Raw genomic sequence first — 111,864 nt, forward strand, 5'->3', positions numbered from 1 at the left:
ACCGGGCCGTTCGCCGCCATCCGCGCCCATCATCCGGGCGCGCGCATCACGCTGCTGACGACGAAGCCCTATGCCGAATGGTTGCGGCGGGCACCCTATTTCGATGACGTTTGGATCGACCCGCGCCCCGGCGCACTCGATATCCTCGGCTGGTTGGCGTTGCGGCGGCAGTTGCTGGCAGGCGGCTTCGGGCGGGTCTATGATCTGCAAACCTCTGGCCGATCCTCGCGCTATTTTCAGCTCATGCGGCCCAACCCGCCGGAATGGTCGGGCATCGCCCCCGGCTGCTCCCACCCGGATGCCGATCCGAACCGCAACCACCTTCATACGGTCGTTCGGCAGAAAGGCCAATTGCGCGCCGCCGGGATTCTCGATGTGCCGCCGCCCAATCTCGATTGGTGCGCGACCGACCTTGCCCGCTTCGATCTGCCCCCCCGCTTTGCCCTGCTGGTGCCCGGTGGCTCCGCCCATCGCCCGGAAAAACGCTGGCCTGCCCCAAGCTATGCCGCCCTGGCCCGTCGCCTGAGCGAGCGCGGGATCACGCCGCTGCTGATCGGCACCGGGGCAGAAGCGCGCGTGCTGGCGGAAATCGAAGCCAATGCCCCCGGTGCCCGCTCGCTGCTCGGCCAAACCGATGTTGCCAGCATCGCCGCCATCGCCCGCCGGGCGGAGGTTGCCGTGGGCAATGACACCGGGCCGATGCATCTGATTGTAACGGCGGGCTGCCGCAGCCTAACCCTTTTCTCCAATGCCTCCGACCCAGCCCTCACCGCCCCCGTGGGGCGCGATGTGACCGTGCTGCGGGAGGCGCGGTTGGAGGATCTGTCGGTGGATCGGGTCGCAGAGAGCCTATTTCGCTGATGCGAAGAGGGGCTTGAATTTCAAAAATTGATCACGATATCCGACCCGGTAGTACAAAAACCGAAGGAATCCGGATGTACATCAATACATATTACGAAACCATCAATGATTTGGCAAACGAAGCACTATTCATGGCAAACGCGCTTGAGCGGTGCGCTTGCCATTCAGATATTGTCATCCGCCCTCACAATTACGAGGCCGAGCGACACGCTTACGCACTCGCAAATATTAAAATTAAACAAAACGACACTGCGTACATGCGCTCTGACTTAACAAAAGCAATTCACGACAATATCTTGGAAGCAGTTGACGACGAATGCCCAGTATGTGCGGCTATTATGCGCGATTAATTCCCAAAAGAGCATAAAATGACTTTGTATTCTCAAGGGGCCGCAGCCCCTTGAGCAGGGATGCAGGGGCAAAGCCCCTGTTCTATACAGACTACCGAACCAGGAAGTTGTTGAACTGCCACGGGTCTTGATGATCGACCCAGGGTTCGAAGTTCAGCCCAGCCCGGTCGCGCAGCGGCGTCCAGTCGCTCTGCACGCTCGCCACCGGCCCTAAGTAGGGCTTGGCAATCTCCAGGATTTCCGCGTGCGGCAGATATTCCGGTTCGCAGAAGCCGCGATCCGGGTTCTTGACCGCCCAGACGCAGGCCGAGATCACCCCGGCGCAGACCTGCAACGCCGTGGCGTTCTGGCCCGGAATGATCTTACGCGCCTCGTGGATCGACAGTTGCGAGCCGTACCACCAGGCGGTTTTACCGTGGCCGAGCAGCAGCACGCCCAACTCGTCGATCCCATCGACGATATCATCCTGCATGATGCGGACTTTGGCGGGCGGCTGCCAATCTTTCATCATCACTTCGCGCAAAGATACGATAGCGTCGGCGCTGGGGTGATAGGCGTAATGCACGGTCGGGCGATGGACCGGGCGGTTGTCCTGATCATAGGCCGTGAAATAATGCGATAGGGTGATGCTTTCCGAGTGGGAAATCACAAAGCCGAAGATCGGCCCGCCCTTCGGCACCCAGGAACGTACCAGCGTCAACCCGCCCGGCTTGTGCATATAGATGGCATTGCCCGGCCCGTGGGTGAAATGCTGGCCCATCGGCGGCAGCATATTTTCATGCATGCCCCAGCCCATTTCGGCGGGATAGGTCGCCTCGCCCCAATACCCAAGCACCGACCAGGTATTGACGAACTCATCCGGCTCCTTCGGGATCGACGAGCGCTGAGTGTCGCGTTCGGAAACGTGAATAACCTTCGTGCCGGTCCGCATGAACAGGTCGGCCCAGTCTTCGCGGCTTTTCGGCGTCGAAAAATCGAGGTTCATCGCTTGGGCGATGTCGAGCGTCGCCGCCTTAACGAAGTGATTGACGATGCCGGGATTGGCACCGTGGGTAATCACCGCCGTCGGCCCCTTGCCGCCCCAGGGGGCCGCCATCGCGCGCATCCGCTCGTGGCTTTCGTAATGGGTGCGCTTGGCCGCCGGAATTCCCTCTTCGCCATATTGATCGGCCCAGGGTTCCAGCGAGGTATCGACGTAAAGAACGCCATTGTGATGGCACCAATCGATGATCGACAGGGCATCGACCCCGGCGGTCAGATTGATGCAGAGATCACCGGCTTTCAAGTAGCTGCCCAGTGAGGCGGTCAGATTTTCAGGGGTTAGGGAGAGGCGAACATAATTCATCCCTTTTGCAGCAAAAGGAGCGAATTTATCTGCATGATCATCGGCTTCGATGATCGTGATATTCGACAGCGGAAGATCGAAATGCCGTTCTAAAACCGGCACCACCGACTGACCGACGCTACCATAACCCAACATGACGATTCGGCCGCCAAACGGGACCAATGCTACCATTCTTACCTCGTACAGAAAGAATTGCTGAAGGACTGCGATAGTTTATCAACTGTTTTGATGCAACGCAACAACAATCGGATAAATACTTAGCTTCTCTTTTTTCACTATCATCAATTAGTAAAAAACACTCTATCCCCGCAGCCTTTAGGGCGCAGATAAGGGGTATCGTCAATTTTCATTTTGGAATTATTGGGCGGGACGCGGCCCCGCCCAAAGCCTAGGGCTGACCCGCGCCCATTTGCGCGCGATAGCTATTGCCGAACCCAACATAACGGTCGGCGGAGCCTGCGATATTTTCAATTTCAGCGGGTTTCAGCGGCCGCAGCATCTTGGCGGGATTGCCCGCCCATAGCTCACCGGTCGGGACCGTCTTACCTGGAGCAATGAGCGCGCCCGCCGCCACCATCGCATCGGTTTCGACGGTGGCCTGATCCAGCACCACCGCCCCCATGCCGATGAAGCAGCGATCTTTTAAGGTACAGGCATGGAGGACGGCGCCGTGACCAATGGTTACGGCGTCGCCAATATAGGTGCCAGCCTTGAACTGCGTGGCGTGGATGATCGTACCATCCTGCACATTGGTCCGTGCACCGATGCGGATTTCATGAACGTCGCCGCGAATGACCACCCCGAACCAGATGCTCGTCTCGGCACCGATTACGACATCGCCGATGATCACCGCGCCAGGGGCGATGAAGGCGCTGTCGTGAATGGTCGGCCAAACGCCGTTCCACGGCATCAGGATCGGCCCAGGCAGTGGGCCGCCGCGCGTCATGGGAAGACGGCCACGAGATCGAGCCCCGTGGTTTCTGGCAAGCCATACATGGCATTCATATTCTGGATGGCTTGGCCCGAGGCGCCTTTCACCAGATTGTCGATGACCGACAGAATGATGGCGCGGCCCGGCAGCCGGTCGGCGATCACATTGATATGGCAGCGGTTGGTACCCCGCACATGGCGCGTCTGCGGCACGTCCTTGCCCGGCAGAACCGTAATAAACGGCTCGTCCTTATAGCGGGCGATTAGCGTTGCCTTCAGATCGTCCGCGCTCACGCCTGGGCGGAGTTTGACGTAGATGCTGGAGGCCATGCCCCGGCTCATCGGCATCAGGTGCGGCGTGAAATTGACCAGCACCGACCGGCCCACCGCGCGCGACAGATCCTGTTCGATTTCCGGTGCATGGCGGTGGGAGGCGACGCCATAGGCATGCACGCCCTCGGTCACTTCGCAGTAAAGCGACCCTTCCTTCAACGACCGCCCCGCCCCGGAGGTGCCGGTCTTCGAGTCGATGATCACATCTTCAGCATCAATCTGCCCGGCTTCGGCCAGCGGCACCAGCGGCAGCAACGCCGAGGTGGGGAAACAGCCGGGATTTGCGACCAGCCGGGCCTTTTGCACCGCCGCCCGGTGAATTTCGGTCAGACCGTAAATCGCCTCCGTCTGCAAATCCGGCGCCTGATGGGCGTGGCCGTACCACTGGGCATAGGTATCGAGATTATCCAAGCGGAAATCCGCCGACAGATCGACGATCTTCAGGTGCTGCGGCAACCCGGCGATGACGCTTTGGGTGGTGCCGTGCGGCAGGGCACAGAAGACGAAGTCCACACCCGACCAATCAACATCGGCAATCGCCACCAGATCCGGCAGGCCGAAGGGCGCGAGTTGCGGGAAGACGCTGCCAACGGGCTTGCCCGCGCTGCGATCCGCCGTCAGCGCGACAAGGCGCACCTTCGGGTGGTTGTGCAGCAGGCGAATAAGCTCCGCCCCCGTGTAACCGCTCGCCCCAAGAATGGCGACCCTGATCTCCGACATCTCTCGAACTCCCACCCGGAAGCCACTGGGCTGCGGGCCTTCTGCAACGAAAAGGGGGCACCCGTTGCCGGATGCCCCCTGGTTTCTAGCACAAACTTTCGAAGAAGGTTTAGCGCTTCGAGAACTGGAAGCTGCGGCGGGCCTTGGCCTTACCGTACTTCTTACGCTCGACCACACGGCTATCGCGGGTGAGGAAACCGCCCGACTTCAGCACGCCGCGCAGGGCCGGCTCGAAGTAGGTCAACGCACGGCTAAGACCGTGACGCACCGCACCGGCCTGACCGGACAGACCGCCGCCGCGCACCGTGCACCACACGTCGAACTGGCCGACGCGATCCGCCACTTGGAACGGCTGGTTGATCAGCATGCGCAGCACCGGACGCGCGAAGTACACGGTCCCGTCGCGACCATTGACGGTCAGCTTACCGGTGCCCGGCTTCACCCACACGCGGGCGATGGCATTTTTACGCTTGCCGGTCGCATAGGAACGGCCCTGCGCATCGATCTTCGGTTCGGCGGGGGCAGCCGCTTCGCCCGAAGCAGCCGCAGCAACCTGGCCCGAAACCTTCTGAAGAACTTCAAAACCCTGGGCCATGATTACGCGCTCCGCTTATTCTTCGGATTGAAGCTGGCGACATCCAGCACTGCCGGCGTCTGCGCTTCGTGCGGATGGCTCGGACCCTTGTAGACGCGCAGATTGCTCATCTGCTGGCGACCCAGCGGCCCACGCGGAACCATACGTTCCACAGCCTTTTCGATCAGGCGTTCCGGGAAACGACCGTCGAGAATCTGACCCCAGCCGCGTTCCTTGATCCCGCCCGGATGACCGGTGTGCCAGTAGAACTTGTTCTGCTCGCGCTTGCGGCCCGTCACATGCACCTTTTCGGCGTTGATGACGATGATATGATCACCGCAATCCATATGCGGCGTGAACGTGGTCTTATGCTTCCCGCGCAGGCGGTTGGCGATGATAGTAGCGAGACGACCGAGCACGACGCCTTCGGCGTCGATGATGAACCACTTCTTCTCGATCTCGCTCGGCTTCGCGGAGTAGGTCTTCATAGACGATCCTGATAGCTACGGCGACGGAACTGCCCAACATGGGCACCCCGGTTAAGGTGAGGCGCTGAATTACGCCAAGCCGCCCCCGTCGTCAAGCCCCGAAGCGCCTCATTTTCTGCGGGTTTCAAAGAATCTTCCGAAGCGCGGTATTATTTTACCGCTTCTGAAACCCGCCCCACGCCTTACACTGACGGCCAACGATAAACGGGGAGGGACACCAAGGATGACCGACGATTTCGTCCTGCGCCAGGATTCCGACGGGGTCGCATGGCTGACGCTGAACCGGCCGCAGCAGCGCAATGCCCTGTCGCGCGCCATGATCGCCGCCTTACGCGCGGAGCTTGCCGGACTGGCCACGGATACGAGCGTAAAGGCGGTTGTGCTGGCCGGGGCCGGGCCGGGTTTCTGTTCGGGCCATGATCTCAAGGAGATCCAAGCTAATCCCGATCCGGCCTTCTATGCCGCACTGTTCGAAGATTGTGCCGCCCTAATGCTGGCGGTCCAAGCCCTGCCCCAGCCCGTCATCGCCCGCGTTCACGGCATTGCAACCGCCGCCGGGTGCCAGTTGGTCGCCACCTGCGATCTGGCCGTTGCCTCGACCGAGGCGAAGTTCGCCACGCCGGGCGTTCATATCGGCCTGTTCTGCTCCACCCCGATGGTTGCCCTGTCCCGCACGGTGCCGCGCAAGCGGGCGCTGGAAATGTTGATGCTGGGCGAGGCGATCGACGCCGAAACCGCCCTCGCCTACGGGCTGATCAACCGCGCCGTCGCCCCGGATCGGCTGGATGACGCTATTGCCGAAGTGACCGGCAAGCTGACCAGCAAATCGCCGCTGACGTTGAAGATCGGCAAGGAAGCCTTCTACCGCCAGGACGAGCTTTCGACCGCCGATGCCTATGCCTATACTGCCGCCGTCATGGCGCGAAACCTCGCCACCCGCGACGCGGCGGAGGGGATCGAGGCGTTTATCGCCAAACGCGCCCCCGTTTGGTGTGGAGCCTGATCCGATGCCCGTGACCGACGACGCCGGGTTGCGCGCCATCCTAACCTCGATGAAGACCATCGCGATGGTCGGCGCCTCGACCAATTGGAACCGCCCGAGCTATTTCGTAATGAAATATCTTCAGGGCAAAGGTTTCCGCGTTCTTCCGGTCAATCCGGGGGCGGCGGGCCAGGAGCTGCTGGGCGAGACGATCTATGCGACGCTGGCCGATATTCCCGTTCCCGTTGATATGGTGGATATGTTCCGCAAGGCCGACGCCGCGCCGGAAGTGGCCACCGACGCCATCGCCATCGGGGCGAAAGTTCTGTGGATGCAGCTTGGTATCGAGCACGCCGAGGCCGCCGCGACCGCCGAAGACGCCGGGCTTCAGGTGGTCATGAACCGCTGCCCGAAGATCGAATATGCCCGGCTGTTCGGCGAATTGGGCTGGGGCGGCGTTAATACCGGCATTCTCTCCAGCCGCCGTAAAACTCTCTAAAATCAAAACCTAGGACGAAAATCATGAGCCAACTTCCCGGCTTCGAAACCCGCGCCATCCATGCAGGCGGCGCCCCCGACCCCACCACCGGCGCACGGGTGACGCCGATCTATCAGACCACCGCCTATGTGTTCGACAGCACGGAGCACGCGGCCTCGCTCTTCAACCTGCAAACCTATGGCTATATCTACAGCCGCCTGACCAACCCGACCGTTGCGGCGTTGGAAGAGCGGATCGCCAGCCTTGAGGGCGGACGCGGCGCCACCGGCTGTGCCTCAGGCCACGCCGCGCAAATGATGGCGCTCTTCCCGCTGATGAGCCCCGGCGATCAAGTGGTTGTTTCCAATAAACTCTATGGCGGCTCGGTCACGCAATTCTCGCGCACCTTCAAAAAGTTTGGCTGGCAGGCGATCTTCGTCGATGCCGATGACCCCGCCAACTTCCGCCGCTCCTTTACCGACAAGACCAAGGCCTTCTTCGTCGAAAGCCTCGCCAACCCGGGCGGGATCGTCACCGATCTCGAAGCCGTGGCCCAGGTTGCCGACGATCTTGGCGTGCCGTTGATCGTCGATAACACGATGGCCACCCCCTATCTCTGCCGTCCCATCGAGTATGGCGCGACGCTGGTGTGCCATTCGACGACAAAGTTCCTATCGGGCCACGGCAATGCGATGGGCGGGGCGATTGTCGATAGCGGGCGGTTTAACTGGTCGGCGGTACCGGGGCGCTTCCCCAGCCTCGCCGATCCCGAACCCGCCTATCACGGGCTGCGCTTTCATGAAACCTTCGGCGATCTCGCCTTTACCGTCTATGGCCACGCGATTTCCTTGCGCGATCTTGGCGCCAGCATGGCGCCGATGAACGCCTTTCTGACGATGACTGGGATGGAAACCCTGGCCCTACGCATGGAACGCCACTGTGCTAACGCCCAAAAGGTCGCCGAGTTTCTAGCAGCCCATCCTGCCGTCGCCTGGGTCAATTACGCCGGATTGCCGGGGAACAAGTATCACGCCCTTGCCCAACGCTATTTGCCGAAGGGCGCTGGCTCCGTCTTCACCTTCGGGGTGACGGGCGGCTATGACGCCGGGGTAAAGGTCGTGGAAGGCGTGGAGTTGATCTCCCACCTCGCCAATATCGGCGATGTTCGGTCGCTGATTATCCACCCCGCCTCCACCACGCACCGCCAGCTTTCCGACGAACAACGCCTCGCCGCTGGGGCCGGACCGGATGTGTTGCGCCTGTCGGTTGGGCTCGAGACGGTGGACGATATCATCGCCGACTTGCGCCAAGCCCTCGCCAAAATCGCTTAAGCCAGTCTGGGGCGAGGCTTCTGCCCGCCCCAGACATCCAAACGGTTGGTAGGATCGTATCAAGCAGTGATTTCGGATACTCTTGGGAGGGTCGCGCCATGCGCCGGATGATCGTGCCAGGGTTGGGGGTTTTCGCCATGTTGGGTTTCTTGGGCTTCGCCAAGGCGGATATGCCAGGGTCCGCCTATGATTTCAGCTTCCAGAGCATCGACGGGCAGCCGCTGCCGCTGGCTACCTTCAAGGGCAAAGCGGTGCTGGTGGTGAATACCGCCTCGCAATGCGGGTTCACCCCGCAATATAAGGGGCTGGAAGCGCTTTATGATCGCTACGGCGCCCAAGGCCTAATCGTCCTGGGGGTACCGAGCAATGATTTCGGCGGGCAGGAGCCAGGGCAGAACAGCGATATTAAGAATTTCTGCGAAACAACCTTCGACGTCAGCTTTCCGCTCACCGAGAAAACCCACGTTACCGGAAGCGACGCCCACCCCTTCTATAAATGGGCAGCGGAGAAAATGGGCATGGTCGCAAAACCGCGCTGGAACTTCCACAAATATCTGATCGGGCCGGATGGGGCGCTGGTCGATTGGTTTTCGACAGTGACCGAACCAACCTCGCCGCGCGTCACCAAAGCTATCGAAACCCTATTGCCCGCTAAGGGTTGAAACAAAAAGGCCGGTTCTCATCAGAAACCGGCCTTTTCTTGACGCCCTAAAAGGTTAGTTGATCGCGCTGAGGCGGCCCTGCTGCATCTTCTGCCGGTAATCGGCCATCGCCCGTTGGAAAATATCCAGCTCGGTAAAGCGCTGTGCCAGCGCCGTCTGGTCGATGGTCGCCGTCTGGCGCGTCGTGCCTGTCAATAGTTCGAAGGCCGAGGCGCTGGGCGTCTGCGCCATCAGCGGTTGGAAATCGGCCCGCAGGCGCGCCACCATACCCGGCTCACCCGCCAGCGCGGTCGCAATCGCCAAATTAACGACCAGCCCTTCGCGTTCGGGCGTCATCGTCCGGTCCGACGGAGATCCTGCCAGCCGCGTCAGCGTTGCCGCCGCTTCCGACCAGTTTTGCGACCGGCTGAACAATTGCGCGCGCAGCAGTTCCCCTTCGCGCGACACATCGCCCTCAATCGCCGAGAGACCGCGATCTGCTTGACCCGCATCCATAAACGCGCGCGCCTTCAGGCGGCGGCGTTCCTGCTGCAAATCGGCCGGCAGATTGGGGGCATCGCTGCGATCAATCGCCGCGACGGCGTCCTGCGGGCGACGGTCGAGCAGCAGAACGACGGCAAGTCGCGCACCAACCTTGGCCTTTTCAACACCGCTTAAGCGCTGATCGATCTGATAGGTCAACAAATCGGCGGCGCGATCCAACAGGTCGATTTGCACCAGACGGTCGGCAAGCCGCTGGATCATCGCATCCCCGCGCGGCCCCGGCGGGGTCAGGTCGCGATAATCGTCGTAGAGCGCCAAGGCGGCCAACGGTGGCACTTTCCCGGCGGTTTCGCCATCGTATAGACCGACGAAAATATCGGTCATCTTATCCCTCAGCTTATCGGCCTCGGCCCACTGCGGGAAATGCGTGACCGCTTCGCGCAAGGTGCGCAGCGCTTCGCTCATCTGCGCGCCCTGTGCATAAAGATCGGCTAACCGCTTCAGCATGATATATTCTTGACTGCCGCCGGGCCAAGCGTAGCGCGTCTTTTCCAGCCGGTCGATGGCTTCCAGCCGGTCGATTCGACCGTCTTTCAGCGCTTCTTCAACCCAGACGGGTTCGACATGGGCGCGAATGCGACGGTCATCCGAGGTCAGCAACCGGTCTAGGATCGGCAGCGCCGTGCTGCGCCGATCAGTCTTCAGCATCACCTTAGCGCGGATGAAATCGGCTTCGCCCCGCGCGTCCATCGGGGCATCGGGACGGGCAAGAAGATCGGTATACGCCAGCGCCCGGCGGGCATCGCCTACCTTTTCCGCCGCTTCCGCCGCCAGCAGCGCCAGTTTGGCGCGCATCGGCATTGGGTAGGTCTCAGGAATACCACCCGCCCGGCGGAACAAATCATCCGCCGCCTGCCACGACTCGATCTGGGCCGAGGCCGCCGCGCGCCACAACAGGGCTTCCGGGTCACTATCGAGGCGTTTGTCCGACAAATCGGGCAGCGCCTGCGTCCCTTCTTCGCGCATTACGCGCACAGCGCCGCGTAGGGCCAGCAGCGCCGGGTCGGTCGCCAGCGCGGGCGTCATGCGGGCGATATGCTCCAGCACACCCAAAGCATCGGCATATTGCCCCTGCGCCACAAAGAACTGCGCCAGATCGAAGCGGGCCGACGGACGACGGAGATCATCGGTATCCGTCACCGCCGTCATCAGGCGCTGGCGGGTCTCGAGGAATGCGTCGTCCGCAATTTTCCACTTGGCGAAATCATAGGCCTTCACCGACCCGGGTCGCCCCGGAATCTGCGACAGGCTGAGCGAGGCACCGATAGAAACGGCGCTCGGCGTTACGCGAATGTCGACCGTATCCGCCTTGGGAACGATTAGCGCGCCCGCTAGGGTGCGCGGCAGCGAGACTTGGGCAAAATCGCGCGGCGTATCGATCCCGCGCGTCGTCTGCGGGAGCGCGATGAAGCGCCAAATCGCGCCGGTATCGGGATCGGTCGCTGAAATCGGGTAGGAAGCCTGGGCAACGCCAAGCGTCACCAAACCGCCTTCGGCGTCGGACGTGACCGTAACGGCCGAATCCGGGCGGCCCGAGCCTTTCGGGCGCAGCAGAACGACCAACGCCCCCTCTTCCCGGCTGAGCGCCGGGATCAGGCCCGCTGGAACCGTTAGGCGGATCAGCGAGCCGTGGGCAGCTTGCAACTGCGCCGGTTCAACCCGGCTGCGCAGGCGCGCGACTGCCGTCAGGTCGGCGGCCAGCGGTGCCCCGAAGGCAAGATAAAGCTGATCGTCGCGCAAATAGGCCGCTGCAGGCGCCGCAGTCGGTACGCGAATGGTGACGGACTTATCGACTGCCTGCACCGCCGTTAGCGTGATCGGCTGCACCGGCGTCATCGCGGGTGGCGCAATCAACGGCTCGACCGGCGCCTTCGGCGGCACATTCACGGGGGCCGGCGGCGGCGTTTGCGGGGCGGGCGCGGCGGCAACGGCTTGGGGTTGCGGCTGCGGTGTCTGCACCACCTGGACCGGTGCGGCCGCGGGCAGCGACGCGGTGACTTTCGACGCCCCTGCCGGGCCGTTTGGCGGGGCCTGCACGTCCAACAGAATGCGCGTGCCGATCTTCCGATCAACCAGCTTCGCGTTCGGCGGCAATGACAAAGCGAATTCCGTGGCGCTGCCATTGGTCGCCGCATCGACGGCACCAATCGATTTGGTCGCCCGGCGGCGGATATCCGCAAGATCGAACTGCCCGGCCTTATCGAAGGTAATGCGCGCCACCCCGTCCGCCGAGGTCACGCGATAATTCGTCCCCGCGGGCCAATCGAAAACGAAGCGCGTGAAGGTGCCATTATCGCCAACGTTAACCTTAATACGCGGCGCATCGCTCACCACTGGGGCCGCCTGCGGCGCAGCGGCCTGTGCAACCGGGGTCGGCGCGGGTTTTTCAGGGGCCGGGGTCAAAGCCGTCGGTGCCGCCACAGGCGCCGCTGCCGGTTGCGGCGCGGTCGCCGTTGCGACCGGCGCTGGCTGGCCCTTCTGTTCGACCATATCGATCACGGCCGCGCGTTCCGTGGTCGAGGTTTTCAACTGCACAGCCTTCAGCAGCGTAAAGGTTACGCTCCGCTGATCGGCCGAAACCTGCGGGTTACTGAGATAGCCATCGACCCCGCGCATGACCGCAGGCGATAAAGCACCATCGAACGGCGCTTCGAAGCGCACAATCAGTTGATTGCCGTCAACGCTGGCCGTGAACTTCGGCGCAACGCCGAAATCGAACACGAGGCGCGAATAGCCATCGTGCAAAGCCGACCGGGCGCTGGCGGCCCAAACCGGCGCAGGGGCCGCCGTTCCGAGAACAAGAACCGCCGCTGCGACGGAGGACAGGAGCAGCGCACGATGGGCGCGACGGGGAAAAAAGCTGACCATGCTCAAGCGCTTATCCGAAACTTGCCAGAATTGCATCGATTTCAGCCTGTCGTTTGGCTTCATCGGGCAAGGACGGACCATGCAAGAGATCCACCTGATCGGGCGCAATCGACGGACCGGCCGCCGGATTATACTTCGGCAGAGAAGGATCGCCCTGCATCCGCGCCAACTCGTCGCCGAAAGCGGCAATCATCGCCGAGACCCGTTCTTCAATTTGTTTCAGGGTGCGTACCACTTTCGTGATGCGCTGGCCCGTAACATCTTGGAAATTACAGGCTTCGTATACCCGGGTGACCACATCCGAAATAACGGCGGCCTGTTCCGGCGGCAGGGTATTGGCGAGGTTTTCAAGCTGCTCGGCCGCGTCCAGAATAACGCCCGTCGCCTCTTCCGTCGCACCAACCACAGCATCCAGCTCATCGGTTGCGGACGGAATATCGTGCGAACTGATCGCATCGGGGCGAACCTGGGCAATCTCGGACCGCGCGTTCTGAATAAACCGCGCAAGCCCTTCCAATTCGCGGTAGAGCTTCACATCCATCGAGGAGATCTCGCCGCCCATCGTGGCGAGAACCTGCTCGACGATCCGTGTCACTTCCTCCGGCGGGATGGGCTGCTGGCGCGACTGCTGACGCAGGGCATCCAAATGCTGACGCAGTTCCGGCGTCGCCGTTAGACCCTTCATCGGCATCCTCCTTATTCGTCAGCCCACACTCTGCCGCGCGGGGAAAGTCGCTAGGCTTAGAAATTGCCGAAAACGGCAACCAGCTTCTGCTTCAAGGTTTCGGCGTTGAATGGCTTCACGATATAATTGGTCACGCCCGCTTCTTTGGCGGCAATGACATTTTCAGTCTTGCTTTCCGCCGTCACCATCACGAACGGAATATGCTTCAGCTTGGCGTCGTTGCGTACTTCGCGCAGCAACTGAAGGCCGGTCATCGGCTCCATGTTCCAGTCGGAAATGACCAGACCGTAGCTCTTTTCCCGCAACCGCGCGAGGGCAGTCGACCCGTCGGTCGCTTCGTCCACGTTATCGAAGCCAAGCTGCTTCAGCAGGTTACGGATGATCCGAAGCATCGTCTTGTAATCATCGACGATGAGAATCGGCATATTCTTATCCATGGAAGCTCTACGTCCCCTGTTTGAGTCATCGGACTACGCAGGCGCAAGGTCTACGACTAGTCCGCTTCCGTCAACCCTGCGTGTGCGAAACACACTCGAATAACGCCCTTGACTTACGGGCGGCGCGGCGCGGCGCCAACCGGTGCCGGGGCTGCTGGCGGCTGATCGCGGCTCTTATCCACCAGCAACGCGGTCAGGGTCTTGGCCCGGTCCGGCATCATGCTGGCAAGGATTGGCGCAACCTTATTTTCCTTCATCCGGCCAATGACGCCGACGACGACATCAAGGTCCAGCTTTTCCAGAATCTGCGCGGCTTCCTTCGGCTTCATCGTTTCATAGATGCGCACAAGGCTGCGCAGGCGCTCTTCTTCATCTTTGCTGCGCTGATCGACCAAGCTGCGCAACTGCGTCTTCAGCCCTTCGAGCTCCGCGACCTTTTCGTCGAAACGCTTTTCAGCGGCCTTCAACATCGCTTCGCGCTGCTCGATCTCGCGCTCGCGCTTATCCAGCGCATCGCGGCGTTCCGACAGTTTTTGCAGAAGATCGATCTCGCCTTGGGTGAAGCGGGTCGGGTCCCGCGGCATTTCTGCCGTGGCGGGCGCCGCCGCAACCTCGGTCTGCGCAGCATCGGCGGGCTTTGCGGCCCCGTTCTTGGCGGGCGCTGGCTGGGCCTTAGCTTCGGTCGTCCCAAAGGGCACCAAGGTTTCGAGGTTTTTAAACCCTTCGTAGGCTTCCTGCACTTTGAAGAAGAGCAGGCCAACGATCGCCAAAACCGTCACCGGCAAAAGACGAAGGGGAAGGAACCGGCGCATTGGCAACTCTCCTGAACGATACCGCGCGAAGGCTTGATCTGGCGCAGGGGCGGCTTAACGCCGCGCCCGCAAGGCTTGCAACAATTCCCGTTCGGCGCGCGAACGCGGTGCGGCCTCGCCCCCACCCTCCCCGGCTTCTGGCGGAGTACCGCCCGCGAGGGCTTGGCGCAACGAGGCGCGATCCCGGGTCGGACGAGCAGCGCGTTCGGGACGGCCCGTCGGGGCTTCCGGGGCTTCAGCCATCATCGGGGAAGCTGCCGGGGTTTCCAGAGTTGCGCGGGCGGCGCGGCGATCCGTGCGCGCTTCGCCACCCAGGCCCATCGTCGGGGCGGCAGGGGCTTCGGCTGGCTTTTCGGCCCGTTCCGGCAGGCGGCTTACATTATCGCGCCCATCCGGCTTGGCACCGGGACGGCCCACTTCGGTCCGCGCGGTGCGCACGCCGCCTTCGAGGCGATCCGCCAGGCTGCCGCCGCGATCAACGAGGTAGGACAAATCGTCGCGCAGGTTCTGGCTGCGCTCCAGATACTGCTGCAAACGGGTAGCTTCATCGGTCGCCGACCGCAGCGCCTTGACGCCCGACTCGGCGCGCAGGCAGCTATCGTTGAAGGCAGCAATCAGCGCTTCCAGTTCGGCCCGGTGATTGCGGATCACCTCGAGCTTCTTATTCAGCACCCAGCAGAAAGCCACTGTCGCAACCAGCAAAACGGCGACGACGATGTCGAGATAAAAGCCGAGGGTCATCATCGCGGGGCTACTCCTTCAAGCTGCGGGATTCGATCTTCACCGCGATGTGATTGTTGCGCTGACCAACCTTGCCGCGGAACATCGCAACACCGCCCGACCGCAGCATGACCGGCGTTTCCGGCGTGCAGTTGAAGATGACCTGCGTTCCCGGCTCCCACGACAGAACTTCGCGCAGATAGGACGGGGTTTCTTCCAGCACAGCTTCGATGGACACATCCGTGTGCCAAAGCTCGCCCGCAAGATGGTTTTCCCAGATCGAATCACGGCCGAATTTTTCGCCCATGAACATCTGGAGCAGAATTTCGCGCACCGGCTCCAGCGTCGCATAGGGCAGCAGCAGTTCCAAACGGCCGCCGCGATCATCCATATCGATGCGCAGACGGGCCAGAACCGCCGCATTGGCCGGGCGAGCAATGGCGGCAAAACGCGGGTTGGTTTCAAGTCGGTCAAAGCGGAAGGTCACGGGCGACAGCGGATCGAAGGCCGCCGATAGATCGCCCAAAACCACATGCACCATGCGCTCGACCAGCGTGCGTTCGATGGTGGTATACGGACGGCCTTCGATGCGCATTGCCGCCGTACCGCGCCGACCGCCGAGAAGCACATCGACGATCGAGTAGATCAGCGCGCTATCGATGGTCAGCAGACCGAAGTTATCCCACTCCTCCGCCTTGAAGACCGACAGCATGGCCGGCAGCGGGATAGAGTTGAGGTAATCGCCAAACCGGATCGAGGTGATATTGTCGAGGCTGACTTCGACGTTGTCGGACGTGAAGTTACGCAGCGACGTGGACATCATGCGCACAAGACGGTCGAAGACGACTTCGAGCATCGGCAGACGTTCGTATGACACCAGCGCCGAATTAACGATCGCCGCGATCCCCGACCCGTCCGACGCCCCGGACGAGCCATCGTCGAAACCGAGCAGACTGTCGATTTCGTCTTGGTTCAGAACCCGGGCGGGCGCACCGCCGCCTTCACCCCCGCCTGCCGAAGCGAAAGCGTCATCAGCCCCGCCGCCAGCGTCGCCATCCGCCAAGGCGGCCCATTCGGCTGCCAGCAGATCATCGTCCTGATCGTCCAACGGACCGCCCATCTTCCCGCTCCTCTTGCGAAGCCTTCGTGCCTGACAGCGCCCTTACAAATCGAAGGGTTACTGTACCACGATTTCCGTAAACAGAACTTCTTTAACTTGGATCGGCCGGATCACCGCATTGACGCGGGCCAGCAGTTCTTCGCGCAGGCGGAACATCGCCTGGGCGCCCTGAAGCTGATCGGGACGCAGCTCGCGCAGATACGTCTGGAAGGTATCCAGAACGCGCGGCAGTTTCTTTTCAACTTCCTGACGTTCCGCCGCGCTGCTCAGCTCAAGGCTGATCTTCAGCTTCAGGAACGCCGGGCGCGGCGTATCGCTGCGCAGGTTCACCAACAGATCCGGCAGCGGGTAATAGACGACGTCCAGCGGACGTTCATTCTTGGTCGAAGCCGACGCCGCAACCGGCGCGCCCCCGAACCCGCCGAGCACCTTGGTGAGGATGCCCGAGAAATACAGACCCGCAACCACGCCGGCGATGATCAGCAGCGGCAGCAGAATATACAGGATCAGTTTCTTGCCGCTGAGACGCCGCCGTCCCATCGAATGGCGCTCGACGCCAGCACCGTCATCTTCATACATCTCAGCCGACATGACCAATCTCCACCCCAATGGGCCGCTGATACAGGTGAAAGCTCTAACACACTTGTGGCTGACAAACCGTTGTCTTGCAAGCAATAAGAGCCGCCGGACCCGTATCACAGCCCCTTGGGTGGGGGGCGGCAAACTTTGCCCGGCAGAGACTGCATAGCATAGTCGACATATCTTCGCTAGTCACTTTCACACATCCTCGTAATACATTGAACAGAAACATGGTTTGACGGTGGCACGGGAAATGCGATAGAGTGCGCATTATCGCGTGGGGAACCGAAGGATCCACCTATGGAATCGCCGATCCAAATTGCCCTTTCCCGTCAAACGGCGTTGCGCCGGTCGCTCGATTCGACCGCGAACAATATCGCCAATGCGTCAACATCCGGTTACCGGCGGGAACAGACGCTGTTTCAGGAATATCTGGCGCGCACGGGCACCCCGGGGAACCGCCAAATGGTTTCCTACACGCAGGACATCGGTACGTTCCGCGACTTTTCTGAAGGCACCTTATCGAGCACGGGCAACCCCCTAGACGTGGCGCTGCGCGGCGATGCCTTCTTCACGGTCGGTCATCCGGCGCAGAATATGTATACGCGCAACGGCGTGTTTCATCTCGACGCGAATGGTCAAATTGTCACGGCGGACGGCTACCCGATCCTTGCAGAAAACGGCCAGCCGATCAGCGTTCCGCAGAACGAGCGCGGCCAGATCCTGATCGATAGTCAGGGTACGGTTTCGTTCACCACGCAGAATGGCATTCAGGATCTCGGGCGCTTGGCGCTGGTCCGCTTCAACGATCAGCAGGCGATGCGCCCGGCGGGATCGTCGATGTACGCGACCGATCAAGAGGCCCTCCCCGCCCCCGAAACCGTGGTGGCCCAAGGGTATATCGAAAGCTCCAACGTAAAGCCGGTGTTGGAAGTCACTCAGATGCTTGAGATTATGCGCGACTATCAGTCGCTGCAGAAGCTGATCGACGCGGAAGGCGACCGGCAGACCAGCGCGATCACCAAGATCGCGAAACAGACTTAAGCCCGGCCTACCCGGCAAAATTTGACTGGTGGCGGAAAGCCAGGAAAGAAGGATAGCGAACGATGCGGTCACTTAATATCGGCGCGACGGGGATGCTGGCCCAGCAGCTCAATGTCGAAGTCATTTCGAACAATATCGCCAACCTGAACACCACCGGGTTCAAGCGGTCGCGTGCGGAATTTCAGGATCTTCTGTATCAGAACGAACGCCGCGTCGGCTCCACCTCCTCCGATGCCGGGACGACGATCCCCTCGGGCATTCAGGTCGGTCTCGGGGTGCGCACGGCGGCGGTCTACCGCATGCACGAACAAGGCAATATCCAGCCGACCAATAATCCGTTGGACATCGCCGTGCAGGGCCAGGGCTATTTCGCCGTCGATCTGCCGACCAACGAAATCGCCTATACCCGTGCCGGCTCGTTCCAATTGAATGAAAACGGCCAGATCGTCACGCCGGATGGCTACCAACTGCGCGGCCCGGGTCAGATTCCGCAGAACGCCCAGTCGATCACCATCAATTCCTCGGGCGAAGTGCTGGTGAAGGTGCCGGGGCAGACCCAGGCCCAGAACGTCGGGCAGATCAACCTGACCACCTTCGTCAACGAAGCCGGGCTTCAGGCCACCGGTCAGAACCTGTTCATGCAGACCCAGGCGTCGGGCGAACCCGATGAAGGGGTTCCCGGCGTCGAACAGCGCGGCACGATCTTGCAGGGGTTCCTCGAAACATCCAACGTCAACATCGTCTCGGAAATCACCAATCTGATCACGGCGCAGCGCGCTTACGAAATGAACAGCCGGGTGATCGAAACCTCCGATCAGATGATGAGCACGCTGACCCAGATGCGCTAAGCCGCGCCTAGCGTAAAGGAATAGCCCACCATATGTCCCGTCTGTCGCGCCTTTTTCTGCCGCTCGCCGCGCTGATGCTGCTCTTGGCCCTTGTGCCAATGGCGGCCCAGGCGGCTGCGACGCTGAAGACGGCGCTGCAAAACAGCGGGGTGTTGATTCTCGACCGACCAGAGATTCGGCTGGGTGACCTCTTCGACGGGTTGCCCGCCGATATCGCCGCCCGTCCGGTGCGGGGTCTTGGGGCGCTGGAGCCGGGGGCGATCCTGGACGCGGATCGGCTGGAAAGTATCGCACGCGACAATGGCCTGTCCTGGCGTCCCGCCTCGCCCACCCTGGCGCTGCGGATTGACCGCCCGGTCGAACAGATCGGCGAGGAGTCGGTGTTGCAGACGGTGACGCAAGCCCTGGCCGCCCAGGGTTTTCCCACCGGTGAAATCCGGCTCGATGCCTCCCCCGGCCCGTTCACGGTTGGGCGCGGTCAGGCACGCCAGGGGCTGAAGGTTGCCGATCTGAGTTTCGACCCGAAACTGTCGCGCTTCACCGCGCAGATCGGCCCCGCCGCCGGGGGCGAGATGCGCCGGGTTGCGGGCCGGGTGATCGCCATGGCCGATGTGCCGGTAATGACCCGTGCCGTCGGCGCCGGGGAGGTCATTCAGGCGGGGGATATTACCATTCAACGCCTGCGGGCCGATCAAGCCGGGCGGTCCTATGTGATCGACCCCGACCGGATCGTCGGCAAGACCGCCAAGCGGATGCTGCTGGCGGGCCAACCGGTGCGCCCGGCAGATTTGAACGCAACCATGATGGTGCAGAAAAACGCGCCGATCACGGTTAATGTGGTTTCCGGCCCGATGGCCTTGGCCATGCAGGGCAAAGCGCTGGATGATGGCGCCTTGGGCGATACTGTGCGCGTGCTGAACATACGCAGCAATAAGGTGCTCAGCGGCGTGGTCTCCGCCCCCTCCACTGTTACGGTCCAGGCGACCAGCGTAACGGTCGGTGGCGGGGTTGGCGCAAAGACGAATTAAGCAGGTGAGCAGAAAGAGGCCGATGATGACACCCACGCCCCAGATTTCGACCCGCGCTCGCCGCCTGCCATTGCTGCCGACGGCGTTGATGGCCGGGGCGCTGCTGCTGACCGGCTGCAATACGCTGGAGCGCATCGAAGGCATCGGCAAGACCCAGGAGTTTACCCCGGTCACCAATCCGACCGAGCAAGCGAACTATAGGCCGATCAGCATGCCGATGCCGCAGCCGGTGGCAACTGCGCGGCAGCCGAATTCGCTGTGGCGCGTTGGAAGCCGCACCTTCTTCCGCGATATCCGCGCGCGCACGGTCGGCGATATCGTCACCGTGGTGGTCGATTTCCGCAATCGCTCCGCCTCCTTGGGCGGCGGTCTCAATCGCCAGCAGACCGATACGACCGGCGCCGGGCTAAACAGCGCCGGCAGCTTATTCGGTCTCGATGTGCAGCAGGCGCTGGGCGGCGCTGATCCCACCACCCTGTTTGGGGCGAACAGCAGCCTGAATTCGCGCCGCAACGCCACGACCAACGGCACCGATGCGGCCAACCAGCTCCGCCTTGCCGCCGTGGTGATGCAGACGCTGCCGAACGGCAATATGGTGATCCAGGGCCGTCAGGAGTTTTTGGTCAATTACGATATGCGCGAGCTTCTGGTATCCGGCGTGATCCGCCCGGAAGACATCAGCTCTGGCAATACCATCGAATATGACAAGATCGCCGAGGCCCGCATCGCCTATGGCGGTCGCGGTCAGGTCAAGGATATCGCCCAGCCGCGCTATGGTACGCAGTTGATGGATATTCTACTGCCGTTCTAACGACGGGCGCTGAGACAAAACCCCGCCGGTCCTGATGGATCGGCGGGGTTTTCTTTAGGATCAGTCCAGTAAAAAGGCGGCCCGCAGGCCGCCTCTGTAAGTCTTTGAGCGTTAGTGCAAATCCCGAGCGGGAGGTACCTAGCGACGGTGCCTTAATCTTCCCGGTGGGTCCGCTCCATGCGCTCGTGCCGCTCCTGGGCATCGACGCTTAGGGTCGCGATCGGCCGTGCCTCAAGGCGCTTGACGCCAATCGGTTCACCGGTTTCCTCGCAATAACCATAGGTATCATCATCGATGCGCCGCAGCGCCGCATCGATCTTGCTAATCAGCTTACGTTCGCGGTCACGGGTGCGAAGCTCAAGGGCTCGGTCCGTTTCCATCGACGCACGATCGGTTAAATCGGGCTGCTGAAGGCTTTCTTCCTGCATGTGCTGAACTGTTTCCGAAGATTCGTTCAGTAATTCTTCCCGCCAACGCAGCAGTTTTTGACGGAAATACTCACGCTGCAACTCGTTCATAAACGGTTCATCGTCAGTCGGACGATATTCCGGCGGCAAAACGATCCGGGTTACTTGTGACGTCATTCGAGTTCCCTCGATCCCCCTTCAGCAAGGCGCGCGGAGTATAGGGGGAGTCGATGCGTGGGGCAATGGGCACAATTGCCTGGTCGCAGGGGGACAATTTTGGGGGGTCAGAATGGCCGCCCCCGCCCCGCTACCCGTCCCCCCGTTGGGCGGCTTGCTCCATCTCCAGTTTCGCCAGTTCCACCTGGGCGCGCAGGTCGATTTCGTCCAGCACCTCCAGCAATTGGGGGTCCGAAACCGTTTCCCGCGCAACGGCCAATTGATCGACGAGACCGAGCAGCGCCTCCCCCGGGATCGCCCCGAGCAACAGCCCGTGACGAATTTCATCCAGATGATCAAGGATCGTATCGGCCCGCTGGCGGTTGCGGCGGCGGCGCTGCTGCTCCTCGCCAATCGGATCGACGGTCAGGAGCGGGTTGACGCTGGCAACCGGCCGCGTTCCCCGCGCCGGGGCGGCGGCGGCCGGTTCTTCGGGCGTTAGGAGGCGTGAGAAGGCTTCCGACTGGCCGGGACCAGCGGTTTTCTCGGTGCGGCGCCCGGCGGCAAGCGGGGCAGTATCTTTTGGGCCTTGAATACGCATGGGATGAGCTTACACGATCTGTCTTACGTCTCCTATCGGCGCATCCTGCCGACTGCCAGGAATTTTTTGCCGCGCCTCCCTTTCTCGTAACACACGCAAACTGAAAATTCTGTTTCCGAACAAATCATTATTCTGTATTGTTCATATTGGCACAGAGATCGCTTGTCGGCGTTGCACGATAGGCGGGCTTACGCGCCGGGTCGGATGTAAGGATAGGGACGCCAAACATGGGCATCAAACGGCACTTTGACCAGGCCTCAGCATGGCGGCGCGGTATGCGCGCGGCTTTGGCGACGGCATTTCTGGCTTGCGCCGCCGTCACGGCAACCTCCCCCGCTCTGGCCCAAACCGTCCGTATCAAGGATGTGGCGAACTTCGAAGGCGTTCGCGATAACCAATTGATCGGTTACGGGTTGGTGGTCGGCCTGAATGGCACCGGCGACAGTTTGAACCGCGCGATCTTCACCCGCGAATCGCTGCTGGGGATGCTGGAGCGTCTGGGGGTTAATGCCCGCACCGCGAATAATGAAATGCGCACGAAGAACCTCGCGGCGGTGATGGTGACGGCCAATCTGCCGCCCTTCGCCCGCCAAGGCGCGCGCATTGATGTGTCCGTCTCCGCGCTCGGCGATGCCACCTCCTTGCAGGGTGGCACGCTGCTGGTTACACCGCTGATGGGCGCGGATGGCGAAGTTTATACGGTTGCGCAGGGCGCGGTCGCCATTTCCGGGTTCGCGGCGCGCGGCGCGGCGGCTTCCGTCACGCGCGGGGTGCCCACCTCGGGCCGGATTGCTAACGGCGGCCTTGTCGAACGCGAAGTCGGGTTCGAACTGGCGGCGCTGAACTCCGTGCGTCTGTCGATGCGCAACCCGGATTTCACCACGGCCCGCCGTGTCGCGACTGCCGTCAATGCCTTCCTTGGCGCGCAAGCCGCGAAGCCGCTCGATCCCGCGACCATCGAAATCGCCGTGCCGCCGCGCTATCAGGGCGATACGGTCGCGATGCTCACCGATATTGAAAACCTGCCGATCCAGCCGGATTCGGTGGCTAAGATCGTTATCGACGAGCGGAACGGCGTGATCGTCATGGGCGAAAACGTGCGCATCAGCACCGTTGCCGTCGCCCAGGGTAACCTTACCATCCGCATTACCGAAACCCCGCAGGTCTCGCAGCCGAACCCCTTCGCCCCGGGCGCTACGGCGCTGGCGGGCATTCCGGGCCAGAACAGCCAGACCTTCGACGCCAATGGCAATCTTACGCAGCAAAGCAACCAGCAGGGCCAGTCCGGTCTGCTGGGCGGCGGCGCGCAGACCGTTGTCGTGCCGCGTACTCAGATCGAAGTTGACGATCAGGCCGGGCGCCGCCTAGCGGTTCTCCCCTCCGGCGTGACCTTGGGCGAGTTGGTATCGGGCCTCAACGCCTTGGGCGTCGGGCCACGCGACCTGATCACCATTCTGCAAACGATCAAAGCCGCCGGTGCGTTGCAGGCGGATATCGAAATCCTCTAAGCCCGGAAGCGCTGCCATGACCTCCAGCCCCATTCTTCCCGGTACGGACCTGTCGGCCAGCCGCGAAAAGGCGCTCAGCAATTCGCTGAACACCCGCATGCCGACGACGGCCAATGAGGCCGTGGCCGAACGCACGGGCCGCGAGTTCGAAGCGATGTTCCTGTCGCAAATGCTGCAACCGATCTTCGAGACGGTGAAAACCGATGGGATGTTCGGTGGCGGCGCGGGCGAGGATGCCTTTAAGAATCTGCTGGTCGATGAATACGGCAAGATCATCGCCAAATCGGGCGGTGTCGGCATTGCCGATCAGGTGAAGCGCCAGATTCTCGATTTCCAAGCCCACCAGGACGCGGGCAAGCAGGCTGCACAGAACACGGGCGGCTCGATCACCCTGTCGGTCGATGCGATGCGCGCCGCCTATCGTAAAGCGGGGGCGGACGAGGGCAAAGCGCCGACGGTTGCCGCACCGCAGACCGCCACCGCCGAACCGCCGGTGGAAGCCGCGCCGCAAGCGGCGGTAAAGGTTCAAAAGCTAAAGGGTTAACCGGCATGACGGCCACCGCCCCGGTTGCCGACCGCGCCCCCGCCCTGCTCTCTACCGCGTTTGGGCGGCTGATCGCCGCCCATCCGTTCGACGTTCTCCACGATCACCCGGAACGGTTTACCCGCTATATCATTCGGCGGCGCGAGGCAGCACGCGCTTATCAGACCGATGTTCCGGCCCTGGCCATTCTATCCTCCGGCCAGAAAGAAATCGGCCTGTCCGGGCGCAGCGTGGCGCGCGGCCCGGGGACGATGACGCTGATCCCGGCCAATACCGCCATCGATGTGGTGAACGAGCCGGACGCCAGAACCGGCGTTTATGCCGCCGCCCTGATCCTGTTTCCCTTACCCCTGCTGCAAAGGGTACGCCTTCTGCACCCCACGGCCTTCGCGCCGATTGGGCTTGAAACACTCGACCCGCGCCGCTGGGATGTTCCGTCAACGCCGCTGCTGCAAGAGGCTGTGGCCCGCGTGCTGGATGCCGTCGCCGCGCCGGAAAGCGTTCCCGCCGAAATTCTCGATCATCGGGTGATGGAAGTGGCGCTGCTGCTGGCCGATAAGCCGCTGCTGCCCGCCCGCGCCCTACTGCGCGACGGCCAAACCGGCGCTGCCGTTACCAGTCTTCTGTCGGGCGATCTTAGCCGCCCGTGGACCGCCGCCCACCTTGCCCGCCTGATCGGTATGAGCGAGGCAACCCTCCGCCGCCGTCTGGCTGCGGAGGGGATTGGCCTGCGCAAACTCTTGACCGGCCTGCGCCGGGATCAAGCCGCCCGCTTGCTAGCCGATGGCCTGTCGGCAGCGGATGCGGCGGCAGCCGTGGGCTTGGCCCGAAGCCCGCTTCTCACTTAACCGCCGGATGCAGGCTATAGGCCGCCTTCGCCTCGCCTTCCGCCAGAATATGCCCCTTCAGCGCGGGTTCCAAATCGGCCCAGGTAAAGCGATCTGGCAGCGGTAAGCTCGCGACATCCAAGGCATAGACGCGGATGCGGTACTCGTGACGGCGGAGGTCGTTCAGCGGTGGGCACGGGCCGGCGTAACCGCCCCAGTCGCCCGCCATGTCGGGATTACTGGCCATGAAGGCGGCATAACCGCTTTGCCCGCGCGTGCCGATGGCAGTGCGCCCGAGTGGCAGATTACCCTTCACAACGCCCTTACCCTCGGTGCCTTCGGCAATCTGGGTAACGGTGGGCGGAATATTGGCCAGCAACCAGTGGGGAAAAATTTGCCGGGGGGCATCGGCGGCAATCGTCACCCCGGCTTTGTTATAGAGGCTGAGATCGGCGGGCACATCCGGGTCGAGCATGACCAGCGCGTAGGATTTCGTGCCCGCCGGGCCTTGGCTCCACTGCACAGACGGGCTGAGGTTCGGCCCGAAACCGCTGGCAGTACAGAAGGCGTGATCGGCCGCAAACCAGCCGTTCGATTGAACACCGCCGACCGTGACGGTCAACGGCGACGCGGCAAGGGCCGAGGCCGATAGCAGGAGAGCGGCGGAAAAAGAGAGTATTTTCATGAAGATGGCTCCGTCTTTTAAGGACGGACCCACCCTGCCTTAACGGCGATCATTGCGCGCGCGCCAACCGATCAAAAACGCCCCGAAACCGATCAATTGCCGCTATAGCCACACCGGCTAAGCCAAGGGCGCATATGGGGCGGTGCGGGAGCCTGGGCCGCAACGGGGGTCTCGCCGAGCAGCAGATGGATCGCCCGGGCGAGAAGCTGCATGCGCTCACCATCACCGTTCCCATAGACCGGGTCGCCAACCAGGGGCAGGCCAAGGTGCGCCGCGTGAACGCGGATCTGATGAGTCCGCCCCGTCAGTGGCGTAAACTCCAGCCACGCAAGCCCCTCCGCCGTACCAAGGCAGCGCCAATCGGTCTGCGCGGGTTGGCCTTTGGGATCGACGATCATGCGCCAGCCGTCCGCCGCAGTGGATAGTTTCAACAGCGGCGCGTCGATCCGCCCCTCGGTCTGATCGGGCACGCCATGCACGACAGCCCAATAGGTTTTGCGCACGTGATGCGCCGAAAACAGCCGCGCCACCTGCCGCGCCGCCCGCGCTGTCCGCGCCAACACGAGGCAGCCCGCCGTATCGCGGTCGAGGCGATGGGCAAGGCGCGGCAACTCCCTGATCCCGAACGTCAGATCGGGAAGATAGGTTTCGACGCTCTCCCGCGTTTGCGGGCCGGGATGGCAGGCGAGACCGGCGGGCTTATCGAGGATAATCACCCGCCCGTCACGGAACAGCACCCGGTCAGCAAGCCCCGTCACGCGCCGGGGCCGCCGCGCGTCACGGATTTCACCACCCCTTGCGGGCGCTTGTTAACGGTCAAGAATAGCCGCCCGACATATTCGCCAACGATCCCCAGCATCAGAAGCTGTAAACCGCCGAGGGTGAGAACGATGGCGGCAATCGACGCCCAGCCTTCCGGCGGGTGACCGAACAGCCCTTCGATCAGCACGGCGAGCAGCCCAAGGACGCCCAGCCCACCCGTCACCGCCCCTGCCAGGGTGGCGAAGCGCAGTGGCAGAACGGAGAAATTCAGCGCCATCGCCAGCCAGAGGTTGATCAAGCGGCGCAGGGTATAATTGCTCTGCCCCTCCGCCCGCGCCAAATGCCGGACCTGCAGGGTGCCGATCTTCTGGGTGACTTGCAGGATCAGACCATCGACATAGACGAACGGCCCCTCGTAAGCTGTCACCGCCTCGGCCACAAAGGCCGAGAGGCAGCGGAAGGAGCAAAGATATAGGCCCTTCGGCTTATCCAGCAGCTTATCCGCCACCCAGCCATTGAAGCGACTGCCGAGGTTGCGCCAGCTATCGTGCTGCTTGGTTTCGTAGAAGGTATAAACGACCTCATGCCCCCCCAAGCGGCATGCATCATAGAGCCGCACCACTTCTTCGGGCGGGTTCTGCAGATCATCATCCATCGTGATGATGTAAGCCCCGCGCGCGTGGCGGAAGCCGGTCATGACGGCATTATGCTCGCCATAGTTCCGGCTATGCTCGACCACCGTTACCGGCACAGTCGCGATTTCGGCAAGGGCGCGGCACACAGCAAGGCTATTGTCCGGGCTGCCGTCATAGACCAGCACGATTTCAAGCCCGCCGTCGACCGACAGGCCCGACAGAGCCTCCACCAGCCGCCCGACCGTGGCCGCGCCATTATAGACCGGCACGACGATGCTTAATCCCGGCGCTGCCTCACTCATCCCGAACCGCCTCGCATAAAATCGACCCCCCGAAGGGCAAACTGCCCCCGGCGCGCAGCCATCGGCTTTCCGCCTCGGTCAGCCAAGCGAAGCCCGCGTCGATCATCGGCGGCATCGGCTCCACATCGCTACCCTGGCTCGGCCATAGTTTGCGCTTGGCGACCATTAGCGGAAACAGCAGCGTGTTCCAATAGGTGCAACGCTGCACCCGGAACCCAACGCCGCTCAGCACGGTCCGCAATCGGGTTTCCGTGTAGCGGCGGGAATTATGGACGGCGCGGTCGTGCTCTGACAAAAGCCAATCATAGGCGGGCAAGGACAACAGCAGCCGCCCGCCCGGCGCCAACACTCGGCGCAACTCGGCCAGCGCCCCGGCCTCGTCCACCCCCGCATGACACAGAACGTCCGACGAGGTGGCGACCTCAAAAGCACCATCGGCAAACGGCAGATGATTGATCGTGCCTTGCACGAGGGGCCGCCCGCACCGCTGCACCGCCCAAACGGCGGCAGACCCGTCGAACTCTAGCCCCGTCGCGGCAATGTCCGGGCGATGCTCCGCGAGATATTTCAGCCAGCCGCCCGTGCCCGCCCCGGCATCTAGCAGGCGCAGCGGGGCCACCCCTGGCGGCGGCAGCCAGCCTGCCATATTCCGCCGCAGCGCCTGGAACCACCAGAACCGGTCCTCAATGGCCGCCATCCGCCCATATTCTGCGGCTTCCACGGCTATTGCCCTGCGGCCAGACTGGCGCGATAGGCCCGGAAGGTTTCAAAATCACGGATATAATCCGCCGCGTCGAACGGATAGTCGCAAAAGACCATCAGCAGCGCCGGGGTCTGGCGATAATATTGCTCGCCCCAGATCGTCGGCGGCATCAGCACCGCGTCGCGCGGATCGGCCAACCGATGCCGGACTTCGCCACCGAGGTGATCCCGCCCAACGAACTCCACCTCCCCCTGCAAGCAGACCAGCACTTGCGAGCACCAGCGATGCGCATGGCCGCCGCCCATCGTATCGGCTTCGTCCGACGCGACGGTAAAGACCCGCGCCACGGGGATCGGCAGCGCGGCGCCGCTTTCGTAAATCGTCAGCACCCGCCCCGGGGCCGGGAACTGCGGAAAAGTGATGCGCTGGATCTGCGTTAGATCCGCCAAGGGCGCAGGCGTCGGCGTCAGGGGGGACGGTGCGGTCATCGGCGGCAAACCTTTCTGCTTCTTCACACGACAGCCGCCCCATCATGCCGTAAATTTATCCGGTCGCGCATGAAAACTCTGTAACCTGCCAGGGGAGACTTCACGTTATGGCCGCGCGTCGGCTGCCGTTGATTCTAGGCCTGCTGGGCCTACCCTGGCTGATTGCCGCGTGTTTTCCGCCGCTCAATCACGATAGCGCCGCCGTCCTAACCTGGGCGCAGCGCATGGTGGCGGGCGAACGGCTGTATATCGACCTCATCGACGTTAACCCGCCGATGATCTTTTGGCTGAACCTACCCCCCGCCGCCGTCGCGGGCTGGATCGGCCTGCCTGCACCGCTGCTGCTGGTGCTTTGGTACGCCGCGCTCAGCCTTGGCGGGGTGGCACTCGCCCTGCCGTTCCTGCCCCGAGTGCTGCCGGAGGGGGCGCGCTGGGGCCTGCTAACCGCCGCCGTTGGCGCGCTGCTGATCCTGCCCGCCCATAGCTTCACCCAGCGCGAACATCTGCTGCTTGCCCTTGCCCTGCCCTATCTGCTGCATGCCCTGGCGCGGGCGGAAGGATTGAGGGCGCCCAGCATGATGGCAACGGCAGCGCTCTTTGCCGTTGCCGTGTGCCTGAAGCCGCATTTTCTGGCCCTGCCCGCCGGGGTGGAAGCCTATCTGCTGGTCCGACGGGGGCTGCGCACCAGCCTGCGCGATCCGGTCATCGCGGTCATGGTCGGGATTGGCCTTGCCTATCTCGCCGCCGTCGTCTGGCTCACCCCAGCTTATTTTCAGACCATCCTACCGATGATGGCGGAGCTATATACTGGCGCAGGCACCGATTGGGGGCATCTTCTGCTCGGCGATCAGGTGCCGCCGCTGATCCTCGGCGGTCTGATCCTCGGCGGTATCGGCTGGAAGCACGGCCCGGCGCCGCGCCTGCTGTTGATCTTCACCCTGGCGGCAACGGTCGCAGGGGTGACCCAGTTAAAAGGCTGGGATTATCATTTCGTCGCCGCGCGCGGCGGGCTGCTGCTGCTGGTGGGCTGGACTTTCGGCCACTGGCTGAAGCGCCCTGCTGTCGCCGTCAGTGCTGCTTTTGTCCTGAGCCTCGGGTATGCCAGCCTGACCGCCCCACCCTTCGCCGCCCAGCGCCGCTTTGCGGCAACGCCCGAGGCAAAGCTCGGGCAGAGGATGGCCCAGGCGGTACCGCACGCCTCGGTGCTATGGTTCACAACCTCGCTGAAGCCGCAATTCTCGCTCGTTCAGGCCTTGGGTCAGCACTACATCGGCCATTACATGAGCCTTTGGCCATTGCCGGAGCTTTATCCGCCCGAAGCGCCGCACGTGCTGAACCCCATCGCCCGCAGCGAGGGGGTTGAGCGCCAAGTGATCGACGCCACCGCCGCCGATCTGGCCCGCAAGCCCGATCTGATCGTCGTCACGGATGGCGCGTCGGAACCTGGGTTCGGCGGGCAACCCTGGGATCACCTGACCTACTTCGGGCGCGATCCGCGCATTGCCGAGGCGCTGAAAGCCTATCGCCCCATCGGTAAAGTCGACGGTTGGACGCTTTACCAGCGCACCCCGTAAAAAAAGAGGCCGGTCCCAAGGGAACCGGCCATCCAGGAGGGAGGATAGAAACCCGGCGGTTCAGCGCAGCGCTAAACCGTCCTTGTCGAACAGGTGACACGTCGCCGGATCGGCGAAGAGGGACACCTGCGACCCGCGTTGCGGCGACTGTTGGCCGTCGAGCTGGACCGTAATGGTCTGCCCATCGGTAAGCGCCCCATAGAGAAGCGTGGAGCCGCCCAATTGCTCCACAATTTGGATAGTCATCGGCCCCAGCGGCACGCCGTCGGTTAGGGACAGATGTTCGGGCCGCACCCCCAAACTATCGGCCATGCCGCGCACCGGCGGCAGCGGGATCTGCGTTGAGGCGACGGTTACCGCCGTGCCCGTACCGGTTTCCTGCTGGCCGGTCACCTTGAGGAAGTTCATCTTTGGCGACCCGATGAACCCGGCGACAAACTTATTGACCGGCCGATTATAGAGATCGAGCGGCGAGCCGACCTGTTCGATCCGCCCGGCGCGCAGCACAACGATCTTATCGGCCATCGTCATGGCTTCGACCTGATCATGGGTCACATAGATTGACGTTACGCCAAGATCACGGTGCAGCTTGGCGATCTCCACGCGCATCTGCACGCGCAGTTCGGCATCAAGGTTCGACAGCGGCTCGTCGAACAAGAAAATCTTTGGTTCGCGAATGATAGCACGACCGATGGCGACGCGCTGGCGCTGACCACCCGACAAAGCCTTCGGCTTGCGCTGCAAATATTGATCGATTTGCAGAATAGCAGCGGTCTTTTGTACACGCACATCGATTTCGGCCTTAGAAACCCCCGCTGTCTCCAACCCGAAGGCGAGGTTTTTATAGACCGACATATGTGGATACAGCGCGTAGGACTGGAAAACCATCGCAATGCCGCGCTGAGCCGGGGCCGTATCATTCATTCGCTCGCTTCCGATGGTGAGATCACCATCAGAAATTTCCTCTAGCCCCGCGATCATGCGCAGCAAAGTAGATTTGCCGCAGCCGGACGGGCCGACGAAAACGACGAATTCCTTCGGTTCGATTTTCAAATCGATCCCGTGGATAACTTGCAGATCGGCATAGCGCTTGACGACCTTATTGAGTGATAGCGCTGTCATGGCGTTACGGAGCCTCGGCAAGAACGGTGGCGCGGGCGGCGGCGGGACGCCAGCTATGATAACGCGGGCTTTCCGGCCCAACGGGCAGATCGACGGGGCGATTGTCGGCATCAGACTGATAAATCGCCGTCACCAGTTCCAATGCCCGGCGGGCATCCATCAGTGTGATGGGAAGCTTGCCGGTCACAAGCCCCGGGGCGTAGTCGGCGAACAGGCCATCAAAGCGCGTCGGCACATGCTGCCAGCCCTTCAAGGCATCGTCGATCTGTGCCTGCACCTCGGCAGTGGCAGCGATGATCTGCCAGGGGTCATCGCCCGGACGGTACGGCTCCAGACCGCTTTCGAAGGTAACATTCTCAAAGCACAGCCGCAGGCGGGAGATTTGGCGCGTGGACCCCAGGGTCGCCGATAGCGAGGCAAAGGCGCCGCTTTTAAGCTTCAAGCTGGCCGAAACGCAATCTTCGACCTCGATCTCATTCACGCGGGTGGCGGCGCGGGCGAATATCTGCTCCACATCGCCCATCAGGTACATCAGCATATCGTGGTTATGGATAGCATGGGTGACGAGGACGCCCCCCAGCTCCGTTTCCCATTTGCCGCGCCACGGGACCGCGTAATAGTCCGCCGTGCGCCACCAGGAGGTTTCGACCGTCCCCAGATAGGGTTTCCCGGCGATACCAAGATCGATAATGCGTTTGGCGCGCTGCACGCCATTCCCGTAGCGATATTGGAAGATCGGCAGGATCGTCCGGCCGTAAGTCTTTTCCGCTTCGATCAGCGCATCGACCTCCGCCAAGGAACCGACCAGCGGCTTTTCGCAGACCACATGCTTTCCGGCCTTCAGGGCCGCCAGCGTCTGGTCGAAATGCAGTCCCGGCGGGGTGCAGACATCGATGATATCGACATCGGGCATCGCCAGCACATCGGCGAAACTATCGGTCTGGTGCGGCACATTGAATTCCGCCGCCACCGCCGACCGGCGCCCGGCGTCGAGATCACACACCGTGACCACCTTGAACTTGTCCGGGTGGCGGGAATAGCCCTCGAAAATATGCGTCCGCCCGATGCCGAGGCCGACGACGGCGACGTTCCAAATCTTGCTCATCGCGCGGCTCCTTCAGCAGCGGCCTGGGCGCGCAGGGCGAGTTCCATCGCCTTGAAGGTGCGCGCCTGCGGCATAGCGGTTTCGGTGCGGTTGCGGATATCGTTCAGAAGCTGACCGCCATAGGGCAGGTGTTGGTGAGTGCAGTCGATGCGCTTCACGCCCTTCTGATCGACCAAAAACAGATGATCGGTTTCCGGCTGACCGCCGATATCGACATATTTGCGCAGCTCGATATAGCCCTCGGTGCCGAGAATGGTCAGGCGCCCGTCGCCCCAGGTCGGCAGCCCGTCCGGGGTAAACCAATCGACGCGGATATAGCCAGTGCAGCCGGGGGCCTTCAGGATCGTCTCGCCAAAATCCTGCAAGCCGGGCGTGGCGGGATGGCCGAGGTTGGCGACGGTCGCGCCGACCACTTCGGCATCTTCCGCCCCCGTGAAGAACAGGAACTGTTCGAACTGATGCGCGGCGATATCGGTCAGAATGCCGCCGTAGCGCGCCCGGTCGAAGAACCAATCGGGGCGCTTATTATGGCCTAGCCGGTGTGGGCCGAAGCCCGCCGTATGGATAACCCGGCCAATGGCGCCGTCGGCGATCAGCTCGCCCGCCTTCACCGTGCAGCGGGTTTCGATATGTTCAGAATAATAGACGGCATAGATGCGCCCGGTTTCGGCCTGGACCTTCTTCACCTCGGCAAGCTGATCGAGCGAGACCATGCCCGGCTTATCGAACAACACATCCTTACCGTGGCGCATGGCGGCGATAGCATCCGCCGCCCGCTGATCGGGGATACCCGCCCCGGTTACCAGGGCGATGCTGGTATCCTCCAAAATCTCCCGGACGTCGGCAACGCGGCGGGCCTGCGGGAAGCGGGCGCCATAGGCGGCGGCGAGATCGTCCTTATCCGAATAGAAGCTGACGAACTCAGCCCCCGCTCGGATCAACATATCGGTCTGGCCATAAATGTGATTATGATCGAGACCGATGGCGGCAAAGCGGATTGGTTCCATTTTATCCTCATGCACCCGGGATGCGGCGTTACCGCTTCATACCGGTCGTAGCAACGCCTTCGATTAGAAGCCGTTGGAAAAGAACGAAGAAGACCAGGATCGGCACCAGCGCGACGGAGGACATGGCGAACAAGCCGCTCCAGTCAGACCGCCCGGTGGAGTCAACGAAGTTCCGCAGGCCAAGCTGCACCGTGTACGACCCCATGTCGTTCAGGTAAATCAGCGGCGCGAAGAAGTCATCCCAGGTCCAGATGAAGGTGAAGACGGAGGCCGTGGCCAGCGCAGGCAGCGAAAGCGGCAGGATGATTTTGTAATAGATGCGCCAGGGGCTGCACCCATCCATCATCGCAGCTTCGTCGAGTTCGCGCGGAATCCCCCGGAAAAACTGCACCAGAAGGAAGATAAAAAAAGCATCCGCCGCCAGAAACTTCGGCACGATCAGCGGCAGATTTGTATTCACCCAATCAAGATTGAGGAACAACACATACTGCGGGATCAACGTGACATGATAGGGCAACATCATGGTTCCCAGCATCAGCGCGAACCAAAAGTTCTTACCGCGAAACTGTAGGCGGGCGAAGGCAAAAGCTGCCAATGAGCAGGAGATGACATTGCCGATCACAGATAGGACGGAGATGACCATCGAGTTCCAGAAAAAGACCCCGAAGCTAACATCCAACCCCCGCCAGCCGCGCACATAGGCATCGAAATTCAAAGCGGTCGGCCAGATCGACGCGCTAGTGAAAATCTCCTCCTCCGGCTTAAAGGAACTGGCAAACATCCAGAGCAACGGGTAGAGCATCACCAGCGACGCGGCCAGCAACGCGCCATGTACGGCAAAGCTAGCGGGCAGACTGCGGTTGGGTTTAGTCGTCATAATGCACCCAATAGCGCGAGCTGAGGAAGGAAAAGGCGGTGAAAAACGCGATAATGACCAACAAAATCCAGGCAAGCGCAGAAGCATATCCCATGCGAAAATACGCAAAGGCTTCTTGATACAAGTACAGTGTATAGAATAGAGTACTGTCGATCGGACCACCAGTCCCTTCAGAGATAATATAGGCCGGGGTAAATGCCTTGAAGGCATCAATTGTCTTCACTACGGCATTGAAGAAGATCACCGGGGTCAGCATTGGCAAGGTTATACGAAAGAACTGGCGAACCTTGCTGGCCCCATCGATCTGGGCTGCCTCGTAAATATCCTGCGGAATCTGTCGCAAGCCCGCGAGGAAGATGATCATCGGTGACCCAAACTGCCAAACGCTCAAAACAACCAGCGTGTAAAGCGTATAGTCGGGGTCGGAAATCCAGCTTGGTCCCTGGACACCGAAGAGCAAAAAGACAACCTGATTGACTAACCCATTCCCGGCAAACAATTGGCGCCACAGAACCGCAATCGCAACGCTTGCCCCCAACAGGGAGGGGAGATAGAAAACCGCGCGATAAAGGGGTAATCCCGCAATCCCCTTGTTCAGCAACATGGCAACGGCTAAGGCGAGAGCTAGTTTTAACGGTACAGAGAGCGCCACATAGACGAAGGTCACATACAGCGACGCGACGAACTTGGGATCGTCGGTCGCGATCCGCACGTAGTTCGCCGCCCCTACCCAGCGCGGGTCGCGCAGCAAATCGAATTCGGTGAACGACAGATAGAGCGACCCTAGGGCCGGAACTAACGTCAGTCCCAAGAAACCGAGGAGCCACGGCAGTAGAAACAGGTAGCCAGGAAGGTTGCGGCGCAAGCTGCGAACCCACCTGGCCCCGCCCACTGCAACAGAGGGAGAGGCCAGTGTGGTCATGCTTTTACCCCCGCGCCAGAATACGAGATGCTTCGGAAACGAACAGCTTCGCCCCATCGGCAACTTTCAGACGGTCAAACCCGATTTGTTCGTTAACCCGACGTAACAGAACTTGGATTTCACCAGCGCCACCCGGCGGGGTCTGCGGGAGCGGGCCGACGCGACTATTCATAGCGGCAATATAATCCGCCATTGCACGCCCCAGATCGTCCAGCGACTCGGCGATCCCCTTCAAGACCGGCGCCGAAGCTGGCACACCGCGTTCAACGCCAAGGATTTTTCCGGCAGTAACATCGTTAACGAAGAAGTTGAGAACGCGCACCGCTTCATCAACTTCTTTCGTGCGGGCGGACAAGCTGAACAGCATCGATGGCTTAATATACTGACCAGGCTTCGCACCCGGGCCGCCAGTGGGGTAGCTCGTCATCGCAAGCTTGCTCTTATTCAGCGACTGAAAGGCGACAAGCTGATTAGAATGGGCAAAACCAATTGCTGCCTTCCCAAGGGTCAGCATATTGTTTTCGACGTTTTGCTTATCCAATGCCTGGAGTTCGGGCGTTACACAGCCGCCGGAGGCACGCATATCTGCCCAATAGGCGAACCATTCTTCAATATCTTTTTCGCCGAAACCAAGTTTATTGTCCGGCGTGTAAAGTTCTTGCCCGCGCGTCCGCAGCCATCCTTCGAAGATCGGCTCCAATCCACCGCCATCTTGAGAACCGAAATAGCCGGGACGTTTGGCAGCCTTGGTAAACTCAGCCATTAATTTGGCAAAAGCTTTCCAATCGGTATCAAGGTTAGGCGGCGGCAGACCAACGGCAGCAAAGGCATCTTTATCATAGATGGTAGAGGACGTATTGCCCCCTAAACTGATGCCGTAGATCTTACCATCAACCTTGCCACTATCCACTACCGATGGCGGAAAATCTTTTAGATCCAAACCTTTACCAACATGCGGATCCAGCGGTAACAGCGCTCCCCGGCGAGCATATTCAGCGATGTAGCGGTAATCCATCTGGATCACGTCTGGCGCGTTACGCCCCGCCGTTTGGGTGGCAAGGCGCGGCCAGTAGTCGCCCCAGGCCAGGGTCTCCCCGTCGATGGCCACGCCGGTGTAGGTATTCTGATAGAGTTTGTTGACCTGAAGAGTGCGGTCCGCCCGCTCCTTCGACCCCCACCAATACATGCGCAAGCGGCGTTCCTGCGCGAAAGCCGAGGCCGGTAGACCGAGCGCGGCCAGACCGGCGAGGCCTGCCCCCGCCTTCAATACCGACCGCCGGTTCATCTGAGGCTGCTTCATGACGTTTCCTCCATCCCTGAGGGTTGCTTTTGCAGACCTAGCGATGGGAAGATGGCAGACCGGCCTTCCGAATTCGGCATATCTGTCGGACAAATTTTCCGATAGTGAGCCGCGTATCGGGATTGTACCGGCGTTCCACTCCTCCCTCGGTGTGGCCTTGGTGGGTTTTTCCCGCCAAGTGGTTATCGGCGCCTGCCATTTATAACCAGTTGGTTACAAGCTAGATCGAGTTTAGGATCACTGTCAAGCGCCCTGCTGCGCGTTTTTGTCCCACGGAAGCGGAATTGGATGGTCTCCCATGACAAAAATTGAAAAAAACATCGAGATCGACGCGAATTTTCCGAATTACCGACTGAAAATCGCTGAGGATTCTCCAGCCCGGGATAAAGCAATTCGTGATCCAGAAAGAACATCGGCAGCAATTCTAGCCGCTGCAACGCGCGAGTTTGCCGAAAATGGCTATGGTGGCGCCCGAATTAATGAGATTGCCGCGCGGGCTGACGTCAATAAACGGATGCTATACCATTATTATGGCGGAAAAGACGCCCTTTACCTTGCTGTCCTAGAGTCGACCTATGTCGGCATCCGCAGCGCCGAAGTCAATCTGCACCTAACCGACCGCGATCCGGTCGATGCTATTCGCGAACTTGCCCGCTTCACCTGGCAGTATTTTCTCGATCACCCAGAGTTTCTGTCGATTATCAGTACAGAAAACCTGCTAAAGGCAAAGTTTCTAAAACAATGCCCAGGGATTACAGAAAAACACTCGCCGCTGATTGCAACCATTACCGAAGTTCTAGAGCGCGGTCATCGCGCCGGGCACTTCCGCGCCGGGGCCGATGCGGTGCAAATCTATCTGAGCATCGCCGCACTCGGGTATTATTATCTTTCAAATCACTACACGACTTCGATCATTTTTAATCGCGACATGGTGAAACCGGAAGAACTGCAGCGCTGGGGAACCCATATCGCCGATATGATTGTTTCGTCTTTGCGCCCCTGACCGCCTAAAAAATTTCGCGATCCCTCTTGACCGGTCTGACAAATCGTGACTGTCTAGTAACCATCTGGTTATAACGGCGGCCTGATCAAAGGACCGCGCTTTCCTAGGGGGAAACAACGATGGCGACGATCCGTCTCGGGATCATCATGCACGGCATCACCGGGCGCATGGGCTATAATCAACATTTGGTGCGCTCCATCGTGGCGATCCGCGATCAAGGCGGCGTGTTGCTGGCGAACGGCGATCGGGTGATGCCCGATCCGATCCTGGTCGGGCGCAATGCCGATAAGATCACCGAAATCGCCAAGCGCCACGGCATTACCCGCACCAGCACCGATCTAGCCGCCGCCCTCGCCAATCCCGACGATACCCTGTTCTTCGACGCGGGATCGACGCAGATGCGCGCCGGGCTGCTGACCCAGGCAATTGAAGCGGGCAAGCACATCTATTGCGAAAAGCCGATTTCGGAAGATGTCGACACGGCCCTCGCCCTTGCACGGCTCGCCAAGGCCAAGGGCGCCAAGAACGGCGTGGTACAGGATAAGCTGTATCTGCCGGGCCTGCGCAAAATCAAAATGCTGCGCGACAGCGGCTTCTTCGGCAAAATCCTCTCCGTGCGCGGCGAGTTTGGCTATTGGGTCTTCGAAGGCGATTGGCAAGCCGCCCAGCGTCCAAGCTGGAATTACCGCAAGAATGACGGCGGCGGCATTATCCTCGATATGCTCTGCCATTGGCGCTATGTGCTGGACAATCTGTTCGGCGAAGTAAAAGCCGTCTCCTGTCTAGGCGCGACCCATATCCCCAGCCGGGTGGATGAGCGCGGCCAAACCTATGCCGCCGATGCCGACGATGCTGCCTATGCCACCTTCGAGCTTGAGGGCGGCGTGATCGCGCAAATCAACTCATCCTGGACCGTGCGGGTTCGCCGCGACGATCTGGTGACCTTCCAAGTGGACGGCACCCACGGGTCGGCTGTCGCGGGCCTGACCAAATGCTGGACCCAGCATCGCGTCAACACCCCCCGCCCCGTCTGGAACCCCGATCAACCGCAGACCATGAACTTCTTCAATCAATGGGAAGAAGTGCCGGACAATCAGGTCTACGACAATGGCTTCAAAGCCCAGTGGGAAGACTTCATCCGCCATCTGGTGACGGACTCGCCCTGGAAGTTCGACCTGATGCAAGGCGTGAAGGGGGTTCAGCTTGCCGAGCTTGGTCTTAAGAGCTGGCAGGAACGCCGCTGGCTCGACGTTCCGGCGCTGGACGCGTAACCATGACGACGCTCACCCTGCCAACCCCGGGGGGGCGCCTCGCCCCCTACACTCTCCAGAACGCGCCGCTGCCGCGCCCGGCCAGCGCACCGACCTTCAACCGTATTGCTTATGCCGCCGCCCATGTGGTGGTCAATCCGCTGGCCGAAAACAGCCCCTGGCTCGATGCCTCGGTCGATTGGGACACGACCATCGCCTTCCGCGAGTATTTGTGGGATCTCGGTTTTGGCGTTGCGGAAGCGATGGATACCGCCCAGCGCGGCATGGGGCTTGATTGGGCGGGCGCGCAGGAGTTGATCCGCCGCTCGCTGACCGCCGCCAAGCCCCGCAATGGCTTGGTCGCCTGCGGGGCGGGGACCGATCATCTCGCGCCGGAAAACGCCAAAAGCCTCGACGATGTGATCCGCGCCTACGAGGAGCAGTTCGCCTTTATCGAAGGGCTTGGCGGGCGCATCATCCTGATGGCCAGCCGGGCGCTCGCCCGCATCGCGACGGGGCCGGATGATTACCGTAAGGTCTATGATCGGCTGCTGACCCAGGTGAAAGAGCCGGTGATCATCCATTGGCTCGGCGATATGTTCGATCCGGCCCTCAAGGGCTATTGGGGCTCAACCGACGATTACGCGGCGATGGACACCTGCCTATCGGTGCTGGAAGCCCATGCCGGGAAGATCGACGGCATCAAGATTTCCCTGCTGTCGAAAGAAAAAGAAATCGCCATGCGCCGCCGCCTGCCGAAGGGTGTGCGCATGTATACGGGCGATGATTTCAATTACGCCGAACTGATCGCCGGAGATGAACAGGGCTATTCCGATGCGCTGCTCGGCATCTTCGACGCTATCGCCCCCGCCGCCTCGGCGGGTCTCTCGGCGCTGGCGGGCGGGAACCTGAAAGAGTTCAACGCGATTCTAGAGCCGACAGTGCCGTTGAGCCGCCATATCTTCCAGGCTCCGACGCGCTTTTATAAGACCGGCGTGGTCTTCCTCGCCTATCTCAACGGCTTGCAGGATCACTTCCTGATGCTGGGCGGACAGCAGAGCGCGCGGTCGGTGCAGCATTTCGCCGAACTTTTCCGTTTGGCCGATACGGCGCGGGTTCTGCGCGATCATGAGCTTGCAGCGGAGCGGATGCGCCGGGTGCTTGCCGTCGCCGGGGTGGTTTGACCATGCCGGACAGTGCCTCCCGCCTCAGCCTGATCGAAGCCGATCTCTTCGAACGCCCGACCCACTTCCGCCTGCCGTTCCGCTTTGGCGCGGTGACGGTAACGGAAGCGCCGCAAGCCTTCGTCCGCACGCGCATCCGCCTTGCCGATGGCACGGAAGCCGTGGGCCAGGCCGCCGAATTGATGGTGCCGAAATGGTTCGACAAGAACCCGGCGCTGTCGAACGCGGATAATTTCAATCAGCTCCGCCAGTCGCTGCGCATCGCGCGGGATCATCTGCTGGCCGCCGGAAAACAGACCGCCTTCGGCTTGAGTGCCACGGTGGAACTGGCCCATCATGCCGCCTGCGCCAAGGCGGGCCTCGGCGGGCTGATCGCCTCCTTCGGCCTTGCCTTGCTGGACCGAGCAATCCTGGATGCGCTGTGCAAGGCGCATGGGATGACCGCCACCGCCGCCCTGCAAATAAACCTCCCCGGCCTTGATGCGCGCACGACGCCAGACCTGCTGGGCTTTGACCTAACCGGCTTCCTCGCCGCCCGCACGCCTGCCGCCAGTATCGGGATGCGCCACACGGTCGGCATGATTGATGCGATTACGGAGGCCGAGAAACCGGCCGACGGGCCGCAGGACGGGTTGCCGAACAGTCTCGAAGGCGCCATCGCCGCCTATGGCCACCGCTACTTCAAGATCAAGCTCTCCGGCAAAGCGGACGCGGACCTTGACCGGCTGGTGCGCATTGCAGCGCTGCTCGACACGCTGCCCGAGTACCATCTAACGCTCGACGGCAATGAACAATTCCCCGATGCGGAGGCCGTCATCGCGCTGTGGGACAAGATCGAGGCGGAGCCGCGCCTTGCACGCTTTCGGCAGGCGATCCTGTTTCTCGAACAGCCCATCGCCCGCGCCCAGGCCCTCGCCGCGCCGATCCACCCGCTCGCCCAGCGGGTTTCGGTGGAGATCGACGAGTCGGATGGGGAGATGGGGGCCTTCGCCACGGCCAAAACCCTGGGCTATACCGGCATTTCGTCCAAAAGCTGTAAAGGCTTCTACCGCGCTGTGCTGAACCGCGCGCGCGTTCAGCAATGGGGGCGTGGCTTCTTTATGTCCGCCGAGGATCTGACCACGCAAGGCGGGATTGCCGTACAGCAAGACTTGCTGCTCGCCGCCCTGATCGGGGCAGAGCATGTGGAGCGCAACGGCCATCATTATGTCGATGGCATGAGCGGCGCGAGCTCTACCGAACAAGCCGCCTATCTGGCCCACCACCCCGATCTGTATACCGCCACAGCGGACGGCCGCGCCCGCATAGCCATCCACAATGGGGCCGTGTCGCTGGCCTCGGTGCTCGCAGCGCCCGGTCTTGGGGTTGCTGTTGAGGCCGATTGGGCCGCCCTGTCGCCGTTGGCCGGTTGAAGGAGAGAGCCATGTCGCTCGAAGGATTATCAATCAACCTCGCCACCGTCCGCCAGCAATGGGGGCTGAAGGACGCCGTGGAGGCTTGCCTTAAACTCGGCATCAACGCCGTCGCCCCCTGGCGCGATCAGGTGGAAAAGCAGGGGTTGGCCGAATCGGCCCGCATCATCAAAGACAATGGCGTGCGCGTTACCGGCCTGTGCCGGGGCGGCATGTTCCCCGCCGCAACACCAGAGGGGTTGCACGCCGCCATCGACGATAATAAGCGTGCGGTTGATGAAGCAGCGGCGCTGGGGGCGGACTGCCTCGTCCTCGTCGTCGGCGGGCTGCCCGTAGGCTCAAAGGATATTGTCGGCGCCCGGCAGATGGTTGCAGACGGCATTGCCGCTACCCTGCCCCACGCCCGCGCCTGCGGCATTCCGCTGGCGATTGAACCCTTGCACCCAATGTATGCGGCCGACCGCGCCTGCGTGAACACCCTCGGCCAAGCGCTCGACCTCTGCGATGCGCTGGGGGACGGTATCGGCGTCGCCATCGACGTCTATCACGTTTGGTGGGATCCCGACCTTGCGACGCAGATCGCCCGCGCTGGGCGCAACCGCCAGATTTTGGCACATCATATCTGCGACTGGCTGGTGCCGACCAAAGACCTGCTGCTGGATCGCGGCATGATGGGCGACGGGGTTATCGACCTGCCGGGCATCCGCCGCCAGATCGAAGCCGCCGGGTTCCTCGGCCCGCAGGAGGTCGAGATTTTCTCCGCCGAAAACTGGTGGAAGCGTGACGGGATGGAGGTTCTGCAAACCTGTATCGACCGTTTCCGCACCGTGTGTTGAGGAGCACCTAAAAATGACCCAAGCGAGCGGAAAACGCCGCGTCGCCCTGATCGGCACCGGCAACCGCGGTACGAAAACCTGGGGTAAGGAACTGCTGGACGCTTTCGGCGATCAGATCGAGATCGTCGGCATCTGCGATCATAACCCCATCCGCCGCGCCTATGCGGCCGACTTTATCGGCAGCGGCGCGCCGCTGTTCGACGATCTCACCAGCATGCTGGCCGCCGTGAAGCCCGATACCGTGATTGTCTGCACGCGCGACTGCGACCACGACCGGCACGCCATCGAAGCGATGGAAGCCGGGGCTGATGTAATCGTGGAAAAGCCGATGGCGACCACAGCGGAAAAATGCGCCCGCATTTTGGAAGCGCAAAAGCGCACCGGGCGGCGGGTGGATGTCGGTTTCAACTATCGCCACGCCCCCACATCAACCCGGATTAAACAGGAACTGCTCTCCGGCAAGATTGGCGAGGTCGTGTCGGTCGATTTCCATTGGTATCTCGATACCAAGCACGGCGCCGACTACTTCCGCCGCTGGCACGCGAACCGCGAGAACTCCGGCTCGCTGTTTGTGCATAAGGCCACCCATCATTTCGACCTGCTAAACTGGTATCTCGCCTCGGCCCCGCAAGAGGTCTTCGCCCGCGCCAGCCTGCGCAATTACGGTAAGAACGGCGTGCAGCGCGGCACCAATTGCGCCACATGCCCCGGCAAGTCGGACTGCGCCTTCCCGCTGGACGTGGCCGCCGATCCGTGGCTAAACGGTCTCTATGGCACGGCCCATAGCGCCGACGGCTACCACCGCGACCAATGCGTCTTCCGGCCCGAGATCGATATTCCCGATACGATGACCGCCGATATTCTGTATGAAAACGGCGTGCAGGTGGCTTACTCGCTCAACACCTTCATGCCCATCGAAGGCTATCACCTGGCTTTCAACGGCACCAAAGGCCGCATTGAAATCCGCCAATATGAGGATCAGCCCTGGGACGAACCGGATGTCGATACCATCCTCGTCATCCAGAACAACCGCAGTGTTGAAAAACTAAAGCTACCCTTCACCCGTGGCGGCCATTTCGGCGGCGATGTCCGGCTGCAACGCATGATCGTGGAGCGCGACTTGCCGGACCCCTACGCCCAACGCGCCGACGCCCGTGCGGGTGCTCTCTCCGTCTTCTGCGGCGTCGCAGCGCTGAAAAGCGCCGATAGTGGCGTTTCGGTGAAACTCGCCGATCTGCCGGGGTGGGATTTGGTAAGGGGCTAAAGCGTCATCCCCCAAATAAGAAAAGGCCGGGACGATCCCGGCCTTTTCCAGTAACGACACGAACCGATTACGGCTGGCGGACGCGGCCTTCCAGCTTCGGCTGCACTGGCGAGTTCTGCGCGATGAAGGAGGACACGGCGTCTTCCAGGTTCGGGCCGAAATCATACGGGTCGACGGCATTGGTCTTGAAGACCGTGTACCCATCGCCACCCCGACGCATGAAGTCGTTCGTCGCCAGGGCATAAGTCGCGTTCGGATCGAGCGGGGCGAAGCTGCCGTTGCGCTTCACTTCCACCGAAACGATGCGGCTGCCCGCAGGCTTCTTCGGATCCCAGCTATAGCGCAGGTTGGACGACACTTGCGGGAAGCGGCCCTGGTTTTCTTCGACCTTGGAAACGCCGTTTTCCAGCGCGGCGACAACGTCCGACCCTTTCAGCTTCAGCGTCGCAATCGTGTTCTGGAACGGCAGCACGGTCAGCACATGGCCGAGCGTGACCGGGCCTTCGCCGATGGACGCGCGGACGCCGCCGCCGTTCTGAATGGCGAACTCGGTGCCCTTGGATGCCGTGGCCCAGACCAAGGCATCGGCCACGAGATTCCCCATCAAGCACTCGCTCTTGCGGCAAACCGAAGCATCAAGATTGATGGCCGCCGTGCCGACCGGCTTGGCCTTCATCGTCTGGATCGGGGCATCAAGCTTATCGATTTCGGCACGAACAGTCTTATCTTCCGGCACATTGGCGTCGAGCAGGATCGGTTCGCCCTCGTAGGCGGTAACATTGCCCTTGGCGTCGAAGGTCACATCGAGACGGCCGAGGTACTTGCTGTAGGCTTCCGCCGTCACGATCAGGGTCTTATTGACCTTGTTGGCAACAACGATGGGGTACGGGCCTTCGGCTTCCTTGATCTTATTCGACAGCAGCGTATGGGAATGGCCGCCAACAATGACGTCGATCCCCTCCACGTTCTTCGCGATTTCCTGGTCGCGGATCCAGCCGCTATGGGTTAGGGCGATGATTTTGTCGATCCCCAGCGCCTTCAGTTCGGCCACATAGCGCTTAATCGGCGCGTCTTCATGGGCGAAAGCAACGGTCGGCCCGGGGGAGGAGGTGATCGGCGTATCGTCGGTGGTCACGCCGATGATGCCGATCTTCTGGCCGCCACGCTCCACAATGGTATAGGGGCGAATCAGGCCCTGGAGGCGCGGTTCCTTGCTAACATCGGTATTGGCTGACAGCACGGGGAATTTCGTGCCCTTCAGGAAATCGGCCAGCACACCGGGGCCATCGTCGAACTCGTGGTTCCCGAGCGACATCGCGTCGATATCCAGCAGGTTCACTGCCATAAGGTCCGCCTTGCCCTTATAGACCGTATACATCAGCGAACCTTGGAACTGATCGCCCGCATGCAGGAACAGCGTCTGGCCACCGGCGGCCTTCACCTGCTTCGCTATTTCCTGGGCTTGATAGGCGATGCGGGCGACGCCGCCGAAACACTTCTTTTCTTCCTCTTCCTTCGCCGAACAGGTGGTCGAGAAACGGTTGATCGGCAGCAGCCGCGAGTGAACGTCGTTGACGTGCAGGATCGTCAGCTTCAGCGGGGCGGGCGCCTGCTGGGCAACGGCCCCAGCCGATAGAAGCGCGGCGACCGAAACGGTCAGCAAGGAGGTGCGGGTGAAAAGCATGGCGACGTCCGGTCCTTCCCTTAGGTTCGTCCAACCCCGTCACCTTATCGCGAGAAACGATGGCGCCTCAATGACGCGCTGGTGATTTTATGCGGATTCGTTTTTTTCAAAAAAATAACGCACGGGTGTAACCCCATCTCCACTACCGTCGAACTATGGGGCAGACGGTGCTAGCCCGCCCTCGCCAATACCCAATCTTGCGGCGCCGCCGCATTTTTATGGAGACGAAGATGAGCGTGATGACCTCGAAAAAGACCCTGGGCATGGCCTCCATCGCCGGTGCCGTTGCGATGGCCGCCGTCGCTTTCGCCGCCACCCCCGCCGCTGCCCAGGCTAAGGAAAAATGCTTCGGGATCGCCAAGGCCGGTCAGAACGATTGCGCCACCGCCAGCAGCTCCTGCGCCGGGACGTCGAAGGCCGACAACCAGCCGGACGCCTGGAAGTATGTTCCGGCCGGCACCTGCTCTGGCATGGGTGGTTCGCTGCAGCCGAAGAAGGCCTAACACCCAGCGGCGCGGCGGGGGTCGTTATGGATACCCTGGCTTTTAGGCCCCCGCCCGCCCCGGTTGCCGGTTTGACGGCGACCGCTCTCGGCATTGGGTTGCGCGCCGCGCATCATGCGGATGTATCGGCCCGTCTCGCGACGGAAACCCGGCTTCCCGTCGATTTTCTTGAAGTTCATGCCGAAAATTACCTGCACCCCGGCAGCCCGCCGCAAACCTTGCTGCTAGAGTTGGCCGAGCGGGTGCCGATTAGCGTTCACAGCATTGGTCTATCGCTTGGGTCTGCCGATGGTGTGGACTGCATCCACCTCGACCGTTTAGCGGCGCTCGTGGCTGAATGCGGGCCAGTCTTCGTGTCGGATCATCTGGCCTGGTCGCGGGTCGGTGGGCAGTATCTTAACGATCTTCTCCCCCTTCCCTACACATCCGAAGCCTTGGACGTGGTGTGTGCCAATATCGACCGGGTGCAGACCCGGCTGAAGCGCCCGCTTCTCCTCGAAAACCCCTCTACTTACCTGGCCGTTCCAGGCGATTGGCCGGAGGGCGCGTTCATGGCCGAAATCCTGTGCCGGACCGGTTGCGGGCTGTTGCTCGACGTGAACAATATTTATGTTTCCGCCTGCAACCAGGGCCGTACCCCCCTGGATTGGCTTACCGATTATCCCTTGGCGGCCACGGTCGAAATTCACGTCGCAGGCCACGATCTGCGCGAGACGTCCAGGGGTCCGGTGCGGATTGATACCCACGCTGCCCCAGTCTGCCCGGACGTTTGGGCACTGTATCATACGATCATCACCGAGATCGGCCCGCGCCCGACCCTGCTGGAATGGGACGAGGCGATCCCATCGCTCGATGACCTTATTGCCGAAGCCGAGAAAGCCCGCAGCCTTGGGGGGCTGCGGTGAGGCTGGCGGCGTTTCAGGCTGAGTTCGCCGCCTATCTCTGTGGTGCGAGCGAGGCGCCGCCGGTCGATCCCGACCGGGCGACGATCTACCGCAATAATGTTCGCCTGTCGCTGAGTGCCGCGCTCGCCGCGAATTTTCCAGTCACGCAAGCGATGGTGGGCGAGGCCTATTTCCACCAAGCCGCCCGGCGTTTCCTGCGCGATCACCTGCCCCAACGGCCCGATATGGCGGACTATGGCGGGGCGTTCCCGGGGTTCTTAGCGCAACTGCCCGAGGTCGAGGCCTATCCATTCCTGCCCGATGTCGCCCGGACCGAGCGGGCGATGATCGAAGCCTTCCTGGCCCCGCAGGCCCCCGTCCTAACGGCGGCGGCGTTTGCAAGCGTTCCCCCCGATGGGTTTGCCGACCTACGGTTTGCCGCGCATCCAAGCACCCGGCTGGTACGCTCGGCCTATGCCGTCGTTGATCTTTGGGCCGCGCATCAGACGGACCATCCCGATCTCGCCAACCTCGACCCACACCAGCCGCAGGCTATGCTGATCGTCCGCCGGGACGGGCGGATCGAATGGGTCAGCCTTGAGGCGGAGGCTGCAAAATTCACCAGCGCCCTGCTCTCTGGTGAGACGATTGCCGAGGCGGCCCGGCAACTGCCGGAAGACTTCGACCTGACGGATGCGCTGGTGCGGCTTCTGCACGCGGGCGTCTTCACCGGGCTCACCCTGCCCGAAAACCAATAAAAACAAGGAGGCCGCGAATGCCCCTCGCCCTATTAGGCATACTCCGTACCACTCTTGAAACCCGCCTGACCGCGCCGCTGCTGCTGCTGGGGCGCTATATGATGGCGGAGATTTTCTTCCGGGCCGGGCTCGTGAAACTCGCGTCGTTCGAGACGACCGTGGCCTTGTTCCGCGATGAATATCGCACGCCGTTCTTACCCCCCGACATGGCCGCAGTGCTAGCGACGGCGACGGAACTGACCATGCCGGTCTTTCTTCTGCTGGGTTTCGCGACCCGGCTGGCCGCCCTGCCGATGCTGGCGATGACCGCCGTTATCCAATTCACCTACTTCTATCACAGCGAGCATTATTTCTGGGCTTTTGTCCTGCTGACGCTCATCATCCAAGGGCCGGGCGTCTGGTCCATCGACCATTGGCTCCGCCGCCGTTTTGGCTAAAGGGAATCCGCTTATGTCGCTGAAGGCCCAACTGCTCGCTGTCGTGTCCACGCTGACCTTGCTGCTGCTCGCGGCAGCTGGGTTTGCCGCCTTTGACGCTTGGCGCGAACGCGAGCAGCTTGAACGGTCGGTCACGCTCAACCGCACCGCCGATCTTTACACCTGGGCTGCAACCCAATGGGCGGGCGAATTGGCGGCAACCTTGGCTCAGGCAAAGCCCGAGGCCATTGCGATGCGCCGCAGCAATGCCGATATCGGGGCTGACGAAGCGCTGGACGCCACTCAGGCGCTGCTGGGCATGCTTCCTGCCGAGGCCAACGCCCTGGCGATGGCGCGCAAGGTAATCGAAGCCCAGCGCGGCAAGGCCGATGCCGCCAACCGTACCCCTGCCGATCTTCTCCGCCTGTCCGATGGGTTGGCCGATGCCATCGCCCAAGCCCGCAGCCTGCAAGTCGCCCTAACCCGCGCTATCCCGGCGGCCGACCTGATTCTCGCCCAACGCCTGCGCTTAAAGCGCCTGCTGGCTGATGCGACCGCAACCTTAAGCGAAGAGCAAGGGCTGGTTCTCCTGGCCGCACGCGGGGTGGAGGTGCCGAAGCAGCGGATGATGGCCCTGCGCGACATCAATGTCGCCGCCTTTGCCGAAGTGGAGCGGGAAGCCGGCCTCTCCACCCTCGGCCCTGCCGCGCTGGATGCGGTTGCTAAAGCCGCCACCATTTTACGCGGCCCCTATCGTGGCGATATCGATAAAGCGATGGGCGGTAGCGTGATGGCGAATTTCGCCGCGACCGCCGCCACCGCGCTCGATGCCTTATTGGCCATCCAAGAAGCCACCGTCGCCGATACCACGGCCTATGGCGAACAGCGCGCCGGGGTCGCCAATATTCGGTTGATCACGATGCTGGGGCTTACGGCCGTCGGCTTGGGGTTGACCATTCTCTCGATGTGGGTCGTCACCCGCCGCGTTATTGCCCCGCTGCTTCACCTCAGCGGTACGATGCAAACGCTAGCGACCGGCACCTATACCATTACGGTAGACGGTCAGGACCGGCACGACGAAATTGGCGCGATGGCAAAAACCGTCGCCGTCTTCCAGCAAAACGGGCTTGAAAACCAACGGCTTGCTGCGGAAACGGAGCGGTTGCGCGCCTCCGCCGAGGCCGACCGTCGGGCCGCCCTGCATGGTATCGCCGACCGCTTGAAGCAGGAGGTGGGGAGCGTTGTTTCCATCGTTTCCGCCGCCGCCGGTCAAATGACCGCCTCTGCCGAGGGCCTATCGCAGACGGCGGGGACCACGGCGCAACGGTCCGAATCGGTCGCCACCGCCAGCGCCGCCGCCACCGATAATGTGGGCGCCGTTGCCGCCGCCGCTGAAGAACTATCCGCCTCGATTTCGGAAATTGAACGGCAAGTGACCCATTCCACCGGCATTGCCGCCCAAGCGGTTAACCGCGCTACGGCGACGAATGAAACCGTGCAGGGCCTCGCCGAAGCCGCCGAGCGTATTGGCGAAGTCGTGCGCCTGATTGGGGAAATTGCCGGGCAAACGAACCTTCTGGCCCTCAATGCCACCATCGAAGCCGCGCGCGCCGGGGAAGCCGGTAAGGGCTTTGCTGTCGTCGCCACCGAAGTTAAGAACCTTGCCGCGCAGACCGCGCGCGCGACGGAGGAGATCAGCGCCCAGATCGCCAATATCCGCGCGACCACCGATGAAACCGTCGATGCCATCCTCGGTATCGGGCGGGTCATTGGCGAGATGGACAATATCACACGGATGATCGCCGAAGCCGTCGCCAGCCAAAGCGCCGCGACCGATGATATTGCCCGCAATGTCCAGGCGGCAGCGCATGGAACCCGCTCCGTCTCCGAAACCATTGGCGATGTCACCCATCTCGCCCGCGATACCGGCTCTGCCGCCGCCGATTTGCTGGTTGCCAGCCGCGAGGTTACGCGCCAGTCCGACCAACTGCGGCAGGGGGTAGACCGGTTCCTCGCCGATTTGACGGCGGTTTAGGAAGCGACTAATCAGCCAACCGCGTCCCTGGCGGGGCGGCTTGGCCGAGCAGCCAGGAACGAAAGCGCCGCAGCGTCGGGTGATCGGCGCGGGCCGGGGGATAGGCGAGAGCATAGGTGCCAGGGCGGGAAAGACCGCGCGGAAATAGCACTTCCAGCCGCCCCGACGCCAAATCGGGTTCGATGAGAAAGCGCGGTACCAGCGCGGCGCCAAGCCCGTGAACGGCGGCTTCTGCCAAGGTCAGAAAATGTTCAAACCGAAACCCGGGCGCGGCCAACCCGGTACCGGACAGGCCGCCCGCCGTAAACCAATCGGCCCAGGCCTGCGGGCGGGTGGAGAGTTCGAGGCGCGGCACGGAGAGCAAATCCGCCTCCTCCCGAATGCCGAAGCGGTGGCGAAAGCGCGGACTGGCGACCGGCACGACGGTTTCCCCAAACAAAGGATCGAGATGCGCCCCCGGCCACGGGCGCGGCCCGGCGTGGATGGCGGCATCCACGCCACTGCCGATGAAATCGAACGGCTCGATATGGGTCACCAGATTAAGCCGCAGTTTTGGAAACCGCGCGTGAAAATCCGGTAAACGCGGCACCAGCCAGCGGGTAGCGAAACTGGGGAGCACCGCCAGGGTCAGGCTTTGGCCCGCGTCCGCTGCCGTCGCGCAAGCGCGCAGCAGGTCGGTGAGCAGCGGCGCCACCTCCGTCACCAGCCGCCGCCCGGCTTCCGTTGGCGCGATGCGTTGGCGCACCCGGTCGAACAGGGTTACGCCCAGCGCGGCTTCCACTTGGCCGATTTGGCGGCTCACGGCGCTTTGCGTTAACCCCAGGCGTTGCGCCGCCGCCGAAACCGACCCGAGTTCCGCCGCCAGCACCACCGCCTGCAATCCGGGAAGCGTCGGCAAAGCCATTCTTTATTCCATTCTCGCATCAACCTAGGCCAGATTGATGCTATCCCCCACCGAACAGATGCGCAATGCTCCGCCCATCGAGTTTTCGGGAGGACAGGATGTCGATTCTGGTTACGCTGGTCAGCCGGGTTCTGGGTGCGGAAAAGGCGCAGGCCCTGGTCGATACGCTCTATATTCACCCCGCCCTGCTGGCCGAAGACGGGCCGCGCGTTAGCCGCGCCGTCATGGCACAGGCGCTGAACATGGTGTTGTTCGACGATCTGCTGATCCGCGTCCCCGCCGCCGCCGCCTATATCGCCGATAAGCGCAAACTCGGCGAGAAAAGCGTGCACGATCATGGCGCCGTCCGCACCGTCGATGGCCCGGTCACCGGCGCGCTGCCGCGCGGTCAGGCCGCCCTCGTGCGCCTGCTGACCCCGCTTGGGTACCGCCAGAACGGCCACTATCCGCTGGACCGGCTGAAGATGACCGGGCGTTCCTACGCCCAGGTCGATTTCCCGGAAGACATTGCGCAGTTCTTCGTTTCGGAACTGCATGTGGACCGTTTTTCCCCGGCGTTCGGGCAGGCGGTCGCCAATGTGCTGCAAGACAGCGTCGATCCCCTGGATACGACCAGCGCTGCCACCCTTGCAGCGTTCGAGCGGGAGGGGGCTGTCGATCTCGATGCCGCCGTCGCCACCCTGCCGGTGATCGCCCGCTGCTTCGACGTGCATCACCCGGCGCCGACGCTGGCCGACTATGAGGTGCTGAAGGCCGAATCCGCCGAAATGGCCTGGATCGCCACCGAAGGGAATGCCTTCAACCATGCCACCGACCGGGTGCCCGATGTCGATGCGCTGTCGGCCCAGCAGAAGGCGCTAGGCCGCCCGATGAAGGATCTGGTCGAAGTCTCCGCTTCCGGCCGCGTTCGCCAAACCGCTTTCCGCGCCGCCCAGGTGATGCGCCCCTTCCGTGATGCCAGCGGCGCCCTTGTGCAAAAGGAAGTCCCCGGCTCGTTCTACGAGTTCATCACCCGCGACCAGATGACCGATGAAACCACCGGCGGCAAGCGCCTAGACCTCGGCTTCGATAGCTCGAACGCGCAAGGCATCTTTAAGATGACGGCGGCGGCGCAGTAATCCTGCGCAAGCAATTTTTGCCTAGATTGACCCCGGGCCGAAACGGTCGCTATGGTTGCACCCTAGTTTCCGTTTTGCCCGGTTTTTCCCTTTGAGCACCGAAACCTTCAGCCCGCGCTATCGCGACCTTGATGCGTGGAACCCCGACGAAATCCTCGGTGCGCTGCTGGATAGCCAATTCTGCGCCGTTGCGGCTGTGAATGCCGCATTGAACCCGTTGGAACGCGCCTGCGTCGGCATCGCCGAGCGGCTGCGCCAGGGCGGGCGGATCGTCTATGTCGGCGCGGGCACCTCGGGCCGCATCGCCGTGCAAGATGGGGCGGAACTGCCGCCGACCTTCGATTGGCCGCGCGACCGGGTGGTTTTCATTGTCGCGGGCGGGATGAGCGCGCTGGTACAATCGGTCGAGGGGGCCGAGGATAACCGCGCCGCCGCTATCGCCGCGATTGAGGAGGAAGAGATCGGCCCGGAAGATTCGGTGATCGGTCTCGCCGCCTCCGGTACCACCCCTTTCACCGTCGCCGCCATTCAAGCCGCCCGCCAACGGGGCGCGCTGACCGTCAGCATTGCCAACAATGCCGATTCGCCGTTGCTGCACGCCGCCGATTATCCGGTGCTGCTCGACACCGGGCCGGAAGTGCTGGCCGGATCGACGCGGCTGAAGGCGGGCACCGCCCAGAAAATCGCCCTCAACCTTATTTCGACCACCGTGATGATCCAGCTTGGCCGGGTCTATGACGGCATGATGGTCGATATGATCGCAGCGAACGAAAAGCTGCGCCGCCGGTCGGAACGCATGCTGCAACGGCTGACCGATGCGCCGCTCGACCGGATTCAGGCCGCGCTCGACGCCGCCAACGGTAAGGTGAAGCTCGCCCGGCTGCTGCTGGAAGGGCTGCGCGTTTCAGAAGCCGTAACGCTGCTAGAGGCCCACGACGGCCACCTGCGCCCGGCCCTCGCGGCCGTTAACGCGCGGAAGAAATAGCGGGAGCGCGGAATGAACCGCGCCCCTGGTTAAGCAATATCAGCCTTCGATCACGTCAATCGTATGGGTGATCTCCGCCGTCTTCCCCAGCATGATGGAGGCGGAACAGTATTTTTCTGCCGATAGGTCCACCGCCCGCTGCACCGCACTCAGCGGCAGGTTCTTGCCGACGACGCGGAAATGCAGATGGATCTTGGTGAAAACCTTCGGATCGGTCTCCGCCCGCTCCGCCTCGATGCCGATCTGGCAGTCGGTCACCGCATGGCGGCCTTTTTCGAGGATCATCACCACGTCAAAGGCCGTGCAGCCGCCCATACCGATCAGCAGCATTTCCATGGGGCGCGGGCCAAGGTTACGGCCCCCGGCTTCGGGGGCCCCATCCATGACGACCGCATGCCCCGTGCCGGATTCGGCGAGGAAGGTTCGGGCTTCTACCCAGGTGATTTTCGCTTTCATGCTGCTGCTCCTGCCGACGCCGCACGGGGCAGCAACCGGGTCACCACATTGCGGATCATCGCCGGACCGGCGCCCGCACCGAAGGACATGATCGATTCCGGGTGGAACTGCACGCCCGCCACCGGCAGGCTCTTATGCTCCACCGCCATGATCACCCCGTCTGCCGTGCGCGCCGTTACCCTAAAGTCGGCGGGCAGGCTTACCGGATCGGCAAACAGCGAGTGATAGCGGCCAATGGTCACTTCCTCCGGCAGTCCGGCGAACAGCGCACCACCGGTATCGACGGTAACGGCGCTGGGCTTGCCGTGAACCGGCTCATCAAGCTGCCCCAGCGCGCCGCCAAAGGCTTCGACCATCCCCTGCATCCCAAGGCAGACGCCGAACACCGGTACATCCGCCTCAACCGCCTGCTGCACCAAGCCCGGCACGCCGAATTGTTCGGGGCGACCCGGGCCGGGCGACAGCACCACCAAATCCCAGCCGCCCGCCGCCAGCGCCGTCGGCGCATGAGTATAGCGCAGCGTGGTAACAGCGGCGCCGGTCTGGCGGAAGTAATCGGCCAAGGTCAGCACGAAACTATCTTCGCAATCGACGATCAGAATCTTGCGATTGACCGGCGGCAGCGGTTCGGCGACAGCCGGACCATTGTTCCCCTGCTTCACCGCCAGGATCGCCTTACGGCTGGCGGCCCCTTTCAGAATGGTTTCGCGTTCTTCCGCCTCGGGATCGCTATCATAGAGCAGCGTCGCGCCAACACGGATTTCGGCGATCTGATCCTTCAGGCGAATCGTGCGCAACGTCAGGCCGGTATTGAGGTTGCCGTCGAAACTCAGGCGCCCAACAGCGCCGCCGTACCAACGGCGCGGGCTGGCCTCGTTTTCCTCAATAAAGCGGACGGCCCACCGCTTCGGCGCGCCGGTTACCGTCACAGCCCACGTATGGGTCAGGAAAGCGTCCAGCGCATCGCAATCGGGGCGAAGGGTGCCTTCGACGTGATCGACCGTATGGATAAGATGGCTGTACAGCTCGATCTGGCGCCGCCCGATGACCTTGACCGACCCCGGCACGCAAACGCGGGCCTTATCGTTGCGGTCAACGTCGGTACACATCGTCAACTCCGACTCGTCTTTTTTCGAGTTCAGCAGCTCGCGGATGCGTTCGGCATCTTCAATCGCGTCGCGACCGCGCGCGATGGTGCCGGAAATCGGGCAGGTTTCCACCCGGCGCCCTTCGACGCGCACATACATTTCCGGCGAGGCGCCGACGAGATATTCACCGTCGAGGTTGAAGAGGAACCCATAGGGGCTGGGGTTGATCTTGCGCAGGGCGCGGAACAAATCGCCCGGGCGCGCGTCGCATTCTTCAAAGAAGGTCTGGCCCGGCACCACTTCGAACAGATCACCGCGCTGGAAGTAGGGCAGCGCTTTGCGGACTAGGTCGGCATAGCCGCCCGCCGGAAAGTCCGACGCCTGCACCGGCTTTCGCTGGCTCCCGCGATAATCAATCTGCGCCGTCTCGCGCGGCAAGCCCGCCGTATTCAGCGTTGCTCCCGCCACTGTCCCGGCGAAATCATAGGTAAAGCGCAGGGCCTGACCGCGCTGATTATCGACGATGACCAGTTCGTCCGGCAGATACAGCACCATATCGCGCTGATCGTCCGGGCGCGGGCGCAAGCGTTCCACGGGCTCGAACTGATAGATGAGATCGTAGCCGAAGGCGCCATAAAGGCCGAGATGCTCGTCCTCGTCGCTTTTAAACGCCTCCAGCAAGGCACGCACGACCGAAAAAGCCGATGGCTGCTGCGAGCGCTCTTCTTCCGCGAATTTCAGCGGCAACGGGATCACCGCCCCGTCGATGCGGTCTTCGGCCACCGAAAGCGCGGTCAGATGCGGATGGTTTTCCAGCGCCGGACGGACGAAGCGCAACAGCAGCTTGCCGCGCGCATTCAACGCCGTCAGCGTAAACACCCGCCCGATGGTAGTGACTTCCAGCGGCGGATTGGCAAACCCCAGGCTCCAGCGCTTATAGCGGCCCGGATACTCATAGGCGGACGACAGCAGCGCGCCACGCTGGCTATTGAGCTGATCAATCAGCCCATCAATCGCGGTATCGAACGGGATTTCGGCGACGGTGCGGGTGATAGTCACGCCGCCGTTCGTCGTATAGACGAACGGGGTAGCAGTCTTGGACATGGCTTATGCGTCCTTTACGCAGAATACGGTGTTTTGACGGAATGCTGGCTGAAAAATCACGCAAAAGCGCCGACGCGGAAACATTCCGCCCGGTGGGTTTGCGTCAGCAGCGACGCCATCGACCCGTTATTCTGTGCAGGCTCACAGCCCCGATCCTTTCGTGCAGTCCGACCAACGCTTCCGTCGGCCCCTAAAATACCCCTAGCATCGACCGGCGCCCGGAACAAGGGGAGTTTCGCGAACATTCTACCCCGAATATCGCTTGACTCATTGGTGTTACCGGATATTGTGCGCTCCTCTTTTGGGCGATCCCTAGACTTAGGACCGAGAATCATGGCTAAGCCGACTTCCCTGCTGATCAAACTCGTCAGCACCGCGGACACGGGCTTCTACTACGTGACGAAGAAGAACCCGCGTAAGACCACGAATAAGCTGGAACTGAAGAAGTACGATCCGGTTGTGCGTAAGCACGTCGTGTTCCGCGAAGCGAAGATTAAGTAATCTGCGCCGCGATAGCGGTGCTGATACTGAAAACGCCGGTCTGTGACCGGCGTTTTTCGTTTCTGAAGACTAAAAAATACGCTTACGAGGTGGCAGGCACCGAGGCTTCGACACGGTTACGCCCGCCCTGCTTCGCGCGATACATAGCTTCATCGGCCCGGCGCAACAGGTCGGAACCCGAGACTTCCCCAGGGTCGGAAACGGCAACGCCGATACTGATGGTGACCGGCAGTTCGCCCGCCGCGGTCACGGTAAAGGGATCGTCTTCCATCCGCGTCCGCAGCCGTTCGGCGACCTTCAAGGCGACATCAATGCCGGTATCGGGCATGACGACGACGAACTCCTCGCCGCCGATGCGGGCGATCATATCGAAATGCCGCAACGACCGGCGCATGCGGTTGGCGAATTCCACCAGCACCTCATCCCCCGCCGCGTGGCCGTAGGTATCGTTGAGGCGCTTGAAATGGTCGATATCGCAGAAAGCCACCGATAGCGGTTTGCGCGCGTCATTGGCATTGCGCATCATCTGATCGAGATGCACATCTAGATAACGGCGATTATAAACGCCGGTCAGCGCATCGGTGGACGCTAGCGCGATGCTTTCTTCGAAATTGGCGCGCAAGCGGGTTTGATAGCGGCGGCGGCGGATTTGCGTGCGCACCCGCGCCTGCAACTCCTGCCGTTCCAGCGGGCGCATCACGTAATCATTGACGCCGAGGTCGAGCGCCTTGGCGATCTTGCCAATATCTTCCTCATCCTCTGCCAGCAGCAGGATCGGCAGCGACCGCACGCTTTCGTTGACGTGGGAGCGAATCTGGCTGCACAAGCGCAGCGCGTCGCCTTCCATCAAGGTCAGCGAAATAATGGCCAGATCGAAGACATTGCTGTTAACCGCCTGCAACGCGCCTTCGGTGCTATGGATCGTCGCAATCGAATGACGATCAACCTTCAGGATGTTGACGATATTTTCGGCGTCGATGGTGCTTTCTTCCACCACCAGGATCCGCCCTTCCGTCGCCACTTCCTGGCTCATCACTGGCGCTGGCGCGGCCAGCCCCAGGCGCGACGAGGTTTCTTCCCGCACCCGCCACGCATCCATCAGGTTCTTAAGGCGGATCAGGGAGCGAACGCGGGCAAACAGCGGCACATCACGCACCGGCTTCGACAGGAAATCATCGGCCCCGGCCTGGAGGCCACGTACCCGGTCCGCTGTATCGGACAGCGCCGTCACCATAATCACGGGGATATGGGCGGTCAGCGGGTCTTCTTTCAGCTTCTCGCAGACCTTGAACCCGTCCATCCCGGGCATCATCACGTCAAGCAGAATAAGATCAGGGGATTGGCTGCGGGCAAGTTCCAGCGCCGTCGGCCCATTTTCCGCCGAAATCACGTCATAATATTCGCTCGTCAGTTTGGCTTCGAGCAGTTTGATATTCGGCAGAATATCATCAACGACGAGGATGCGGCCCGGCATTAGACCTTAACCCAAAAAACGCTGAACGGTCTCAAGGAAGTTCGCGACCGAAATCGGCTTGGCGATATAAGCCTCGCACCCTCCCTCACGGATTTTTTCTTCATCGCCCTTCATCGCAAAAGCGGTTACGGCGATGATGGGTATCGCCCGAAGATTTTCATCCTGCTTGATCCATTTGGTAACTTCAAGGCCGGACACCTCTGGAAGTTGAATGTCCATTAGGATCAGATCGGGCCGCTCTTCGCGGGCAATGCGCAGGGCTTCCATACCGTCGCGCGACTGTAGGATACGGTATCCCCGTGCCTCCAACAGATCGTGGAACAGTTTCATATTCAGTTCGTTATCTTCAACGATGAGAACGGTCTTCATCGACGTTTACCGAAGCCTCCCGGTGCTGGGGCACGACGCCCCCGCAGCCCTTTTGGCACTCTAGCGACTCGCAAGACGCAAAGAAACCATAACCTTAACCTTCACTGAGACTATGCTGCCGCAATGATCGGCCCTACCCCCCTTAGCGGCTTCTGCCGCGACTGTCTGGCCCACCCCCTGCCCGCCCCGCCGGAGGGAACGGGCCAGCGTTTTCGCTGCCCTGCCTGCGGGTCGCCCCGCTTGAAGTTTCATCCCGAATGGGACCGGCTGACCATCGCGCATATCGACTGTGATGCGTTTTATGCATCGGTGGAAAAGCGGGACCGGCCCGATCTGCGCCATCGGCCGGTCATCGTCGGCGGGGGCGAGCGCGGGGTGGTCTCCGCCGCCTGCTATGTCGCCCGCGCTGCCGGGGTCCGCTCGGCGATGCCGATGGGTCAGGCCCTACGCCTATGCCCGGATGCAACGGTCTTTCGCCCGCAGATGAGTAAATATGCCACCATCAGCCGCGCCCTGCGCCACCGCTTTCTGGCACTCACCCCACTGGTGGAACCGCTGGCTTTGGACGAGGCCTTTCTCGACCTGACCGAGCCCGCCCAACGCAGCGGCATTCCTGCCGCCCTGCTGCTGGCCAATTTGGCGCGGGAGGTCGAGGCCAATCTGGGCATTACCCTGTCCATCGGTCTCGGCCCCAATAAGCTGCTGGCGAAAATTGCGTCGGACCTCGATAAACCCCGCGGCTTCGCCCTGATCGGCGCGGCGGAGGCGGCGGATTTTCTGGCGCCAAAGCCGGTCACGCTGCTGTGGGGCGTCGGCAAGGCCCTCGCCGCCGCTCTAGAACGCGAGGGCATTCGCACCATCGGTGATCTGGCGGCACGCCCGCCGATCTGGGTCGCGAAACGCTTTGGGCAGGTCGGCTTGCGGCTGGCGGACTTTGCCCAAGGCCGCGACCGGCGGCGGGTGACGCCCGACCGCCCGACCAAGAGCATTTCTGCCGAAACGACCTTTCGAAAAGACCGCACCCGCGTTGAAGATTTGGTCGAAGCCCTGTTGCCGCTCGCCGAAACCGTCGCCCGGCGGCTTCAAGCGGCGGATAAGCTGGCAGCCGGGGTGACGATTAAGCTAAAATCGGCGGATTTCGTGCAGCGCACGCGATCCACGGTTCTAGCGCCCCCGGTTCAAGACGCCGAAGCCCTGTGGGAGGCTGCCGCCGCCTTGATCCGGGCCGATAATCCGGTCGGAAACTTCCGGCTGATCGGCCTTGGCTGCGACCGGCTGATCGACGGCCATACCGGCGAACCCGACCTGCTGACTGAGGTTACGAACATTTAGGCGCGGTGAGCGGTTCCACCTTCAGCAGCTTCGCTTTCACGGCAAAGGAGCCATAATCGAGCGACATGCTGCGCGACACGCCGTTTTCCAGCAGGTCGGTACCGAGTTCATAGTCCGGTAGCTCTTCGCCCTGGGTGCGCGGATCGACTCCCGTCGAGTCGGGGAAAAACGCCATGCGCATCGCCCACGACCGGCCCTTCAACAGGGGATTCGCTTCCTTACTATCGCCCGGGCGGACTTGACCAATTGCCGCCGCCACCGTCGAGGCCCCTTCGACCGAGCCGCCGTCGAATACAGGCCGAACTAGGAAGTTTTGACCGGCTTTCGCGGCTTCAATCAGCGCAATCGTGTGGGCTGAGGGGAAAAGCGCGTCTTTGGGCAGCGGAAACCGGGCGCTCTCGGGCGCGGTGAAGCGTGCGGTGCCGCGTTTGCCTTTCGGCAATTGCGCAGTGCCGCGAATTTCCTCGTCCGCTTCGCCGTTGCTAAGCTTCTTAACCTCAAAGCGATAGCGCTGGCCATTTTTGGCTTCCCAGGACACAAGACTAATCTGAAGTTCCGAATCGTCGGCATCGGTATAGGACAGGCGCAGCTTATAGCGCTGCTCCACCGCCCAACCGTCGCAGGTATCGGCCCACTCGAAATAAAGTTGCCCGCCGGCCCCGACAATCCCGGAGCCGCTTTGACTATGGTCAAGCGCCAGGGAATAGAGCGCCCGATGCGGCTGGATCGGCGAAGCGGCCACCGCCGCCCCGGCGCTACCCATCAGCGCGGCGACAGTGAACGACACAAAGGCGGCACGGACCATTCGCAACCCTTTTCTCCACGGACTATGACACAGCCCGTATCCCGTCAATATGGCATAGTTTTGACGGATCGCCAGTTTCATCAGCGCTTATTCAGCCCCGCCTTCAGTAAGGCCGCTGCCAAGGCCCCGCCCCCAGCGGCGGGTTGTGGGGCAGGCTTGCCGCCCCCTGCGCGGGCTGGCGTCCCAGAGCGCGGGGCCGGATCGCGCGGCCCGGCAGCCCGGGGCGCCGCCGACCGGGGGGCAGCGCCGCCATCCGCCGGGTCATCAAGCCGCATGGTCAGGCCGACGCGCTTACGCTTCAGATCGACCTCCAGCACCTTGACCCGGACCACTTGCCCCGGCTTCACCACCTCGCGCGGATCTTTAACAAAGCGGCTGGCGAGGGCAGAGACATGGACCAGCCCGTCCTGATGTACGCCGATATCGACGAACGCCCCGAAGGCCGCGACATTGGTGACGACGCCTTCCAGCAGCATGCCGGGTTGCAGGTCTTTCAGTTCCTCCACCCCTTCTTTGAAGGTGGCGGTCTTGAATTCCGGGCGCGGGTCGCGGCCCGGCTTATCGAGCTCGCGCAGAATATCCTGCACCGTCGGCAGACCGAAGCGGTCGTCGGCAAAGCTCGCCGGATTAAGACCGCGTAGCGTCGCGCTATCGCCAATCAGCTCCGTCACCGGTTTCGCGACGGTCTGGGCGATCTTGCGCACCACAGGATAGGCTTCCGGGTGAACGGCGGAAGCATCGAGCGGTTCGTCCCCACCCCGGATGCGCAGGAAGCCCGCCGCCTGTTCAAAGGCCTTCGGCCCCAGTCGGGCGATTTCCTTCAACTGATTGCGATTGCGGAAAGCGCCCTGGGCGTCGCGCCACGCAACGATATTGCGGGCTAGGGTCTCGTTCAGCCCCGACACCCGCGTCAGCAGCGGCACGGAAGCGGTATTGAGATCGACGCCAACGCCGTTCACGCAATCTTCCACCACGGCATCAAGCGCGCGGGACAGTTTGGTTTCGCTGATGTCGTGCTGATACTGGCCGACGCCGATAGATTTCGGGTCGATCTTGACCAATTCGGCCAACGGGTCCTGGAGGCGCCGCCCGATGGAGATCGCGCCTCGGATCGAAACATCGATGCTGGGGAATTCCTGACTGGCGAAGGCTGAGGCGGAATAGACCGACGCCCCGGCTTCCGACACCATCACCTTTGTCGCCTTCAAGGCCGGGAAGCGGCTGAGCAGATCGGCGGCGAAGCGGTCCGTTTCTCGGCTCGCAGTGCCATTGCCAATGGCGATCAACTGCACGTCGTGCTTCTGGCACAGGGCCGCGACGAGATTAATCGCTTCTTCGTACCGCCGCTGCGGCTCGTGCGGGTAGATCGTCGCCGTATCCAGGAGTTTGCCCGTGGCATCGACGACCGCAACCTTGGTCCCCGTGCGGAACCCCGGATCGAGCGCCAGCGTCGGGCGCATCCCGGCGGGGGCGGCCAGCAGCAGATCGCGCAGGTTCCCGGCGAAAACCCGGATCGCCTCGTCCTCCGCCCCTTCGAACAGCCGATTCATCAGGTCGAGTTCCAGATGGACGGAGACTTTCACCCGCCAGCACCAGCGTGCCACATCCAGCAGCCACGCATCCGCCGGGCGCCCTTGGGCGGCGATGCCGACATGGGCGGCAATCCGCGCTTCGCACGGCCCCATCTGGCCGGGCGCCGGTTCTTCCGCCAACCCCAGCGTGACCGTCAGCACCTCTTCCTTGCGGCCCCGGAACAGCGCCAGCGCGCGGTGCGAGGGGATTTGCTTAATCGGTTCGGCATAATCGAAATAGTCGGAGAATTTTGCCCCCGCCTCTTCTTTCCCTGCGATAGCCTTGGCGCGGATGACGCCATTGTCCCAGAGGAAGCTGCGCAAGCTGCCAACCAGCTCGGCATCTTCGGCAAAGCGTTCGATCAGGATTTGCTTGGCACCCTCCAGCGCCGCCTTTCCATCGGCCACGCCCTTTTCGGCATCCACGAAAGCGGCGGCTTCGGTTTCTGGCGTGCGCGTGGGATCGGCCAAAAGCAGATCGGCCAGCGGCTCCAGCCCGGCTTCCTTGGCAATCTGCGCCTTGGTGCGACGCTTCGGTTTGTAGGGGAGATAAAGGTCTTCTAGCCGGGCCTTGGTATCAGCGAGGGTAAACTGCCCCAACAGCTCGTCGGTCAGCTTGCCCTGTTCGCGGACGGAGGCGATGACCGCCTCCCGCCGTTCATCAAGCTCGCGCAGGTAGCGCAGCCGCTCTTCCAGCGTGCGCAGTTGAATATCGTCCAAGCCGCCGGTGGCTTCCTTGCGATAGCGCGCGATGAAAGGAACCGTAGAACCGCCGTCGAGCAGGGCGACCGTTGCCGCCACTTGCTCCACCCGAACCGCTAGTTCCGCCGCAAGGCGCTGATCGATGGAAAGACCCATTCCGAACCCTCTTCGCTAACTCTCGAACCCACTAGCCCCAGCGATGCGGTTCTTTCGTCCTTAAGCTGGCCGATGCCAGTAGGACGAACAAGCTGCATGCGGTAGGACATAAAAATAGGCCCGCAGGCGTAGCAACCCCCCGCGCCCGTGACTAGGGACAAAAAGCGGCGGGTTCGGAAGGAATCCCGGTATTACGATTCAACCGGACGGACAACGAGGTTGCGGATGAAAATATCGCGCACCGCGCCCTCACGCAGTAACTCGTTGGATTTACGCACCATCATCTCGCGTAAATAGTCGGTATTGTCGATATTTTCCGGCCCGGCGCGGGTGGCGAGGGCGGACATCGTATTAATGTAGAGATCAATCAGCCGTGGGCGCGATTGCAGCACGATCTTCAGCGGGGCGCCATCGCGGGTTTCGAGGGTCAGCTTGTAGGTGCGCATTTCGGCGGGGGCATTATTGCGGATGATGGAAATCGTAATATCCTCCATCTCCACAAACATTTGCTTCCCGGCTTCGCCTTCGAACTGCTGCTTTTCAAGGTAGCGGATCAAATAAAAACCGCCCGCAATGCCGCCCCCGATGCAGATCAGCATCAGAAAGCTGAGGATCATCCGCAAACCGCCGCGCATCGCCGTTCCTTTCGCCCGTCGAGGCCTTCTGCCCCGCTTTAAAAATGCCGAAACCCGGCCTGCCCAATCGGCAAGCTGTTGCCTGCCCGATCGCGCATCCGAACCCCAGCCCCCGCCGTGCAACGCCCCACAATCGTGATTGGCACACCACTTGCCCGCGCGGCTTCATCCAGCATAGCAGCTTTTTGCGGCGAAATCGTTAGGGCGATTTCATAATCATCGCCGCCGGTGACGAGATCGGCCAGCGAAAACCCGGCCACAGGCCGCCGCGCCGCCGACGAGAGCGGAATCGCCGCAGCGTCTAACACAATCTCAACCCCAGAGGTTTGGGCAATATGGCCGAGGTCGGCGATCAGCCCATCGGAAATATCGACCGCCGCCGACGCCTCGCCCCGCAATCGGGCCAAAGTGTCGCAGCGCGGCGAGGGGCGCCAGTAGCGTTCGGTGAGGTCGGCGGCGTCCCACTCCGAGAGACCCCAGGCGTTAATTAGGGCGGGATCGCTCAGCAGCCGATAGCCCAACCAAGCGTCGCCAATGGTTCCGGTGACCGCCACCAGATCACCAACCTGCGCCCCTGCCCGGCGGATTGCCTGACCTTTCGGCACGCTGCCAAAAACGGTGACGGAAAAGCTGAGCGGCCCCGCCGTTCTAACCGTATCGCCCCCGGCAAGATTGATCCCAAGGGCCGCCTGTTCCCGGGCAAGGCCGGAGGAAAACCGCGCAAGCCAGGCGCTATCGACAGCATCGGTCCAGAAGGTCGCCAGCGTGTAGGCCAGCGGCTCGGCCCCCATCGCCGCTAGGTCGGAAACCGAGCTACGGAGAATCTTAGCGGCGATCAGCGCAGGATCGGCCCCGCCGAAGAAATGCACATCGGCGACCTGGGCATCGGTCGAAACCACCAACTCCCGCCCAGGACCGGGATCGAGCAAAGCGGCGTCATCAGTCAGCCCCAAAGCGCCGGTAAACCCCGCCGCCAAGGGGGCAAAATAGCGGGCGATCCGCTCGAATTCTCCGCCCGCCGTCATCGCTGTCTACGAAAACTCGCTCTCGCGGATCGACCGGGCCACCTTGTCCAGCATCCCATTGACCATCCCCGGCTCCTTCCCGCCGAAGAAAGCATGGGCGACATCGACATATTCGGTGATCACGACGCGCGCCGGAACGTCCAGCATGACCATTAATTCGGTGATGCCGACGCGCAGGATAGAGCGCAGCACCGGATCGATCCGCTCGATCGTCCAACCTTCCGATAGGTTGGCAGAAATGATGGTATCGGTTTCGGCCACCCGTTCCGCCGCCGCATCGACGAGATTGGCGAACAGCGTCTCGTCGGTGTTTTCCTCAAGGAAGCTGGCGCGGAAATCCAGCAGCAGGCGCGGCACCGCGACCTTATTGAAATCTTGCTGGAACAGCGCCTGCACGGCGGCGATACGCGCCTGCTGGCGCGGCGTAATATGGTCGGCCTTCGGTTTCTTGTCGCTCATGATGCCTTACGCCACCCGAAATTGACGGCGCAATTCGACCATGCGCAGCACGGCTTTCGCCACCTCGCCGCCCTTGTCCTTGCGGTCGCGGCGGGCGCGCGCCCAGGCTTGATCGTCGTTTTCGACGGTCAGCACGCCGAAACCGACCGCAGCGCCGTGACGCAGGGCGATATCCTGCATCCCGCGCGCGCTTTCGGTACAGACATAATCATAATGGGTGGTTTCGCCGCGAATGACGCAGCCGAGGCCCAGGAACCCGTCGTAGGGCTTCGTCAGCGTCCCCGCCTTGCCCGCGCGCAGGGCGAATTCCACCGCCGCCGGAATTTCGAAGGCCCCCGGCACTGCGATCCGGTCGAAGGTCGCCCCCGCCGCCGTCAGCGCCGCAATCGCGCCCGCCGCCAGTTCATCGGCGATATCCTCGTAGAACCGAGCTTCGACAATCAGAATATGGGGCTGGCTCATAGCGGCGCGTTCCGGCTTTCGTTAGGCTGAGGTCAAGGGGCGATGACCTACGATCGTTAGACCGTAGCCGTCAAGCCCGACGATAGTTTTCGGCGAATTCGTCAGCAGTTCCATGTCCCGCACGCCAAGATCGAGCAGGATTTGCGCCCCGACGCCATAATCCCGCAAGGCCGTGCCGCTCTTACCCCGGTCGGCACGCAACCGGTCCGACAGGCTGGTCGGGCTGGGTTCGCGGATCAGCACGATCACGCCGCGCCCGATCTCGCCAATCGCCCGCATCGCCGCCTGCAAATCGCCGGAATGGGTGGAGCGCGTATCGCCCAACACGTCTTCTAAGATCGACAGGGCGTGCATGCGCACCGGCACCGGCCCACCCTGGGTTAGATCGCCCTTCACCAAGGCGATATGTTCGGCATAGGCCACCGTATTGCGGTAGACGACCAAGCGGAACTGACCACCGTGGACCGAATCGAACAGGGTTTCGGTGATCGGCTGCACCAGCTTTTCCCGCCGCCGCCGCCATTCGATGAGGTCGGCGATGGTGCCAACCTTCAGCCCGTGGGTTTGGGCGAATTTCACGAGGTCCGGCAGGCGGGCCATCGTGCCGTCGTCATTCATGATTTCGCAGATCACGCCCGCCGGGGTCCGGCCCGCAAGGCGCGCGATATCCACCGCCGCTTCCGTATGCCCAACGCGCACCAGCACGCCGCCGTCGCGCGCGACCAGGGGGAAGACGTGACCGGGGGTGACGATATCCTCGCGCCCCTTGGTCGGATCAATGGCAACTGCCACCGTCTGCGCCCTGTCGGCGGCAGAAATCCCGGTCGAAACGCCCTCGCGCGCTTCGATGGAAACGGTGAAGGCCGTTTGGTGCCGGGTGCCGTTCTGCTGAGCCATCAGCGGCAAGCCGAGTTCTTCCACCCGCTTACGGTTCATCGCGAGGCAAATCAACCCACGCCCGTATTTGGCCATAAAGTTGATCGCGTCCGGCGTTGCCGCATCGGCGGGGATGACGAGATCACCCTCGTTTTCGCGGTCTTCGTCATCGACGAGAATGAACATGCGGCCTTGCCGCGCGTCTTCGATCAGTTCGTCGATGGAGGAGAGGATTTCGAGATCATGGACCTTACGCATCAATCAGGCTCCCGCCGTTTCCATCAGCCGGGCCATGTAGCGCGCCAGCATGTCGATTTCAAAATTCACCCCATCACCGACCGCCAACGCCCCCAGCGTCGTATGGGTCGCCGTGTGCGGGATGATATTTACCGTGAATTCGGTTTCCCCGAGGGTCGATCCGGGTGTGGCCCCAACCTCGTTGACCGTCAGCGAAACGCCATCGAGGGTGATTGAGCCTTTCGGCGCAACGAGCCGGTGGAAGGGTTTCGGCAGGGCGAAGGTTAGGCGCAGGCTACCCGCCACCTCCTGCCGCCCGGTGAGACGGCCGACGCCATCGACATGGCCAGAAACGTAATGGCCGCCCAACTCGTCGCCCGCCTTCAGCGCGCGTTCAAGGTTGATCTTCCGTCCGGCCACCCAGCCACCGAGGGTCGTTTTAGACAAAGACTCGTCCGAAACTTCGAACAGGAACCATTGATCGCCCTGGTCGATCACGGTCATGCAGGCACCAGAGAGCGCGATCGACGCCCCCATGGCCACATTGGTAAAGGGGCGTGGGGTTGCAATCTCAAGGCGCGTATCGCCGCCCGCTTGGCGCGAGACGCTGCGAACCGTGCCGATATCGGTGATGATGCCGGTAAACATGGGGCAAACCCTATCGCTCGACGGTGAAGGTTTCCAGCAAATCATCACCCAGAAACACACTGTCCACCCGGCGGAAACGGCGGGCGGTGTCGGGCGTATCGATGCCATAGGCGGCAACCGCCGGGGTTCCGTCGCCGCCGATCAGCATCGGCGCGCGGAACCAATGCAGGGTATCGATTAAATCTTCGGTCAACAAAGCGGCAATCAGCCGCCCGCCGCCTTCAACCAGCAGCCGGGTTATCCCGTGATCGCCGAGGCAGGTCAGCGCGGCGGCAAGGTCCATCCGCTCGCCCGCGACCGGCACGGGCACCACGGTTACGCCAGCGTCCTTGAACGCCCGCTGGCGGGCTTTATCCGCATCCTCCCGCGCGAGAATCCAGGTCGGTTGCTGACGGGCCGTCCGCACCATCTGCGCTGTCAGCGGTAAGGCCAAGCGCCCGTCGAACACCACCCGCACGGGAGAGCGGTCGGTCAGCCCTGGCAAGCGGCAATCGAGGGTAGGATCATCGAGCAGCGCCGTTTGTCCGCCCACGGCAATCGCATCATTCTCCGCCCGCAGCCGATGCCCAAAGGCGCGGGCCTGTGGGCCGGTGATCCAGCGCGAGGCACCGGTGTGGGTCGCGATGCGGCCATCGAGCGAGGCAGCGATCTTCGCTGTGACGAGCGGGCGCCCGAGCGCGAGGCGCAGCAGGAAGCCCGCCGCCACCTCCCGCGCCTCATCGGCCAGCAAGCCAACCTCGACGGCGACCCCGCCCGCGCGCATCCGGGCAATGCCCTGCCCCGCCGTGCGCGGATCGGGATCTTCGATGGCGATGACGGCCCGGGCGATCCCAGCAGCGACCAGCGCCTCGCAGCACGGCCCGGCCCTGCCGTGATGGGCGCAAGGTTCCAGCGTCACATAAGCGGTTGCGCCGTGCGCCGCCTCCCCCGCCTGTTCCAAGGCATGGATTTCGGCATGGGGGCGCCCGCCCGGCTGGGTCCAGCCTTGGGCGATGATGGCGCCGTCTTTCACCAACAAGCAGCCGACCGATACCGACGGCCACACCCGCCCCCACCCCCGCCGCGCCAGGCGCAGCGCCAGGGTCATGAAGCGGGTATCTTGGGCGGGATCAGTCGCGGTTATCGACATTCAGCTTATCGACCAGTTCTTCGAAATCTTTGACCTCGTGGAAGTTTTTATACACCGAGGCAAAGCGCACGTAAGCAACCGGATCGAGATTGTAAAGGGCTTCCATCACCTGTTCGCCGATCATATCGGAAGTGATTTCCGCCTCGCCCTGACTTTCCAGACGGCGCTGGATGCCATTGACCATCTGTTCGACCCGCTCGCCCGCTACCGGTCGCTTCCGGCATGCGACTTCGATGGAACGGGCGAGCTTATCGCGGTCGAAGGGAACGCGCTTGCCGCTTTTCTTCACCACCGTCAACTCGCGCAGTTGCACGCGCTCGAAGGTGGTGAAGCGCGATCCGCAGGCCGCGCAAAACCGTCGGCGCCGGATGGCGCTATTATCGTCGGTCGGGCGCGAGTCTTTGACCTGCGTATCGTCGTTTCCGCAAAAGGGGCAGCGCATTCCGCTCGGGGTTCCTTACGGGTAGACCGGGAAACGATGGCAGAGGGCTTCCACCTGCGCCCGCACCTGGGCTTCGACGCCCGCATTGCCGTCCGGCCCATTGGCAACCAGACCATCCAGCACATCGCCGATCAATTGGCCGACTTGCTGGAATTCCGCGACACCAAAACCGCGCGTCGTCCCTGCCGGGGTACCGAGACGCACGCCCGACGTGATCATCGGCTTTTCCGGGTCGAACGGAATGCCGTTCTTGTTGCAGGTGATGCCGGCCGCTTCCAGGTGATGTTCCACCACCTTGCCGGTCAGGCCCTTTGGGCGCAGATCGACCAGCAGCAGATGCGAGTCCGTGCCGCCGGAAACGATGTTGACGCCGCGCGACAGCAGCACTTCCGACAGCGCCCGGGCATTGTCGATCACCTGCTGGGCATAGAGCTTGAACTCCGGCTGCAGGGCTTCGCCGAACGCCACGGCTTTAGCGGCGATCACATGCATCAGCGGGCCGCCCTGGAGACCGGGGAAAACCGCCGAGTTGATCTTCTTGCCAAGATCGGCATCGGTCGAGAGGATCATCCCGCCACGCGGGCCGCGCAGGGTCTTATGGGTTGTCGTCGTCACCACATGGGCGTGCGGCACCGGGTTTGGATAGGCACCACCCGCCACAAGACCGGCGAAATGGGCCATATCGACCATCAGATACGCGCCGACCTTATCGGCAATCGCGCGCATGCGGGCGAAATCGATGACGCGGGGATAGGCCGACCCACCGCCGATGATGATTTTCGGCTTATGGGTGACGGCCAGTTCTTCCATTTCATCGTAATCGATGCGCTGGTCCTGCTGGCGCACCTTATAGCCGACCGGCTTGAACCATTTGCCCGACTGGTTGGCCGGGGCGCCGTGGGTGAGATGCCCACCGCAGGCGAGGTCCATACCCAGGAACGTATCGCCCGGCTGCATCAGCGCAAAGAATACCGCCTGATTGGCCTGGGCGCCCGAGTGGGGCTGCACATTTGCATAGGTGGCGCCGAACAATTGGCAAGCGCGTTCGATGGCGATCTGCTCGGCGACATCGACGAACTCGCAGCCACCATAATAGCGGCGGCCCGGGTAGCCTTCGGCATATTTATTGGTCAGCACCGAACCTTGCGCTTCCAGCACAGCGCGGGAGACGATGTTTTCCGACGCGATCAGTTCGATCTGATCTTTCTGACGGTGCAGTTCCTGCTGAACCGATTGATTGACGGCGGGGTCGGCCTCGGCCAGGGAACGGGTAAAGAATCCAGTCGCTAAGCTCATCGCGGCACCTCATACACCAGCTAAAAACGTCACAGTCAGGGAAAGACGGCCCGTCAGCCCAGTTTGGCGACGCGGCGGGCGTGGCGTTCGCCGCCGTCGAAGGGGGTCGTCAGAAACTGTTTCAGCGCATCGGCGGCCAGATCGGGACCGATCAAGCGCGCACCGAAAACGATCACATTGGCATTATTATGCTCGCGCGCCAGCCGGGCCGACAGCGCTTCCGACACAAGTGCGGCGCGGATGTGCGCATGGCGGTTCGCCGCAATCGAAATACCGATGCCGCTGCCGCAAATCAACACGCCCAAGGTCGCCGGACCACTGTTCAGCGCTTCTGCCAGCTTACCTGCATAATCGGGGTAATCGACCGACTGCCCGGCGTCCGGTCCCAAATCGACCGTCGCATAGCCCCAGGCTTCCGCCTGCGCCCGCAGATGTGCCCGAAGCTCGACCCCGGCATGATCACTGGCAAACGCAAGGGTGGGAAGCGCGGGCTGAACGGTCATCGGGCATCAATCCATCGGTGAAAGCCTGAAAGCGATCACAGTGAAGCGAGCACCGCGACCGGCCGTCTGCAAGCATTGCCGGGGCGACACTTCAGAAGCGGCGCGACCATAACATATGGTGAAACAAGGTCAAACGCCGCGCACCCCCGGCCCGTGCAAGGGTGCCATCCCGTCAATCCGAACCGTACCGGCAGACTTAGATGACAGTCAATGTCATCAAATTTACTGACCTGCGACAATTACGATATTTTCATGAAACCTGACAGGATTTTTGTAGAAAGACGATTAGCTGCACCATATAATAAACTCAGCTTATGAATTGTAACTGATGGCGAAATCTCTGCGATGAGCGAAGAAACGAATACCATTGCATTGCCGCAAAGCACCCTGCTGGACCTTACCACTCAGGTTGTTGCGGCTTATGTCGGCCGGAATGATGTTGCCCCAGGGCAGATCACTGATCTGATTCACACGGTTTTCGCAACGTTAAAAGATATCGCGGTCGATAAGCCGGTGGAAACCGCCGAACCGCAAAAACCCGCCGTTCCGATCAAACGGTCGGTCTTTCCAGACTATATCGTATGCCTGGAAGACGGTAAGAAGTTAAAAATGCTGAAACGGCATTTGCGCACCTCTTATAATATGACCCCCGATGAATATCGGGCCAAATGGGGTTTGCCGGCCGACTATCCGATGGTCGCGCCGAATTACGCCGAACAGCGGTCGCAATTTGCTAAGCAGATCGGCCTGGGTCGCACAGGACTTGCCGATGTTACCCGGGGACGGCGTAAGAAGGTGGCTGTCTGATCCACCCGGTCCGCCCCTGACCTGCGAACAATACCAGCGCGGTTTCAAACGAGACCGCGCTTTTTTCTTTACCAATAAATATTCAGTTATTAATTAACCCTTAACCCGATGAACCGGCTTATCCGCGGCGCGCCAGCAGGCGTTGCAGCTTTTGCGACGCCTGCCGCATCAGGTAACCGTCGGGCGCCGCCGCCGGGCCGACAATCGAGGCTTCGGTCCCGGTCTGGGGATCAACCGCCGTGGCCTTGGCATAGGCCCCTTGGCGGATGATCTCGACCAGAAACGGTTCGCGCCCGGCGCTCATTACGGTTCCAGCGTGCAGACCAGGTTCTTCTGCACGCTTTTCAGCACGGGTTCGTCCATATAGCGCCCACCGCAGCGCTGGCCATAGTCGGCGACCTTGGCGTTATAGGCGGCGATCTTGCTTTGCAGGGCGGGATAGGCGTCCTGCTCCACGCGGTTCTGATCGTCGTCGCGCTTTTCCATCTGCAGGCGGAAGGCTTCCACTGCCGACGGATCGTTGGTATCGACCGTCGGGCGCTTAGCGTTCAGGGCAGCATCCTGATCGGCGACGGATTTCTTCAGCGCCTCATACAGCGCCCGGGCTGCGGTGACCGTTCCTTCTACCCGCTGCACCGATTGATTGAGGCATAGGCAGGCGGCAATCTCGCGCGGGTCGGTCATCAGCGTGCCGGAGGATTGGGCCGAAGCACCGCCCGCCGCGACCGAGACCAGGGCCATCGCCCCCATTGCCGTTCCCCTCGCCCACATCCGCATAACCATACTGTTGCTCCTTTTCCTCGGCGGGCAGAATCCCGCCTTTTGCGCCATTATTCAATTGCGATTACGGCGCGGGGAAGGCACTTTGCGCGCACACCCTGCCGCTTCTTTTTGCAGCGCTTATCGACCGTTCCGCTGCCCCGCGAGGTGCATCATGCTGACCCTGTTTCTCCCCGCCGATGCGGCGACGCAGCGGCTTCCGCTCGGCGAATTGCCGTCCACGCTGCCGCAGGCGCTTTGGTACGATCTGCTGGAGCCGACAACGGCGGAGATTCACGCGGTCCAGCGCAGCCTGGGTATCGAGCTGCCAAGCCGCGAAGAAATGCAGGAAATCGAGGTTTCCAGCCGCCTTTACGAAGAAGACGGCGCGCTCTTCATGACCGTTTCGATCATGTCGAAGTTCGATAGCGGTCGCCCGGAAACCAATGCCGTTACCTTCGTGCTGACCCCAAAGGCCTTGGTAACAGTACGCTACGCCGACCCACTCCCCTTCATTCAATTTTCCAACCGCGTCCAGCGCAACCCCGGCCAGTGGAGCGGCGCCGACGTGGTCTGGACCGGCCTGCTGGAAACCCTGGTGGACCGGGTGGCCGACGTGCTGGAACGGATTTCGGCCGATCTTGAACGCACCGGCCAGCGCGTGTTTGACCATAAGGACACGCGCGGGCGCACCGGCGTCGCGCTGGAAGAAGCCTTGTCGAAGATTGGCCGCTCCGGGCAAATGGTCTCGGGGATTTCCGAAAGCCTGATGACGCTGAACCGCGCCATTGCCTTTGCGGGCAATATCGGCGGCAGTTGGCTGCGCAAGGACGCGCGAAATTCGCTCAAAATGCTAACGCGCGACATTAAATCACTGCACGATCACGCGGCCTTCCTGTCGCAAAAAGTCAATTTCCTGCTCGATGCGACGCTGGGCCTGATCAATATCGAACAGAATGCCATCATCAAAATTTTCACCGTCGCCTCGGTCGCCTTCCTGCCGCCGACGCTGATTGCCAGCATCTACGGGATGAATTTCGAGCTTCAGCCGGAATTGAAATGGGATTTTGGCTATCCGCTGGCCCTCTTCCTGATGCTGCTGTCGGCGCTCGGGCCGTATTATTATTTTAAGCGCAAGGGCTGGATTTAGCGACATTCCGTTAGGACCGTCGCCCCCTTGAGAGGGGCGCAGGAAAACTCCGGCAAACAAGAAGGCGGCAGGTTGCCCCGCCGCCTTTCCGAACCCAAACCTAGACCCAGGCTTATTTCTTCGGCAGATCGCCAGAAACGCCCGCCACGTACCAATCCATCGACAGGATTTCTTGGTCGGTCGCGGTCTTACCGGTGGCGACACGTTCCTTACCGTCCTTATCGCTGATCGGGCCGGTAAACGGGTGCCGCTTGCCGGAGATAATGTCCTTGCGAGCGGTTTCGGCCAGTTCCACCACATCCTTCGGAATTGCCGGGTTATAGGGCGCGAGGGCGACCATGCCCTTATCGAAGCCGTGCCAGGTATCCGTGGACTTCCAAGTCTTATCCATCACGGCCTTGGTGCGGGCGATATAATATTCGTCCCAATGATCGATAATGGCGGTCAGATGCGCCTTCGGGCCGAACTTCGTCATGTCGGAGGCTTGGCCGAACGCATAGATACCGCGCTCTTCCGCCACCTGGATGGGGGCCGGGCTGTCGGTATGCTGGGTGATGATATCAGCACCCTGGTCGATCAGCGCCTTAGCGGCGGCGGCTTCCTTGCCGGGATCGTACCAAGAATTGACGTAGATGACCTTCACTTGCGCATCGGGGCGCACCGACTTCAGCGCCAGGGTAAAGGCATTGATGCCGCTCACGACTTCGGGAATGGGGACCGAGGCGATATAGCCGACGATGCCGCCCTTGGTCATCTTCCCAGCGATCAGCCCCTGCACCGTGCGGCCTTCGTGGAATTTGGCGGCATAAGTCGATACATTCGCCGACCGCTTAAAGCCGGTGGCATGTTCGAAGAAGACCTTCGGGTTGCGCGCCGCAACCTTCAGCGTCGGTTCCATGAAACCGAAGCTGGTGGTGAAGATCAACTGGTTGCCCTTCGCGGCCAACTGCTGGATCACGCGCTCGGCATCCGCGCCTTCCGGCACGTTTTCGACATAGGTGGTTTCCACCTTGCCGGGGAAGGCTTTCTCGATGGCCAGACGGCCTTCGTTATGCCGGTAGCTCCAGCCATGATCGCCAATCGGGCCGACGTAGACGAAGGCAACCTTGGTCTTGGCATCGGCGGCCAGCGCCGCGCCCGAGGTTAGGCCGAGGGCGGTCACCGCCCCCAGCAGCAGGGCTTTCAAAGTTCGGGACGTCACGGGAGAAACTCCTTCCACGTGGGTTAACGGTCGGGGTGAAAGCTTTTGCCCAGCGCCGCCGGGGCGTTGAGCTTAATCCGGGTGGCATCGCGCGACATCAGCACCAGCACCAAAATCGTCGCCAGATAGGGCAGCATGGTCAGAAACTGCGACGGGATCGGCACGCCCAGCCCCTGAAGATGCAGTTGCGCCAATGTCATCGCGCCAAAGAGATACGCCCCTGCCAGCACGCGCAGGGGCCGCCAAGTGCCGAAGACGACGAGCGCCAGCGCAATCCAGCCGCGCCCGGCCGTCATATTCTCCGCCCACATCGGCGTATAGGCGAGCGATAAATAGGCGCCGCCGAGCCCGCAGAAGGCGCCGCCGATCAGAATGGCCGCCGCCTGCACCCGGCGCACCGACAGGCCAAGGCCATGCGCGACCTGTGGCGACTCGCCAACCGACCGCAGGGTAAGGCCGACCCGCGTGCGCCCGATAACGCGATGGACGATAAAGACCGCCGCCAGCGAGACGTAAACGAGAATATCATGCCCGAACAGCAGGGGGCCGATCACCGGCAGATCGCTGATACCGGGGATCGACAGTAGCGGCAGGCGCGGGATCGGCTGGCCAACGAAGCTCTTACCGATCAAGGCCGACAGGCCAAGGCCGAACAGCGTCAAGGCTAGGCCCGTCGCAACCTGATTGGTCAGCAGCCCCAGCACCAGCACCGCGAAAAACGCCGCCAGCAGCATCCCCGCCACGCCCCCGGCGATGACGCCTAAATAGGCATTGCCTGTTGAATGGGCAGTCACGAACGCGCAGACCGCCCCGACCAGCATCATCCCTTCGACGCCGAGGTTGAGCACGCCGGATTTTTCCGTGATCATCTCGCCCAAGGCGGCCAACAATAACGGCGTGGCCGCCATCATCACGGCAACGAGAATGGAAGCGGCGATATCCATAGTCTGCCTTTACCCCCGGCGAATGCGATAGGCCAGAAGCACATCGCAGGCCAATACAAAGAACAGCAAGAGGCCTTGAAACACGGTCCCGACCGAGGCAGAGAGTTTCAGCGTTACCTGTGCCGCCTCCGCCCCAATGTAGGAGAGCGCGAGCAGCAGCGCGGCTACGCAAATGCCGAGCGGGTTGAGCCGCCCCAGGAAGGCCACAATGATCGCCGTAAAGCCATAGCCCGGCGAGACGCTGGGCATCAGTTGCCCGATGGGCCCGGCCACTTCCATCATCCCCGCAAGGCCAGCGCAGGCGCCGCCGATTAGCAGGCAGGTCCAAATAATCCCAGGCGCCGAAAACCCCGCAAACCGCGCCGCAGCGGGGGCAAGGCCTGCCGCCGTCAGCCGATACCCGAGGAGGGAGCGGGTTAGCACCGCCTGCGCCGCAATCGCCGCAATAACGACCGCCAGAATGCCCCAGTGCAGGCGATAGCCTTCCAAAACGATCGGCATCAGCCCATCGGCGTCGAAATTCCGGCTTTGCGGAAAGTTGAACCCCTCCGGGTCGCGCCAGGGGCCGGTGACGAGATAGCCGAGGAAAAGCTGCGCCACATAGGTCAGCATCAGGCTGGTCAGGATTTCATTGGCGTTAAAGCGGGTGCGCAGCAGCGCCGGGATTGCCGCATAGGCCATACCGCCGAGAAGCCCGGCCAGCGCCATCAACGGCAGGGTAAACCAGCCACCATCGCCCCAAAAGGCCAGCGCCACGCCGCCCGCGCAAATCGCGCCGATGGTCAACTGCCCTTCCGCCCCGATATTCCAGACATTGGCGCGGAACCCGAGCGACAGACCGAGGGCGATCAGCGCCAGCGGTACCGCCTTCACCCCCAACTCGGTCCAGCCGTAAACATCGGCAATCGGTTCGATGAAGAAACCGTAGAGCGCTTCCAACGGATCGACGCCAAGCAGCGCGAACAGCCCAGCGCCGCTGAGGACCGTCAAGGCCAAGGCCAGCAGTGGCGTTGTATAGACCAGCCAGCGCGGCGTTTCCGTGCGGGCTTCCAGCCGTAGGCCAAAGCCGCGTTTTCCGACCGAAACCCCGGCGCTAGGCGGCATCCGCCAATCCCCCCATCATCAACCCGACCTTTTCTTGCGACAGTTCTTCGATGGGGTAAGCAAGCGAGAGGCCACCGTGGAACAGCACCGCCATGCGGTCGCAGAGAGTGAAGAGTTCATCAAGATCCTGGCTGATCACCAGCACCGCCGCCCCAGCCTCGGCCAGCGTCAGCAGCGCCCGGTGAATGGCTGCCGCCGCCCCGGCATCGACGCCCCAGGTCGGCGCCGCAACGATCAGAACCTTCGGCCCGGCGAGAATTTCCCGCCCCATGATGAATTTTTGCAGGTTGCCGCCCGACAGACGCCGGGCAAGGCTGGCCGCTGTCGGCGGCATGACATTGTAATCTTTAATGATCTTGTCGGCAAAAGCCCGCATTGCGCCGCGCTTCAACCAACCTTTCGCCACCAAATCCGGCCGCTGCCAGCCAGAGAGGATCGCGTTGGCAGTCAGATCGAGATCCGGCACCGCCGAGCGGCCCAAGCGTTCTTCCGGGACATAGGAGAGGCCCGCCGCCCGCCGCGCCGCGACCGGCAAGGCCCCAATGGGGGCGCCGTCGAGCTGCATTACAGCGGGCGCCACCAACCGCTCACCGCCAAGCGCCGCCAGAAGTTCCGACTGGCCGCTGCCTGCAAGACCGGCAATCCCGACGATTTCCCCCGCGCGCAGGTCGAGGCTAATGCCCTTAAGATCAATCCCAAGCGGGTCATCGGCTTTCAGCGACAGATCGCGCACCGAAAACCGCACTGGCGCATTGGTCTTAGTGGCACTGGCCCGGCGCGTCGGGCGGTCCACCTTGCCAACCATTTTTTCCGCCATCAGCGCGGGGGAGGTTGTGCGCGGATCGCAGCTATCCACGACTTTCCCGGCCCGCAGGATCGTCGCCCGGTCACACAGCGCCTGAATTTCCGGCAGCTTGTGGGAGATATAGAGGATCGTCCGCCCTTCTGCCGCCAGCCGCCGCAGGGTGACGAACAGCACATCGGCTTCCTGCGGGGTCAGTACAGACGTGGGTTCGTCGAGGATCAGGAGGCGCGGGTCTTGCAGCAGGCACCGGATAATTTCCACCCGCTGCCGCTCGCCGCTGGACAGCGCATGCACCGTGCGGGCGGGGTCCAGCGCGAGGCCGTAGCGCTTTGAGATTTCTAAGATTTCATCGGATAAAGCGGCGGTCGTTTTCCCCTCTGGCAGGGCCAGGGCGATATTCTCCGCCACGGTCAGGGTTTCAAACAAGGCGAAATGCTGGAACACCATGCCGATGCCCGCCGCCCGCGCCGCCGCCGGGTCGGAGAAAGCCACTGGCTGCCCTTCCCAGAGGATTTCGCCGCTATCGGCCTGCAGCAGCCCATAGAGGGTTTTCATCAGCGTGCTTTTGCCTGCGCCGTTTTCCCCCAGCAGCGCATGAATTTCGCCGGGCATCAGCGCGAGATCGACGCCATCGACCGCCTTCACCCCGGGAAAATGCTTCACGACGCCGCGCACCACCAAGCGCGGCGCGCCCTTGCTTTCGCCGTCCGTCACCCGCACCCCCGCAAAGCCCGTTCCGGGACGAAAACGCTGCCCGCCCCGATTGTTACGGTTTAGCGTGGCATGAGACGCAGGGATGAATCAACGGGGGCTATACGGGGTTTTCCTGATTGTTGGCGGCAGCGAGACGGAATGCCGCAGCAAAGGCGGCCCCGCCGTCCCGGCTGAACCGCACCACCCGCCCCGGTTCCCGCGTTGCCCAACCCTGCCGAACAATGAAGGCAAGCGACGCCGCCCCCAGCGCGCCGCCAAGGTGGCCGCGCCGCTCGCTCCAATCCAGGCAGTGGCGGCACAGCGGGCGGCGGCCTTTGCGCAGCACGGCCAAATCGAACCCCAGGCCTTCAAAGAAGCGATGGCCCGCCGCTGTCAGGTCCGGTGCCGCCGCCCCCGCTAAGAAACCCTGGCGCAGCAGACCATCGAACAGCGCCACGCCCTTTTCTCCGGCCAGATGATCGTAACAGACGCGCGCTTCGCGCAAGGCCGGGTCTTTCGGCCCGGTGCGGGTGCGGGTGGCGCCCGTGCGCTGCGCGAGGCCCATCAGCCCTTCGAGCACTTCCGCCACGTCGGGACCGGAGAGGCGGAAATAGCGATGCCGCCCCTGCTTCTCCGCCGCCAGCAACCCGGCAGCGTCGAGCTTACCAAGATGCTCGCTAGCGGTCGGCAGCGCCACCCCCGCCGCCCCGGCGAGTTCGGAAACCGTCAGCGCGCGCCCATCCATTAGCGCCGTCAGCATATTGGCGCGGGCGGGATCGCCGATCAGGGCGGCAAGCGGGGCGATGCTGGGGCCTTCTTTCATACTTCGGTTATAGCCGAAGCATGAGAGGCGCTCAAGCCGCTAAAATCAGCCCATCACCCCCCGGAGGATCGAATGACCGACACGAAAATCGCCTGCTTCATCCGTTACGAGATCGACCCGTTCAAGGTCGAGGCCTATACCCATTATGCTCAAGTCTGGGGGCAGGCGATCCCAGACTGCGGGGCCGATCTGATCGGCTATTTCGCCCCGCACGAAGGATCGGCCACCACCGCCTATGGCGTCTACACCTTGCCGTCGCTGGCCGCCTATGAGGCCTATCGTGCCCGGTTGCGCGCCCATCCGTTGGGCCAAGAAAATTATGCCTTCGCCAAGCGCGAACAGTTTATCCGCCGCGAGGACCGGATTTTCCTGCGCCTCGCCTCCGCCCCTCACGCCCCCTTGGTGCCGCGATGATTGCCGTACTTTTCGAGGTCTGGCCCGCCGAAAGTCAGACCGACACTTACCTCGATACCGCCGCCAGCCTGCGGGCAGAGCTTGCGGAAATCGACGGGTTTATCAGCATCGAACGGTTCGCGAGCCTGAGCGAGCCGGGAAAGCTGCTCTCCCTCTCCTTTTGGCGAGACGAGGCCGCCGTCCAGGACTGGCGAACCCGCGACGCCCATCGCGCCGCGCAAAGCCTGGGGCGTAGCGGCACCTTCGCCGACTATCGCCTACGGGTGGCCGCCGTTCGGCGCGACTATGGACTGCGGGAGAGGACGGAAGCGCCGGACGATAGCCGCGCGGCGCACCCGGCTTAGGAAAAGCGGTGCAGCACGTAGGTGGGGGTTGCCCCCTCCTGCGTCATCAGCCGCTGTAACGCCGCCGCATCGAACCAGCCATCGGATTCAAGGCCGATGGCCTCGCCATGCACGCCGCTGGTGATCAGAACCGAATCGATCCCAGCGGCATTGGCGCCCTTAATGTCGGTCTTCAAACCGTCGCCGATCGCCAGCACGCGACGACGGTCGATCCCGGCGAGCTTCCCGAGGCAGGTGGTATAGACGCCGGGGAACGGTTTGCCGTGATAGCGCACCGCCCCGCCCTGCTTTTCGTAATAATCCGCCAGCAGCCCAGCGCAGACTTCCGCCCGCCCGCCGGAGACGATCCAGTGATCGGGGTTAGCGCAGACCATCGGCAACCCGCGCGCCAGCGCCGCATCCAGCAGCGGGCGCACAGTGTCGAGCGTCTGACCAAAGTCGATCCCGGCATTGATCAGATAATCCGCCTCGGCTGCATCGAAAACGCGCGTGCCGGGCAGCCCCGCGACCAAACCTTCGTCTTTCGCCAGACCGATCAGATAATGGCGCGCCCCAAGCGCCTGATACCAATCATCCGGGCGGGCGCACAGATGTTCCCACGCATCTTGGCCGGAGGTCATCAGGAAATCCCAATCGCTGTCCTGAAACCCGAGGTCGCGCATCTTAACCGCCACCACATCGGCGGGGCGCGGCGCGTTGGACAGCAGCCCGACCTTCTTGCCCGCCGCTTTCAGCCCCAACAGGGTTCCGCGCGCCCAGGGGAAGGGCGATAGGCCATCGTGCAAGACGCCCCAAAGGTCGATAATAAACCCATCGTAGCGATCCACCACCGGCGCCAGCGCCGGAATCACCTGAACCATCAATAAACATCCCGCTTTTCTGCCGGGCGCGGCAGACCGAAGAGCGCCCCCTGACCAAAATCGACGCCGTAATCGAGGATAGAAACGAGCTGCGCGTCCTTCTCGATCCCGTCCACCATCAGATCAATCGCGCCGAGGTCGAGATTACGGCGCAGCACGCGCGGATCGGGCTGTTTCGACAGTTTTTCGACCAGCACCGGGGCGTCGATCTTCACGTACCGGAAGCCCTTTTGCGATAGGTCGGAGATGAAGAGATCGAGGTTCGTCACCTTATCCAGCACGAAGCGGAAGCCGAGCTTGGCGAGATCGGCCAATTCCCGGTCGGTGCGCGCGTCCATACGATAGGCGTCATGCTGGGTAATCTGGAAATGCAGGCTACCCGCCAGATCGGTATTCTCGCGCATAAAGGCGGTGAAATCGGTGAAGAAATCGCGATCCCGCAGGGTTTCGCCCACGATTTCGCAAACATAGGCGACCTGCGTGCGCTGGCGGCGCATGCGGCGAACAAACTGTACGCTGCGCACCAGCAGCATATTGTTGATCGTCGCCAGCAACCCCGCCTGTTCGGCGATGGGCAGATAGGTTTCCGGCGGAATTTCCGTACCTTCCGGCGTGCGGATCGCCGCCATACACTGATACATCGACAGCCGCCGCGACGGCAGTTGCACGATGGGTTGCAGCGACAGGCCCACCCGGTCTTCGTTAAGGGCGTCGCGCACCGAATCGAGGATCAACTCCTCGTCGGTCAACTCGCGGTCGTCGTCATAGGCGTCGTCGATAGGATCGTCGTACTCATCGTCCTGGGCCGTCAGCGGCCGGGCCTGCGCGGCTGGGCGGGCCGCCGCCACCGGGCGCGCTTTCGCCGCCTGAGCCGACTTGGCCGACAATTGCCCGACCAGGGTTTTCAGCATGCGCATTTCGGCGACGACGGTTTCAAGCTCCGCCGCCCCTTCCGGCACCGCTTCGGCATGGGCGCGCACGGTTTCGGCCATCGAGCGCATATCGCTGCGCTGACGAATGACAACATCCTGCACGCGCTGGATTTTCTGATCGAGTTTCTTCAGCGCCCCCTGACGGGCGACCATTTCCTGAAGCCACAGACCGAAGAGGAAGACGTTGAGGCCCAACAGGATCCCGGCGACCCGTTCGAACGGTAGGCCGACGATATCAATGGCTTCCGGCGCCCCAATGGCGACCGCCGCCGCAATCGCGCCATAGGCAATGGGAGCGAAAAACTGGCTGGGACTCATGCCCGCGTCCTTGTCCAAAAGGGATACCACGCCGGAAAGGCATGCCGCAGCACACCGTGATCGGCTTCCAGCGGCAAATCAGCGACCCGCGTGACCGCCGCGACAGCCAACCGGCCATAGAGATGCGGGAACAGCGCCCCGCGCGACGGCGAGGCTTCCCACTTTAGTGTACCGCCCCCATGCTCGGGCGGTGGCAGCCGATCAATTGCGATTTCCAGCAGCACCAACCCGGCCTCCCCGGCCCGATGGCGATCAGCCGATGCCGTGATCTGCTGGGCCGTAGAAAAATGCAGGAAACCGTCGCGCCGGTCTTCCGCCGCGCCCTCGTACCAGCCCGACTGTAGCGCGGCCTGCCAATCGGCGGCCCGCGCCAGGTGATAGATGAAATCCACGATCATGCGCCGCACCTTACGCCATGCAAAGCGTTCCGAAAAGCCGGGAGTGATGGCTTTTTGCCGCAATGGCAAAGGCTTGTCTTCGAAACCTATCACCGTTATACAAAGCCTGTCCCTTGGGGAGTAGCCGCCACGCATGTCGTGGGGATGCGTCAACAGGCTTAGGAGGTTGCTCCTATGGCGCATCCGGTCCGGGTTCGGATTGGCGAGACCAAGCGCGTGCCCCCGCCGGAGCAATAAGCCGGGCGGCCGGGAGGCATAGCGCTTGTGTGCTCGTCTCACTCGGATAATTGCCCGCCCGGAATTTGGGAAGGGCTATGTTTTCAACATTCTTTATCTCGACAGGCGCCGTCGCCCTGTCCGAACTGGGCGATAAGACCCAGTTGTTCGCGCTGCTACTGGCGCTGCGCTATCACGCGCCGTGGCGGATTATCGCCGGAATTTTCCTTGCGACCGTGCTGAACCATGTCGCCGCCGGCTGGCTGGCGGTCGAGGTGGCCGATCACCTGCCGCTGTATTGGCTGCGCATGGGCACTGGCATTGCCTGTATCGCCCTTGGCGCCTGGATGCTGCTGCCCGATAAGCTGGACGATGACGAAGATAAACCGTCGCGCTTCGGCCCCTTCGCGGCGGCGCTGGTCGGGTTCTTCCTGCTGGAAATCGGCGATAAGACGCAGATTGCAACAATGCTGATGGCGACCAGCTACGCGCCCTTCGCCGCCGTTATGGCTGGGTCGATCCTCGGCATGATGCTGGTCAACGCGCCGATCGTGTTGATCGGCAAGAACATCAGCGCCCGACTGCCACTAACCCTCACCCGCCGACTGTCGGCGTTGCTGTTCGCCATTATGGGCGCAGCGATGTTGCCGATCTGGGGTTAATCCTCGGGCAATTTATGGCCGTCCAGCTTGCGGGTTTCCAGCCGCTGGACGGCCTCGCTTTGCTGTTTTTCCGCTTTACTCCGCCCAAAGGCGATGCGGTTCGCGTCCGCCGTTTTGGCGTCGGCAGCGCGCGCTTTTGCTTTTTTGACGCGGCGCAGATTAATAATCTCGGCACTCATCCTTGCGCTCCTGCTATCCGCCGTGTGGGGTTCCCTTTCTCGGCAATGAATGATTAGCTTGTGAGCAGAATGTTTCCACCGCAAGGGAGTTTGCCCATATCATGCGCACAATCACCTATCTCGACGGCACTTGGTCGGAAGGAAATACGCCGCTGATGGGGGCCAGCACCCAGGCAGGCTGGCTGGCGCATACGGTTTTCGACGGCGCACGCGCCTTCGGTGGGCTGATTCCCGATCTTGACCTGCACTGTCAGCGCGCGATCCGCTCGGCCAAAGCGATGGCGATGGAACCGCCGGTTACGGCAGGCGAGATTCTCGATCTTGCGAAAGACGGTATCCGCCGCTTTCCAAGCGGGGCGGAACTTTACATCCGCCCGATGTTCTGGATCGAAGATGGGTTGATGGTGCTGAAGCCCGAATCGACCCGCTTCGCCCTCGTGATCCAGGAAATTCCGCTGCCGCCGGGGGATAAAGGCTTCTCCGCCACCCTGTCGCAGCACCGCCGCCCGTCGCCGGAGCAAGCCCCGACCGCCGCGAAAGCCGCCTGCCTCTATCCACAGGCCACCCTGGCGCTGCGCGAGGCAATGGCGCGCGGGTTCGAAAATGCCGTTATGTGCGACCTGATGGGCAATGTGGCGGAATTCACCGGCTCTAACCTTTTCCTGGGCTTTAACGGCGAACTGCACACGCCGATCCCCAGCGGCAGCCTGCTGAACGGCATTACCCGCCAACGGGTGATCTCCCTGATGCGCGGCGCCGGGGTAACGGTGGTGGAACGCGCCATCCGCCCGCAAGAGGTGGCAGAGGCCGATGAAATCATCTCCACCGGCAATTACGCTAAGGTCCAACATATCAACCGCTACGAAGCCCGCGACCTGCAACCCGGCCCGCTGTTCTGGAAAGCGCGGGAGCTGTATTTCGACTTCGCCAAAACCCAGCCGCTGGATTAAGCGGACGTAATTAGGAAAATTACGCGGCTCGCTATAAACTTCCCCGGTGTTGTCCTTCTAAGACCGGGGAAGTTCCGATGTCCAAGGCGATTGTTACCTCCCTTCTGCTCTCGGCGGCGCTGCTCTGCGACGCGGCGCACGCAGCCCCCACGACGGGACGCCGCGAAAACCCCGCCCTGCCGCTCGCGACCGCTGGGGTGTTCGCAGTCGCCGGGGTGAATACCGGCGTCGGTTATGTCGCCGAAATCGCCCCGCCTGCCGATATTACGGCGATGAAGCTGATGGGCGACCATCTGCTTAACCAGCCGAAGGGCGCCTATAAGCTGGGGCTTGCCGAATTCGAGTGGCGCTACGGCACCGGTCCGAAGCGCATCCATTCGGTGGTGATGTGGATCGATGGCGACTATAGCCCGGAAATTCCGCTGCCCGGCATCGACCGCGCCTCGGCGGACGCCGAATTCTGCCGTATGATTGGGATTACCTATATTTCCGACCTACAGTTTACGCCCGGCCAGCTCGAAGGTATTTTCGATAGCGAAGTGGCCGAGGCGATCCCCCACCACTCCCCGGATATGCGCAAGAATCACGGTTGGGCCGAAGTGATTATGACCGCCTGCAAGCGGCGCAATTCTCCCAGATGGGCGATTGTGCGCGGCGGCAATGGGATTGGCGGCCAGGATGAATGGGTTTTCTTGGGGGATTACACCCCCGATGCGGCCCAAGCAACGCGCCCGGTCTGGGTTGATATCCCCAATCACCGCCGCAGCGCACCGGCGATCAACCGGATGCGCGACCGGCCCTATCTGCCGGTCAACAACTATGATGCCGCCCTTGCCCCAACCCCGGGCGATACCGATGGCATGAAGGATATGTTCCCGGAAAACCGGATGAAATAAATAAACAGGGCCGGGGGCTTCATGCCCCCGACCCTTTCTTACCACTCTCGGTTAAAGCGCCAACAAATCCCCGGCCAGCGCCTTGTCGATCAGGGCAACGCTATTGTCCCGCCCATAGAGGGCGATAAACGACCCCATGCGCGGCCCCTGAGGCTGGCCCAGCAGCACCTCGTAAATGCTCTTGAACCAATCACGCAGTTCGGGGAACGGGTGGCGCTTGCCGATCTCATAGACGACGTTTTGGAAAGCTTCCGCATCCGCCTCGGCGGGCAGGGCCTTCAGCCCCTCGGCTAGTTCGGTCAGCGCCGTGCGCTCGAGATCGGTCGGTTCGCGGAACTTCTTCGTCGGGGCCACAAAGTCGCGGTAATAGACCCCGGCGTATTGCACCAGCTTCGCCAGCAGGGGATTATTTTCCGGCGTCGTGCCGGGGGCATAGCGGCTGATGAAACCCCAGAGCACCGCCGCGTCATTCGCGCCAACGACCGAGGCGAGGTTCAGCAGAATGGCGAAGCTGAGCGGCACCTTGCCCGCCGGGGGCTGCCCGCCGTGGATGTGCCACGCCGGGTTTTCCGCCTGCTTTTCGGCGGGTTCGCTGGCGACCTTATCGAGATAGGTCAGATATTCATCGACCGCCTTCGGAATGGCATCGAAATAAAGGCGCTTGGCCCGGCGCGGCTGCTGATACATGAACAGGGCCAAGCTTTCGTCCGGCGCATAGGTCAGCCAATCTTCGACCGACAGGCCGTTGCCCTTGGATTTAGAGATTTTCTCGCCGTTTTGATCTAGGAACAATTCATAGTTAAAGCCCTCCGGCGGCGTCGCGCCGAGGGCTTTGACGATCTTACCCGCGAGTTCGACCGAGGAAATCAGATCCTTCCCGGCCATTTCGTAATCGACCTCAAGGCCCGTCCAGCGCATCGCCCAATCGGCCTTCCACTGCATTTTGCAGTGACCGCCGGTAACGGGCACTTCCACCAGCGTTTCGGTTTCCGGGTCGCGGTAGGTGACGGTGCCCGCCGCCTCGTCCCGCGCCACCATCGGCACTTGCAGCACGATGCCGGTGCGCGGGCAGATCGGCAGGAAGGGACTATAGGTAGCCTGACGTTCGGCCCCCAGAGTCGGCAGGATGATCTTCATCACGTCATCGTAATGACGCAGCATTTTCAACAGGGTCTCGTCGAAAGCGCCCGACTTATACATCTGGGTCGCCGACTTAAACGCGTAACTAAAGCCGAACCCATCCAGAAAGGCTTGCAGGCGGGCGTTGTTATGCTCGCCGAAGCTCGGGTGCGTGCCGAACGGGTCGGGCACCTGGGTTAAGGGCTTGCCGATATATTGGGCCAAAAGCTCGCGGTTCGGCACATTGTCCGGCACTTTGCGCAGGCCGTCCATATCGTCCGAAAAGCAGAAAAGCTGCGTCGGAATATCGGAAAGCTGTTCGAAGGCGCGGCGGACCATGCTGGTGCGCACCACTTCGCCGAAGGTGCCGATATGCGGCAGGCCCGAGGGTCCATAGCCGGTTTCGAACAGCACATAGCCTTTTTTCGGTTTGCTTGCCCCATAGCGCGCCAGCAGTTTGCGCGCTTCCTCGAACGGCCAGGCTTTGGCATTCAGGGCGATCTCGCGGGGCAAGGACATAGCAGATACTCGTTGTTAACCGGAAAACCCGGCCCCACGCGGGCCGGTCTGCTGTGCTAGCGGGTTGCGGGCGCAAGGTCAACCGCAGTGGCGGTCGGCCCCTCACCCCGCCCTCTCCCCAAGGGGGCGAGGGGGATTGGCGGAAAGCATTGCACCGCCGCCCGCGCGCGGCTAGGGTCGGGCGAGTTCGATAAAAGTTCTGCCTGTGCAATGACCGCTGCCCCCGCCCTGCTGCTTCCCGATGCCCCGCTGCTGGCGGTGGGCCTGCGCCGGGCCGTGCTAATAACGGCGGATGGCGAGATAGAGGACGGGCCGCTGCCCCAGATCGCCAAACTGCTGACGCCCGACGATCCGCCCTACCTCTGTCACGCCCCGGCGCTGGGCAAACGGCTGGAGATCCCGGGGTTCTGGGGCTACGACCTATTGGAACTCTTCGCTTTCGTGCGCCCGGCGCAGTTTTGCGTCCCGACGCCGCGCGGGTTGGCCCAAGCGCTCGACCTGCCCGCGCCGAAGGATTTGATGGCGGAAGCCTTGATCCTGCGCGATGCCGCCAGCCTGCTGCTTGCGGAACTGGCCGACGCCCGCGACCCGGAAACCCTGGCGATCCTGCAACCGATGGCGGCGGGCGGCTGGTCTTGGGGGCGGGCAGCCGAACGGGCGCTGGCGAGCGTTACGCCGGGGCGGCGCGGGCTGGCGGTTTGGCGGGCCTTGCCGGAAATCCCCGATCAACCCGCCGATGGCCCGCCCGGTCAGCAGCCGGTCCATGCCCAGGAAGCGCGCTGGCAACTGGCTTCCCTGCTCGGCGGATCGGCGGAAAGCCGCCCCAGTCAGGCCGATTACGCCTCGGCAACCGCCCTCGCCTTCGCCCCCCGCCAGACCGAGGGCCAACCGAATATCGTGCTGGCCGAAGCGGGCACCGGCGTCGGCAAAACCCTGGGCTACCTCGCCCCCGCCAGCGTGTGGGCGCGCAAGAATAGCGGCACGGTCTGGGTTTCCACCTATACCCGCAACTTGCAGCACCAGATCGATCAGGAGCTTGATAGGCTTTACCCCGATCCGGTGGATAAAGCGCTGAAAGCCGTGGTCCGTAAGGGGCGGGAAAATTACCTCTGCCTACTGAACCTCGAAGAAAATACCCAAATCGCCTCCACCCGCCCCGCCGAGGCCGTGGGTGTTGGGCTGATGGCGCGCTGGGTGCTGGCCACCCGCGACGGCGACCTAACGGGCGGCGATTTCCCCGGCTGGTTGCCGGAACTGCTGGGCCGCGCCCGCACCCTGGGCCTCGCCGACCGGCGTGGCGAGTGCATTTTCGCCGCCTGCCACCATTTCAACCGCTGCTTCGTCGAACGCTCCGTCCGGCGGGCCAAGCGGGCGGAAATCGTCGTCGCCAATCACGCGCTGGTGATGGTGCAATCGGCTTTAGGCGGCGGCGATGACGGCGCGGTTCCCAGCCGCCTGATTTTCGACGAGGGGCACCATCTGTTCGACGCGGCAGATAGCGCCTTTTCCGCCCATCTCTCCGGCTTCGAAGGCCAGGAAATGCGCCGCTGGCTGCTGGGGGCGGAAGGATCGGCCCGCAGCCGGGCGCGCGGCTTGCGCCGCCGCATCGAAGAACTGCTGACCGACGAGGGGATGCTGAACACCCTCGCCCAACTGCTGCGCGCCGCCCACGCCCTGCCCGGCGACGGCTGGCAGAACCGGCTGATGGACGAGGCGCCGCACGGCCCCATCGAAACCTTCCTCGCCGCCCTGCGCCGCCAAGTGCTGGCCCGGCAGACGGAGAAGGATTACGGCTATTCCCTAGAGGCGGAGGCCAACCCGGCCAACGACGATCTGCTCCCCCTAGCCGACGACGCCCGCAGCGCCCTGATCGCCCTGCGCGAACCCGGCTTGACCCTCAAAAAACGCCTCGCCGACCGGCTGGTGGACGAGGCCGGGGAGATGGAGTCGGACGTGCGCCTGCGCTGCGAAGCCGCCATCCGCACCCTCGACCGCCGCTTGATCCTGCCCGTCGCGGGCTGGATTTCGATGCTGGAAGCGCTGCGGGAGGAACCTTCCGCCGAATTCGTCGATTGGTTCGGCATCGACCGCCAGGATGGGCAGGATACCGACGTTGGCATGCACCGCCATTGGCGCGACCCCAGCAAGCCCTTCGCCCGCACCGTTGCGGAGGGGGCGCACGGCATCGTCGTCACCTCCGCCACTCTGACCGACGCGACCGGCGACCCGGACGCCGATTGGAAGGCTGCCGAACGCCGCCTCGGCCTGCCCTGGCTCGACGTTGCCGCGACGCGGGCGCAACTGCCCTCCCCCTACGATTACGCCGCGCAAACCCGCGTGCTGGTGGTGACGGACGTGCGGCGCGACGAGATCGATCAAGTGGCGTCCGCCTATCGCGCCCTCTTCCTGGCGGCGGGCGGCGGCGCCCTCGGCCTCTTCACCGCCATCTCGCGCCTGCGCGCCGTCCACGCCCGCATCGCCGACGCCCTCGAAGACGCCGACATCCCCCTGCTCGCCCAGCATATCGACGGCATGGAAACCGCCAGCCTGATCGACATCTTCCGCGCCGAAGAAAACGCCTGCCTGCTCGGCACCGACGCGGTGCGCGACGGGGTGGACGTGCCGGGCCGCTCCCTGCGCCTCATCGTCTTCGACCGCATCCCCTGGCCGCGCCCGGACATCCTGCATAAAGCCCGGCGCGATGCCTTCGGCGGCTGGAATTGGGACCGGCGCCTCGTGCGCTTAAAACTCAAACAAGCCTTCGGCCGCCTCATCCGCCGCGCCGACGATACCGGCGTTTTCGTGCTGCTGGAACCAATGCCGTCGGACTTCCGCTCCGCCTTCCCGCCAGGGGTGGAGGTGCGCCGCGTCGGGCTGGCGGAAGCGGTAAGAGAGGTGGGGGGATTTTTGGGGGGCCGGTGAGCGTGGCGCTCGCGTCTCGGGGCGCTGCCCCGAACCCCGCCAGGAGCCGAGCGGCTCCTGGACCTGGCTGAGTTAGAGCGAGCGTGGGCCTACCGATGCACCGTCACGGCGTCGTGCGGCCAGAAACGCCTCGAAATCAAGTTCGACGGGCGAACCACTCGCCTCCCCCTCGGCCAGCGCGGCCCTTAAGGCGGCGAGCTTGGCCTCCCGCTCCTCCAACAACCGCAACCCCGCACGAATCACTTCCGACGCGCTGCCATAGCGCCCCTCGGCGATTTGGGTTTCGATAAAACCGGCGAAATGATCGCCCAGGCTGACCGAGGTGTTCTTGGACATGGCGCGCTCCTCCGAGAGGAGAGAATACCAAAATTTGGTACATAACTCAAAGAAGATAAGGCTGACGATACCGGCGTGTTCGTGCCGCTGGAGCCGATGCCGTCGGATTTTCGCTTCGCCTTCCCGCCGGGGGTAGAAGTGCGCCGAGTCGGGCTGGCGGAAGCCGTGCGCGAGGTGGGGGGATTTTTGGGAGGCCGGTGAGCGTGGCGCTCGTCTCTCGGGGCGCCGCCCCGAACCCCGCCAGGAGCCGGGCGGCTCCTGGACCTGGCTAGATCAAATCTAATGACCCAGAATCAGAAAGAATCCAAAATCTCTTCAATATAAAAACTTTGAATACCATACTCAGCCCGATACTTGTAAAAATAATACTTTCCACCTTCGTAAAATAATTCCAAACGATCCTCCTCTTGATCGCCATCTACTTGATTATTATTTCTGGACAAGCAAGCACGAGGCTTTCCCTGCGCTGATACGCAGAAAACACTATCTGGTCCATATCCATCATAGTAGCGTGTAGTGAACCCGCCGAAAGTGGTTATTTTTCCCTCACTAAACCAATGACTTTCGTGCTGCAAGCTTGCTTCTTGAGGAAATATGTACCCTTGGCATGAATTCAGACTTGCACAGACATAATACTCAGCATAACTACTTTCACCATGAAATGGAAATATATATAAATTATCATTTTCATAATAAATCATTGAGTCAAATAAATATTTCTGAACCAGAGAAGAGCAAATATTTACTCTTGTCTCTATTTTCCCAAGATCCATCATATCCCTTTTTAAAGAACAATACACATCATTTTCTACTAGAAACCCATCAGCATAAAGATGACCTTCCAATGGATCATAATTCTTAAATATTTTATAAACCAAAAAATCATCACCGATTGAATGGTATACATTCTCTACATATCTATGAATTTTTCTAGATTCAATTTCTACGCCCAAAGATTTATTTAAAAACTTTACTGAATCTTGACACAATTCATTATTACAATACACAACAATACGACTTTCATTAACAAAATGAATATCGCCACTTACTGGATAAATAATTCCATCAAAGACAACCCAAGAACCATTTTTGTATTTTCCATCCCTCAGAACGACGAGAATTTTCTCATTATATTTTACTGAATCACAAAAAATACTTGCCTCATCTAAATTTCCCATAGGTCCGCTAATAGGAGCTAATTTTGCCGCGATTTTTTTTAACTCTTTATTCTGCGAGTCAAATTTTCCGTATTGAAAGAGGGACTCGCCAGTCTCTGATTTAACTTTTCCTAATCCCCAAAAATATCCATCGCCGCACGAAATCATACTCGTCTCGAAGACTTTAACTACCTGTGTTCGCACCGAAGTAAGATTATCTTTATTAGGTATAAATGACACTCCATCTATATTCTGAGCACTGATCGACCCACCCCAAATTCCCAATACGAAAAACAATAAAGAGAAAGAGTTTCTGATAAAAAGCGCAAACACTACAGAGTCAAAAAACATTGACTTAATGAAAAATTTAGAAAAACACATAAATCCGCCCCCGAAAGGCACACAACATAACGATAATATCCATTACAATACGCAAATTGCACCCAATTGCAAGCGCCATAGGAACAAGAAACGTTACCCTGTTCGGCCTACCCGCTCATTGCTGTTCTGTATCAACAAAGCCCCCCACTACCTTATGGAAAAGCATACCGCACTACTCCCTTGCGTCCCCATACACCCTAAAGTAGCATATTTCCCTACACGCAAGGCCTAATGCCAGACCATCGGTCACCCTTGGGGAGGGAGAGCGGGTCATGTCGGTTAGTCAGGCGCTGAATGCGCGCATGCTCGGCACGGGGGATGATATTCTTGTGCTGGCCCACGGGTTTGGCACCAATCAATCGGTGTGGAGCCGGATGCTGCCCGCCCTGGCGGCGCGCTATCGGGTGCTGCTGTTCGATTTGCCTTGTGCGGGCAGCAGCGCGGCGGATTTTTTCGATATTCGACGGCATGGCACGCTCGATGGCTATATCGAGGACCTGCTGCATGTACTGACCGAACAGAAGGTGCAGCACTGCACCTATGTCGGCCATTCACTCAGCGGCATGATTGGCCTGCTGGCGGCCCGGCGGGTGCCGCAGCGGTTTGATCGGCTGATTATGATCGGCGCCTCGCCGCGTTATCTGAACGCCCCCGGCTATGGCGGCGGGATGGACCCGTCCGGCGTTGGGCAGTTGCTCGATGCCATCGATACGGTCTTCCAAACCTGGGCGAAATCCTATGCGCCCATCGCCTTAAAGCGCGCGATGGATCATCCCGCCACACAGGAATTCACCGAAAGCCTGCTGTCTATGCGCCCGGACATCGCGCTGCTGACGGCGAAGCTGATCTTTTCCATCGATTTTCGCGCCGACCTACCGGAATGCCCGGTTTCGACCGCCATTTTGCAAACCCGCGACGATCCTGCCGTTCCGCAGGCGGTAGCGACCTATTTGCACGCCCATATTCCCGGCAGCGATCTGCGGATTATCGAAACGACCGGCCATTTGCCGCATTTGACCGATCCCGGCCTGATGCTGGAGGCGCTGGCGCCCTACCTGCCGCCTACCCCACCGCCAACAACGCACTGACCGTCAGCACCGACAGCACCGTCGAAATCAAGATCGTCGCGGAAGTTTGCGCCACCAGCCGGTCATATTTCTGCGCCAGCACGAAGGCCCCCGCGCCGGTCGGCAGGGCGTTAAGTAGCAGGGCGGTTTTGCCGACCAGGCTGCCTTCCTCCCCCAGCGCCACCAGCACAACGAAGGTCGCAACCGGGGCGACGGCGAGTTTAAGCACGGTCAGCCAGCAGACCGCCGCAAGCTCCCCCCGCAGGGGCTGCGCCGCCAGAAACATGCCCAGGGCAAACAGCGCGCAAGGGCTGGCCGAGGCGCCCATCAATTCCGCAAACGTCTTCAGCGGCGTGAACAGCGGCACACCCGAGAGCGCCCAGGCCGCGCCCGCCGCCGGGGCCAGGATCAACGGATTGCGGGCGACGGTCGCCAGCACCCCGGCGAAGGTCTTCAGCGCGCCTTGGCCGGAGCGCAAATCGGCCTCCACCCCCATAATCCCGGCGCCAAACATGATGGAGCCGGTGAGGATCGTCGCGGCAATCGCATAGGGTAGCGCCTCCGGCCCATAGGCCAATTGCACCAGCGGCACGCCCATATAGCCGACATTGCCGTAGCAGGACGATAGGCTTTGCACCGAAATATCGGCCAACCGCAATCGCCACACCGCGCGCCCCCACACCACCGTTAGAACAAACACCACGGCCAGTGGCACACAGAAGGCAATCAGAAACTCCCGGTCCACCACCCGCTCCAGCGGCGCGCGGAACATCACCAGAAACAGCATCGCGGGCAGGGCGAAGTAATAGACGAATTTATTCAGCGCCTCGGTGGAACTGCCGCCCAGCAGCTTGAACCGCGCCGCCAAAAATCCCGCTAGGATCAGACCGAAGACCGGCAGCGCGACGTTCAGAATAGCTTGCATCGAGGGGGACTCAACAGGTCAGGGGCGCCGCCCCTGAAACCCCGCCCAAGGGCAGCGCCCTTGGGGAACGCAATCTCATAATGAAAAGAAGCCTGTTCAGAGATTCGAGAATGATCTCTGAAAAGGAAAATAGGATTACCAAGGAGCAAGCTCCTTGGTTGGGGGTGTTGGGGGCAAAGCCCCTGACCGACGCGCCGCCCCCCACGCCCTACCCCCGGATATGCAGCACGCAAATCAGCGTGAACAGGCGGCGGGCGGTCGACAGGTCGAGGCGGATTTTATCCTCCAGCCGCTCGCGCAGCATTTCGGACCCTTCATTGTGCAGGCCCCGGCGGCCCATATCGATGGCTTCGATCTGGGCAAGGCTTTGGGTTTTGATCGCGGTGTAATAGGTGTCGCAGATATGGAAATAATCGCGCACTACCGAGCGAAAGGCCGCGAGCGGCAGTTGCACCCGCTCAAGCGGGTCTTCCGCCGGGGTGCGAATATCGAGGATCAGGCGATTGTCTTCGATGCCGAGGCGCAAATGATAGGGGCCGGGATGGCCGACCAGCTCGAAGCTATTTTCTTCCATCAGGTCGAACATGGCAATCGCGCGCTCGTGTTCGACCGTCTGGTTGCGGCGGACAACCGATTTCTCGTCGAGCTTCACATCGACAAGGCGATTGTCCGGCGCGCTCATCGGGTTTGCTCCGGTATCCGCACGGCGACCGACAACCCGTGGGCGTCCAGCCCCTCCGCCGCCGCCAAGGTCAGCACCGACGGGCCGAGCGCCGCCAGCGATGCCGGGCTACAGCCAACCAAGGTGGTGCGCTTCATGAAATCCAACACGCCGAGACCGGAGGAGAAGCGCGCGCTGCGCGCCGTTGGCAGCACATGGTTCGGCCCGGCGATATAATCGCCCATCGCTTCCGGCGTATAGCGCCCCAGGAAGATCGCCCCGGCATTGCGGATTTTCGCCGCCAGCGCCTGGGGATCATCCATCGCCAGTTCCAAATGTTCGGCGGCGATGCGGTCGATAATCGGCAAGGCCGCGTCGAAGCTTTCGACCAGGATGATCGCACCATTGTCGCGCCAGCTTGCGGCCGCAATCTCCGACCGAGGCAGGCTTTGCAGGCGAATATCCACCGCCCGCGCCACCGCATCGGCATAATCGGCATCGTCGGCAATCAGGATGGACTGGGCGCTGCTGTCGTGTTCCGCCTGGCTTAAGAGATCAACCGCGATCCAATCGGGATCGGTCTTACTGTCGGCGACCACCAGAATTTCCGACGGACCGGCGATACTATCGATACCGACTTGGCCGAAAACAGCGCGCTTCGCCGCCGCCACATAGGCATTGCCGGGGCCGACGATTTTATCGACCGGCGCAATCGTCTCGGTGCCATAAGCCAGCGCCGCTACCGCCTGCGCCCCGCCGATCTTATAGATCTCCGTGACGCCCGCGCGCTTGGCCGCCGCCAGAACCGAAGGGTTCAGCACGCCATCGGGCGCGGGCACGACCATAACGATCCGCGCCACCCCCGCCACTTTGGCGGGCAGCGCGTTCATCAGCACCGAGGAGGGATAGGAGGCGAGCCCGCCCGGCACATAAAGGCCCGCCGCCTCGACCGGGCGCCAACGCAGGCCGAGATCGACCCCGGCCGCATCGGTATAGGCGATATCGCTGGGCGCTTGCCGAGCGTGGAAATCGGCGATGCGCTGGGCCGCAATATCCAGCGCGGCCAGCAGGTCCGGCGCGCAGGCCGCTTCTGCGGCGTTAATATCGGCTTCCGTGACCTTCAGCGCGGCAAGGCTTGGCGCCGTTACCCGATCGAAGCGGTTGGTATAGTCAACCACCGCCGCATCGCCGCGCGCCTGCACATCCGCAATGATCGCCGCCACCGCCTTCGACACATCGTCCGAAGTTTCGCGCTTATCGTTCAGCAGCGCGGTAAAGCGGCTTTCGAAATCGGGGCTACGGGCGTCAAGCCGCACGGGCACGGGTTACCTCCGCAAAACGATCAATCCAAGCGGTTAACTCGTCCGACCGGGTTTTCAGCGCCGTGCGGTTAACGATCAACCGAGAAGAAACATCCGCAATCCGCGCCACTTCCACAAGCCCATTGGCGCGCAGGGTAGCCCCCGTGGAAACGAGGTCGACAATACGCTCGCACAACCCCAGAGTGGGGGCGAGTTCCAAGGCGCCGTTGAGTTTCACGCATTCGGCCTGCACGCCGCGCTTGGCGAAATAAGCCTTGGTGATTTCGGGATATTTCGTCGCAACCCGCACATGGCTCCACTGCTGCGGCTCGTCGGCTTCGACCAGGGCGGCTGGTTCGGCAACCGAAATATGGCAGCGACCGATCCCGAGATCGAGCGGCGAATAAAGCTCGGAGTAGTTAAACTCCATCAGCACATCCGACCCCGCAACCCCCAGTTCCGCCGCGCCGAACGCCACGAAGGTGGCAACATCGAAGCTGCGCACGCGGATGATCTGAAGCCCCGGAATATTGGTCTCGAAGCGCAGCTTGCGGGACGAATCGCGCAAAAACTCCGGCTCCGGCTCGATCCCGATGCGGGCCAAGACCGGCATAACCTCGTCGAGAATGCGGCCTTTCGGCAGCGCGAGCACGAGGGGGCGGCTATCCATCAAACGGCTCCTTTGCCGCTATCGGCATGGGTTGGCACCGAGGCGCAGGGCCAGGGGGCGCCAAAATCTTCGGCCAGAATATCAAGGCTGGAAATGGTAAAGCGGATTGCCGCTTCCGGCTGCCCGGCGCATAGCAGCACCAGCGGCCCGCCAGGGGTGTGGGTGAGCGTCAGCGCCGACAGAAAACGCCCGCGTTCGGTCAGATCAAAGCCCTTGCGCTGCACCCCCGTGACGTGGCGGATGCGCAGGGCCATATGTACCCGCTCCCGCGCGTCTGGGGCTTCCCAGCGAAAGCGATTGGCGACTGCCAGGAATTCGCCCGCCCCGGCATCGAAATGCAAATCGGCGACGGGCAACAGCGCGTCTTGCAGACAGGCACTGAGAATCTCGAGATCCGCCGCGTCGGCGGCCCGTAATTTCAGGCCCGGCGCGCTCATGCGTCCTCCCGCACCCGCGCCACATCGGCGCCGCAGGCCGCCAGCTTTTCCTCAAGCCGCTCATATCCGCGATCCAGATGATAGACGCGGTGGACGGTGGTTTCCCCCTCCGCCGCTAACCCGGCCAGCACGAGACTGACGGAGGCGCGCAGATCGGTCGCCATCACCGGCGCGCCGGTCAAGCGCTTGACGCCGCGCACCAGGGCCGACGATCCGTGAATGGTGACATTCGCCCCCATGCGCGCCAGTTCTGGCACGTGCATGAAGCGGTTTTCGAAGATCGTTTCGGTCATCATCGCCGCGCCATTCGCCACGGTCATCAGCGCCATCGTCTGGGCCTGAAGATCGGTGGCGAAGCCTGGAAACGGCTCCGTCATCACATCGACCCCGATCAGCGGTGCCGAGGTGCGGGCAACGCGGATGCCGCCCGCTTCCGCCGTGACCGTCACCCCGGCTTCGCGCAGCTTATCGACGAAGACCGGCAGATGCTCGATATGGGCATTGCGCAGCAGAATATCGCCGCCGGTGATCGCCGCCGCAATCGCATAGGTGCCTGCTTCGATCCGGTCGGCGACGATCTGGTGCTGGGCGGCGTGCAACCGCTCGACGCCCTGGATGCGCACGGTATCGGTGCCGAGGCCCTCGATCTTGGCGCCCATCGCGATCAGGCAGTGGCCGAGATCGACCACTTCCGGCTCGCGCGCCACATTCACAAGCTCGGTTTCGCCCTTGGCCAGCGCCGCCGCCATTAAGAGATTTTCCGACGCGCCGACCGACACGACCGGAAAGACGAAGCGCCCGCCCGTCAGGCCCTTCGGCGCGCGGGCTTCGACATAGCCTTCCGACAGATCGATTTCGGCCCCAAGGGCTTGCAGCCCCTTTAGGTGAAGATCGATGGGCCGCCCGCCGATGGCACAGCCGCCGGGTTGCGACACGCGGGCAATCCCGCAGCGCGCCACCAACGGCCCCATGACGAGGAAGCTCGCGCGCATCTTGCGCACAATATCGTAGGGCGCGGTGGTAGAGGTGATTTCCTTGGCCGTCAGCGCCAGCACCCGCCCGGTATGGCCGCCATTGGCGGCGCCGTTCATCGAGACCTGCACGCCGTGCTGCCCGAGCAGCGCCAGCAGCGTCGAGATATCGGCGAGATGCGGGACGTTGGAGAGGGTCAGGGTTTCATCGGTCAGCAGCGCCGCCGTCATCAGCGGCAGGGCGGCATTCTTCGCCCCGCTGATGTCGATGGTACCCTTTAGGACGTTGCCGCCGCGAACTCTGATCTTATCCACCGGATTATCCTCTCTCGAACGGACGGCTGGTTAAAGGCGCGGCAAGGTTACGCCGCGCTGGCCCATATATTTGCCCGCGCGGTCGGCATAGGAAACTTCACACGGCTCGTTGCCCTGGAAGAACAGAAACTGGCAGATGCCCTCATTGGCATAAATTTTCGCGGGCAGCGGCGTGGTATTGGAGATTTCAATCGTCACCTCCCCCTCCCACTCCGGCTCCAGCGGCGTCACATTGACGATGATGCCGCAGCGGGCATAGGTCGATTTGCCGAGGCAAATCACCAGCACATCGCGCGGGATTTTGAAATATTCTACCGTCTGCGCCAGAGCGAAGCTGTTCGGCGGGATGATGCAAACGTCGGTCTGCCGATCCACGAAGCTCTTGCTGTCGAAATTCTTGGGATCGACAACGGCGGCATCGACGTTGGTGAAGATCTTAAAGTCGCTCTTCACCCGCGCATCGTACCCATAGGACGATAGGCCGTAGGAGATAACGCCGTCGCGCGACTGCCGCTCGACGAAGGGCGAGATCATCCCTTCTTCCAGCGCCATTTTGCGGATCCATTTATCCGACAGTATCGCCATGCTGCGTGCCGCTCCTTAAAGCCATTCTGTACCGGCGTAACACCCGGACCTTGGCTTCTACCCCAGGCACGGGCGGGCTTTCAAGCTGCCCCGCCCGTTTTCATGGGCTGGACGGGGTTGCATCGGGGCCAAGCGCCTCGTCGGCGGCATCGTCGCGCCCGCGCTTCTGCTGCTTGCGGCGCTTCAGATTATCGCGCAGGGCGGCGGCCAGCCGGTCGGCCCGCGCCTGCTGCTGCGCTAAAGTTTCCGGGGTGATGCTGGGAGGGGTCTTGCTCATGATGAAACGACTATCCACACCCGCCGTGAAAACGAAAATAGCGAAACCCTTCGGCCTGCCGCACACTATGACCGCTTTTTCGCACTTGCCAAGCCCAAGCCTGTGGGGTAAACACCCGCCCACACCGAACGGCGCCCTGCCGAACGATGGAAAAGACGGCGCTGCTGCCGTAGCTCAGTGGTAGAGCACTCCCTTGGTAAGGGAGAGGTCGACAGTTCAATCCTGTCCGGCAGCACCATCTTCCAGGCCTTCAAGTCTCTGACTTGGAGGTTTTTTGTTTTTGGGGCTTTAGTTCCCGTATGAGCTTTTCCGTTTTCGCCCTGGTTCTCGTCGCCGCTGCCGTTCACGCCGGGTGGAATGCGCTGATCAAGGGGGCGGGCGATAAGATGCTGAGCACCGGCCTCGTCACGGTTATGGCGGCCGGGCTGGCCGCAGGGGGCTTGCCGTTCCTGCCGCTGCCAGAAACTGCGCTTTGGCCGTATATCCTGGGCTCGACCCTCCTGCAAATTCTCTACTATGCCTTGGTGGCGGGGGCCTATCGCCGGGCCGATTTCAGCCAAGCCTATCCGCTGATGCGCGGCACCGCGCCGTTAATCGTTGCCCTTGTGGCACACTTTGGTCTTGGGCAACCGCTGCCGGGCTGGGCATGGGCGGGCGTCGGTCTGCTGTGCGGCGGCATTATCGCCACGGCGGGTGGGCGTCGCGGGGGGCCGGGAACGGGGATGGCCCTGCTCAACGCGTTTGTGATCGCGGGCTATACGCTGGTCGATGGGATGGCGGTCCGCCGCACGGGCTCTCCCCTCGCCTATACGCTCTGGATTTTTCTGCTGACCGGCGTCGCCCTCGGAACCTGGACTCTCGCCCGCTATCGGCGGCGCGCCGTCGACTATGCCCGCCGCCACTGGGCCCTCGGCCTAAGTGGCGGGGCGGGCACGCTGATCGCCTATGGTATTGCCGTCTGGGCGATGGGCCAGGCGCCGATTGCCCTTGTCGCGGCCCTGCGGGAGACGTCCATCGTGTTTGCCGCCGGACTGGCGGTTTTGCTGTTTGGCGAACGGCTGCCGCGCGCCCGCTGGCTTGCGCTCGGGGCGATCCTCGGCGGGGTTGCGGTGCTGCGGTTGACTTAAACGACGGGCACCGTCGGGGCTAACTCATGCGCCCAAGGCGGGTTGGCCCCCGTTCGGGAAACGGTGACCGCCGCCGCCCGGGCGGCCAGGCTCAGCGCCCGACGAAGATCGCCGATCTCAAACCGGGCGATCCCGTCCGGCGTTAGGCGTCCGCAGGCGGCCAGCCCGGCCAGAACGCCCGCCGCAAACGTATCCCCCGCGCCAATCGTATCGGCAACCGGGACGCGCACCGCAGGAACAACAACATGGCCGCAGTCGGCCCAAGCCTCTGCCCCGGCACCGCCGCGCGTGACGACGACGAGCTTAACGCCGGCGTCTAGCCAGTGATCGATCACCCCCTCCCCGCCGATCCAGGCCAAATCCTCGTCGGAGAGTTTTAGAATATCGGTAACGGCGATCAGCCGGGCGAGACGCGCGCGATAGGCATCAGGTTCCGCCAGCAGCGCGGGCCGAATATTGGGATCGAGGGAAATCAGCCGCTTCCCGGCTTCCCTTAGGGCCAGGGCTTCGAAGGCGCTGCCGCAAGGTTCCTGCATCAAGCTGGTCGCCCCAAAATGCAGGGCGGTGATCGCAGGCGGCAAGGCGGGCAAATCGGCAGGCGCCAGCATGACCCCCGCCGATCCCTGATCGACGAAGCGATAGCGCGCCTGCCCGTCGGTCAGGGTAACAAAGGCCATCGCCGTAAACCGGTCGGTGCGCGGGGCAAGATCGGTCTGCACCCCACTGTCGGCCAGGGTTGCGCGCAGCAGATCGCCAAACGGATCGGTTGAGATCGGGGCAAAAAAAGCGGTCGGCGCGCCGAGCCGCCCGAGGGCAATTGCCGTATTGAAGAGCGCACCGCCCGGTAAGGGGCGCAAACACGGCTGCCCATCCGCCGAAACGGTCGGAACCATATCGATCAGCGCATCGCCGCAGCACAGGATGGTCACCGAACCGGCTCCTTCAGCGTTACTTTCGGATCAAGCAGATACGAGTCGAACAAGGGCAGGCTGGCCCCGCCAATCGCCCTTGCCATACTGCCCGCCGTCCCTTCGACGATCTGCGGCGCGACGATCCCCTGCAAATCAAGCCGCCCCATCGCCGCGCGCGTTGCCGCGACCAGCCTTTCGCGTACCGCAACGGGAAACGCCCCATCAAGGATCGCCGCCGAAAAATCGATGACCGAGCAGGCCGCCGCAATCGCCTGCGCCAGATTATCCGCTGCCATCGCGATCCAAGCGTCGAGCACGCTGCCGAGATCGTCCCAATCGTCTGGGGTACGCCATAGCCGCGACGGGTCTTCCCCCGCCGCCTTCAAGGCTTGTTCGAGTGTGAACAGCGAGGCGACGTTGATCAATTGGCCCCATTTTTGGGTGGGGCTGCGCACCGGCATCGAGCCGACCGCCCCAGCGTTGCCCGTGCGCCCGCGATAAACGGTGCCGTTCAGCACCACGCCCCCGCCGATAAAATAGCCGACGAAGAAATAAATGAAGTCGGGGTAGTCCGCCCCCTGCCCGAAGGTCAGTTCCGCCCCGCAGGCCGCCGTCGCGTCATTTTCGACAAATACAGGGTAGGGCTGCACCTCGGCCAGCAGATGAACAAGGTCCGTGTCGCGCCAGGCCTGCATATCGGCGCCAACAATATCGCCCCACAACCAGAGTTCGAAGGGAATGGCAACCCCCAGCCCGGCGATCCGGCCCCGTAGGTCCGGCGCCAGGGTCTCGGTTAAGGCGGGCACCCCCTGGGCCACGAAGCGGGCGATCCCCTCCGGCGACGGCCAAGCGTAGGCTTCGCGCAGAACCTGCCGAACCGTGCCGACGAAATTCAGCAGCAGCAGTTCCGCACTGCGCCGCCCGACCTTAAGCCCCAGGGCAAACACCCCATCGGGATTAAGCGCTAAGGGCGTGGACGGTTGCCCGACCCGACCGCGCTGGCGTTCGCCCCGGACCAGCAGTTGATCGTCCTCCAGCCGCCGCATGGTCACCGAAGCGGTTTGCGGCGATAGGCCGGTCATGCGGGCGATTTCGGCCTTCGGTAACCCGCCGTGACGCCGCACGAGCGACAGCATCAACCGTTCGTTCAGGGTCAACCCGCCCGAAGATTTGCGCCCTGCCGGATCTACGCCCGGTTCCTGGCTGTTTGCGTTTAGCACCATCATTCCTCCCGCCCGCACGGTCTTAGAGCAAGGGTGCGGCCCGCACAAGAATGCCGCATCGAATAAATAAATCAATCTGCTTTATCTATTGACGCCCGGTTGAAGAGGGTATTATCTAGCCGTCGAGAGGGGACGCAGGTCCCCTGTCCAAACGAACAGAGACAGCGCCTCGCGACAGGCGCGCCTATCGATCCACCGGGAGGATCCCAATATGAAAGTTCTCACGCTTGCATCCTGCGTTGGCGCCCTTGTTGCCGGGATGGCGGTCAGCAATGCCGCCCTGGCCCAAACCAAGGCCTGCCTGATCACCAAGACGGAAACCAACCCATTCTTCGTGAAAATGAAGGAAGGGGCGGCCGCGGCGGCGACCAAGAGCGGGATTACGCTGCAAACCTTTGCCGGTAAGCTGGATGGCGACGTTGAAACCCAAGTGGCGGCGGTCGAAAGCTGCATCGCCGGCGGCGCCAAGGGCATTCTGATCACCCCGTCCGACTCGCGCGCCCTGGTGCCGGTCGTCGCGAAGGCCCGGCAAGCGGGTGTTTTGGTGATCGCGCTCGATACGCCGCTGGAACCCGCCTCTGCCTCTGATGCGGTGTTCGCCACCGATAATTTCAAAGCGGGCGAGTTGATCGGCAAATGGGCCGCCGCCAAGATGGGCGATAAGGCCAAATCGGCGAAAATCGCCCTGCTCGATCTCAGTGCCCAGCAGGTGTCGGTCGATTATCTGCGCGATCAAGGGTTCTTGAAGGGCTTCGGCATTGACATCAAAGATCCCAAAAAGATCGGCGACGAAACGGATGCGCGCATCGTCGGCCATGACGTGACGGCGGGCAACGAAGAAGGCGGGCGCAAGGCGATTGAAAACCTGCTGCAGCGCGACCCCAGTATCAACATGGTCTATACCATCAACGAACCGGCGGCAGCGGGGGCCTATGAAGCCCTGAAAGCCCTTGGGATCGAAAAGAATGTCACCATCGTATCGGTCGATGGCGGCTGCCCGGGCGTGCGGAACGTCAAACAAGGTGTGATCGGCGCCACGTCGATGCAGTTCCCGCTGCTGATGGCCGCCAAGGGGATCGAAGCGATCGAAGCCTTCGCCAAGACCGGCCAGAAACCCAAAGCGACCGATGGTCTCGACTTTTACGATACCGGCGTCGAGTTGATCACCGATGCCCCCGTCTCGGGCATCCCGTCGATCACGTCCGAGGATGGTCTGAAGAAGTGCTGGGGCTAAGCCCCTAACGTTCTAACCGTCCGAATACTCTTCCTCCCCGGGCAGGGTGGTCCGGCGCACCTTTTCCCTAAGGCTGCTTCCGGTATCGCCCTGCCCTCATTCTTTATGGGACAGAGGAGCCTGCGATGAGCAAGGCTAGTGCAGAACGGGCACGGCTGCCCGCTTCCAGCGATGGATTGACCATGACCCGAGTTTCCCCCCCTGACGGCGAAAGCAAGCTGAACGAGAATTTCGCGAAATTCTTGGAACCCGCCCCCTCCCCCCTCGTGCGGCTTCAGCATTTCTTGCACGGTAACCCGACGATGGTGCCGGTCATCGTGCTGCTGCTCAGCGTTCTGGCGTTCGGTGTAATTGCGGGGGACCGGTTCTTCCATCCCTTTAACCTGTCGCTGATCCTTCAGCAGGTGTCGATCATCGGCATTCTGGCGGCGGCGCAGAGCCTGGTGGTGCTGACGGCGGGGATTGATCTGTCCGTCGCGGCAATCATGGTTCTCTCCTCCGTCATCATGGGGAAACTCGCGATCGATGTCGGGCTGCCGACGCCGCTGGCGATTGGGATCGGCTTTGCGGTTGGCGTTGGCTGCGGCTTTATCAATGGGGCGCTGGTCACCCGCCTCAAGCTGCCGCCGTTCATCGTAACGCTCGGCACCTGGAACATCCTCTTCGCGCTGAACCTTTGGCTGTCCAACGCGCAATCGATCCGCAGTCAGGACATCGACCAAAGCGCCCCGCTGCTGAAATGGTTCGGGGAGCGGGTCGGCTTCCTTGGCGCGCAGTTTACCTACGGCGTCTTTTTGACGGCGATCCTCTTTGCCGCCCTCTGGTTCCTGCTGAACCGCACCGCTTGGGGCCGTCACGTCTATGCGGTGGGCGACGATAAAGACGCCGCCGAACTGGCCGGGATCCGCACCAACCGCACCTTGATCAGCGTTTATGTTCTGGCCGGGCTTGTCTGTGCGCTGGGCGCCTGGGCGTCGATTGGCCGCGTCGGCTCCGTCAGCCCACAGAGTTTTTACGAAGGCAATCTGCAATCCATCACGGCGGTTGTGATCGGCGGGATCAGCCTCTTCGGCGGGCGCGGGTCGATTTTGGGGCCGTTGATCGGCGCCTTGATCGTCGGCGTATTTCAATCGGGCCTCCGCCTGTCGGGCGTCGATGTCCTGTGGCAGATGTTTGCGATTGGCTGGCTTATCATTCTCGCGGTCGCCTTAGACCAATGGATCCGAAAGGTGTCGGCATGACCCCCGTTCTTCAAGCAAAGGGCTTGGTGAAGCGCTATGGCCGCGTCGTCGCCCTCAACCACGCCGATTTTGATCTCTACCCGGGCGAAATTCTGGCGGTCATTGGTGATAATGGCGCGGGCAAATCCTCGCTGATCAAAGCCTTGTCCGGGGCGTTGGTGCCAGACGAGGGCGAAATCCTGCTGGATGGCGTGCCGGTCAGCTTCCGGTCGCCGCAGGAGGCGCAGGATGCCGGGATTGCAACGGTCTACCAGACCCTCGCCCTCTCCCCCGCGCTGTCGATTGCCGATAATATGTTCCTGGGGCGGGAACTGCGCAAACCGGGACCGCTCGGGCGGTATTTCCGCGTGCTGGACCGCGCGGCGATGGAGCAGAAGGCACGCGGCATGCTGTCAGACCTCGGCCTGCTGACCATCCAAAACATCCGCCAGCCGGTCGAGACTCTGTCCGGCGGTCAGCGCCAGGGTATCGCCGTCGCCCGGGCCGCCACCTTCGGCTCTAAAGTTGTCATCATGGACGAGCCGACCGCCGCGCTGGGGGTCAAAGAATCGCGCCGTGTGCTCGACCTCATCCTGCGCGTGCGCGAGCGCGGTCTGCCGATTGTGCTAATCTCGCACAATATGCCCCATGTGTTTGAAATCGCTGACCGCATCCATATCCATCGGCTCGGCCAGCGCCTGTGCACCATTCGGCCCAAAGATTATTCAATGGCCGATGCGGTGGCCTTCATGACCGGCGCCAAAGAACCGACGGCACAGGCCGCCTGATCCTGCCCCGCCCCAGGCCGGCCGCCTGGGGCGTTGCGCCGTTTGGGACTAACCCTCTATTGCCCTGAGCGAAACTGCGCTTAAATGCGCGCGTTTTCGCCACAGGAGCCGCCCATGTCCCGCCCCCGCATTCATGTTCCCGATCTGCCGATGCCCGATGCCGTTCTGGCGCGGATTGCGGCGGAGTTCGACGCCGTGCGCGGCGGGCCGGTGCCGGACGGGGTGGCGGGCCTGCTGATCACCCCGCGCGACAAACTGACGCCGGAAGCGATCGCCGCCCTCCCCGCCTCGGTCACGGTCGTGGCGACCTTTTCGGTCGGCTATGATCATATCAATATCCCCGCCGCCAAAGCGCGCGGGCTGATCGTCACCAATACGCCCGATGTGCTGACGGAGGCGACCGCTGATATCGCCCTGCTCCTCATCCTCGCCGCCAGCCGCCGCGCCCGCGAAGGGGAAGCGATGGTGCGCGAAGATACGTGGGTCGGCTGGAACCCGATGCAGTTGATCGGTTGGCAGATCACCGGCAAGCGCCTGGGCATCGTTGGCATGGGGCGCATCGGCCAAGCTCTGGCGCAGCGGGCGCGGGCGTGCGGGATGCAGATTCATTATCACAACCGCACCCGCCTTGCCCCGGCGGAAGAAGCAGGCGCGATCTATCACGAGACGCTGGAAAGCCTGCTGCCAATCTCCGACGTTCTGTCCCTGCACGCCCCGGCGACGGCGGCGACTGACCGGCTGATGAATGCCGACCGGCTGGCGCAATTGCCCCATGGGGCAATCTTGGTCAATACCGCGCGCGGCACTTTGGTGGACGATGATGCGCTGATCGCCGCCCTCGGCACCGGCCAGATTGCCGCCGCTGGGCTGGATGTCTTTACCGGCGAACCCGCCATCGATCCGCGTTATCGCAGCCTGCCCAACGTCTTCCCGCTGCCCCATCTCGGCAGCGCCACAATCGAAACGCGCACCGCAATGGGCATGCGCGCGCTGGATAATCTGGCTGCCGTTCTGGGCGGAAAACCGCCGCTGCATCCGGTGACGGCCTGATCCGTCTATTCTATACGCATTTGCGGCATGTGTTTTCCTTGCCGTCCGCTTCCAGTTCGGGCAGTTTTAATCGAAATTGCGTTGAATTCAGGCAACGGCAGGACAGGATCGGTTCCCAGGTGACGATGGTTCAAGGCCTACAACACTCATGACCGTGACCGGCTTTCCCCTTACGGTTGTCGGCTTCCCCAGCGAAACGCTCTCGCTGGTCGAAGAGGTTGTGGCGACGGGAACCTTGGCCGTGCAAACCCTGCACGTGCTGCCGAAACTGCCCAAGGCAGGAGCCCTGCCCGTGCGGGACGGGGTTTGCATCGTTGCCGCAACGCCGGAAACAGAAGCCGAGGTTTTGGCGTTGCCAGACACGGTCGGGGCCGATGGCGGGCCGATCCCGACGCTGGTGCTCGCCGCGCCCGTCAGCCAGGCCGATTTCCGACTGCGGGCGCTCGATTGCGGTTATGATGATATCGTTGCCCTGCCGCTTGACCGGGCGGAATTGATCGCGCGATTGCGGTCGGCGGGAATGCTGTTGGCGGGCCGCGCCGAAGTGCGGGAAGCCCAGATCACCGCCGATCAACGCTATGCCCTGATCGCCCTCGGCGCGAACGATGGGCTGTGGGATTGGGATCTCGCCTCGGGCCAGGTGCGCTATTCGCCGCGCCTCGCCGATATGATGGGCCTGCCGCCCAATAGCCAAAGCTGCGTGATCGAAGATTGGCTATCCTGCGTTCTGCCCGAAGACCGCGATTGGGTCGATGCGACGCTGGAAGAGCAGGTCGAAAACCCGTCGCGGGATTTTAAGATCGAGTATCGGGTGCGCGATGCTAATGGCGCGACCCGTTGGGTTCTGTGCCGGGGGACCGCGTTGGGCGGCGGCGAGAATGGGCGGGCCACCCGCATGGCCGGGTCGCAATCCGATATCACCGCGCGCAAAGAAGCCGAAGAGGCGCTACGGTCGAGCGAGGAACGCTATGCCCTCGCCATTATGGCCGCCAAGGATGGGCTGTGGGATTGGGATGTTCGCACCAATTCCATTCTGTTCACCCCGCGCTGGAAAGAAATGATCGGCTGCACCCCGGCCGAGGTTGGTACCGACCCGGACGAATGGTTCAGCCGCGTCAATCCCGACGATCTGATCTGGCTGCAAGCCGCCGTTGAGGCGCAAATCGCGACCGAAGAAGAACCCTTCCAGATCGAATATCGCATCCGCCACACCGATGGATCGGAACGCTGGATGCTCTGTCATGGGCTGACGATCCGCGACCCGCTGACCGCACGGGCCGTCCGCATCGTTGGTTCGCAATCCGACATTACCGAGCGCAAACAGGCCGAGCAGCAAGTGCTGCACGATGCCTTTTATGACGCCACCACGGGCCTGCCCAACCGCGCGCTTTTCCTCGACCGTCTGGCGCAAACCCTGCGCCGCTCCGATGGCACCATTGCCGATTGCGCCGTAATGGTGGTGGAGGTGAACCGCTTCGCCAGCCTCGCCAACTCGCTCACGCCGACCCAGGCCGACCGGCTTCTGCGTGAAATCGGCGACCGGCTGGGTCAGACCGTCGTTGCGTCTGACACTTTGGCCCGGCTAGAGGGCGCCAGCTTCGGCTTTCTGCTGCAAGGCATGACCGACAACGACACGATCGGCCACCGTGCGCTTGCGATCCACACGGCCCTAAAACCGGTCATCGAGTTGCCGGGGGCACCAGCGATCTATGTGACGGCCCGGATCGGCGCCGCCACGCCCAACGGCAACCAGCGGGCGGAAGAGCTGCTGCGCGATGCGTCGCGCGCGCTCAATCGCCCGGGCCTCGATGCCGAAAAAGGCGTCGCCCTCTTCTCCGCCGATGGGCGGGACGAAGAGTTTGATCCGCTCGCGATGGAACGCGACCTGCGCGCGGCCATCGAGGCGGGCGGGCAGTTACAACTGCATTATCAGCCGATCATCGATCTTCAGTCGGGGCGCTTGGTCGGGTTTGAGTCGCTGATGCGCTGGCAACACCCCGGCATGGGGATGGTGCCGCCGATCCGCTTCATCCCACTGGCGGAAGAAAGTAAGCTGATCGTGCCGATGGGCCTGTTCGCGCTGGAACAGGCCTGCCGTCAGGTCAACCATTGGCGGCGCCTGCTGCCGGACGCCGGACGGCTGTTCATCAACGTCAACGTCTCGGGCGTCCAGATGCAGGAGCCGGACTTCGTCGAGCGCGTGGCGGAGGTTCTGGCCCGCGAAGGCACCCCCGCCGATGCGCTAAAGCTGGAGATTACCGAAAGCGTCGTTCTCGACGATGTCGATAAGATGCTCTCGATCCTAAGCCGCCTGAAGGCGATGGGCCTGCGGCTTGCCATCGACGATTTCGGCACGGGCTATAGCTCCCTCTCCTACCTGCATCAATTCCGCTTCGATGCGGTCAAGATCGATCAATCCTTTGTGCGCGCCATGCGCCAGCGCCCGGAAAACGGCTTGATCATTCGCATGATCGCCGAGCTTGGTCGGGGCCTTGGCTGCGAAGTGATCGCCGAAGGGGTGGAAACCGCCAATGACGTTATCCGCCTTGCCCAGCTTGGCTGCATGTATGGTCAGGGGTATCACTTCGGTCGCCCGCGCGATGCCGATACGATCGAAAAACTGCTTTCCCCTGCGCGAGAAGAAACTGAAGCAAGCATTTAACCTGATTGTGTAATAATCGGGATGCGCGTTCGCCCGGTGTGCCGTATGATCTTACGGAATTACGGCCGCGTGGCGTAGCGTCCAGGGTCTGTGTGCAGCGCAAACACTAGCGGCAGAAGGCCGAAGAAGGCAGAGAGAATGAGCCGGAACATTACGAACGAAGATGTCCTTCGCGCCCTGCTGCAAATCGGGACGGGACTGCATCGGGAATTTTCGGAATTCCGCGATACGCTCAAGGTCGCTGCGCTGACGATCAACGAAAAAAAATTCGAGGAAGCCAAACACCTCGCGCGGGAACTTGAGGAACTGTCGAAGCACATCCTCAACACCAAGCGGGAAATCGCCCTCATCTCGGTGCAGACCGACGGCGGCAACTTCCAATCGGCAAACTTCGAGCTGGACGCGGTGGTCAAACAGACCGAAGACGCGACCAACAATATCATGACGGCGGCGGAAAATATCGACGCCAAGGCCGCCGAGCTGCGCGAACTCGAGGACGCGGAAGAACGCGCTGCCAAGATCACCGAGATCAACAATGAAGTCATCACGATCTACGAATCGTGCAACTTCCAAGATATTACCGGCCAGCGCATCCGCAAGATCGTGCGCATGCTGACCTATATCGAAACCCGCATCGAAAATATGATCCGCATCTGGGGCACCAGCGAAATCGGCCAGATGACGGAAAAGGCCCGCGAGGAAGAGCGGGCCACCGCCGACGATGAAACCGATCTGCTGAACGGCCCGCAGCTTCCGGGCGCCGCCGTCAGCCAGAATGAAATCGACGATTTCTTCCGCTAAGCGCGGCTAGCCCCGCTTGCTGGGCGCCAGCCAATAACCAAGCCCGAGGCTGAGCGCGGCATAGGCCAGGGTCGCGCCGAAACTGCCGAGGAAGGCGCCAAAGCCAAGCGTCAGCCCCACGAGCGCCAAGCGGGCCGGAAGGCCTTTCAGCAACCGTAACCCGGCGAGCAGCGCGGCGAGATAGCCGCCGAGGAAGTTTTGCGCGGACAGTTCGAACAGCATCGCCGTGTTCCAGCCCATCAGCCGCGCCGTCAGCAATGAGGCAACCGCCAGCAGGCCGAAGGTCAGCACCGCCCGACGCGGCACGCCCGAGGGGCCAACGCGGCTAAGCGCCTGGGGCAACAGCCCTTCCCGCGCCGCCGAGAAAATTAGCCGGGACGCCCCCCACAGGCCGCCGATCAGCGCCAGCAGGATCATGGTTGCCCCCAGGGCAGCCACGGTCTTTTCCGCCCAAGGGCCGAACAGATTGCCCGCCAACGCCGCCACCGGCGCCCGCAATAGGGCGGGATCGCTGGGATCGAGCCGAAGCTGCACCGCCAAGGCAATGCCGACGTAGAGCACCAGCATCGCCAAAAACGCCCCCGCCAGGGCCAACGGAAAATCGCGGCGCGGCTGGCGAAACTCCTCCGCCGTCGAGCAAAACAACTCCCAGCCAGTGAAAGCAAAGAATAAGGCCCCCAGGGCAGGCAGGGCGGCGAGTGGGGAGGCGGCCGTCAGCCCGGCGGCAATATCCACCTGCGGCCCGGCCAGCGCGACGGCAGCCAGCACGCCCAATAACGCGATCAGGCCGAAGGTCATCAGCGATTGCACCGATCCGGCGATCTGGGCGCCGCCGAGGTTCACCAGGGTAGCCACCGCCAGCACCGCCAACCCAACCCAGGTTTCCGCGCTCGGCGGCAGACCGAAGAAGGCGGCAATATACGACCCGCCGCTGAGCCCGATCGCCGCCGCCCCCGGTAAACAGGCGCCGATCAGCAGCGCTTCCGTCGCCCGGCCGGCGCGATAACCGAAAGCGGCTTCGGCAAATCCGGCCACGCCGCCCGCCGTGGGATAGCGCGCGCCGAGCTTGGCGAAGAGCAGGAGCAGCGGCAGAGTCAGCAGCGCATTGATCCACCAAGCATGGATCGCCGCCGCCCCGACGAGACCAACACCGATGCCCGGCAGGATCAATAGCCCGCTGCCCACCACCATGCTCAAGGCAACCCCGATCCCCTGCACCACCCCCAAGCTGGGCCGCAGGCTGGGAGCATCCGCCCCGCAGGCCGGTTCGTGAACGGACATGCTGTTTTCTCCTACCGAAAAACCCGATATACGACAGAAAGATGGCGCATCGCCCTGCCGGAAATCGCCCCGGCAAGATGGCGGAATGCCCGGCAGTTTGACGGGATGAAGGGCAGGATGGACGAGATCGACCGGCAGTTGCTGACCCTTTTGCGCGGCGATGGGCGTATGCCGACGACGACGCTGGCCAAGCGCGTCGGCCTTGCCCGCTCCAGTGTGCAAGAACGGCTCGACCGGTTGCAGCGCGACGGCGTGATCCGAGGCTTCACCGTCATAACCGGCGCCACTGCCCCTGGCGCGGTTCAGGCCTATCTCATCGTTAAAATGTCCGAAAACTGTTATAAACTGCAAGGCGCCTTGCGCGCTATGCCCGAAGTTCTGTTCGCTCATAGCATCACCGGCGACGAAGATTTGCTGATATATACCGAAACCGCCTCGACCGACGCCCTCGCCCGCGTGCGCGAGCAGGTGGAAAAAATGCCCGGCGTTTTGCGCGTCACCACCGCGCTCGTCCTCAACCGCTGGGTCGATCGGCCCGGGGGCGCGTGAAACAAGCCTGTCTGCGGGCGTGAGCGATCTTGCTTTCAAACGCGGGGCTGCTAGGGTTGCGGCGGGTGCGCTGCGGCAAGACCAGATGTACCCTCGTTTCATTCCTGGGAACACCGTCTGAATGCCGACCCCCGCGACGCTGCTGACCATCGACCGTTCCGCCCTGGCCGCCAACTGGCGCTTTTTGGCCGGGCAAGCCGCGCACGGGCATTGCGCCGCCGTGGTGAAGGCCGATGGCTATGGGCTGGGCGCGGTTGAAGCGGCCTCGGCCTTTCTCGCGGCGGGCTGCACGCGGTTTTTCGTCGCCCATCTGGCCGAAGCAATCATCCTGCGGGCCGGGCTGACCGAGCGCTTCCCCAACGCCAAACCCAGTATCGGCGTGCTGAATGGGCTACTGCCGGGCGAGCAGGCGGAGTTTCTGGCCCATGATCTGCTGCCGGTCCTCAACACGCCGCAGCAAATCGCCGACTGGCAGCCGGAGCATCCGGCGATACTGCAAATCGATACGGGGATGAGCCGCGTCGGTCTTGAAGCCACAGAATTCGACGCGTTGCTGCCCGACCTGCGCCGCCGTAATTTCGGGCTGCTGATCAGCCATTTCGCCCGCGCCGACGAACCGCAGGAGGCCTTGAACCGCCTTCAGATTGACCGGTTCAGCGCGGCGATGCAGCAGCTTCCGGGGGTGCCCGGCTCGCTCGCCGCCTCCTCTGGGATTTTTCTGGGGCCGGACGCGCATTTCGATCTGCTGCGCCCCGGCTATGCCCTTTATGGCGGCAATCCCGTCCCGGGCAAACCCAACCCGATGCAGCGCACCGTGACTTTGACGACGCCGATTATCCAAGTGCGGGATGTGGAGGCCGGGCGCCCGGTCGGTTATGGGTCGCGCTGGCATGCCCCCGCCCCGGCGCGCATCGCCACAATTCCTTATGGGTATGCCGACGGCATCCCGCGCGTGACCGCAGGCGCAACCTTCTGGCTGAACGGCAAACCCGCCCCGGTCGTCGGGCGCGTCTCGATGGATTTGATCACTCTGGACGTGACGGCCTTGCCGGAGGCGGTGCCGGGGGCGCAGATCGAAATCCTCGGCCCGAACCGCGACATCGACACCGCCGGGGCCGATGGCGGCACGCTGGGGTACGAGATTCTCACCAGCATCGGCCGCCGCGCCGTGCGCCAGTATATCGGGTAGATGATGCCGCTGCTGACGCCGCTCGGGCGCTTTGCCCTCGCCTTTTTCGCCACCTGTGGCCGGGTGACGCTGTTTGCCCTTGAAGCGGTGAGCCATTGGCTGCGCCCGCCCTTCTATGGGCGGCAGTTTCTGAAACAACTGCTGGAAATCG

116 protein-coding genes, 1 tRNA gene and 1 riboswitch (2 of these 118 only partly in view) are annotated in these 111,864 nt (G+C 62.3%); of the genes, 49 read left to right on the forward strand and 68 right to left on the reverse strand.

From position 1 onward, the window contains the following. Positions 1–861, forward strand: partial view of a glycosyltransferase family 9 protein gene (locus CHR90_RS11050; protein WP_094409048.1) — the 3' portion only. It extends 60 nt beyond the left edge of the window; the window shows 861 of its 921 coding nt (coding positions 61–921); its start codon lies beyond the left edge, outside the window; the stop codon is at positions 859–861. A gap of 441 nt (positions 862–1,302) precedes the next feature. Here CHR90_RS11050 and CHR90_RS11060 read toward each other — a convergent pair whose 3' ends face one another. The 5 genes from CHR90_RS11060 to rplM form a co-directional block, all read right to left on the reverse strand. Next, entirely contained in the window at positions 1,303–2,727 is a 1,425-nt protein-coding gene (locus CHR90_RS11060; RefSeq protein ID WP_094409050.1) for a saccharopine dehydrogenase NADP-binding domain-containing protein, read from the reverse strand. A gap of 217 nt (positions 2,728–2,944) precedes the next feature. Next, positions 2,945–3,502 carry a gamma carbonic anhydrase family protein gene (locus CHR90_RS11065; RefSeq protein ID WP_094409051.1) on the reverse strand — a complete coding sequence of 186 codons (558 nt, stop codon included), beginning with the start codon at positions 3,500–3,502 and terminating at the stop codon, positions 2,945–2,947. Continuing rightward, positions 3,499–4,539, reverse strand: coding sequence for an N-acetyl-gamma-glutamyl-phosphate reductase (gene argC / locus CHR90_RS11070; RefSeq protein ID WP_094409052.1), 1,041 nt, complete (start codon positions 4,537–4,539; stop codon positions 3,499–3,501). The genes CHR90_RS11065 and argC overlap by 4 nt, the downstream gene beginning before the upstream one ends. Positions 4,540–4,648: 109 nt before the next feature. Further along, positions 4,649–5,134, reverse strand: a complete 486-nt coding sequence (gene rpsI, locus CHR90_RS11075; RefSeq protein ID WP_094409053.1) for a 30S ribosomal protein S9 — start codon at positions 5,132–5,134, stop codon at positions 4,649–4,651. Between the two features lie 2 nt (positions 5,135–5,136). Next, the gene (gene rplM / locus CHR90_RS11080; protein WP_094409054.1) at positions 5,137–5,601 is read right to left on the reverse strand and encodes a 50S ribosomal protein L13; all 465 of its coding nucleotides are present in this window, start codon (positions 5,599–5,601) and stop codon (positions 5,137–5,139) included. Positions 5,602–5,824: 223 nt separating this feature from the next. On the opposite strand from rplM, the gene CHR90_RS11085 reads away from it, so the two are divergent. The 4 genes from CHR90_RS11085 (at position 5,825) to CHR90_RS11100 (ending at position 9,054) form a co-directional block, all read left to right on the forward strand. Then, on the forward strand, positions 5,825–6,604 hold the full coding sequence (locus CHR90_RS11085; protein ID WP_094409055.1) for an enoyl-CoA hydratase: 780 nt from the start codon (positions 5,825–5,827) through the stop codon (positions 6,602–6,604). A gap of 4 nt (positions 6,605–6,608) precedes the next feature. Then, complete coding sequence (locus tag CHR90_RS11090) at positions 6,609–7,082, forward strand: CoA-binding protein (protein WP_094409056.1); 474 nt, start codon at positions 6,609–6,611, stop codon at positions 7,080–7,082. Between the two features lie 23 nt (positions 7,083–7,105). Beyond that, entirely contained in the window at positions 7,106–8,392 is a 1,287-nt protein-coding gene (locus CHR90_RS11095) for an O-acetylhomoserine aminocarboxypropyltransferase (RefSeq protein WP_094409057.1), read from the forward strand. Between the two features lie 98 nt (positions 8,393–8,490). Then, positions 8,491–9,054, forward strand: coding sequence for a glutathione peroxidase (locus CHR90_RS11100; protein WP_094409058.1), 564 nt, complete (start codon positions 8,491–8,493; stop codon positions 9,052–9,054). Positions 9,055–9,108: 54 nt separating this feature from the next. Here the strand turns inward: CHR90_RS11100 and CHR90_RS11105 are convergent, their stop codons facing one another. The 7 genes from CHR90_RS11105 to CHR90_RS11135 form a co-directional block, all read right to left on the reverse strand. After that, positions 9,109–12,501, reverse strand: coding sequence for a tetratricopeptide repeat protein (locus CHR90_RS11105; RefSeq protein ID WP_170941374.1), 3,393 nt, complete (start codon positions 12,499–12,501; stop codon positions 9,109–9,111). Further along, positions 12,476–13,150, reverse strand: coding sequence for a protein phosphatase CheZ (locus tag CHR90_RS11110; RefSeq protein WP_229671441.1), 675 nt, complete (start codon positions 13,148–13,150; stop codon positions 12,476–12,478). The genes CHR90_RS11105 and CHR90_RS11110 overlap by 26 nt, the downstream gene beginning before the upstream one ends. A gap of 56 nt (positions 13,151–13,206) precedes the next feature. Continuing rightward, positions 13,207–13,575 (reverse strand): response regulator, encoded by a 369-nt coding sequence (locus CHR90_RS11115; protein ID WP_229671440.1) that lies wholly within the window; start codon positions 13,573–13,575, stop codon positions 13,207–13,209. Between the two features lie 125 nt (positions 13,576–13,700). Beyond that, positions 13,701–14,399, reverse strand: coding sequence for a MotE family protein (locus CHR90_RS11120; protein ID WP_094409062.1), 699 nt, complete (start codon positions 14,397–14,399; stop codon positions 13,701–13,703). A gap of 54 nt (positions 14,400–14,453) precedes the next feature. After that, a complete protein-coding gene (locus CHR90_RS11125; protein ID WP_094409063.1) occupies positions 14,454–15,143 on the reverse strand; it encodes a DUF6468 domain-containing protein in 690 nt (229 codons plus the stop codon). A gap of 7 nt (positions 15,144–15,150) precedes the next feature. Continuing rightward, a complete protein-coding gene (gene fliM, locus CHR90_RS11130; RefSeq protein WP_094409064.1) occupies positions 15,151–16,239 on the reverse strand; it encodes a flagellar motor switch protein FliM in 1,089 nt (362 codons plus the stop codon). Positions 16,240–16,296: 57 nt separating this feature from the next. Continuing rightward, positions 16,297–16,830, reverse strand: a complete 534-nt coding sequence (locus tag CHR90_RS11135) for a flagellar basal body-associated FliL family protein (RefSeq protein ID WP_094409065.1) — start codon at positions 16,828–16,830, stop codon at positions 16,297–16,299. Positions 16,831–17,118: 288 nt separating this feature from the next. On the opposite strand from CHR90_RS11135, the gene flgF reads away from it, so the two are divergent. The 4 genes from flgF to CHR90_RS11155 all read left to right on the forward strand — a co-directional run bounded on the left by flgF (position 17,119) and on the right by CHR90_RS11155 (position 20,549). Further along, positions 17,119–17,862: a flagellar basal-body rod protein FlgF gene (flgF, locus tag CHR90_RS11140; RefSeq protein ID WP_094409066.1), complete on the forward strand. Its 744-nt coding sequence runs from the start codon at positions 17,119–17,121 to the stop codon at positions 17,860–17,862. 62 nt (positions 17,863–17,924) lie between these two features. Next, the gene (gene flgG / locus CHR90_RS11145) at positions 17,925–18,710 is read left to right on the forward strand and encodes a flagellar basal-body rod protein FlgG (RefSeq protein ID WP_094409067.1); all 786 of its coding nucleotides are present in this window, start codon (positions 17,925–17,927) and stop codon (positions 18,708–18,710) included. Positions 18,711–18,742: 32 nt separating this feature from the next. Further along, positions 18,743–19,738, forward strand: a complete 996-nt coding sequence (gene flgA, locus CHR90_RS11150; RefSeq protein WP_094409068.1) for a flagellar basal body P-ring formation chaperone FlgA — start codon at positions 18,743–18,745, stop codon at positions 19,736–19,738. A gap of 22 nt (positions 19,739–19,760) precedes the next feature. Next, on the forward strand, positions 19,761–20,549 hold the full coding sequence (locus CHR90_RS11155; RefSeq protein ID WP_094409069.1) for a flagellar basal body L-ring protein FlgH: 789 nt from the start codon (positions 19,761–19,763) through the stop codon (positions 20,547–20,549). A gap of 152 nt (positions 20,550–20,701) precedes the next feature. Here CHR90_RS11155 and dksA read toward each other — a convergent pair whose 3' ends face one another. Together dksA and CHR90_RS11165 are read right to left on the reverse strand one after the other, a co-directional pair. Then, a complete protein-coding gene (gene dksA / locus CHR90_RS11160; protein ID WP_094409070.1) occupies positions 20,702–21,133 on the reverse strand; it encodes an RNA polymerase-binding protein DksA in 432 nt (143 codons plus the stop codon). Between the two features lie 130 nt (positions 21,134–21,263). Beyond that, positions 21,264–21,713, reverse strand: coding sequence for a flagellar assembly protein FliX (locus CHR90_RS11165; protein ID WP_094409071.1), 450 nt, complete (start codon positions 21,711–21,713; stop codon positions 21,264–21,266). A 275-nt stretch (positions 21,714–21,988) separates the two neighbouring features. Here CHR90_RS11165 and CHR90_RS11170 point away from each other — a divergent pair, with 275 nt between their 5' ends. Genes CHR90_RS11170 through CHR90_RS11180 form a run of 3 tightly spaced genes read left to right on the forward strand, consistent with a single transcriptional unit; the run spans position 21,989 to position 24,613 of the window. After that, the gene (locus tag CHR90_RS11170) at positions 21,989–23,221 is read left to right on the forward strand and encodes a flagellar basal body P-ring protein FlgI (RefSeq protein WP_094409072.1); all 1,233 of its coding nucleotides are present in this window, start codon (positions 21,989–21,991) and stop codon (positions 23,219–23,221) included. 16 nt (positions 23,222–23,237) lie between these two features. Further along, positions 23,238–23,765 (forward strand): rod-binding protein, encoded by a 528-nt coding sequence (locus CHR90_RS11175; RefSeq protein WP_212668668.1) that lies wholly within the window; start codon positions 23,238–23,240, stop codon positions 23,763–23,765. A 5-nt stretch (positions 23,766–23,770) separates the two neighbouring features. Further along, positions 23,771–24,613 (forward strand): helix-turn-helix domain-containing protein, encoded by an 843-nt coding sequence (locus CHR90_RS11180; protein WP_094409073.1) that lies wholly within the window; start codon positions 23,771–23,773, stop codon positions 24,611–24,613. On the opposite strand, the gene CHR90_RS11185 is transcribed toward CHR90_RS11180, so the two are convergent. The 5 genes from CHR90_RS11185 to CHR90_RS11205 form a co-directional block, all read right to left on the reverse strand. After that, on the reverse strand, positions 24,606–25,277 hold the full coding sequence (locus tag CHR90_RS11185) for a YbhB/YbcL family Raf kinase inhibitor-like protein (RefSeq protein ID WP_094409074.1): 672 nt from the start codon (positions 25,275–25,277) through the stop codon (positions 24,606–24,608). The two genes, CHR90_RS11180 and CHR90_RS11185, sit on opposite strands and share 8 nt — an antisense overlap. Positions 25,278–25,369: 92 nt before the next feature. Continuing rightward, the gene (locus CHR90_RS11190; RefSeq protein WP_094409075.1) at positions 25,370–26,035 is read right to left on the reverse strand and encodes an RluA family pseudouridine synthase; all 666 of its coding nucleotides are present in this window, start codon (positions 26,033–26,035) and stop codon (positions 25,370–25,372) included. Beyond that, positions 26,032–26,976, reverse strand: a complete 945-nt coding sequence (locus CHR90_RS11195; RefSeq protein WP_094409076.1) for a glycosyltransferase family 2 protein — start codon at positions 26,974–26,976, stop codon at positions 26,032–26,034. The genes CHR90_RS11190 and CHR90_RS11195 overlap by 4 nt, the downstream gene beginning before the upstream one ends. Then, positions 26,969–27,697, reverse strand: coding sequence for a class I SAM-dependent methyltransferase (locus CHR90_RS11200; RefSeq protein ID WP_229671439.1), 729 nt, complete (start codon positions 27,695–27,697; stop codon positions 26,969–26,971). Before CHR90_RS11200 ends, CHR90_RS11195 begins: the two co-directional genes overlap by 8 nt. 2 nt (positions 27,698–27,699) lie before the next feature. Then, entirely contained in the window at positions 27,700–28,167 is a 468-nt protein-coding gene (locus tag CHR90_RS11205; RefSeq protein WP_141210929.1) for a sugar 3,4-ketoisomerase, read from the reverse strand. A gap of 107 nt (positions 28,168–28,274) precedes the next feature. Between CHR90_RS11205 and CHR90_RS11210 the strand changes: the two genes are divergently transcribed. Next, positions 28,275–29,741, forward strand: a complete 1,467-nt coding sequence (locus CHR90_RS11210) for a hypothetical protein (protein ID WP_094409078.1) — start codon at positions 28,275–28,277, stop codon at positions 29,739–29,741. Positions 29,742–29,801: 60 nt separating this feature from the next. Here CHR90_RS11210 and CHR90_RS11215 read toward each other — a convergent pair whose 3' ends face one another. The 6 genes from CHR90_RS11215 to CHR90_RS11240 are packed head-to-tail and all read right to left on the reverse strand — an operon-like array spanning position 29,802 to position 36,074. Continuing rightward, positions 29,802–30,863 (reverse strand): ABC transporter ATP-binding protein, encoded by a 1,062-nt coding sequence (locus CHR90_RS11215; RefSeq protein WP_094409079.1) that lies wholly within the window; start codon positions 30,861–30,863, stop codon positions 29,802–29,804. A 4-nt stretch (positions 30,864–30,867) separates the two neighbouring features. Beyond that, positions 30,868–31,968, reverse strand: coding sequence for a Gfo/Idh/MocA family protein (locus CHR90_RS11220; protein ID WP_094409080.1), 1,101 nt, complete (start codon positions 31,966–31,968; stop codon positions 30,868–30,870). Next, positions 31,965–32,975, reverse strand: a complete 1,011-nt coding sequence (locus CHR90_RS11225; protein ID WP_094409081.1) for a Gfo/Idh/MocA family protein — start codon at positions 32,973–32,975, stop codon at positions 31,965–31,967. Before CHR90_RS11225 ends, CHR90_RS11220 begins: the two co-directional genes overlap by 4 nt. A 28-nt stretch (positions 32,976–33,003) precedes the next feature. Further along, complete coding sequence (locus tag CHR90_RS11230) at positions 33,004–33,852, reverse strand: carbohydrate ABC transporter permease (RefSeq protein WP_094409082.1); 849 nt, start codon at positions 33,850–33,852, stop codon at positions 33,004–33,006. Next, positions 33,842–34,774: a carbohydrate ABC transporter permease gene (locus CHR90_RS11235; protein WP_094409083.1), complete on the reverse strand. Its 933-nt coding sequence runs from the start codon at positions 34,772–34,774 to the stop codon at positions 33,842–33,844. Before CHR90_RS11235 ends, CHR90_RS11230 begins: the two co-directional genes overlap by 11 nt. 4 nt (positions 34,775–34,778) lie before the next feature. Beyond that, positions 34,779–36,074: an ABC transporter substrate-binding protein gene (locus CHR90_RS11240; protein WP_094409084.1), complete on the reverse strand. Its 1,296-nt coding sequence runs from the start codon at positions 36,072–36,074 to the stop codon at positions 34,779–34,781. Positions 36,075–36,372: 298 nt separating this feature from the next. Between CHR90_RS11240 and CHR90_RS11245 the strand changes: the two genes are divergently transcribed. From CHR90_RS11245 to CHR90_RS11270, 6 genes are all read left to right on the forward strand, one after another. Then, the gene (locus CHR90_RS11245; RefSeq protein ID WP_094409085.1) at positions 36,373–37,077 is read left to right on the forward strand and encodes a TetR/AcrR family transcriptional regulator; all 705 of its coding nucleotides are present in this window, start codon (positions 36,373–36,375) and stop codon (positions 37,075–37,077) included. Positions 37,078–37,196: 119 nt separating this feature from the next. Next, positions 37,197–38,348: a Gfo/Idh/MocA family protein gene (locus CHR90_RS11250; RefSeq protein WP_170941375.1), complete on the forward strand. Its 1,152-nt coding sequence runs from the start codon at positions 37,197–37,199 to the stop codon at positions 38,346–38,348. A gap of 2 nt (positions 38,349–38,350) precedes the next feature. Then, the gene (locus CHR90_RS11255) at positions 38,351–39,511 is read left to right on the forward strand and encodes a dihydrodipicolinate synthase family protein (protein WP_094409086.1); all 1,161 of its coding nucleotides are present in this window, start codon (positions 38,351–38,353) and stop codon (positions 39,509–39,511) included. Between the two features lie 2 nt (positions 39,512–39,513). Next, positions 39,514–40,923: an enolase-like domain-containing protein gene (locus CHR90_RS11260; RefSeq protein ID WP_094409087.1), complete on the forward strand. Its 1,410-nt coding sequence runs from the start codon at positions 39,514–39,516 to the stop codon at positions 40,921–40,923. Positions 40,924–40,934: 11 nt separating this feature from the next. Next, positions 40,935–41,759 carry a sugar phosphate isomerase/epimerase family protein gene (locus CHR90_RS11265; RefSeq protein ID WP_094409088.1) on the forward strand — a complete coding sequence of 275 codons (825 nt, stop codon included), beginning with the start codon at positions 40,935–40,937 and terminating at the stop codon, positions 41,757–41,759. Positions 41,760–41,772: 13 nt separating this feature from the next. Next, positions 41,773–43,023 (forward strand): Gfo/Idh/MocA family protein, encoded by a 1,251-nt coding sequence (locus CHR90_RS11270; protein ID WP_094409089.1) that lies wholly within the window; start codon positions 41,773–41,775, stop codon positions 43,021–43,023. 67 nt (positions 43,024–43,090) lie between these two features. Here CHR90_RS11270 and CHR90_RS11275 read toward each other — a convergent pair whose 3' ends face one another. After that, a complete protein-coding gene (locus CHR90_RS11275) occupies positions 43,091–44,707 on the reverse strand; it encodes a bifunctional metallophosphatase/5'-nucleotidase (RefSeq protein WP_094409090.1) in 1,617 nt (538 codons plus the stop codon). A gap of 230 nt (positions 44,708–44,937) precedes the next feature. Between CHR90_RS11275 and CHR90_RS11280 the strand changes: the two genes are divergently transcribed. From CHR90_RS11280 to CHR90_RS11300, 5 genes are read left to right on the forward strand one after another with little or no spacing between them, the layout of a single operon-like run. Continuing rightward, the gene (locus CHR90_RS11280) at positions 44,938–45,210 is read left to right on the forward strand and encodes a BufA1 family periplasmic bufferin-type metallophore (RefSeq protein WP_337955482.1); all 273 of its coding nucleotides are present in this window, start codon (positions 44,938–44,940) and stop codon (positions 45,208–45,210) included. Positions 45,211–45,236: 26 nt separating this feature from the next. Then, complete coding sequence (gene bufB, locus CHR90_RS11285) at positions 45,237–46,115, forward strand: MNIO family bufferin maturase (protein ID WP_094409091.1); 879 nt, start codon at positions 45,237–45,239, stop codon at positions 46,113–46,115. Then, on the forward strand, positions 46,112–46,852 hold the full coding sequence (locus tag CHR90_RS11290; protein ID WP_094409092.1) for an HvfC/BufC N-terminal domain-containing protein: 741 nt from the start codon (positions 46,112–46,114) through the stop codon (positions 46,850–46,852). Before bufB ends, CHR90_RS11290 begins: the two co-directional genes overlap by 4 nt. Positions 46,853–46,869: 17 nt before the next feature. After that, positions 46,870–47,289: a DoxX family protein gene (locus CHR90_RS11295; protein WP_094409093.1), complete on the forward strand. Its 420-nt coding sequence runs from the start codon at positions 46,870–46,872 to the stop codon at positions 47,287–47,289. Positions 47,290–47,302: 13 nt separating this feature from the next. Continuing rightward, positions 47,303–49,303, forward strand: coding sequence for a methyl-accepting chemotaxis protein (locus CHR90_RS11300; protein ID WP_094409094.1), 2,001 nt, complete (start codon positions 47,303–47,305; stop codon positions 49,301–49,303). Positions 49,304–49,310: 7 nt separating this feature from the next. Here CHR90_RS11300 and CHR90_RS11305 read toward each other — a convergent pair whose 3' ends face one another. Then, positions 49,311–50,207 carry a LysR family transcriptional regulator gene (locus tag CHR90_RS11305; RefSeq protein ID WP_094409095.1) on the reverse strand — a complete coding sequence of 299 codons (897 nt, stop codon included), beginning with the start codon at positions 50,205–50,207 and terminating at the stop codon, positions 49,311–49,313. 98 nt (positions 50,208–50,305) lie between these two features. Between CHR90_RS11305 and CHR90_RS11310 the strand changes: the two genes are divergently transcribed. Together CHR90_RS11310 and CHR90_RS11315 are read left to right on the forward strand one after the other, a co-directional pair. After that, complete coding sequence (locus CHR90_RS11310; protein WP_094409096.1) at positions 50,306–51,325, forward strand: DUF1338 domain-containing protein; 1,020 nt, start codon at positions 50,306–50,308, stop codon at positions 51,323–51,325. 91 nt (positions 51,326–51,416) lie between these two features. Continuing rightward, complete coding sequence (locus tag CHR90_RS11315; protein ID WP_094409097.1) at positions 51,417–52,310, forward strand: N-acetylmuramic acid 6-phosphate etherase; 894 nt, start codon at positions 51,417–51,419, stop codon at positions 52,308–52,310. Positions 52,311–52,349: 39 nt separating this feature from the next. Here the strand turns inward: CHR90_RS11315 and CHR90_RS11320 are convergent, their stop codons facing one another. Further along, positions 52,350–52,766 (reverse strand): OsmC family protein, encoded by a 417-nt coding sequence (locus tag CHR90_RS11320; RefSeq protein ID WP_094409098.1) that lies wholly within the window; start codon positions 52,764–52,766, stop codon positions 52,350–52,352. After that, positions 52,763–54,958, reverse strand: coding sequence for an anthranilate synthase (locus tag CHR90_RS11325; RefSeq protein ID WP_094409099.1), 2,196 nt, complete (start codon positions 54,956–54,958; stop codon positions 52,763–52,765). The genes CHR90_RS11320 and CHR90_RS11325 overlap by 4 nt, the downstream gene beginning before the upstream one ends. A gap of 333 nt (positions 54,959–55,291) precedes the next feature. On the opposite strand from CHR90_RS11325, the gene rpmG reads away from it, so the two are divergent. Next, positions 55,292–55,459 (forward strand): 50S ribosomal protein L33, encoded by a 168-nt coding sequence (rpmG, locus tag CHR90_RS11330; protein WP_045777624.1) that lies wholly within the window; start codon positions 55,292–55,294, stop codon positions 55,457–55,459. Positions 55,460–55,541: 82 nt separating this feature from the next. On the opposite strand, the gene CHR90_RS11335 is transcribed toward rpmG, so the two are convergent. Continuing rightward, positions 55,542–56,933, reverse strand: a complete 1,392-nt coding sequence (locus CHR90_RS11335; protein ID WP_094409100.1) for a PleD family two-component system response regulator — start codon at positions 56,931–56,933, stop codon at positions 55,542–55,544. Between the two features lie 6 nt (positions 56,934–56,939). Further along, a complete protein-coding gene (locus CHR90_RS11340; protein WP_094409101.1) occupies positions 56,940–57,302 on the reverse strand; it encodes a response regulator in 363 nt (120 codons plus the stop codon). A 123-nt stretch (positions 57,303–57,425) separates the two neighbouring features. On the opposite strand from CHR90_RS11340, the gene CHR90_RS11345 reads away from it, so the two are divergent. Next, positions 57,426–58,634, forward strand: coding sequence for a DNA polymerase IV (locus CHR90_RS11345; RefSeq protein WP_094409102.1), 1,209 nt, complete (start codon positions 57,426–57,428; stop codon positions 58,632–58,634). Here CHR90_RS11345 and CHR90_RS11350 read toward each other — a convergent pair. From CHR90_RS11350 to CHR90_RS11405, 12 genes are all read right to left on the reverse strand, one after another. Continuing rightward, a complete protein-coding gene (locus CHR90_RS11350; RefSeq protein WP_170941376.1) occupies positions 58,621–59,439 on the reverse strand; it encodes a cell envelope integrity EipB family protein in 819 nt (272 codons plus the stop codon). The genes CHR90_RS11345 and CHR90_RS11350 overlap by 14 nt on opposite strands. A gap of 80 nt (positions 59,440–59,519) precedes the next feature. Continuing rightward, on the reverse strand, positions 59,520–61,868 hold the full coding sequence (locus CHR90_RS11355; RefSeq protein ID WP_094409104.1) for a Tex family protein: 2,349 nt from the start codon (positions 61,866–61,868) through the stop codon (positions 59,520–59,522). Positions 61,869–62,059: 191 nt separating this feature from the next. Next, positions 62,060–62,503, reverse strand: coding sequence for a hypothetical protein (locus CHR90_RS11360; RefSeq protein ID WP_141210930.1), 444 nt, complete (start codon positions 62,501–62,503; stop codon positions 62,060–62,062). Positions 62,504–62,541: 38 nt separating this feature from the next. Continuing rightward, positions 62,542–63,528, reverse strand: coding sequence for a thiamine-phosphate kinase (thiL, locus tag CHR90_RS11365; protein ID WP_094409106.1), 987 nt, complete (start codon positions 63,526–63,528; stop codon positions 62,542–62,544). A 6-nt stretch (positions 63,529–63,534) separates the two neighbouring features. Beyond that, positions 63,535–63,987, reverse strand: coding sequence for a transcription antitermination factor NusB (nusB, locus tag CHR90_RS11370; RefSeq protein WP_094409107.1), 453 nt, complete (start codon positions 63,985–63,987; stop codon positions 63,535–63,537). 6 nt (positions 63,988–63,993) lie between these two features. Further along, positions 63,994–64,449, reverse strand: a complete 456-nt coding sequence (gene ribH / locus CHR90_RS11375) for a 6,7-dimethyl-8-ribityllumazine synthase (RefSeq protein ID WP_094409108.1) — start codon at positions 64,447–64,449, stop codon at positions 63,994–63,996. 21 nt (positions 64,450–64,470) lie between these two features. Next, entirely contained in the window at positions 64,471–65,583 is a 1,113-nt protein-coding gene (ribB, locus tag CHR90_RS11380; protein WP_094409109.1) for a 3,4-dihydroxy-2-butanone-4-phosphate synthase, read from the reverse strand. Positions 65,584–65,586: 3 nt separating this feature from the next. Continuing rightward, positions 65,587–66,210, reverse strand: a complete 624-nt coding sequence (locus CHR90_RS11385) for a riboflavin synthase (RefSeq protein ID WP_094409110.1) — start codon at positions 66,208–66,210, stop codon at positions 65,587–65,589. A gap of 10 nt (positions 66,211–66,220) precedes the next feature. After that, positions 66,221–67,339: a bifunctional diaminohydroxyphosphoribosylaminopyrimidine deaminase/5-amino-6-(5-phosphoribosylamino)uracil reductase RibD gene (ribD, locus tag CHR90_RS11390; protein ID WP_229671438.1), complete on the reverse strand. Its 1,119-nt coding sequence runs from the start codon at positions 67,337–67,339 to the stop codon at positions 66,221–66,223. Then, entirely contained in the window at positions 67,320–67,781 is a 462-nt protein-coding gene (nrdR, locus tag CHR90_RS11395; RefSeq protein WP_094409111.1) for a transcriptional regulator NrdR, read from the reverse strand. Before nrdR ends, ribD begins: the two co-directional genes overlap by 20 nt. Before the next feature lie 15 nt (positions 67,782–67,796). Beyond that, positions 67,797–69,077, reverse strand: a complete 1,281-nt coding sequence (gene glyA / locus CHR90_RS11400; RefSeq protein ID WP_094409112.1) for a serine hydroxymethyltransferase — start codon at positions 69,075–69,077, stop codon at positions 67,797–67,799. Positions 69,078–69,130: 53 nt separating this feature from the next. Next, on the reverse strand, positions 69,131–69,580 hold the full coding sequence (locus tag CHR90_RS11405; protein ID WP_094409113.1) for an RpiB/LacA/LacB family sugar-phosphate isomerase: 450 nt from the start codon (positions 69,578–69,580) through the stop codon (positions 69,131–69,133). Between the two features lie 345 nt (positions 69,581–69,925). On the opposite strand from CHR90_RS11405, the gene CHR90_RS11410 reads away from it, so the two are divergent. Continuing rightward, on the forward strand, positions 69,926–70,387 hold the full coding sequence (locus CHR90_RS11410; RefSeq protein WP_094409114.1) for a Ros/MucR family transcriptional regulator: 462 nt from the start codon (positions 69,926–69,928) through the stop codon (positions 70,385–70,387). Positions 70,388–70,505: 118 nt separating this feature from the next. Here the strand turns inward: CHR90_RS11410 and CHR90_RS11415 are convergent, their stop codons facing one another. Together CHR90_RS11415 and CHR90_RS11420 are read right to left on the reverse strand one after the other, a co-directional pair. After that, on the reverse strand, positions 70,506–70,691 hold the full coding sequence (locus CHR90_RS11415; RefSeq protein ID WP_094409115.1) for a DUF6898 family protein: 186 nt from the start codon (positions 70,689–70,691) through the stop codon (positions 70,506–70,508). Continuing rightward, complete coding sequence (locus tag CHR90_RS11420) at positions 70,691–71,170, reverse strand: hypothetical protein (protein WP_141210931.1); 480 nt, start codon at positions 71,168–71,170, stop codon at positions 70,691–70,693. The genes CHR90_RS11415 and CHR90_RS11420 overlap by 1 nt, the downstream gene beginning before the upstream one ends. Positions 71,171–71,321: 151 nt before the next feature. On the opposite strand from CHR90_RS11420, the gene CHR90_RS11425 reads away from it, so the two are divergent. Next, positions 71,322–72,296 (forward strand): magnesium transporter CorA family protein, encoded by a 975-nt coding sequence (locus CHR90_RS11425; RefSeq protein WP_094409117.1) that lies wholly within the window; start codon positions 71,322–71,324, stop codon positions 72,294–72,296. A 112-nt stretch (positions 72,297–72,408) separates the two neighbouring features. Here CHR90_RS11425 and CHR90_RS11430 read toward each other — a convergent pair whose 3' ends face one another. The 5 genes from CHR90_RS11430 to CHR90_RS11450 all read right to left on the reverse strand — a co-directional run bounded on the left by CHR90_RS11430 (position 72,409) and on the right by CHR90_RS11450 (position 77,866). After that, a complete protein-coding gene (locus tag CHR90_RS11430; RefSeq protein ID WP_170941377.1) occupies positions 72,409–73,497 on the reverse strand; it encodes a BMP family ABC transporter substrate-binding protein in 1,089 nt (362 codons plus the stop codon). A gap of 23 nt (positions 73,498–73,520) precedes the next feature. Continuing rightward, complete coding sequence (locus tag CHR90_RS11435) at positions 73,521–74,441, reverse strand: ABC transporter permease (protein WP_094409118.1); 921 nt, start codon at positions 74,439–74,441, stop codon at positions 73,521–73,523. A gap of 9 nt (positions 74,442–74,450) precedes the next feature. Continuing rightward, positions 74,451–75,545, reverse strand: coding sequence for an ABC transporter permease (locus CHR90_RS11440; RefSeq protein WP_094409119.1), 1,095 nt, complete (start codon positions 75,543–75,545; stop codon positions 74,451–74,453). Beyond that, the gene (locus CHR90_RS11445) at positions 75,535–77,064 is read right to left on the reverse strand and encodes an ABC transporter ATP-binding protein (RefSeq protein ID WP_229671437.1); all 1,530 of its coding nucleotides are present in this window, start codon (positions 77,062–77,064) and stop codon (positions 75,535–75,537) included. The genes CHR90_RS11440 and CHR90_RS11445 overlap by 11 nt, the downstream gene beginning before the upstream one ends. A gap of 97 nt (positions 77,065–77,161) precedes the next feature. Beyond that, positions 77,162–77,866, reverse strand: coding sequence for an ArsR/SmtB family transcription factor (locus CHR90_RS11450; protein ID WP_094409120.1), 705 nt, complete (start codon positions 77,864–77,866; stop codon positions 77,162–77,164). A gap of 72 nt (positions 77,867–77,938) precedes the next feature. Between CHR90_RS11450 and CHR90_RS11455 the strand changes: the two genes are divergently transcribed. Together CHR90_RS11455 and CHR90_RS11460 are read left to right on the forward strand one after the other, a co-directional pair. Further along, positions 77,939–78,280: an NIPSNAP family protein gene (locus tag CHR90_RS11455; RefSeq protein WP_094409121.1), complete on the forward strand. Its 342-nt coding sequence runs from the start codon at positions 77,939–77,941 to the stop codon at positions 78,278–78,280. Next, positions 78,277–78,624 (forward strand): antibiotic biosynthesis monooxygenase family protein, encoded by a 348-nt coding sequence (locus CHR90_RS11460; protein WP_094409122.1) that lies wholly within the window; start codon positions 78,277–78,279, stop codon positions 78,622–78,624. The genes CHR90_RS11455 and CHR90_RS11460 overlap by 4 nt, the downstream gene beginning before the upstream one ends. Here CHR90_RS11460 and CHR90_RS11465 read toward each other — a convergent pair. From CHR90_RS11465 to CHR90_RS11475, 3 genes are read right to left on the reverse strand one after another with little or no spacing between them, the layout of a single operon-like run. Next, entirely contained in the window at positions 78,621–79,484 is an 864-nt protein-coding gene (locus tag CHR90_RS11465; protein ID WP_094409123.1) for a TIGR01459 family HAD-type hydrolase, read from the reverse strand. The genes CHR90_RS11460 and CHR90_RS11465 overlap by 4 nt on opposite strands. Continuing rightward, positions 79,484–80,734 (reverse strand): EAL domain-containing protein, encoded by a 1,251-nt coding sequence (locus tag CHR90_RS11470; RefSeq protein ID WP_094409124.1) that lies wholly within the window; start codon positions 80,732–80,734, stop codon positions 79,484–79,486. The genes CHR90_RS11465 and CHR90_RS11470 overlap by 1 nt, the downstream gene beginning before the upstream one ends. Then, complete coding sequence (locus tag CHR90_RS11475) at positions 80,731–81,132, reverse strand: DUF952 domain-containing protein (RefSeq protein WP_094409125.1); 402 nt, start codon at positions 81,130–81,132, stop codon at positions 80,731–80,733. The genes CHR90_RS11470 and CHR90_RS11475 overlap by 4 nt, the downstream gene beginning before the upstream one ends. Positions 81,133–81,242: 110 nt before the next feature. Beyond that, positions 81,243–81,417, forward strand: a riboswitch (yybP-ykoY riboswitch). Between the two features lie 29 nt (positions 81,418–81,446). Between CHR90_RS11475 and CHR90_RS11480 the strand changes: the two genes are divergently transcribed. Beyond that, entirely contained in the window at positions 81,447–82,010 is a 564-nt protein-coding gene (locus tag CHR90_RS11480; RefSeq protein WP_094409126.1) for a TMEM165/GDT1 family protein, read from the forward strand. Here the strand turns inward: CHR90_RS11480 and CHR90_RS11485 are convergent. Next, positions 82,007–82,189: a DUF4169 family protein gene (locus CHR90_RS11485; protein ID WP_094409127.1), complete on the reverse strand. Its 183-nt coding sequence runs from the start codon at positions 82,187–82,189 to the stop codon at positions 82,007–82,009. The two genes, CHR90_RS11480 and CHR90_RS11485, sit on opposite strands and share 4 nt — an antisense overlap. Before the next feature lie 101 nt (positions 82,190–82,290). Here CHR90_RS11485 and CHR90_RS11490 point away from each other — a divergent pair, with 101 nt between their 5' ends. Further along, on the forward strand, positions 82,291–83,139 hold the full coding sequence (locus CHR90_RS11490; protein WP_094409128.1) for a branched-chain amino acid aminotransferase: 849 nt from the start codon (positions 82,291–82,293) through the stop codon (positions 83,137–83,139). A 77-nt stretch (positions 83,140–83,216) separates the two neighbouring features. Continuing rightward, the gene (locus tag CHR90_RS11495; protein WP_094409129.1) at positions 83,217–84,035 is read left to right on the forward strand and encodes a hypothetical protein; all 819 of its coding nucleotides are present in this window, start codon (positions 83,217–83,219) and stop codon (positions 84,033–84,035) included. Between the two features lie 51 nt (positions 84,036–84,086). Here CHR90_RS11495 and CHR90_RS11500 read toward each other — a convergent pair whose 3' ends face one another. Next, on the reverse strand, positions 84,087–85,673 hold the full coding sequence (locus CHR90_RS11500) for a lysine--tRNA ligase (RefSeq protein WP_094409130.1): 1,587 nt from the start codon (positions 85,671–85,673) through the stop codon (positions 84,087–84,089). 210 nt (positions 85,674–85,883) lie between these two features. Here CHR90_RS11500 and CHR90_RS11505 point away from each other — a divergent pair, with 210 nt between their 5' ends. Continuing rightward, positions 85,884–88,595: an ATP-dependent DNA helicase gene (locus CHR90_RS11505; RefSeq protein WP_094409131.1), complete on the forward strand. Its 2,712-nt coding sequence runs from the start codon at positions 85,884–85,886 to the stop codon at positions 88,593–88,595. Positions 88,596–88,667: 72 nt separating this feature from the next. Here CHR90_RS11505 and CHR90_RS11510 read toward each other — a convergent pair whose 3' ends face one another. Further along, positions 88,668–88,931, reverse strand: a complete 264-nt coding sequence (locus CHR90_RS11510) for a type II toxin-antitoxin system ParD family antitoxin (RefSeq protein ID WP_094409132.1) — start codon at positions 88,929–88,931, stop codon at positions 88,668–88,670. A 75-nt stretch (positions 88,932–89,006) separates the two neighbouring features. Between CHR90_RS11510 and CHR90_RS19770 the strand changes: the two genes are divergently transcribed. Continuing rightward, the gene (locus CHR90_RS19770) at positions 89,007–89,132 is read left to right on the forward strand and encodes a hypothetical protein (RefSeq protein WP_267890171.1); all 126 of its coding nucleotides are present in this window, start codon (positions 89,007–89,009) and stop codon (positions 89,130–89,132) included. A gap of 92 nt (positions 89,133–89,224) precedes the next feature. Here the strand turns inward: CHR90_RS19770 and CHR90_RS19230 are convergent, their stop codons facing one another. Further along, positions 89,225–90,256, reverse strand: coding sequence for a hypothetical protein (locus CHR90_RS19230; protein WP_141210932.1), 1,032 nt, complete (start codon positions 90,254–90,256; stop codon positions 89,225–89,227). Positions 90,257–90,741: 485 nt separating this feature from the next. On the opposite strand from CHR90_RS19230, the gene CHR90_RS11515 reads away from it, so the two are divergent. Further along, positions 90,742–91,557 (forward strand): alpha/beta fold hydrolase, encoded by an 816-nt coding sequence (locus CHR90_RS11515; RefSeq protein WP_094409133.1) that lies wholly within the window; start codon positions 90,742–90,744, stop codon positions 91,555–91,557. Here the strand turns inward: CHR90_RS11515 and CHR90_RS11520 are convergent. The 8 genes from CHR90_RS11520 to CHR90_RS19430 form a co-directional block, all read right to left on the reverse strand. After that, positions 91,532–92,461: an AEC family transporter gene (locus CHR90_RS11520; RefSeq protein ID WP_094409134.1), complete on the reverse strand. Its 930-nt coding sequence runs from the start codon at positions 92,459–92,461 to the stop codon at positions 91,532–91,534. The two genes, CHR90_RS11515 and CHR90_RS11520, sit on opposite strands and share 26 nt — an antisense overlap. A 208-nt stretch (positions 92,462–92,669) precedes the next feature. Further along, complete coding sequence (locus CHR90_RS11525; RefSeq protein ID WP_094409135.1) at positions 92,670–93,143, reverse strand: UPF0262 family protein; 474 nt, start codon at positions 93,141–93,143, stop codon at positions 92,670–92,672. Continuing rightward, entirely contained in the window at positions 93,140–94,444 is a 1,305-nt protein-coding gene (gene hisD / locus CHR90_RS11530) for a histidinol dehydrogenase (protein ID WP_094409136.1), read from the reverse strand. The genes CHR90_RS11525 and hisD overlap by 4 nt, the downstream gene beginning before the upstream one ends. Beyond that, complete coding sequence (hisG, locus tag CHR90_RS11535; RefSeq protein WP_094409137.1) at positions 94,428–95,093, reverse strand: ATP phosphoribosyltransferase; 666 nt, start codon at positions 95,091–95,093, stop codon at positions 94,428–94,430. The genes hisD and hisG overlap by 17 nt, the downstream gene beginning before the upstream one ends. Continuing rightward, a complete protein-coding gene (locus CHR90_RS11540) occupies positions 95,093–95,530 on the reverse strand; it encodes a DUF2948 family protein (RefSeq protein WP_094409138.1) in 438 nt (145 codons plus the stop codon). Before CHR90_RS11540 ends, hisG begins: the two co-directional genes overlap by 1 nt. After that, positions 95,527–96,816: a UDP-N-acetylglucosamine 1-carboxyvinyltransferase gene (gene murA, locus CHR90_RS11545; protein ID WP_094409139.1), complete on the reverse strand. Its 1,290-nt coding sequence runs from the start codon at positions 96,814–96,816 to the stop codon at positions 95,527–95,529. The genes CHR90_RS11540 and murA overlap by 4 nt, the downstream gene beginning before the upstream one ends. A gap of 30 nt (positions 96,817–96,846) precedes the next feature. Then, positions 96,847–97,401, reverse strand: coding sequence for a dCTP deaminase (dcd, locus tag CHR90_RS11550; RefSeq protein ID WP_094409140.1), 555 nt, complete (start codon positions 97,399–97,401; stop codon positions 96,847–96,849). A 100-nt stretch (positions 97,402–97,501) separates the two neighbouring features. Beyond that, positions 97,502–97,678 (reverse strand): hypothetical protein, encoded by a 177-nt coding sequence (locus tag CHR90_RS19430; RefSeq protein WP_170941378.1) that lies wholly within the window; start codon positions 97,676–97,678, stop codon positions 97,502–97,504. 163 nt (positions 97,679–97,841) lie between these two features. On the opposite strand from CHR90_RS19430, the gene CHR90_RS11555 reads away from it, so the two are divergent. Together CHR90_RS11555 and CHR90_RS11560 are read left to right on the forward strand one after the other, a co-directional pair. Continuing rightward, positions 97,842–97,916, forward strand: a tRNA-Thr gene (locus CHR90_RS11555). A 61-nt stretch (positions 97,917–97,977) separates the two neighbouring features. Further along, positions 97,978–98,805, forward strand: coding sequence for an EamA family transporter (locus CHR90_RS11560; protein ID WP_094409141.1), 828 nt, complete (start codon positions 97,978–97,980; stop codon positions 98,803–98,805). Here CHR90_RS11560 and CHR90_RS11565 read toward each other — a convergent pair. Together CHR90_RS11565 and CHR90_RS11570 are read right to left on the reverse strand one after the other, a co-directional pair. Then, positions 98,802–99,734, reverse strand: coding sequence for a carbohydrate kinase family protein (locus tag CHR90_RS11565; RefSeq protein ID WP_212668670.1), 933 nt, complete (start codon positions 99,732–99,734; stop codon positions 98,802–98,804). The two genes, CHR90_RS11560 and CHR90_RS11565, sit on opposite strands and share 4 nt — an antisense overlap. Further along, a complete protein-coding gene (locus CHR90_RS11570; protein ID WP_094409142.1) occupies positions 99,731–100,942 on the reverse strand; it encodes an ROK family transcriptional regulator in 1,212 nt (403 codons plus the stop codon). Before CHR90_RS11570 ends, CHR90_RS11565 begins: the two co-directional genes overlap by 4 nt. A gap of 208 nt (positions 100,943–101,150) precedes the next feature. Here CHR90_RS11570 and CHR90_RS11575 point away from each other — a divergent pair, with 208 nt between their 5' ends. The 6 genes from CHR90_RS11575 to CHR90_RS11600 all read left to right on the forward strand — a co-directional run bounded on the left by CHR90_RS11575 (position 101,151) and on the right by CHR90_RS11600 (position 108,694). Beyond that, a complete protein-coding gene (locus tag CHR90_RS11575; RefSeq protein ID WP_094409143.1) occupies positions 101,151–102,173 on the forward strand; it encodes a sugar ABC transporter substrate-binding protein in 1,023 nt (340 codons plus the stop codon). A gap of 125 nt (positions 102,174–102,298) precedes the next feature. Further along, positions 102,299–103,414, forward strand: coding sequence for an ABC transporter permease (locus tag CHR90_RS11580; protein ID WP_229671436.1), 1,116 nt, complete (start codon positions 102,299–102,301; stop codon positions 103,412–103,414). Further along, complete coding sequence (locus tag CHR90_RS11585; RefSeq protein WP_212668671.1) at positions 103,411–104,181, forward strand: ATP-binding cassette domain-containing protein; 771 nt, start codon at positions 103,411–103,413, stop codon at positions 104,179–104,181. Before CHR90_RS11580 ends, CHR90_RS11585 begins: the two co-directional genes overlap by 4 nt. Positions 104,182–104,295: 114 nt before the next feature. Next, positions 104,296–105,231, forward strand: coding sequence for a 2-hydroxyacid dehydrogenase (locus CHR90_RS11590; protein WP_094409146.1), 936 nt, complete (start codon positions 104,296–104,298; stop codon positions 105,229–105,231). Positions 105,232–105,379: 148 nt separating this feature from the next. Further along, complete coding sequence (locus CHR90_RS11595) at positions 105,380–107,893, forward strand: EAL domain-containing response regulator (protein ID WP_094409147.1); 2,514 nt, start codon at positions 105,380–105,382, stop codon at positions 107,891–107,893. A 138-nt stretch (positions 107,894–108,031) separates the two neighbouring features. Further along, positions 108,032–108,694 (forward strand): protein phosphatase CheZ, encoded by a 663-nt coding sequence (locus CHR90_RS11600; RefSeq protein ID WP_094409148.1) that lies wholly within the window; start codon positions 108,032–108,034, stop codon positions 108,692–108,694. A 6-nt stretch (positions 108,695–108,700) separates the two neighbouring features. On the opposite strand, the gene CHR90_RS11605 is transcribed toward CHR90_RS11600, so the two are convergent. Beyond that, a complete protein-coding gene (locus tag CHR90_RS11605; protein WP_094409149.1) occupies positions 108,701–109,975 on the reverse strand; it encodes an APC family permease in 1,275 nt (424 codons plus the stop codon). Between the two features lie 117 nt (positions 109,976–110,092). Here CHR90_RS11605 and CHR90_RS11610 point away from each other — a divergent pair, with 117 nt between their 5' ends. The 3 genes from CHR90_RS11610 to CHR90_RS11620 all read left to right on the forward strand — a co-directional run. After that, complete coding sequence (locus CHR90_RS11610) at positions 110,093–110,524, forward strand: Lrp/AsnC family transcriptional regulator (protein WP_170941379.1); 432 nt, start codon at positions 110,093–110,095, stop codon at positions 110,522–110,524. 121 nt (positions 110,525–110,645) lie between these two features. Then, positions 110,646–111,713 (forward strand): alanine racemase, encoded by a 1,068-nt coding sequence (gene alr / locus CHR90_RS11615; RefSeq protein ID WP_094409151.1) that lies wholly within the window; start codon positions 110,646–110,648, stop codon positions 111,711–111,713. A 3-nt stretch (positions 111,714–111,716) separates the two neighbouring features. Next, positions 111,717–111,864: the 5' end (the start) of an MlaE family ABC transporter permease gene (locus tag CHR90_RS11620; RefSeq protein WP_229671473.1), read on the forward strand. Its footprint extends 626 nt past the window's final position; the window shows 148 of its 774 coding nt (coding positions 1–148); its start codon is at positions 111,717–111,719; the stop codon falls past the right edge of the window.

The organism is Elstera cyanobacteriorum, from assembly GCF_002251735.1.
GTDB lineage: Bacteria > Pseudomonadota > Alphaproteobacteria > Elsterales > Elsteraceae > Elstera > Elstera cyanobacteriorum.

Coding starts and splice junctions, on each gene's coding strand:
- CHR90_RS11060 (WP_094409050.1), bottom strand. CDS start 2,727: ATGGTAGCATTGGTCCCGTTTGGCGGCCGAATCGTCATGTTGGGTTAT.
- CHR90_RS11065 (WP_094409051.1), bottom strand. CDS start 3,502: ATGACGCGCGGCGGCCCACTGCCTGGGCCGATCCTGATGCCGTGGAAC.
- argC (WP_094409052.1), bottom strand. CDS start 4,539: ATGTCGGAGATCAGGGTCGCCATTCTTGGGGCGAGCGGTTACACGGGG.
- rpsI (WP_094409053.1), bottom strand. CDS start 5,134: ATGGCCCAGGGTTTTGAAGTTCTTCAGAAGGTTTCGGGCCAGGTTGCT.
- rplM (WP_094409054.1), bottom strand. CDS start 5,601: ATGAAGACCTACTCCGCGAAGCCGAGCGAGATCGAGAAGAAGTGGTTC.
- CHR90_RS11085 (WP_094409055.1), top strand. CDS start 5,825: ATGACCGACGATTTCGTCCTGCGCCAGGATTCCGACGGGGTCGCATGG.
- CHR90_RS11090 (WP_094409056.1), top strand. CDS start 6,609: ATGCCCGTGACCGACGACGCCGGGTTGCGCGCCATCCTAACCTCGATG.
- CHR90_RS11095 (WP_094409057.1), top strand. CDS start 7,106: ATGAGCCAACTTCCCGGCTTCGAAACCCGCGCCATCCATGCAGGCGGC.
- CHR90_RS11100 (WP_094409058.1), top strand. CDS start 8,491: ATGCGCCGGATGATCGTGCCAGGGTTGGGGGTTTTCGCCATGTTGGGT.
- CHR90_RS11105 (WP_170941374.1), bottom strand. CDS start 12,501: ATGCAATTCTGGCAAGTTTCGGATAAGCGCTTGAGCATGGTCAGCTTT.
- CHR90_RS11110 (WP_229671441.1), bottom strand. CDS start 13,150: ATGAAGGGTCTAACGGCGACGCCGGAACTGCGTCAGCATTTGGATGCC.
- CHR90_RS11115 (WP_229671440.1), bottom strand. CDS start 13,575: ATGCCGATTCTCATCGTCGATGATTACAAGACGATGCTTCGGATCATC.
- CHR90_RS11120 (WP_094409062.1), bottom strand. CDS start 14,399: ATGCGCCGGTTCCTTCCCCTTCGTCTTTTGCCGGTGACGGTTTTGGCG.
- CHR90_RS11125 (WP_094409063.1), bottom strand. CDS start 15,143: ATGATGACCCTCGGCTTTTATCTCGACATCGTCGTCGCCGTTTTGCTG.
- fliM (WP_094409064.1), bottom strand. CDS start 16,239: ATGGGCGGTCCGTTGGACGATCAGGACGATGATCTGCTGGCAGCCGAA.
- CHR90_RS11135 (WP_094409065.1), bottom strand. CDS start 16,830: ATGTCGGCTGAGATGTATGAAGATGACGGTGCTGGCGTCGAGCGCCAT.
- flgF (WP_094409066.1), top strand. CDS start 17,119: ATGGAATCGCCGATCCAAATTGCCCTTTCCCGTCAAACGGCGTTGCGC.
- flgG (WP_094409067.1), top strand. CDS start 17,925: ATGCGGTCACTTAATATCGGCGCGACGGGGATGCTGGCCCAGCAGCTC.
- flgA (WP_094409068.1), top strand. CDS start 18,743: ATGTCCCGTCTGTCGCGCCTTTTTCTGCCGCTCGCCGCGCTGATGCTG.
- CHR90_RS11155 (WP_094409069.1), top strand. CDS start 19,761: ATGATGACACCCACGCCCCAGATTTCGACCCGCGCTCGCCGCCTGCCA.
- dksA (WP_094409070.1), bottom strand. CDS start 21,133: ATGACGTCACAAGTAACCCGGATCGTTTTGCCGCCGGAATATCGTCCG.
- CHR90_RS11165 (WP_094409071.1), bottom strand. CDS start 21,713: ATGCGTATTCAAGGCCCAAAAGATACTGCCCCGCTTGCCGCCGGGCGC.
- CHR90_RS11170 (WP_094409072.1), top strand. CDS start 21,989: ATGCGCGCGGCTTTGGCGACGGCATTTCTGGCTTGCGCCGCCGTCACG.
- CHR90_RS11175 (WP_212668668.1), top strand. CDS start 23,238: ATGACCTCCAGCCCCATTCTTCCCGGTACGGACCTGTCGGCCAGCCGC.
- CHR90_RS11180 (WP_094409073.1), top strand. CDS start 23,771: ATGACGGCCACCGCCCCGGTTGCCGACCGCGCCCCCGCCCTGCTCTCT.
- CHR90_RS11185 (WP_094409074.1), bottom strand. CDS start 25,277: ATGAAAATACTCTCTTTTTCCGCCGCTCTCCTGCTATCGGCCTCGGCC.
- CHR90_RS11195 (WP_094409076.1), bottom strand. CDS start 26,976: ATGAGTGAGGCAGCGCCGGGATTAAGCATCGTCGTGCCGGTCTATAAT.
- CHR90_RS11205 (WP_141210929.1), bottom strand. CDS start 28,167: ATGACCGCACCGTCCCCCCTGACGCCGACGCCTGCGCCCTTGGCGGAT.
- CHR90_RS11210 (WP_094409078.1), top strand. CDS start 28,275: ATGGCCGCGCGTCGGCTGCCGTTGATTCTAGGCCTGCTGGGCCTACCC.
- CHR90_RS11215 (WP_094409079.1), bottom strand. CDS start 30,863: ATGACAGCGCTATCACTCAATAAGGTCGTCAAGCGCTATGCCGATCTG.
- CHR90_RS11220 (WP_094409080.1), bottom strand. CDS start 31,968: ATGAGCAAGATTTGGAACGTCGCCGTCGTCGGCCTCGGCATCGGGCGG.
- CHR90_RS11225 (WP_094409081.1), bottom strand. CDS start 32,975: ATGGAACCAATCCGCTTTGCCGCCATCGGTCTCGATCATAATCACATT.
- CHR90_RS11230 (WP_094409082.1), bottom strand. CDS start 33,852: ATGACGACTAAACCCAACCGCAGTCTGCCCGCTAGCTTTGCCGTACAT.
- CHR90_RS11235 (WP_094409083.1), bottom strand. CDS start 34,774: ATGACCACACTGGCCTCTCCCTCTGTTGCAGTGGGCGGGGCCAGGTGG.
- CHR90_RS11240 (WP_094409084.1), bottom strand. CDS start 36,074: ATGAAGCAGCCTCAGATGAACCGGCGGTCGGTATTGAAGGCGGGGGCA.
- CHR90_RS11245 (WP_094409085.1), top strand. CDS start 36,373: ATGACAAAAATTGAAAAAAACATCGAGATCGACGCGAATTTTCCGAAT.
- CHR90_RS11250 (WP_170941375.1), top strand. CDS start 37,197: ATGGCGACGATCCGTCTCGGGATCATCATGCACGGCATCACCGGGCGC.
- CHR90_RS11255 (WP_094409086.1), top strand. CDS start 38,351: ATGACGACGCTCACCCTGCCAACCCCGGGGGGGCGCCTCGCCCCCTAC.
- CHR90_RS11260 (WP_094409087.1), top strand. CDS start 39,514: ATGCCGGACAGTGCCTCCCGCCTCAGCCTGATCGAAGCCGATCTCTTC.
- CHR90_RS11265 (WP_094409088.1), top strand. CDS start 40,935: ATGTCGCTCGAAGGATTATCAATCAACCTCGCCACCGTCCGCCAGCAA.
- CHR90_RS11270 (WP_094409089.1), top strand. CDS start 41,773: ATGACCCAAGCGAGCGGAAAACGCCGCGTCGCCCTGATCGGCACCGGC.
- CHR90_RS11275 (WP_094409090.1), bottom strand. CDS start 44,707: ATGCTTTTCACCCGCACCTCCTTGCTGACCGTTTCGGTCGCCGCGCTT.
- CHR90_RS11280 (WP_337955482.1), top strand. CDS start 44,938: ATGAGCGTGATGACCTCGAAAAAGACCCTGGGCATGGCCTCCATCGCC.
- bufB (WP_094409091.1), top strand. CDS start 45,237: ATGGATACCCTGGCTTTTAGGCCCCCGCCCGCCCCGGTTGCCGGTTTG.
- CHR90_RS11295 (WP_094409093.1), top strand. CDS start 46,870: ATGCCCCTCGCCCTATTAGGCATACTCCGTACCACTCTTGAAACCCGC.
- CHR90_RS11300 (WP_094409094.1), top strand. CDS start 47,303: ATGTCGCTGAAGGCCCAACTGCTCGCTGTCGTGTCCACGCTGACCTTG.
- CHR90_RS11305 (WP_094409095.1), bottom strand. CDS start 50,207: ATGGCTTTGCCGACGCTTCCCGGATTGCAGGCGGTGGTGCTGGCGGCG.
- CHR90_RS11310 (WP_094409096.1), top strand. CDS start 50,306: ATGTCGATTCTGGTTACGCTGGTCAGCCGGGTTCTGGGTGCGGAAAAG.
- CHR90_RS11320 (WP_094409098.1), bottom strand. CDS start 52,766: ATGAAAGCGAAAATCACCTGGGTAGAAGCCCGAACCTTCCTCGCCGAA.
- CHR90_RS11325 (WP_094409099.1), bottom strand. CDS start 54,958: ATGTCCAAGACTGCTACCCCGTTCGTCTATACGACGAACGGCGGCGTG.
- rpmG (WP_045777624.1), top strand. CDS start 55,292: ATGGCTAAGCCGACTTCCCTGCTGATCAAACTCGTCAGCACCGCGGAC.
- CHR90_RS11335 (WP_094409100.1), bottom strand. CDS start 56,933: ATGCCGGGCCGCATCCTCGTCGTTGATGATATTCTGCCGAATATCAAA.
- CHR90_RS11340 (WP_094409101.1), bottom strand. CDS start 57,302: ATGAAGACCGTTCTCATCGTTGAAGATAACGAACTGAATATGAAACTG.
- CHR90_RS11345 (WP_094409102.1), top strand. CDS start 57,426: ATGATCGGCCCTACCCCCCTTAGCGGCTTCTGCCGCGACTGTCTGGCC.
- CHR90_RS11350 (WP_170941376.1), bottom strand. CDS start 59,439: ATGGTCCGTGCCGCCTTTGTGTCGTTCACTGTCGCCGCGCTGATGGGT.
- CHR90_RS11355 (WP_094409104.1), bottom strand. CDS start 61,868: ATGGGTCTTTCCATCGATCAGCGCCTTGCGGCGGAACTAGCGGTTCGG.
- CHR90_RS11360 (WP_141210930.1), bottom strand. CDS start 62,503: ATGCGCGGCGGTTTGCGGATGATCCTCAGCTTTCTGATGCTGATCTGC.
- thiL (WP_094409106.1), bottom strand. CDS start 63,528: ATGACGGCGGGCGGAGAATTCGAGCGGATCGCCCGCTATTTTGCCCCC.
- nusB (WP_094409107.1), bottom strand. CDS start 63,987: ATGAGCGACAAGAAACCGAAGGCCGACCATATTACGCCGCGCCAGCAG.
- ribH (WP_094409108.1), bottom strand. CDS start 64,449: ATGAGCCAGCCCCATATTCTGATTGTCGAAGCTCGGTTCTACGAGGAT.
- ribB (WP_094409109.1), bottom strand. CDS start 65,583: ATGCGTAAGGTCCATGATCTCGAAATCCTCTCCTCCATCGACGAACTG.
- CHR90_RS11385 (WP_094409110.1), bottom strand. CDS start 66,210: ATGTTTACCGGCATCATCACCGATATCGGCACGGTTCGCAGCGTCTCG.
- ribD (WP_229671438.1), bottom strand. CDS start 67,339: ATGTCGATAACCGCGACTGATCCCGCCCAAGATACCCGCTTCATGACC.
- nrdR (WP_094409111.1), bottom strand. CDS start 67,781: ATGCGCTGCCCCTTTTGCGGAAACGACGATACGCAGGTCAAAGACTCG.
- glyA (WP_094409112.1), bottom strand. CDS start 69,077: ATGAGCTTAGCGACTGGATTCTTTACCCGTTCCCTGGCCGAGGCCGAC.
- CHR90_RS11405 (WP_094409113.1), bottom strand. CDS start 69,580: ATGACCGTTCAGCCCGCGCTTCCCACCCTTGCGTTTGCCAGTGATCAT.
- CHR90_RS11410 (WP_094409114.1), top strand. CDS start 69,926: ATGAGCGAAGAAACGAATACCATTGCATTGCCGCAAAGCACCCTGCTG.
- CHR90_RS11415 (WP_094409115.1), bottom strand. CDS start 70,691: ATGAGCGCCGGGCGCGAACCGTTTCTGGTCGAGATCATCCGCCAAGGG.
- CHR90_RS11420 (WP_141210931.1), bottom strand. CDS start 71,170: ATGGTTATGCGGATGTGGGCGAGGGGAACGGCAATGGGGGCGATGGCC.
- CHR90_RS11425 (WP_094409117.1), top strand. CDS start 71,322: ATGCTGACCCTGTTTCTCCCCGCCGATGCGGCGACGCAGCGGCTTCCG.
- CHR90_RS11435 (WP_094409118.1), bottom strand. CDS start 74,441: ATGGATATCGCCGCTTCCATTCTCGTTGCCGTGATGATGGCGGCCACG.
- CHR90_RS11440 (WP_094409119.1), bottom strand. CDS start 75,545: ATGCCGCCTAGCGCCGGGGTTTCGGTCGGAAAACGCGGCTTTGGCCTA.
- CHR90_RS11450 (WP_094409120.1), bottom strand. CDS start 77,866: ATGAAAGAAGGCCCCAGCATCGCCCCGCTTGCCGCCCTGATCGGCGAT.
- CHR90_RS11455 (WP_094409121.1), top strand. CDS start 77,939: ATGACCGACACGAAAATCGCCTGCTTCATCCGTTACGAGATCGACCCG.
- CHR90_RS11460 (WP_094409122.1), top strand. CDS start 78,277: ATGATTGCCGTACTTTTCGAGGTCTGGCCCGCCGAAAGTCAGACCGAC.
- CHR90_RS11465 (WP_094409123.1), bottom strand. CDS start 79,484: ATGGTTCAGGTGATTCCGGCGCTGGCGCCGGTGGTGGATCGCTACGAT.
- CHR90_RS11470 (WP_094409124.1), bottom strand. CDS start 80,734: ATGAGTCCCAGCCAGTTTTTCGCTCCCATTGCCTATGGCGCGATTGCG.
- CHR90_RS11475 (WP_094409125.1), bottom strand. CDS start 81,132: ATGATCGTGGATTTCATCTATCACCTGGCGCGGGCCGCCGATTGGCAG.
- CHR90_RS11480 (WP_094409126.1), top strand. CDS start 81,447: ATGTTTTCAACATTCTTTATCTCGACAGGCGCCGTCGCCCTGTCCGAA.
- CHR90_RS11485 (WP_094409127.1), bottom strand. CDS start 82,189: ATGAGTGCCGAGATTATTAATCTGCGCCGCGTCAAAAAAGCAAAAGCG.
- CHR90_RS11490 (WP_094409128.1), top strand. CDS start 82,291: ATGCGCACAATCACCTATCTCGACGGCACTTGGTCGGAAGGAAATACG.
- CHR90_RS11495 (WP_094409129.1), top strand. CDS start 83,217: ATGTCCAAGGCGATTGTTACCTCCCTTCTGCTCTCGGCGGCGCTGCTC.
- CHR90_RS11500 (WP_094409130.1), bottom strand. CDS start 85,673: ATGTCCTTGCCCCGCGAGATCGCCCTGAATGCCAAAGCCTGGCCGTTC.
- CHR90_RS11505 (WP_094409131.1), top strand. CDS start 85,884: ATGACCGCTGCCCCCGCCCTGCTGCTTCCCGATGCCCCGCTGCTGGCG.
- CHR90_RS11510 (WP_094409132.1), bottom strand. CDS start 88,931: ATGTCCAAGAACACCTCGGTCAGCCTGGGCGATCATTTCGCCGGTTTT.
- CHR90_RS19230 (WP_141210932.1), bottom strand. CDS start 90,256: ATGATTTCGTGCGGCGATGGATATTTTTGGGGATTAGGAAAAGTTAAA.
- CHR90_RS11515 (WP_094409133.1), top strand. CDS start 90,742: ATGTCGGTTAGTCAGGCGCTGAATGCGCGCATGCTCGGCACGGGGGAT.
- CHR90_RS11520 (WP_094409134.1), bottom strand. CDS start 92,461: ATGCAAGCTATTCTGAACGTCGCGCTGCCGGTCTTCGGTCTGATCCTA.
- CHR90_RS11525 (WP_094409135.1), bottom strand. CDS start 93,143: ATGAGCGCGCCGGACAATCGCCTTGTCGATGTGAAGCTCGACGAGAAA.
- hisG (WP_094409137.1), bottom strand. CDS start 95,093: ATGGATAGCCGCCCCCTCGTGCTCGCGCTGCCGAAAGGCCGCATTCTC.
- CHR90_RS11540 (WP_094409138.1), bottom strand. CDS start 95,530: ATGAGCGCGCCGGGCCTGAAATTACGGGCCGCCGACGCGGCGGATCTC.
- dcd (WP_094409140.1), bottom strand. CDS start 97,401: ATGGCGATACTGTCGGATAAATGGATCCGCAAAATGGCGCTGGAAGAA.
- CHR90_RS19430 (WP_170941378.1), bottom strand. CDS start 97,678: ATGAGCAAGACCCCTCCCAGCATCACCCCGGAAACTTTAGCGCAGCAG.
- CHR90_RS11560 (WP_094409141.1), top strand. CDS start 97,978: ATGAGCTTTTCCGTTTTCGCCCTGGTTCTCGTCGCCGCTGCCGTTCAC.
- CHR90_RS11570 (WP_094409142.1), bottom strand. CDS start 100,942: ATGATGGTGCTAAACGCAAACAGCCAGGAACCGGGCGTAGATCCGGCA.
- CHR90_RS11575 (WP_094409143.1), top strand. CDS start 101,151: ATGAAAGTTCTCACGCTTGCATCCTGCGTTGGCGCCCTTGTTGCCGGG.
- CHR90_RS11580 (WP_229671436.1), top strand. CDS start 102,299: ATGAGCAAGGCTAGTGCAGAACGGGCACGGCTGCCCGCTTCCAGCGAT.
- CHR90_RS11585 (WP_212668671.1), top strand. CDS start 103,411: ATGACCCCCGTTCTTCAAGCAAAGGGCTTGGTGAAGCGCTATGGCCGC.
- CHR90_RS11590 (WP_094409146.1), top strand. CDS start 104,296: ATGTCCCGCCCCCGCATTCATGTTCCCGATCTGCCGATGCCCGATGCC.
- CHR90_RS11595 (WP_094409147.1), top strand. CDS start 105,380: ATGACCGTGACCGGCTTTCCCCTTACGGTTGTCGGCTTCCCCAGCGAA.
- CHR90_RS11600 (WP_094409148.1), top strand. CDS start 108,032: ATGAGCCGGAACATTACGAACGAAGATGTCCTTCGCGCCCTGCTGCAA.
- CHR90_RS11605 (WP_094409149.1), bottom strand. CDS start 109,975: ATGTCCGTTCACGAACCGGCCTGCGGGGCGGATGCTCCCAGCCTGCGG.
- CHR90_RS11610 (WP_170941379.1), top strand. CDS start 110,093: ATGGACGAGATCGACCGGCAGTTGCTGACCCTTTTGCGCGGCGATGGG.
- alr (WP_094409151.1), top strand. CDS start 110,646: ATGCCGACCCCCGCGACGCTGCTGACCATCGACCGTTCCGCCCTGGCC.